This is a genomic window from Bradyrhizobium sp. CCBAU 51627 (assembly GCF_028128765.1).
In the GTDB taxonomy this organism is placed as follows: domain Bacteria; phylum Pseudomonadota; class Alphaproteobacteria; order Rhizobiales; family Xanthobacteraceae; genus Bradyrhizobium.
In genome coordinates this window covers 1-113193 of sequence record NZ_LBJG01000093.1, presented here as the reverse complement: position 1 = coordinate 113193, position 113193 = coordinate 1, and the positions used below count along the sequence as shown (strand labels likewise).

Below are 113193 nucleotides of genomic sequence, written 5' to 3'. Positions count from 1 at the left end.
CGCGGGGTCCGGCGTATTGTTGATGATGACCACGCATTCGTAGTTCGGATAGTCGAGCCGTGACAAGGCATCGAGCGTCTGCTTCAGCATCTCGACCGGCTCGAAATAGGCGGGGACATGGATCGAGACCTTCGGGTAGTAATTCTCGGGTACGTTCTCGATCGTCTTGCCTTTGGAAAGTAGCCGCTGCGGCGGCCGGCCGAAGGCGACAGCTGCGATCTCGTCGATGCGGGCCATCGCGATGAGGACAAGCGGAACAAGGAGGATCATGCCGAGGGTCAGCGCGAAGGCCGAGCCGAAGATGAAATAGTGGTTGTTCCAGAACGCGAACACGGTCGCCGCCCAGGCGCCGACGCCATTGGCGGCGGCCGACAGCAGGAAGGCCTGCTTGGCGGTCGGCTGCTGAAGACGCAGGATCGGCAGCGACAACAGGATGCCGACCAGCAGCGCGATTGCCATCAGCTTCCAATAATCAGGGTTCTCGACCGGGCCGGTCCAGGAGAATTTCGGCTCGCGGTTGGCGTTGAGGATGCCCCAGTAAGGACCGACGCCGCCTTCGAAATACTTCCAGGGCTGATCGATCGCTTCGACGATGTTGTACTCCATGCCGAGCGCTTCGGCGCGGCTGACGAAGTTGCGCAAGGTCAGCGCCTGCTGGAACGGACCAGGGTCGGCGTTGCGCAGATTGTAGCCCTGGCTCGGCCAGCCGAACTCGGCGATCACGATGCGCTTGCCCGGGAACAGGTTGCGCAACAGGTTGTAGCGGTCGACGGCCTGGTCGACGGCCTGGTCGGAGCGGAAGTTTTCCCAGTAGGGCAGAACGTGGGCGGCGATGAAGTCGACGTTGGAGGCAAGATCGGGATTGTCGCGCCAGATGTTCCAGATCTCGCCGGTGGTGACAGGCACGCGCACCGCGCTCTTCACCTTCTTGATCATCCCGATGAGGTCTTCGACCTTCTGCTCGCCGCGGTAGATCACCTCGTTGCCGACGACGACACCGTTGACGTTGCTGTTCTTGCGGGCCAGCTCGATGGCGGCCTTGATCTCGCGCTCGTTACGATCCGGGTCCTTGTCGATCCAGGCGCCGACGGTGACCTTGAGACCGAACTCGGCCGCGATCGGCGGCACCAGTTCCACGCCGCCCGTCGACGAATAGAGGCGGATCGCGCGCGTCATCGTCGACAATGTCTTCAGGTCGGAGCGAATTTTCTCGATGGTCGGGATGTTGTCGATGTCCGGATGGGCTGAGCCTTCAAACGGTGCATAGGAAACGCTGGGCAGCAGACCCTTGAAGTCCGGCGCGGGTTCCTTGTCGCGCAGGACTCCCCAGATGCCGGCGTGGAGCACGGACATGAGCAACAGAACGGCGGCGACAACGCGCATCGCGGCTAAACCAAAAGGGGCTGAGGGGGCAGGGAAGCGGATCCGACCCCGAGATCCGACCAAGTCCGCGGCAAAGGGAGCATACCTCTGCCGCGCGGTTTCACAACTGTCATGGCCTCATGTCCTTATGAGGGCACGGCATTTTGGAAGCGTGGCAGTGCCAACCGGCTCTATCGCCGATCGTTCCTGAACGGAGGCTGAAACGACCGTAGCTATTTCTGAGGCGCGGGCGAGGGGCTCGCCGCAGGCGCCGGGTTCGCCGCCGGCTGGGCAGCCTGCGCATTGCCCGATGTCGGCGCCGCCGGCTGGGAGGCCGCAGCCGCTGCCTGCTGCGGCTGGGCGGCGGGATTGATCCAGCAAGCATGCACGCGGCTGTCGAGGGTCTCGGCGACCTTGGGATCGATCTGGGCGCCAAAGCGGGTCAGGCAGCGGAACGCGGCCTGGATGTGGCCGCCCGGGCAGCCGAAGCGGTCGTAGAGGTCGAGATGGCGGAACGCGGTATCGAGGTCATCCCGCCACATCAGCCGCACCACGCGTCGGCCGAGCCAGACGCATTCGGGGTTGCCGGCCGGCCCGTTGATCGCCTGGGCGGCTTCGGCGAATTCGTCGGTGCGGCGCTGGTTCTGGGCGGTTGCTTCCTTGGCGGCGTCAGCGGGCTGAACCGCAGTCTTGCCCTGATCGGGAGCCGGGGTGCCGCTCTGGGCGGAGGCGCCGCCGAGGTTGGCCAGCAGCACAAGGGAGGAGACGGCCAAAGTGGCGGCGAACTGCCGCAGGACCGCATTTCGTGACTCGAACACCCGTCGCCGCATGAATTCCCCAATTTCTCAATGACCGCCCGCGGAAAGGAACCTCGCGGACGCGACGGTGATGGCGTCCAAATGGGTCTCCAATGCGGCGGAAAAGCCCTGCGGAATGCCATGACCTGTATTTGGATTTTTGTCCAGCAAAGTCACGATCCTAGGTCCCGGTCGAACGGCCGCAGGTTCATTCGTCGGGGGAGATGGCGTGGCGAGCGCCGCGCCCCCCCTTGGCAGACGGCGTGCGAGCAGGTAATCGACGGCTCCTTCGCGGAGGACGGAACCGATTTCTCTTCGTACGCCACTGGCGCTCCTGCTCGTCTCCCTGGGTGCAATTGCTGCCGTGTGGTGGTGGCTGGCCACGCCAATCACGCTTGCACGCGCGCCCATCGATCCCAATGACAAGGTCCAATGCGTCTCCTATGCGCCGTTCCGCGGCGAGCAGACGCCGCTGAACGCGTGGACCCACATCGAGGCTGACCAGATCGAGCAGGACCTGCGCCAGCTCAAAGAGATCACCGACTGCGTCCGCACCTACTCGATCGAGAATGGCCTCGACCAGGTGCCGGCGGTCGCGACCAAGGTCGGCGGGCTAAAGGTGATCCAGGGCATCTGGCTCGGCAGCAACCGCGCCAAGAATTTTGCCCAGGTGGCGACCGCTATCCGTCTTACCAAGGAATTTCCCAGCACCATCTCCGCGCTCGTCGTCGGCAACGAGGTGCTTCTGCGCGGAGAGATGACGACACAGGATCTCATCGCGATCATCCGTTCGGTGAAGGCGCAGGTCACCGTGCCCGTGACCTATGCCGATGTCTGGGAATACTGGCTGAAGAACCGCGAGGTCTATGACGCAGTCGACTTCGTCACGATTCACATCCTGCCTTATTGGGAGGATATGCCGGTGAAGGCGAAATTCGCCTCCGCCCATGTCGAGGCGATCCGCGAGCGCATGGCGGTGGCGTTTCCCGGCAAGGAGATCCTGATCGGAGAGACCGGCTGGCCGAGCGAAGGCCGCATGCGCGATGGCGCGCTGCCGTCCCGTACCAACCAGGCGCGCGTCGTCTCGGAAATCCTGGCGCTGGCGAAGTCGCAGAGGTTTCGCGTCAACCTGATCGAGGCCTATGACCAGCCGTGGAAGCGGCGCCTCGAAGGCACCGTCGGCGGCTATTGGGGCCTGCTCGATTCCGTGCGGCGCCATCTGAAATATCCGCCGGGCGAGCCGATCAGCAATTTCCCGTTCTGGAAATGGTACATGGGATCAGGCATGGGCCTCAGCGTCTTGGTGTTCGCGGTGGCCGGCCTGACGCTGCGCCGCCGTCCCTGGACGCCGCGCTTCTCGGCCTGGCTCGGCGTCGGCATCTCGGCGACAACAGGGGGCATCCTGCTCGGGATCGCCGCCGACAAGATGTACTACGAGAGCTACGGCTGGGGCGGCTGGCTGCAATGGGGTGCGCTGCTGCTCGCCGGCATCCTGTCGCCGATCTTCTGCGCGCAAGCGCTCGTCATCGGCCGCAGCCTGCCGACCTTCCTCGATCTGCTCGGTCCACGCGAGGGCCGGAAATGGTCGAAGCTCTCCGCCGTGCTGTGCCTGACCCTGGCGGTGACGGCGGTGATCGCGGCCGAGACCGCGCTCGGCTTCGTGTTCGATCCGCGCTACCGCGACTTCCCCTATGCCTCGCTGACGATGGCCGTGGTGCCGTTCGCGCTGCTGATGCTGAATCGTCCTCAGATCGGCCTGCGCCCGATCGCCGAAGCGGTGTTCGCGGGGCTGCTCGCGCTGTCGGCGGCCTACGTGTTTCTGAACGAAGGCCGCGACAATTGGCAGGCGATGTGGACCTGCGCGATCTATTTCCTGTTCGCGCTTACGCTGTGGCGGGCGCGGGCCGAGCAAAGCCAAGGATGAGCAGGCCGATCGCAAGGCCCGACAGCACGATGTTGTAGAGCACGATGCCGAGGCCGGCTGCCACCACGCCAAGCGTGAGCAGCACGATCGAGGGCCGCATCAGGTTCAGCGTCGCGATCACTAGCGCAACGATGCCGAACACCGAATTCTTGAACAGCGACGTCGTCACCGAGCGCGCCTTGCAGATCATGGTCTGCAGGCCGGCATCGCAGGCCAGCGCAACTTGCGAGAATTCGATCGCGAGATAGCGCACATAGAGCGCCCAGCCGACGGTGACGAAACCGACGACGATGAGAAACTGCACCTGATAGGGCGTGAGGCGGAACGGCTTTTTTGTCATGCGGGCAATATGGTCGGGAAGGGGAGTGGGAGCAACCGGCAAAGTCGATTTTCTGGTCTAACCCGCCGTCGCAGGGCCGTTGGCGGTTGCCCCTATCGCCTGAAGAACGACGATATCGTCGAACTCGCCGATGCCGTCTCGGGCTTGGGTGTGGCGCCCGCCGCCGGCGCAGCGGGTGGCGGCGCGGCCTCCTCGCGCTTCGACGAGCGCTTGGACGAGTAGCTGCGGCGTCGCTGCGGCTTCTCGGGCTTTGCGCTCGGCGCGGGCGCGGTTTCGGCTTGCGGTACCGCGTCGGGATTATTCTCCGCGTTCTTTTCCTGAACACGGTCCTGAGACTTTTCTTGCGCCTTCTCCGATCCGCCGCGCATCGACAGGCGCTGCCCGTCGAACACGGTGGTCTCGCAATGGCGATCGTTCTCGGCGAGACTCGCGCAGATTTTTGCGGCGGCGGCGGCGTTGATCAGGGGGCCAGCGCCCAGGCGGAGGTGCATGCCGAGACCGGTGTTGCCTTCCTTGATCATGATGATCGGCCGCAGTGCGGCGATCTCGGGATTGGATTTGGAGAGGCCACGCCAGAGTGCGCGCAGGCCGTCGATCGAATTTGCGCCGCCGAGGTCGATTGCAAAGCGCGTCTGCTGGACCGCAATGGCAGGCGGTTCGGCGACACCGGCGTCCGCCGGCTTGGCCGGCACGGCAGCGACTTCGGCCGGGACATGCGGCGGCTCGGGCTGCTTTTCGGTGCCCTTGTCACTCGATTCCGGCTGAATCAGCTTCGATGCGGCGGGATCGGGCGGCGCCATGATCGACTTCGAGGGCACCAGCGGAAGAATGGGCAGCGCCGACGTCGTCACCGGCGACTGCGGAACGAGCGAAGCGGCGGAAGCAGTCTGCGGCGGTGGCCCCGGCTGAGGCCTGGCAGCCTCTTTCGGATTGTCCTTCGCGTTTTCCTTGGTCTCCTTGCCGGCGCCTGTGCGCGGCCTGTCGACCAGCGAGGCGGCGGTCGAGGCGACCGGCGCAACTTCAGGTGCCGGAGCCGCGGGCGGCGCGGCGGCGGCGGGCGTGTCCTGCGGCTTCGACCCGGGTCCCTGTGGCGATGTTGCGGCCTGCTTGGCGATGGCGCCGGTGACGGAATCGAGCCCTTGTTCGAGCACGGTGACGCGCGCATAGAGCCGGTCGCGATCGGCGTTTAACGTTTCGATGGCGGAGGTGAGCCGGCGCGCTTCGAGCTGGCTTTCCTTGGTCAGAGTCTGGAGCCGGTCGGCCTGGCGGGCGAGATCGGCTGAGGCGACCTGATCGCGGCGCCAGCCGAGTTGGGCCTGGTTGGCCATCACGGCGACCACGACGGCGCCGACGGCCGCCACACCCCACGAGCCCAACCGCCACAGCAGGCGGCGATCGAACGCGCTTTCCTCGGCCAAAAGTCCGGAGAACAGTCCGCCGGTCTCCTTGTCGCCGAAGGCATCCGCCAGTGGATCGGAATCCTTTGCCATGAACGTTGAATGCCCAGCCCTGTCCGGCTTCCCCCGAATCAATCAGGGAACATTAACAGGAAAACCCGCGCGCACTTGAATTCCGGGCGTTTGCGGGGGTAGCAAGGCGACAAGTTCCGGCGATACCCGCTCGCGCCCGTCGGTGTGATGATCGATTCGGCCGTATTTGACAGGATTGCAATGACCGCCCGCTCAAGCCTCACGATCGTTCTCGCCGCCGGCGAGGGCACGCGCATGCGATCAAGCGTGCCGAAGGTGCTGCATCCGGTAGCTTCCCAGACCCTGCTTGCCCATGTGCTCGGCGCCGCACCGCAGGGAACCGGAACCGCGCTCGCCGTCGTGATCGGTCCGGATCACCAGGCCGTCGCGGCGGAGGCGAAGCGCATCCGCCCCGATGCGCTCACCTTTGTGCAAAGCCAGAGGCTCGGCACCGCGCATGCGGTGTTGGCGGCACGCGAGGCGATCGCGCGCGGCGTGGATGATCTCCTGATCGCGTTCGGCGACACCCCGTTGATTTCGGCCGAAACCTTTGCGCGCCTGCGCGCGCCGCTCGCCAGGGGGGCTGCGATTGCCGCGCTCGGCTTCCGCGCAGCGGATCCGACCGGCTATGGCCGCTTCATTGTCGAGGGCGGCTGTCTGGTCGCGATCCGCGAGCAGGCAGATGCCAGCGCGGACGAGCGCAAGATCAATCTATGCAATGCCGGCGTGATGGCGATCGACGGACGCCGCGCGCTCGCGATCCTGGACAAGATCGGCAATGCGAATTCCAAAGGCGAATTTTATCTGACGGACGCCGTCGGCATCGTCCGCGAACAGGGATGGGAGTCCGTGGTGATCGAGACCAGCGAGGACGAGGTGCGCGGCATCAACACCAAGGCACAGCTAGCGGAAGCTGAAGGCGTGATGCAGGCGCGGCTGCGCAAGGCGGCGATGGAGGCCGGCGTCACGCTGATTGCGCCGGAGACCGTCTATCTCTCCGCCGACACCGTATTCGGCAAGGACGTGACCATCGAGCCATTCGTGGTGATCGGACCAGGCGTGTCGATTGCCGACGGCACCGTGATCCACGCATTCTCGCACATCGTGCAGACGACGCTCGGCAAGAACGTCTCGATCGGTCCCTATGCGCGGCTTCGGCCCGGCACCTCGCTCGGCGACGGTGCGCGGATCGGCAATTTCGTGGAGACCAAGGCGGCGACGCTGGAGGCCGGCGTCAAGGTCAATCATCTCTCCTATATCGGTGACGCCACCGTGGGCGCCAATTCCAACATCGGCGCCGGCACCATCACTTGCAACTACGACGGTTTCAGGAAGCACAAGACGGTGATCGGGCAGGGCGCCTTCGTCGGCACCAACTCCTCGCTGGTCGCCCCGGTCAGAATCGGCAATGGCGCCTATATCGGCTCCGGCTCGGTCATCACGCGCGATGTGCCCGATGACGCGATGGCGCTCGAGCGCAACCAGCAGACCATCCGCGAAGGCGGCGCTGCGCGCTATCGCGAGATGAAGACGGGAGGAAAGAAGCCGGTGAAATAGCGCGGAGATCTGCAGCCTTATTCGTCGTCGGCGAATTCGGAGAAGATGGCGCGCGTCAGGCGCCAGCCGCGCGGCTTGGCGCGCTTTACTGGTTCGCCTTCCGGATGCTTGATGAAGACCGGTTTGTTTTCCTTGCCGCGCTGAGGCGGCGGCCAATGCGCCAAATGCGTGCCCTCGGTCTCGCTGGCGCGCAGATACAGCGATGACAGACCTTTGCGGTCGGACGTGGCTTTCATGGCCTTGATCTCCTGGGGGCGAATCGTTGGCCAAACTCATTGACAACGAGTTAACCTGCGCGGTTAAAGACCGGCCACATCGACGCAGGCCGGGGATTGCAGTGATGAGACGCTGTCGCAATCCGTTATAATTATTGAGTTTCTGGTTCCTTGGGAACTTCGCTAAAAACCGGGCACGTCGTTTAGGCGATTTTTCGACGATTTGGGGGATAGTGATCCGCATGTGCGGGATTGTCGGCATTCTCGGGCGGGAGCCGGTTGCAGAGCAATTGGTGGATTCGCTCAAACGTCTCGAATATCGCGGCTACGATTCCGCGGGCGTCGCCACGCTTGAAGGCAAGCATCTCGAGCGCCGCCGCGCCGAGGGTAAGCTGAAGAATCTGGAGAAGCGGCTGGAAGCCGAACCGCTGAAGGGCACCACCGGCATCGGTCATACCCGCTGGGCCACGCACGGCAAGCCGACCGTCAACAACGCCCATCCGCATGCGACCGAGCGCGTCGCCGTGGTCCATAACGGCATCATCGAGAATTTCCGCGAACTGCGCGAGGAGCTCGAGAAGAAGGGCACGGTGTTCCACACCGAGACCGATACCGAGATCGTACTGCATCTCGTCGACGATCTGCTCTCGCGCGGCAACAAGCCAGTGGAAGCGGTGAAGCAGACGCTGGCGCGCTTGCGCGGCGCCTTCGCACTCGGCTTCATCTTCGCTGGCGACGGCGATCTCTTGATTGGCGCCCGCAACGGCCCGCCGCTGGCGATCGGCTACGGCGACGGCGAGATGTATCTCGGCTCGGACGCGATCGCGCTCGGCCCGTTCACCGACACGATCAGCTATCTCGAAGACGGCGACTGGGTTGTGCTCACTCACAAGAGCGCAACGATCTTCGACAAGGACGGAGAGGCCGTCGAGCGCGACAAGATCAAGCACGCCGCCTCGACCTCGCTGGTCGACAAGGCCAATTACCGCCACTTCATGGCGAAGGAGATCCACGAGCAGCCGGAAGTGGTCGGCCATACGCTGGCACGCTATGTCGACATGGCGACCGAGCGCGTCTCGCTCCCGGTCAAGCTGCCGTTCGACTTCAAGGATGTCCAACGCATCAGCATTACGGCCTGCGGTACCGCGAGCTACGCCGGCATCGTTGCGAAATACTGGTTCGAGCGCTTTGCGCACCTGCCGGTCGAGGTCGATGTCGCCTCGGAATTCCGTTACCGCGAAGCACCTCTGCGCAAAGGCGATCTCGCCATCTTCATCTCGCAATCCGGCGAGACCGCCGACACGCTGGCTGCACTGCGCTACGCCAAGGCCGAAGGCGCGCATACCATTGCCGTCGTCAACGTGCCGACCTCGACGATTGCGCGCGAGAGCGAGACCGTGCTGCAAACGCTGGCCGGCCCCGAGATCGGTGTCGCCTCGACCAAGGCGTTCACCTGCCAGCTCATGGTGCTCGCGAACCTTGCGATCGCGGCCGGCAAGGCGAGGGGCGAATTGTCCGCAGAGGACGAGATCAAGCTCGTCCATGGCCTCGTCGAGATTCCGCGTTTGATGTCGGATGCGCTCACTACCGAGTCTCAGATCGAGAAGCTCGCGCACAGAATCTCGAAATCCCGCGACGTGCTCTATCTCGGCCGCGGCACCAGCTTCCCGCTCGCGCTCGAAGGCGCGCTGAAGCTCAAGGAGATTTCCTACATCCACGCCGAGGGCTACGCCGCCGGCGAGCTCAAGCACGGGCCGATCGCGCTGATCGACGAGACCATGCCTGTCGTCGTGATTGCGCCGCACGACCGCGTTTTCGAGAAGACCGTCTCGAACATGCAGGAGGTCGCGGCCCGCGGCGGCAACATCATCCTGATGACCGACGCCAAAGGTGCAGCGGAAGCGACGGTGGACTCGCTCGTAACCATCATCATGCCCGACATGGCTGCGGCCTTCACGCCAATGGTCTACGCCGTCCCTGTGCAGCTGCTCGCCTACCATACGGCGGTCGTCATGGGCACCGACGTCGACCAGCCGCGCAATCTCGCCAAGTCGGTGACCGTGGAATAGGCAAGAGGGATCCGATCGGACCGCTTCGTGGTCTTCCAAAACCTGCTAGAAGACCCTAGCTTGGACGAAGCGACCGACCTGGAACCCGAATGACCGCCCGCGACGACGCGCCTGCGCCTCTTGATCCCGCCCCGGAACCGCATACCGGCCTGATGGGCCGTTTTCGCAATTATTTCCTGACCGGGCTGATCGTCACCGGTCCGATCGCGATCACGCTGTATCTGGTCTGGTGGTTCGTCACCTGGGTGGACGGCGTGGTGCGGCCATTCGTCCCGCTGGCCTATCGGCCGGAAACCTATCTGCCCTATGGCGTTCCCGGCTGGGGACTGATTGTCGCATTCTTCACGCTGACGCTGGTCGGCTTCCTCGCGGCCAACCTGATCGGCCGCACGCTGGTCGATGTCGGCGAGACCTTCCTGGGCCGGATCCCGGCCGTGCGCGCGATCTATCGCGGCCTGAAGCAGGTGTTCGAGACACTGTTCTCGGGCAAGGGGTCGAGCTTCCGCAAAGTCGGCCTCGTCGAGTTTCCATCTCCCGGCATGTGGTCGATCGTGCTGATCTCGCAATCGCCGAACGAAGAGATCTCAAGCAGCCTGCCGGGGCAGGAGGAACATGTCTCGGTGTTTCTGCCGTGCTCCCCGAACCCGACCACCGGCTTCTTCTTCTACGTGCCCAGAAGCAAGATCATCGAGGTCGATCTGAGTGCCGAAGATGCCGCAACGCTGATCATGTCGGCCGGCGTGGTGCAGCCCGGCTCGGCGCCCGACCCGAAGAAGGCGGCTGCGCTCGCGGGAATGGCCAACGCCGCGCGCATTGCCAACGCCTCCGCGCTCCGGCCCGAGCCTGCGAAGGCAGAGTAGGGCCATTCCGCGGCGGGATGACCGCAGGTCGTCCAGGGGATCCTGTCCTCTGCTATTGTCCAGGTTGAACCGAGTGCAGCGCTCGGAATTCGAACTGGAGTGTCCCGATGTCCAAAACCATTGCGATCCTCGCCCCCGGCGCCATGGGCAGCGCGGTGGCCCGCCGCCTCAGCGAGAACGGCGCGCGTGTCTTGACGTCGTTGAAGGGGCGCAGCGAGGCGACGTTGAAGCGGGCGGCGGACGCGGGCATGGTCGGCGCCGAGGACGATGCGATCGCGGATGCCGACATCATTCTCTCGATCGTGCCGCCGGGCGAGGCTGTGGCGCTGGCCGAGCGGCTGGCCGCTCTGATCGTCAAGCGCGCGAAGAAGCCGGTCGTTGTCGATTGCAATGCCGTCAATGTCGACACCGTGAAGCGGATCGCGGAGATCATCGGTTCGGCTCAGGCGCCGTTCGTCGATGGCGGCATCATCGGTTTTCCGCCGCAGCCCGGCGGCACGAGCCCGGCCTTCTACATGTCGGGCGAGCACGCCAGGGACGTTACGGCGTTGAAAGCTTTCGGTCTCGACGTCCGGGTCGTCGACGGCCCGGTCGGCGCGGCGTCCGCGCTGAAAATGTCCTACGCCGGCATCGTCAAGGGTCTCGCCGGAATCGGCTCTGCTATGGTGGTTGCGGCGACCAGAGCGGGGGCGGCTGACGCTCTGCGCGACGAGCTCGCGCTCAGCCAGCCTGCCATCCTGGCGCGGCTTGAAATCGCGCTGCCGGATATGCTTCCGAAAGCCTATCGTTGGGTCGCGGAGATGCAGGAGATATCGGGCTTCCTCGGCCCCGATCATCCGGCGAGCCAGATTTACGAGGGCTTTGCCAAATGGTTCGAGCATCTGGCTGGTGACGCCAAGGGTGAGGCGGTTGATGCGTCGCTGCTGAAGGCGTTCGCCGCCGGTACCGGAAAGAAAAAAGCCTGACGATCGGGCATTTGCGATCGGTCTCCTTGCCTTGCCATATGGCGATGGCTGACTATCGCTGACGTAAGACGGGGTGGTCGAATGAGAATGCTGGTGATCGGCGCGGGTGCGCTTGGAGGATATTACGGCGCCTGTGTAGTGCGGGCGGTGGCGACGTGACCTTCCTGGTGCGGGCAAAGCGGGCGGCGCAATTGCGCCGTGACGGATTGCAGATCGTAAGCCCACATGGCGACTTTGCTGTGCAGCCGAAGATCATCCAGGCCGGCGATCTCAAGGAGCCGTACGACGTCGTGCTCGTCGGCGTGAAGGCATACTCGCTCGATGACGCCATGAGCCAATTTGCTCCCGCCGTCGGCACCAACACCATGGTGCTGCCGATCCTCAACGGATTGAAGCATATCGACGCTCTGACCGCGAAGTTCGGCGGTGCGCGCATTCTGGGCGGCCTCGCGAACGTCAGTGCGGGGCTCGACGGAGATGGCCGTGTGATCCAATTCATGGCCAATCAGACGATTGTCTTCGGCGAGGTTTCGGGCTCGTTGAGCGAGCGTGTGCTCGCGCTTGAGACACTGCTCAACGTCCCCGGTATCGATGTGCGCGCCAGCGAAGCGATCATGCAGGACATGTGGGAGAAATTCGTCCAGCTCTCGACGCTCGCGGGCATTACCTGCCTGATGCGCGCGAGCATCGGAGACATCCTGTCCGTGCCGAACGGCGAGCAATCCATCTTCCGCCTGTTTGCGGAATGCTGCGCCGTCGCAACGGCGTCAGGTTTCGAGCCACGCGCCCCATTCATCGAGTTCGACCGAAAACTGTTCACTACGCTGGACTCGCCACTCAAGGCCTCGATGCTGCGTGACATAGAGCGCGGCTCGATCACCGAGGCGGAGCATATCCTCGGCGATATGGCCAACCGGGCTCGCGCGCTCAACATTGACACGCCGTTGCTGGATCTGGCTCGCGCCCATGTCGCGGCCTATGAAGTCGGACGCCGGAGGGCAGCGAGCTAGCCAGCTCCGATCAACGGGATCGCCTCGTCCCGCTCATAGAGATACAGCAGGCAGCGCAGCGCCTCGCCGCGCTCGCCCTTCAGCTTCGGATCCTCCTTCATGATGCGCAGGGCCTCATCACGGGCTTGCGTGATCAGTTGCCCATGCACCTCAGACCGCGCGATGCGGTAGCCGGGCAGGCCGCTCTGACGCACCCCTAGCACGTCGCCTTCGCCGCGGAGCTTGAGATCCTCCTCGGCGATGCGAAAGCCGTCGGTGGTCTCGCGGATCACCTTCAGCCGTGCCTTCGACATCTCGCCGAGCGGTTCGCTGTAGAGCAGGATGCAGGTCGAGGCCTCCGAGCCGCGCCCGATCCGGCCGCGGAGCTGGTGCAGTTGGGCGAGACCGAAGCGCTCGGCGTTCTCGATCACCATGATGGTCGCGGCCGGCACATCGACGCCGACCTCGACCACGGTGGTCGCGACCAGTAGGCCGATCTCATGGGCAGCGAACTGGCCCATGACGCGGTCCTTCTCCGCGCCCTTCATTTGCCCGTGGACGAGGCCGACGCGGCCGCCGAACCGCTTCTGCAGACTTTCAAAACGTTTGGTCGCGTTGGTGAGATGCTCAGTGCCCTCGGCCTCGGACTCCTCGACCAGCGGGCAGATCCAGTACACCAGCTTGCCGGATTCCAGCGCCCGGCCGACACCGTCCATGACTTCGCCGAGCCGGCTCATGGCAACGGCGCGGGTGTCGATCGGCTGGCGGCCGGCCGGCTTTTCGCGCAGCTCGGAGACGTCCATGTCGCCAAAGTAGGTCAGCACCAGCGTGCGCGGGATCGGCGTGGCGCTGAGCACCAGCACATCCACGGCTTCGCCTTTCGACGTCAGCGCCAACCGCTCACGCACGCCAAAACGGTGCTGCTCGTCGACGATGGCGAGCGCGAGGGCTTTGAAGATGACATCGTCCTGGATCAGAGCGTGGGTGCCGACAAGCAGGTTGATCTCGCCGGCTTCGAGTTGCGCGAGCAGCTCGCGCCGCTCCTTGCCCTTTTCCCGGCCGGTGAGGATCGCAACCCGCATGCCGGCGCGCTCGGAGAGGGGGGCGATGGTCTTGATGTGCTGGCGCGCCAGGATCTCGGTCGGGGCCATCAGCGCCGCCTGCTTGCCGACTTCGGCCACGGCCGCGGCCGCCAGCAGCGCCACCACGGTCTTACCGGAGCCGACATCACCCTGGAGCAGGCGCAGCATGCGCACGGGCTGTTGCAGGTCCTCGGCAATCGCAGCCACGGCGCTGCGCTGCGATGGCGTGAGAGCGTAGGGCAGCGCGTCGATGATCCTGCTGCGCAGATGGCCGTCACCGGCATTGCGCACGCCGGCCGGACGACGCAGCTGTGCCCGGATCAGCGCGAGCGCGAGTTGGCCTGCGAGCAATTCGTCGAAGGCCAAGCGGGACCAGAAGCGCCGGTCGGGCAGGATGTCCATCAGCTCGACCGGCTGGTGCACGCGGTTGAGCGCTTCGGTAACGGGCGGAAAATCGCAGCGGCGCAGCACCTCCGGACTGATCCATTCGGGCAGCGCAGGCAGCTTGAGCAGCGCCTGCGCGATCGCACGGCGGAGCGAGCCGAGCGCCAGCCCCTCGGTCAATGGATAGACCGGATCGATCCCTGAGAGTTTTGAGATCGCCTCCTCGTCCAGCACGCGGTCGGGATGGACGATTTGCGGAATGCCGTCATACATCTGGAGCGTACCGGACACGAAACGCTTCTCGCCTGTCGGCAGCAGCTTTTCGACATAGCCGGGCTTGGCGCGGAAGAATGTCAGGACGACGTCGCCGGTGTCGTCGCTGGCATAGACCAGATATGGCGCGCGGGAATTGCGCGGCGGAGGCGGACGGTGACGATCGACGGTGACCTCCAGCGTCACCATGGTTCCCTGCACCGCGTCGCGGATCTTCGGCCGCGCCCGGCGGTCGATCACCTGGCTCGGCAGATGCAGCAGCAGGTCCACCAGCCGCGGCGTCTCGCTGCGGCCGAGCAGATATTGCAGCAGCTTGTCCTGCTTCGGACCGACGCCGGGCAGGCTGGTCACGGGAGCAAACAGGGGATTGAGGAGGCTGGGGCGCATTCTCGCAACATTCGTCATGCACGGGCCTGACCCGCGCATCCATCTTTTCAAGGACGATGGATTGCCGGGTCAAGCCCAGCAATGACGGTCTCCAAACAATTGCAATAACAAAGGGCTGACACGGCGGGTCCCAATGGCTATATCACCCCGGCCCGGCACGTCCGGGCTTTTCGCGTTTGACTGGATTTGAGACATGACGGGAACGACACGATCGAGCGACGGGTTGGACGACCGCCGCAAGCGGCTTCTGTTCCGCTGCTGGCACCGCGGCACGCGCGAGATGGATTTGATCCTCGGCCGCTTCGCGGATGCCGAGATCGGCAACCTGTCCGAGGCTGAATTGACCGAGCTCGAGACCCTGCTCGAGGTCAACGATCCCGATCTCTATGCCGCCATCACTGGTGACAAGGTGCTGCCAGCCGATGTCGCGGGCGCGCTGCTTGTCCGCATCAAGGCGTTTCCGATCGCGGACAACGACGTATGAAGCAAGGCATGAAATCTCCGGCCGAGCTGCTCACGCCCGGCCGCGCGCTGACGCTCGCCAATGTCGCGGAAGGTGCTGAAGGCCTCGTCATCTCCGATCTGGCACGGGCCATCGCGGCGCGGCCGAAGAAGCCGGCCGTCAGCCTTGCCGTGGTCTGCCGCGACGGCGCGCGGATGCAGCAGGTCGAACGCGCGTTGCAGTTCTTCGCACCCGATCTGCCGCTCCTGACCTTTCCCGCCTGGGACTGCCAGCCCTATGACCGCGTCTCGCCGCATGGCGGCATTCTGGCGCAACGTCTGACGACGCTGGCTCGGCTGGCGGCGCTCACCGGCAGCGACAAGCCGCTGATCGTTCTGACGACGGTGAACGCGGTGGTGCAGCGCGTGCCCGCGCGCGAGCTCGTGGCGGCACAGGCACTTTCCGTCGCGCCCGGCAATGTCGTGCCGATGGACACCATCGTCGCCTGGCTCGAGCACAACGGCTACAACCGTTCCTCGACCGTGCGCGAGCCCGGCGAATATGCCGTGCGCGGCGGCATCCTCGATCTGTTTCCGGCCGGCCTCGAGCAACCCGTCCGGTTCGACTTCTTCGGCGACAGCCTGGAATCGATCCGTTCCTTCGATGCCGAGACCCAGCGCACGCTGCTCGACATGCGCTCGCTCGATCTGGTACCGATCTCGGAATTCCAGCTCGTCACCGATACCATCCGCCGCTTCCGCATGGGCTATGTCGCCGAGTTCGGCGCGCCCGAGCGCGACGATGCGCTCTACGAGGCCGTCAGCGAAGGCCGCCGCCATCCCGGCATGGAGCACTGGCTGCCGTTGTTCCAGGACAGGATGGACACGCTGTTCGACTATCTGCAAGGGGCTGCCGTCGCGATCGAGCCGCAGGCCGAGGACGCCGTCCGCGAGCGGTTCAAGCAGATTCAGGACTATTACGAGGCCCGCCGCGAGGCGATGGAGCATCCGGGCAGCGGCGCCATCTACAAGCCGCTACCGCCTGACAGGCTCTATCTGACCGAGGACGAGTGGAGCAAGCGCCTTGGCGACATCCCGCTGGCGCGGCTGACGGCGTTCTCCGTGCCGACTGACGGCACCAGCGTTGTCGATGCCGGCGCGCGCAAAGGCCGCGATTTTGCGCCTGAACGTAACGACACCACGGTCAACGTGTTCGAGTCCGTGGTCAACCACGTCGTGGCCTTGCAGGCCCAGCGCAAGAAGGTCGTGATCGCGCTCTGGAGCGAAGGCTCGCGCGACCGCATGACCTCGATGCTGCGCGACCACAAGCTGGCTCATACCACCGGCGTCAACACCTGGCGTACGGTGCAGGCGACGCCACGCAACGAGACCATGCTCGCCGTGCTTGGCCTGGAGAGCGGTTTCGAGACCGACGAGATCGCTGTCATCAGCGAGCAGGACATTCTGGGCGACCGCCTGGTGCGTCCGCGCAAGGCCAGCCGCAAACTCGACAATTTCATCTCGGAGGTGACGAGCCTCACAGCGGGGGACATTGTCGTCCACGTCGACCACGGTATCGGCCGCTTCATCGGCCTGCAGACCCTCGACGTCGCTGGCGCGCCGCATGACTGTCTCGAGCTGCATTATGCCGCCGAGACGAAGCTCTTCCTTCCGGTCGAGAACATCGAGCTGTTGTCACGCTATGGCTCGGATCAGACCACGGTCGAGCTCGATCGGCTCGGCGGCTCCGGCTGGCAGACCCGCAAGGCCAAACTCAAGAACCGCATCCGCGAGATCGCAGGCGAGCTGATCAAGATCGCAGCCGCACGTCATTTGCACGAGGCCCCCAAGCTGCCGGTGCAGCAGGGCCTCTACGACGAGTTCTGTGCGCGCTTCCCCTATGACGAGACCGAGGACCAGTTAGGAGCGATCGAATCCACCCTGAAAGACCTCGAGCTCGGCCGTCCCATGGACCGGCTGATCTGCGGCGACGTCGGCTTCGGCAAGACCGAGGTTGCGCTGCGCGCCGCCTTTGCCGTCGCGCTCGAAGGCAAGCAGGTCGCGGTCGTGGTGCCGACCACGCTGCTCGCGCGCCAGCACGCCAAGACTTTCACCGAGCGCTTCAAGGGCTTTCCGGTGAATGTGGCGCAGGCCTCGCGCCTGATCGCCACCAAGGAGCTCAACCAGGTCAAGAAAGGCATCGCCGACGGTTCCGTCGATATCGTCGTCGGCACCCATGCGCTGCTCGGCAAGGCCATCAAGTTCCGCGACCTCGGCCTCGTCATCGTCGACGAGGAGCAGCATTTCGGGGTCACCCACAAGGAGCGGCTGAAGGCGCTGCGTTCCGAGGTGCACGTGCTGACGCTGTCGGCAACGCCAATCCCGCGCACGTTGCAGCTGGCGCTGACCGGCGTCCGCGAGCTCTCGATCATTGCCTCGCCCCCGGTGGACCGTCTTGCGGTTCGCACCTTCGTCGCTCCGCACGATCCCTTGATGATCCGCGAAGCGCTGCTGCGCGAGCGTTATCGCGGCGGCCAGGCGTTCTACGTGGTGCCGCGCATCGACGACCTCGCCGAGGTCAAGGACTTCCTCGACAAGAACGTGCCGGAGATGAAGGTCGCGGTCGCGCACGGCCAGATGCCGCCCGCCGTGATCGAGGACATCATGACCGCGTTCTACGACGGCAAGTTCGACATCCTGCTGTCGACCACGATCGTGGAATCCGGTCTCGACATTCCGAACGCCAACACGCTGATCGTGCACCGGGCCGACATGTTCGGCCTCGCGCAACTCTACCAGCTGCGTGGCCGCGTGGGTCGATCCAAGCTGCGCGCCTATGCGCTGTTCACGCTGCCGGCGCAGCAGAAGATCACCGCGCAGGCCGAGCGCCGCCTCACCGTGCTGCAATCGCTGGAGACGCTGGGCGCGGGCTTCCAGCTTGCCTCGCACGACCTCGATATCAGAGGCGCCGGCAATCTGCTCGGCGAGGAGCAGTCCGGCCACATCAAGGAGGTCGGCTTCGAGCTGTACCAATCGATGCTGGAGGAGGCGATCGTCAACCTCAAGGCCGGCGTTGCCGAGCCCGCCGCCGACCGCTGGTCGCCGACCATCACCATCGGCATGCCCGTGCTCATTCCGGAGGATTATGTCGGCGATCTCTCGGTGCGGTTGTCGCTTTACCGGCGTCTGGCCGATCTCGACAGCGAGGACGAGATCGAGAACTTCGGTGCCGAGATGCGCGACCGCTTCGGCGTCTTGCCGGACGAAGTGCGCTACCTCTTCAAGGTCGCCGCGATCAAGGCGTTCTGCCGTCAGGCCAATGTCGAGAAGATCGATGCCGGTCCGAAGGGCGCCGTTATCACCTTCCGCGACAATTCCTTTGCCTATCCCGATCGCCTGGTGTCGTTCATCAAGAGCCACGGCCAGGCCGCCAAGGTGCGGCCAGACATGAAGGTGGTGTTCCTGCAGGACTGGGAGACGCCGGAGGAGCGGCTCGCCGGTACGACGGAGATCATGCGGCAGCTGGCCCAGCTCGCAAAGAGCAAGAAGGCGGCGTAGGGGCTACACTCTCTCCGCGTCGCTGCGATCGCGCGCGAGACTAACTACGACGCCGCCCGTGACGCGTCCGCCGACAGGCGGGCCAGCAGCGACCTCGCCGTATCCGACGGCGACAGCGAATCCACGCTAACGACGGGATCGCTGCGCATCTCGTGCTTGCCGTTGGAGGTATGCTTCATTACCGCCGACAGGCGGCGGGCGATCATGTGCGCGGTGCGGAAGTCAGTCTCGGCGAACACCACGATGACCGAGCCGTCTTTCTGCGCGGCGCCAAAATCCATCTGCCGCATCAGGCGGCTCAAAATACGAGCGGCATCGAGCTGGGCGCGAGGATTGCCGGGATCGAAGGCGAACCGCGCCACCGACAGGCCGCCGCCGCGGGTGAGCGTCTCTTCGACCGCCTTGGCGAAATCGCGGGCGAAGGCTTCGACCGTGAGCAGACCGCTGCGCGGATCGAGCCAGCCGCCGGCGTCGATCGAGCGCAGCGTGCGGCTCAATTGCGCTTCCGTCGCGTGCTGGCGAATGAGCGGCAGTGCGTTGGCTGCGACCTTGGCCGGCTCGCCCGCGATCAGCTCGAGATTGGGCAGATCGTAGCTCTGGGTGAGTTGATGTGCGGTGACGACCACGGGCAGGTTGCGAAAGCGCGTGTCCTCCGCCAGCACCGTGAGGAAGGCATCGGTCACGCGCGGGGTGAAACCGTCGGAGAGCACGACGCCGTCGATCTCGCGGGTGTTGAGATGCTTTGCAGCAGCCTCGATCGAGAGCGCGCCGACCACGCCGGTCCGCTCGCCAAGCGCAACGGACAGCGCGGGGTAGGCGGCGCCGCGGCCGATCAAGAGCACGATGGCATCACGCACCGGATCGGTGTCCGGCAGCGTGACCTTCGTTTCCGGTAGGCGGCGCAGCACCGTGGCATGCAGGGTGCGGACGCGGATCGCTGCGCGCAGGCGTGCGACCAGGCGTTCGGCAGCGTTGCCATGCGTGGCGAAGGGCAGGGCGTTGTGAGGCAGCGACGCTCGCGCATCCAGCGCGACCAGCGGCAGATAAAGCCGCTGGTCGGCGATCTTCCTTGCGAGCAAAGCGATGTGCGGCTCGTGCCCGCCGGACATGGCGGCGAGGACGGCGGCCGGCTGCACCTGCTCGACGGCGCGCACAGCGCTCGCCCAGTCGCTGTCGACGACCGGAAACAGACGGGCCTCGTCCAGCGCTGCAATGAAGGCGGGACGCTCGGTATTTGAAACAAAAAGGATCGGGCCCGCCTGGGACATCAGGAAACTCTGATCACGCAATCGATATTGCGCAATCTAATCCGGCCGCCTTAATGCAGCGTCAATGTTCCCTGCAAAACTGCGCCTAGGCCGGTCCGGAGCGGTCGCGAAAAGCCTCGACCATCAAGGGGTTAAGCCCGAGCTCGCTGAGCGCATCGCGGGCCCTTGCATTGTCCTGGGCCCGGCCCGCCAGCCGGTGGCCGGAGAGGCGGTCGGGCAGGGCCGTCAGCAGTGCTCCCTGGCCGAGCCGGCGTGCCCACTCCTGGAGGTCGTTGGAGAGGAACCGGTAGCCGCCGACGGCCATGATGCCGGACGGCGGCGCCGTGATGCAGATCGCGCCGCTGGCGCGGTCGATCCGCGCGGCATAGCCGGTGTCGACATAGTCGCGCGGCGGCTGCGCCGTCAGCGTCTCGCCGACCGGCTGCGGTGGCGCATAGGCTGCGATCGGCACCATCGGGCCGCGCAGGCCGAGCGTGCCCTTTGGCGTCAGCAGGATCTCGCCGGCGATGGAGGAGCCGGACTGCTCGCGCGGGGCGCCATGCGGGCCCGGCATCACCGCGACAGGCATGCCGTCCTCGCCGCGGCGGACGCCGAACAGCCCGGCCTCGCCGAACAGATAGACGTCCGTGAGCGGCGCATGCGGCGCGATCCAGGCCTCGCTCGCCGCCACCTGTTCGGGCGCGCGCCAGAGCCCGATGACGTTGCGCAAGGTCGGCATCCGCGCGGCAAGACCGGAATCGCCGAGGCGCAGCGCGAGCTGGGCCGGTGCGATCAGCACGTCGCATGCGTGCTCGTTGATCTGCTGCTCCAGCACCTCGCCCTCGAATGGATGATGCAGTGCCAGTGTGCCACCGCAGAGCAGCCACACCGCAAGCGAGGAGGCGAGGCCCGCGAACGACATCGGCGTGAACGCCGCCATCACGGTCGCGCCTTGCTGGATATCGGCCTCCAGCGACATCGCAAGTCCGCCCGCGATCAAGCTGAAATGCGGCCGTGGCACCGGGCGGAAGCCTTCCGCCGTGACGTCGAAGGAGATCATCGCCGCCTTGCGGCCGTCCTGGATCACGGCGCGCGTGGTGCCGGGCGGACGCGCCAGCACCTCGTCGAGCGAGGCCATGCCTTCGGGCAGATCCGAACCGAAGCCGAAGACGTGGCGGATCGAGAAGGCTTCGGCTGCCGCGTGCATCGCAAGGTCGGAATAGCTGACGCCGTCGACCTTGCTCATGGTGACGATGGCGCGCGCCGCGGTGCGGTTGAGCGCGGCCGCCAGTTCCGCCTGGCGCCACAGCAGCGGCAGCACCGCGACCACGAGGCCGGCGCGCTGGGCGGCCAGCACCGTCAGCACAAACTCGACCGTCGAGGGCAACTGGATCGCGATCACCGAATTGGCCGGCAGACCCGATTCGACGAAATGTGCCGAGAGCGCCTCGATCGCGGTGTCGGCCTCCGCGTAGGTCAGCCGCCGCGGCTGGTGGCCGGTAATGCGAGATTTGTTGAGGGGGTCGAGCAAGGCCGGGGCGTGCGGCTGCCGCATCAGCGTCCGCTGGAACAGCGTGTCGAGCGTCGGCGATACGGCTGGCTGGTTCACGGTGTCACTTCGCTGGACTGGCTAGGGGCTCACGCTTCGCCCACCAAGTCTCCGGCAGGTAGCCCGAGAGCGCGGTGGCCTGTGGTCGTTCTATCCGATTCCAGCGCGCGATCCATTGCTCGGATACGTTAAACAGGGGGATTGTGTAGCAGCCCGCGATCAAAGCGCGGTCGAGTGCCCGTACCGCGTCGACAAAATCCGTATGATCACGGGCCTCCAGCAGGGCCTTGATCATCGCATCGACCGCGGGGTCCTTCGCGCCCATGTAGTTGCGGGTGCCCGGATTGTCGGCGGCCGCGCTGCCCCAATAGAAATACTGCTCGTTGCCGGGCGACAGTGACTGGTCCCAGCGGTTCTGGATCATGTCGAACTCGTAGGCCAGGCGGCGCTGGTCGAACTGCACCGGATCGACCGCACGGACGCTCACATCGATGCCGGCGCGCTTGAGGTCGCGCTGGAACGCGAGCGCGATGCGCTCCTGGTCGCGGGTCGTCACCAGCATCTCGAAAGTGAAGGGCGCCTTGGTCGCGCGGTTGCGCAGCACGGTACCTTCGAGATCGTAACCGGCGTCGGACAGGAGTTTGAGCGCCGCCCGCAGCGTGGCGCGGTCGCGTCCCGAGCCATCGGTCACGGGCAGGCGGTAGCTGCCATCCATGATGTCTTCAGGGATCTGCGCGGCAAAGGGTTTGAGCAGCTCGCGCTCGCGCGCATCCGCAGGCCGCGCATAGGCCGACAGCTCGGAGCCCGCGAAATAGCCGCCCACTCGCGAATAGAGCGAGAAGAAATAGTTGCGGTTGACCAGCTCGAAATCGAACAGCAGCGTCAGCGCCTGGCGGACGCGGATATCGGCGAATACAGGACGCCTTGTGTTGAACACCAGGAATTCGGACGGCTGGGGCGTGCCGGGCCTGAAGGTATCGCGGATCACCTCGCCGCTCCTGGCCGCTGGAAAATCGTAGCCGTCGCGCCAGCGCAAAGGCTCGTTCTCGACTCGGAAATCGTAGAGGCCGCGCTTGAAAGCTTCGAACTGGCCGTTGGCCTCGCGAAAATAGTCGAGCCGGATCTCATCGAAATTGAACAGTCCGCGATTGACCGGGAGATCGCGGCCCCAATAATCGGGATTGCGCGTAAGCGTCACGCTGGCGCCGGGCTTCACGCTCGTGACGCGGTAGGGACCCGAGGCGATCGGGCCTGACAGCGTCGTCTCCTCGAACGTCGCGACGTCGACGGCATGCTTCGGCAGGATCGGCATCAGTCCAAGGATCAGCGGCAGCTCGCGGTCGTTGGCGCCGGTGAGGTCGAAGCGAACAGTGAGGGGATCGGGCGCCTCGGCCTTGACGACCTTGGCATAGTACTGGCGAAGGTTCGGACGGCCATGGTCGCGCAGCAGCTGCCAGGAGAACAGCACGTCCTCGGCCTGCACTGGCTTTTCGTCGGAGAAGCGGGCGCGGGGATCGAGACGGAACGTGACGTAGCTCCGTTCGTCATCGGTTTCGACCGTCTTGGCGAGCAGGCCGTAGAGCGTGAACGGCTCGTCCTGACTGCGCGCGAGCAGACTCTCGACCACGTAGGCGCGGATCGGCTGCACCGCCAATCCCTTCACAATGAACGGGTTGAGGCTGTCGAACGTGCCGAGAATGCCCCAGGTCAGCCGGCCGCCCTTGGGGGCGTCGGGATTGGCATAGGGCATGTGAGTGAAATCGGCCGGCAAGGCCGGCTTGCCATGCATGGCGATCGCATGCGCCTCCTCGCCTTGCGCGCCACTGACTGACAGCCCGAGGGTAAGAGCCAGGATCGCTGGGACCAAGGCGAGACGGCAAAGGCGGACGACTGGGCCCTCGAGCCGGCGCTGGAACATGAACATTCGGACACGTTGATTCGAGGACCGACTGGCTTGAATCCTATCACAGGGATTTCACCGGGCGGCCGCTCGGATATGGCCAAAGCCGCTTGTCGGCATTGATCTTTTCGTCGACCACGTTAAGAAGGCACGCAATCGCGCAAGAGCGCCGAGCCCGTCACGTATCCGCCTCAATTGACGGGGAGAGAGCCGCGCCCAAGGCGGTTTGGTTCGGCGCTTCGGAGCGGTTCGGGCACTTCCCGTTCAGAAAGGGTTTTCTGCAATGAATTTCCGTTATTTGGCCGCGTCCGTCCGGCCGCGCGGGCGCCTTCTCGCCCTGTTGACGGCGACGGCATTGGTCATTCCTGTTGCTGCTGAGGCCCAGGGTCCGACTCCGGCGCCAAAGGCGGCCCCCAAAGCCGCCCCGAAGGCTGCCCCCAAAGCTCCGGCCCCCGCGCCGGCTCCTCAGGCCCAGCAGGCACCGGCCCAGCCGGGCGCACCGGCCGCGCAGGGCGGCCAGCCTGCCGATCAGCAGATCCAACTGATCTACGCGCCCTGGACCAAGTTCTGCCTCAAGGGTCAGGAAGCCAATGCCAAGCAGGTCTGCTTCACCGGCAAGGACGGCCGCATCGAATCGGGCCAGCCGGTCATCGCTGCGGTGATCATCGAGCCCGAAGGCGAGCCCAAGAAGATCCTGCGTGTGACGCTGCCGCTCGGCATGCAGCTCGTGCACGGCACCCGCATCATCGTCGACAACAACCCGCCGCTGCAGAGCCCGTATGTGATCTGCTTCCAGAACGGTTGTATGTCGGACTACGAGGCGACGCCCGAGCTGCTCGCCAACATGAAGAAGGGCCAGAACCTCGTGGTGCAGGCGATCAACGCCAACGGCGCGCCGCTGACCTTGCCGCTGCCGCTCGCCGGCGAATTCCAGAAGGCCTATGACGGTCCGCCGACCGATCCTAAGGTGTTCGAGGAGAACCAGAAGAAGCTGCAGGAAGAGCTTCAGAAGAAGGCTGAGGAGCAGCGCAAGAAGCTCGAGCAGAGCGGTGCGGCACCTGGCGCACCGCCGACCGCCCAGAAGTAATCGGGAACAGATCCCGGACCTGAAAAAGGCGCTCGGTTCGAGCGCCTTTTTTGCTGGCCGCCTGATGCGGCAAAACATGGGGCAGGGAGCGAAGCGTTCAGTTCAGCGACGGATTGCGCGGGCGGTAGCCGCCATCCTTGTTCTTGATGAAGATCTCGGCGACCTGGGAATGCCGGATCGGCTCGCCGGACTCGTCGGGCAGTAGGTTCTGCTCCGAGACATAGGCGACGTACTCGGACTCCGCGTTCTCCGCGAGCAGGTGGTAGAACGGCTGGTCCTTGTGAGGCCGCACCTCCTCGGGAATCGACAGCCACCACTCCTCGGTGTTGTTGAATTCCGGATCGATGTCGAAGATCACCCCCCGGAACGAGAAGATCCGGTGGCGCACGACTTGGCCGATCTGGAACTTGGCTGTCCGCGCTTTAATCATCCTTCGTCGATAGACCAGGATTGTGGCCGATGCTAGTGGCCTTGTTGGGAATTAATCCGCGGCCGCGGGACAGATAGCCGTCAGACCTTCAGAAAACACTTCATTAATGGTCGATATCCTCAATCTGGCGCTACCTTATTTCGGCTTAATCTTCGTCGGATTCGCCTGCGGCAAGGTCAAGTCGCTGCCGGAATCAGGTCTCGCCTGGATGAATTTCTTCCTGCTCTACGTGTCGCTGCCGGCGCTGTTGTTCGCGATCATGTCGAAGACACCGTTTTCGGAATTGAACAACCCACCGTTCCTGGTGGCGACCACGCTGTCGACGGTTGCTGCGTTCACCATCGCGCTCGTCGTCGGGAAGGTTCTTGGCAAGCTGACGCTGCGCGAGGCGACGCTCGCCGGCCTTTCCGGCGGATACGGCAATATCGGTTACATGGGGCCGGGGCTGGCGCTCGCGGTGCTTGGATCCAAGGCGGCGGCGCCGACGGCGCTGATCTTCTGTTGCGACAGCATCTTCCTGTTCACGATCGTGCCACTCCTGATCGAGCTTTCCGACCGCGACCATCCCTCGCTCGTGCATGCCTTCGGCGTCGTGCTGAAGCAGATCGTGCTCAACCCGTTGATCATGTCGGCCTGCTTTGGCGCGGCCGTCGCCGCGCTTCATATCGAGCTGCCGGTCGCGCTCGACCGCACCATTACCTTCCTCCAGAACGCAGCCGCCCCGACCGCGCTGTTCGTGCTCGGCGTCACGGTGGCTCTGCGTCCGTTCGACCGCGTGCCGTGGGAAGTGCCTGGTGTGATCGCGGTCAAACTGCTGATCCATCCGCTCTCGGCGTTTGGCCTGATGCTGGCATTCGGTCCCTTCGCGCAGCCGTGGGCTGCCACCGCCATCTTGATGGCCTCGCTGCCGCCGGCGCTGAATGTGTTCGTGATCGCACGGCAGAACGATGCCTGGATCGAATCCGCCTCGGTCGCCGTGCTGCTCGGCACGTTTGCGTCGGTGGTCACGCTGACCAGCGTAATGTGGCTGCTCCAGACCGGCTGGCTGGCGTTTCCGTAACCACGCGACAGGTGCCGGGGGCCTGGTTGTTCATCTCTCCCTACGGGAGAGGTGTTCGAACGCCCAACGGAGGATCCTTAGTTCGCGGCTACCGCCGCCAGGTCGGCGTCAAGCCTTCGCGCATGGCAAAGCGCCGGAGCGGGCCGATGGCACCTAGCAGGTGCATGCCGACAGCGCGGACCGGCTGCAGCGGAAGGAAATCGTTGAGAAGCGAGCGATTGGCGATGTCGATTGCAAAGGTCCGGCTCAAAATGTCAGGGCGCCGCACCCGATCGTAGCGTTTTAGCACCTCGTCTCCGCCGGGATCCTGACCCGCTGCGATGGCCTCGCCAGCCAGGCCGGCAATGTCGGCGGCATCCCGCAGACCGAGATTGAGGCCCTGGGCGCCGATCGGGGGAACCACGTGGGCGGCTTCGCCGACCAGCGCGATGCGGTCCCGTGCGAACGACTGTGGACGCTCGATCGCGAGCGGGAACAGGTTGCGGCCGGGCTCGACCGTCATGCGGCCGAGGATCGAATGCGACTGCTTCTCGATCGCGGCGGAAAGCTCCTCGTCGCTCAAGCCGCGAAGCCGTTCGGCCTCGGCGGGCGCTGAGACCCAGACGATGCTGGACCGATTGCCGGGCAGGGGCACGAATACGCACGGCCCGTGGGGCGTGTGGAACTCGGTCGAGACGTTGCGGTGCGGCCTGCTATGGCTGACGTTGAAGGTCAACGCCGTCTGCGTCAGATCATGCCGCGTCACCGCAATGCCGGCGGCCTCGCGGCACAGCGAGTGCCGGCCATCGGCGCCGACCACGAGCCGCGCTGAGAGGAATTGCCCGGACGCAGTCCGGATCGCGACATCATCGGCTTCGATCACGACGCTTTCGGCCTCGTCGTCGAAGCGGACGAGATTGGAGAGCTCGGCCCCGCGCGCTTCGAGCGCCAGCATCAGCGAGCGATTGTCGATGTTGTAGCCGAAGGCATCGAGCCCGATCTCGTGACAGGAGAACCGGACCTCCGGTGCACGGAACAGCCGGCCGGTATCATCGACAAGGCGCATCACCTCGAGGCCGGCTGCCTTGTCCTTGCAGCGTGGCCAGACGTCGAGGCTCTCCAGGAGATCGACGGAAGCTCCCAACAGCGCAGTCGTCCTGTTGTCGGCATAGGGCAGGCGCCGCGCCACCAGCACGGTCCGCGCCCCTCGCTGTGCCAACGCAATTGCCGCCGCGAGGCCTGCCGGTCCGCCGCCGATAACGCTCACGTCAAAGAGTGTCGATGCCTCTGTCATGGAACGACATTTGACACGCCCCGCGGCAAATTCAAGCCACCAATCTTACCTGATTTTTATGACGGATTGCGCGGCGCAATGCCGCGCCGGCGGATGTGCAAACCGGTCGCGTTCTGGTAGCAGAAACCATGGACAGCCAAGAGGATTCCCTCAAACCGAGGCCCGTGATCCGTGCCGCGGCGTTTTCGGTGCACATCTTCACCGCCTTCGGCGCCGCGGTCGCGCTGCTGGCGATGCTGGAGGCCGTGCGCGAGCACTGGGCCGCGATGTTCGGCTGGCTGGGAGTCGCCCTGATCATCGATGCGATCGACGGGCCGATTGCGCGCCTGCTTGACGTCAAGACCGTGCAGCCGAACTGGTCGGGTGACGTGCTCGATCTCGTGGTCGACTTCGTCACCTATGTCTTCGTGCCGGCCTATGCGATCGTGGCGAGCGGCATGTTGCTGCCGGTCGCAGCGCCCGTGCTCGGCATCGCCATCATCGTCACCAGCGCATTATATTTCGCCGATCTGCGCATGAAGGCGGATGACAATCATTTCCGCGGCTTTCCGGCGCTGTGGAATGCGGCGGCGTTCTATTTGTTCCTGCTGCACTGGCCGCCGCTGTCGTCGACGCTGCTTGTCTCCGCGCTGGTGGTACTGACCTTCGTACCGTTCCACGTGCTGCATCCGGTCCGCGTCGTGCGGCTTCGCTGGCTGACAATGTCCCTGATCGTGCTGTGGGGGCTGCTCGGGTTCTACACGCTGGAGATGGATTTTCACGTCGGCACCGGCGTGACGCTCGCGCTCTGCGCGATCGCGCTCTGGATCGCATTCAGCGATGCATTGATCCGCCTGGCGAGATCTTTCGCATGATGCATCTTCTGACCAGCCCCGAGGCCTGGGCCGCGCTGCTCACTTTGACGTCGCTGGAGATCGTGCTCGGCATCGACAACGTCATCTTCCTGTCGGTGATCGTCTCGCGCATCCCCGAGAAGCAGGCTCATCGCGCCCGCCAGATCGGGCTGGCGCTGGCCTTGGTCTTCCGGATCATCCTGCTCAGCGTGTTGGTCTGGCTCATCGGCCTGACGGCACCGGTGTTTTCGCTCGCAGCTTACGATTTCTCCTGGCGCGATCTCATCCTGATCGGCGGTGGCCTGTTCCTGATCGCCAAGGCGACGCACGAGATCCACGCCGAGGTCGAGGCCGACGACGGCGAGGGGACGAAGGACTCCGCCGGCAGCGCCTTCTTCTGGGTCATCGTCCAGATCGTCGTCATCGACATCGTGTTCTCGCTGGACTCGATCATCACCGCCATCGGCATGGCGCAGGACCTCGAGATCATGATCGCGGCCGTCGTGATCGCGTGCCTGATCATGTACATTTCGTCCGGGCCGGTGGCGCGATTCGTCGCCGAGCATCCGACCACCAAGATGCTGGCATTGGCATTCCTGGTGTTGATCGGCGTCGCGCTGGTCGCGGACGGATTCAAATTCCACATCCCGCGCGGCTACATCTATTTTGCAATTGCGTTCTCGGCGGCGGTCGAGTTCTTCAATGTGCTGGCGAAGCGCAATCGCAGGAAAGCGAAGACGCCGCCCGCCTAGCTGCTCCGGCTGGCGTCGAGTTGACAAGGCAGTCGCGATTGTCTTCGCTCAGCCTTGAAGAAGAGGAGGTCAGGTGATGACCAAAGCCGTCCGCGTGCACAAGGTCGGAGGCCCCGAAGCCCTGGTCTATGAGAGCGTCGAGGTCCCGGCGCCCGGCCCGGGCGAAGTGCGCATCCGCCAGCATGCGGTCGGCCTGAACTTCATCGACGTCTACTATCGCACCGGCCTCTACAAGGCACCGGGGCTGCCCTTCATCGCCGGCAACGAGGCCTCGGGCGAAGTCGTCGCGGTCGGGCCGGGCGTGACGCACTTCCATCCCGGCGATCGCGTCGCCTACTATCACAATCTCGGCGCCTATAGCGGCGAGCGCAACATCCCCTGGGAGAAGCTGGTCAAGCTGCCCGACCACATCACCCACGAGCAGGGCGCGGTGCTGATGCTCAAGGGCCTGACCGTCTGGTATCTGCTGCACAAGACCTTCAAGGTCGAGCCGCATCATCGCGTGCTGATCCATGCCGCCGCCGGCGGGATCGGCTTGCTCGCCTGCCAATGGGCGAGGGCGCTTGGCGCGCATGTGATCGGCACCGTCGGCTCGCGCGAGAAGGCCGAGCTTGCCGAAGCCAATGGCTGCGATCACGTCATCCTCTACAACGAGGAAGATTTCGTCGCGCGCGTGAAACAGATCAGCCGCAACGAGGGCTGCGACGTCGTCTATGACGGCGTCGGCAAGGCTACCTTCCCGGGCTCGCTGTCATGCCTGAAGCCGCGCGGCATGTTTGTGTCGTTCGGCAATGCCTCAGGCCCCGTGCCGCCGTTCTCGATCGCCGAGCTGAACAATCACGGTTCGCTGTTCGCGACCCGGCCGAAGCTCAACGACTACATCGGTACGCGCAAGGAGCTGCTGGAGGGCGCCGATACGCTGTTCTCCGCTGTCATCAACGGCAAGCTGCACGTGCCGATCAACCACGCCTACGCGCTGAAGGATGCCGCGAAGGCGCATATCGATCTCGAAAGCCGCAAGACCACCGGGGCTTCGATTTTGAAGCCCTGAAGACGCGCGCCCAAGCGCGGGCGTGCTGCCAATTTCTCGGTACGATATCGGACCGATCGGGCCGTTCGCCGGATTGCGTCCATCCTCCCAACGCATCAAGTTCTCGATGCGGCCACGATTCGATCGTGATCGTGGCGACGCAACCATGACGATGCGGCGTTGGGGGCAAAATGTCGAAAACTGCAACGATCAAATCCAGACAACCGGAGGCGCACTGCGCAGTCTGTGCGACGCGGACGCCGCATCTGCACGAACGGCGCGCTGTGGCGGGACGCATTGTAGTGCGATCGCTCTGCCTCGCATGCAATACCGAAAGGCCCATAGACGAAGCCAAGAACTAGTCCCGGGACCGCCGATGCGCACTTTCGTGTGGCGTCGCCGGTCGCGAAACGCATTGCCTGTACGCTCGCTATGGCAGATCAGTACGTCTCGGACGAATTGCGCAGCTTCATTTTGGAGCGGATTGATTCCGTGGCGCAGATCGAAGCGCTTCTTCTCCTTCGGTCCGATCCCCGGTCGCAGTGGGACGCAGCGCGAGTTGCGGAGCGGCTTTACATCAGCAAGGCCGATGCGGCCGACGCGTTGAGCCGGCTTTGCGCTTCCGAACTGCTGTCCTGTGACGATGCCATTTACCGCCTCGAAGGCGTGCCCGAGCAGAATCGGGCGATGATCGAGCAACTCCTCGAGGTGTATTCGCACCATCTCATTCCCGTGACGAACCTCGTCCACTCGAAACCGCGACGGATCGGCTCCTTTGCCAACGCCTTCAAGTTCCGGAAGGGGATATGACGGTGTCCGCTTTCATCTATGGTCTGTGCGCGGCGACGTCGGCTGTTTGCGCGGGGATGCTGCTAGGCGCCTACCGGCTGAACAAATATCGTCTGCTGCTGTGGAGCGGCCTTTGCTTTGTCGGCCTCGCCGTGAACAACGTCATCCTGGTACTCGACAAGGTGATATTGCCCGACGTCGATCTGTCATCGCTACGCCTGCTGGTTGCGCTGATCGCAATGACCGTACTGCTCTACGGGCTCATCTGGGACGTCGAATGATGACGAACAACTTGTCTGCGGTCCTCTCCGGTGCGGTGGCGATGGCTTCGTTCGCGACGACGCTGTTCTTCGTGAAGTTCTGGCGCCAGACCTCGGATGTCTTCTTCCTGCTGTTCGCCTTGGCGTTCGCGATCGATGCCGTCTCCCGCGCGGCGCTCGGGCTTACTCACGTTTCTAACGAGATTGAACCGGTGTTCTACCTGTTGAGGCTCGCAATGTTTGCGCTGATCATCGCGGCGATCTCGGTCAAGAACAGGTCACGCTGAGCATGCCTTTCCGATTCAGGGATTTCATCCGCTTCGGCGTCTTCGGGATCGGCGTCGCCTTGATCGTCGCGTTCGGCATCTCTCCATTTGCTGGTGGGATCGTTCAGCAATGGTCGCGCAGCGACGTGGAGGCGCGGTCGAGGCTTGTGTTCAATGCGATTCAGCTCTTTCTGGATCGCGACATCGAGGATCAATCCTGGGATCGCCTGAGCGATCTTTTTGGGAGGGTGGCGCAGGACAAGAAAATCCTGGCGGTCGGCTTCTGCAATCACACAGGAGCCCTGATTGCGCCGACTCCGGAAATGCCCGCAAGCTTTCGGTGCGACAAGATTGCGAGGTCCGAAAATGAAAGCTTCTCCGACGTCGCGGGCGGCGGGCGACGGATTCTGGTCGCGGCATTTCCCGTCAACACGACCAGGGGGCGATCCCATCTCGTCATACTGACCGATTTGAGCTTTGCCAGCGCGCGCTCAAGTCAGGTCCTGGCCTATGTGCTGGCGTCCCTGGCCAGCGTCGTGCTGGTTCTGACGGTCGGCACCATCATCTTTGCCGTCTTCATGCTGCGGAGCTGGATGAGCTCGCTTAGACGGGCGGTCGATGAAGTGCGCCTGGGTACGGCAGGGGGGCACCCTCCGGCCGCAAGCTCGGCCGTAGATCGCGAGATCCACAAGCTGCTGCGGCGGACAGAAGACTTTACGTCGACGCGTCAAATCGACTGGACGCCGAAGGCTCTTCAGGAACTGCTGCACGGCGTGTTGCCGGGGGCCGAGGTTTTGGTCGTATCGAACCGGGAGCCCTATATCCACAACCGGCAGGGCGGCGGGATCGTTGTGCAGCGGCCGGCCAGCGGCCTCGTTTCCGCGCTCGAGCCCATCATGCGTGCCTGCGGCGGCACCTGGGTTGCGCACGGAAGCGGCACGGCCGACCGGGAGACGGTCGACGCAAACGACAGGATAAGGGTTCCGGAGGGCGCGCCCGCCTACGCGTTGCGCCGCGTCTGGATATCGGATGCCGAGCAGGACGGCTACTACTACGGTTTCGCCAACGAAGGACTGTGGCCGCTCTGTCATATCGCGTTTGTGCGGCCGTCTTTCCGAGCTGACGACTGGCGGATGTATCGGCAGATCAATCAGCGCTTCGCCGACGCGGTCGTCGCGGAGGCGCGAACCGAGGATCCGGTCGTTCTGGTTCAGGACTACCATTTCGCCCTGGTGCCAAAAATGATCCGTCAACAGCTGCCGAAGGCGACGATCATTGCTTTTTGGCACATCCCTTGGCCCAATGCCGAGACGTTCAGCATCTGTCCCTGGCGAAGGGACATCATCGAGGGAATGCTGGGCAGCACCATTCTCGGCTTTCACACCCAGTTCCATTGCAATAATTTCGTCGAGTGCGTCGACCGCTTCGTGGAAAGCCGGATCGACCGCGAGGTACAGGCCGTCAGTCTGAGCGGGCACGAGACGAAAATCCGCGCCTATCCAATTTCGATCGAATGGCCTCCGAGTGCACTTGAAAGCGTGCCGACTCAAGACAAGTGTCGGGCAGAAGTTCTGAAAGACTTCGACCTCGCCGAGGGAACGAAGCTGATCGTCGGCATTGAGCGCTTTGACTACACCAAGGGCATACCGGACCGCATGAGGGCGATCGACGCGCTCTTGACGCGCGATCCCTCCTGGAAGGGACGGCTCGCATTCATTCAGGTCGCGGCCCCCACACGGAGCAAGCTCGACACCTATTCCAGGCTGCAGTCCGAGGCGGAAAGCCTGGCGGACGCTATCAATTCCCGCCATCGCGGCGGGCAGGCGCCCATCCGGCTGGTGGCGCGACACTACGAATCCGCTGACGTATTCAAGCTGTTTCGCGCTGCCGATGTCTGCGTCGTGAGCAGCCTGCACGATGGGATGAACCTCGTCGCCAAGGAATTCGTCAGTTCTCGCGACGACAACGCCGGTGTGCTCGTTCTCTCCAGCTTCACTGGGGCATCGCGCGAGATGTCGGAAGCATTGATCATCAATCCCTATGATACGGAGGAACTCGCGGCCGCGATCAAGCGAGCGATGACCATGCCTTTGGAGGAGCAGGTCGAACGCATGAAGCTGATGCGACAGCAGGTCAGGGAGAACAATGTTTATCGGTGGGCGGGCACCATGCTGGTCGATGCGGCGCGAAGCCGCACGCGAGAGCGGATTCTCGCTTTGACCGAAACCGGCGAAAGCTCGCGCTCGATGACAGCGAGTGCGCGAACGCCCGGGCCTCAGCCTCAGGCCAGGAAGCAGATGGGCGGTTGATGCAGGTCTCGTCTCGAGGATAGTGTGTCCCGCCGCGGTTCCACGCGTCCTCGGTCGCCTGCGCTACTTTGTCACAACGCGGCCCGATGATCGAAGGCTAGTTTGCGCGAATATCGGCCGTCGCTTCGTTGTGAAGTGATCGTTGCGCCGGTTGTGACTCAAGGGTCAGTGCAGGACATGTTCGATCCCATCACATCGAAGCTTGTCGGCGGCGCGAATTCGACGCGGCGCATGGTGCAGAATGCGATCTTGGCGACCTTGCCCGAGCCGCAATTTGCGTTGTTTCGTCCGCACCTGAAGGCCGTCCCCCTGAAGCGGAACGAAGTCCTCCAGGACGCGTTGCGTTACCCCGATGCGGCTTACTTTATCGAATCAGGCGTCGTCTCTCGCATGGTGCGGACGGCGAGGGATGGTCCTGTCGAAGTGGCGGTTGTCGGGAAGTTCGGCTTTGTCGGCGTGTCCCTTGTACTGGGGGCGGCGCAGACGATCCAGCGGAGCGTCGTGCGCGTTCCTGGCAGCGCCCTGCGCATAGATGCCGGCGCGTTTCGCGATATCCTGCAACAGAGCCCGGAAACGCGCGAACACCTGCTCAGATACGTGCAACTCCTGATCGCGTTGAATGCCCAGATTGCCTTGTGCAATGCCAAGCATGATATTTCCGAGCGCGTGGCGCGATGGATGCTGCTTGCGCAGGATCGGATCGGGGGCGACCGCATTCCAGTGACGCACGGATTGATCGCCGCGGCTCTCGGCGTGAGGCGGCCGGGGGTGTCGGAAGCTCTGTCGGACTTGGAAGCGAATGGCATCATCATGGGGGAGCGCGGCAGCATTCGAATCCGGGACATGGAAGGGCTGCGTGGGCAGGCCTGCGAATGCGAACGAATCCTGAAGGATCGCTTTCGCGTCTTTCGCGACATGCCTCATCACAATCATCGTTTTGTGTAGCGCGGTTCAACGTTTGAGACAGTGAACGCCGTCGCGCGTTGCGCGCGACGGCCACCCTGATCGGATCAAGCCTTTACGCAACGCGCCTTGCCGCGCCGGTCTTGGTCAAAATCCCGTCGAGACAGCCGATCATCTCGGCGATCTCTGCCTTCGTGACGTTCAGCGCCGGCATGAAGCGCAAGCTGTCGAGTTGCGGCGCGTTCAGCAGCACACCGGCCTCGAACGCCTGCGCGACGATGCCGGGCGCGATCGGCAGCTTGAGGTCGAGCGCCAGCAATAGCCCGCGTCCCCGCACGCCGCCGAGCCCGTGCCGCGCCGAGACCTTCTGCAACTCGCTTTCGAGCATCAGGCCGGTCTCGGTGACCTGTTTCAGGAACGCGGGCTTGCTGACCTCCTCGAGCACCGCAATGCCTGCCGCGCACATGACCGGGTTGCCGTTGAACGTGCCGCCCTGGTCGCCGTGCTCGAAGCAGGAGGCGCGCTCGGTCGCAAGCAAGGCCGCGAGCGGCACGCCGCCGCCGATGCCCTTGCCGAGCGTCATGATGTCAGGCGCGATGCCGGCGTGCTCGTAGTGGAAGAGCTTTCCGGTCCGGCCCATGCCGGTCTGGATCTCGTCGAAAATGAGCAGCAGGCCGTGCGCTTCGGTCAGCACGCGCAGTTCCCGCAGGAACTGGTCGCTCGCCGGCCACACGCCCGATTCGCCCTGGATCGGCTCCAGCATGACCGCGACGGTGTTGTCGTTGATCAGCATCTCGACCGAGGCGATGTCGTTGAGCCTCGCCTTCTTGAAGCCTGATACTTTCGGCTCGAACAGCGGCTCGAAGGCCTTCTTGCCCGAGGCCGACATCGTTGCCAGCGTCCTGCCATGGAAGCCGCCTTCGAACGCAATGATCTCGAACGCTCCGCCCTTGTGTAGGGTGCCATATTTGCGCGCGAGCTTGATCGCGCCCTCATTGGCCTCCGCGCCCGAATTGGCAAAGAACACCTGGTCGAAGGCGCTGTTCTCGACCAGCGCCTGCGCGAGCTTGAGGCTTGGCTCGTTGTAGAAGGCCGGGCTCGGCGTCAGCAGGCGCTTGGCCTGCGCCGCTAACGCATCGGCGACCGCCGGCGGGGAGTGGCCGAGGCAGTTGACGGCCCAGCCCTGCACGAAGTCGAGATAGCGCTTGCGGCTGTCGTCCCAGAGATAGGAGCCCGCGCCGCGGACGAACACGGCCTTCGGCCGTGCGGTGATGTCCATCAGCGCGTCATACGGATGCGTCGTCATGTCGAACTCCTCTGGAGGCGGGTGGAAAACGGGCGCGAAAAGCAGAAAGGCCGCACCTTGCGGGTGCGGCCTTCTCGAAAACTTCGGCTGAATTCAGTGGTTCAGCGGCGTCGTCGGACATGGCGCACCCTCTCATCGTCGCGGCAGCGACGACGGAGCATTTCGGTGCGCAGGTTGGTCCGGGCGTTGATCATGGGGCGCGTCCGTACATCCGAAGGGCAGCGCTTGTCAAGCGGTTGCTTTGCGCGATACCCGCCGAGCGTGCGTTGCTCAGGCGGAATGAGCCGCTTCTTCCGCGTCCTGATCGCCCCAGTCCGCATCGGCAATCGCGCTATCGATGAGCTCGCCGCGCATCAGCTTGAGCGGCGAATTCCAGTACAGCGCGATGTTGTGGAAGGGGTCAGTCAGCACCTTGAAGCCCCAGACCAGCCCGGTCATGACGCCGCGCGTCGCAAACAGCTGGAGCATGCGCGCCAGTCCACCACCGATGCCGACCGCGAGCCAGAGCGCGCCGACATGGCGGATGAAATCGAAACGATCAGCAGGAGGAGCAAAGAGACCGAACAGCGTGGGATAGATGTAAAGCGCGACCGGGGCGCTGCCCCAGATCAGCAGCAGGATGATCTTGCGGGTCTGGTTGTAGCCGACCTTGACCGCTTCCTTGTACTCGTTGCTGACGTCGTTGAGCGCGTCATAGCCGTTCGGCTCGAAGAAGAAATGCCCGGTCTGCCGGGTCAGCATGGCGAGCCAGCCGACGAGACCCGCGAGTGCGGAATCCTTGAACAGCAGCGCGTAGCAACCGAGGAAGATGATCGCACTGATCAGGTGCAGCGTCTGATTGATGGTGCTCTGGTGATAGAAGCGGTAATCGTCGAAGCGCTGCGTGCGCAGCATGTCCGGGAGGCGGCTCATCGAAAGTCCTCGCTCGCGTTGAAAACGCGGCGAGAGTTAGGACGAGTCCGTGACCCCTGCGTGAATGCATTATAGTGTCACATTGCGGCGCGTGCAGTTGCGCAGGGGTGAGATCGGCCGCGGCCGCGCAGGTCGCCCCGGCAGTTCCGGCCTGGATCTCGTGACGCATGTCATTTGCTTGCTGCGCAGAAACCAACACGCTTCTAGCGCGTTTGTGATCGAAGGACGCGCGAATTGATTCGAACCGGAGGCAAGCCGGGACAGACAAAAAGGGCGGGACCAACCAGATAGTTTTCAACCTTGTCCGATACGCCATACCCGATCGATCTCGACAGCATCCGCGGCGCGTTTCCGCCGGGCATCGAGGCGCCGTCTCTGCTGGTGGATTTCGCCGGCTGGCTGAACGGGCGACCGTGGGGCAGCGTCGGCTGCTTCTCGCTGCAAGGCCAGTTCTCCGACCAGGCCCCGATCTTCGACGGCAGTCCCTTGCGCGACCGTTTCGCGCTGTTCATGCGCCTGCCTGACGGTTCGGCCGTCGGCGGTTGGTATGGCGCCGGTCTCGACCGCGACGATCCGCCGATCGTGGGATTGGGCTCGGAGGGCGATTACGAGCTGCTCGCACCGTCTCTCGACGCCCTGCTGACGAAGCTGACGTCGCAGCAATTCGACGAGGCCTGGCATGATCTGCGGCCGCACGGCGAGGTCGAGCCTCAGACGGGCGAACTCGCGCAATGGCTTGCTCGGCGGCCGGCCGGGGAGCCCGCATTGTGCGAGGACGGCGCATCCGAGCTGCCCGACTTCCGTGGCTTCGTCGAAAAATGGAGTCGTGACCGCGAGGAATACTGGGCCAATCATCGCCTGATGGCCGAGCTCGGCTGGCGGCTCGCCGCGCATCTGCCCAAGGGCAAGAAGCCCTGGGACAAGACGCAGTTCGAGATTGCGATCGTCGGCAAGCAATACGAGGCGCGCGTATTGTCGCGCGGGCCGCAGCCGTTCGAGGAAGCCGCCTCCATCGAATCCCTGCTGCGCGATTTGCGCGAGGAGATGCGCCGCGCGCAGCCTGAGCTGGGTCTTTGGTACGCGATGAAGTTCGGCCTTTACGCCGACGGCCGCGTCATGCCGAATTTCGAATATGACGTGCGCCCAACCATCGACGGCGAGCCGGCGCTGCTCACTGAGGCCAAGGCCGATCTCGCCCGCGCCCCGCGTCCGGAGCGCTGGGTGCCGAAATGGCTGGTGTGATTGAGCCCTGGCTACGCATTCGAACGTTTACAAGAGGTCGTCATGCCCGGGCTTGCCCCGGGCATCCACCTTCTTCGTGCCATGCGTCACGACGTGGATGGCCGGGACAAGCCCGGCCATGACGCTGCGGAAGTCTGAGCGCGCACGAGGACCTCAAAACCCCGCGACGCTGCCGTGCAGATCGTATTGGTCCGCCCGTTCGATCTTCGCGGTGACGATCTCGCCGACGCGCAAGGGGCGGCGGCTCGACAGGTACACCGCGCCGTCGATCTCGGGCGCATCGGCCTTGGAGCGGCCCTTGGCGACCGTCGGGCCGACCTCGTCGATAATGACCTGCTGGCGCGTGCCGACCTTGCGCTTCAGCCGGCGCGCAGAAATCTTCTGCTGGCGCGCCATCAGCGCGTTGTAGCGCTCCTGCTTGACCTCATCAGGCACCGGGTTTGCGATCGTGTTCGATGTTGCGCCTGCAACCGGCTCGTATTTGAAGCAGCCAAGCCGGTCGATCTCGGCTTCATCGAGCCAGTCGAGCAGATAGGCGAAGTCGTCATCGGTTTCGCCGGGGAAGCCGACGATGAAGGTCGAGCGCAAAGCCAGGTCAGGGCATTCCTCGCGCCAGCGCTTGATGCGTGCCAGCGTCTTGTCCTGCGCAGCCGGGCGCTTCATCGCCTTCAGCACGTCGGGGCTCGCGTGCTGGAACGGGATGTCGAGATAGGGCAGCACCTTGCCCTCGTTCATCAGCGCGATGACCTCGTCGACATGCGGATAGGGGTAGACATATTGCAGCCGGACCCAGGCGCCGAGCTCGCCGAGCTCGCGGGCGAGGTCCAGGAATTTCGCGCGGACCTGACGATCCTTCCACGGGCTCTCGGCATATTTGAGATCGACCCCATAGGCCGAGGTGTCCTGCGAGATCACCAGCAGCTCCTTGACGCCGGCGCCGACCAGCCGTTCGGCCTCGCGCAGCACGTCATTGGCCGGACGCGAGACGAGGTCGCCGCGCAGCTTCGGGATGATGCAGAAGGTGCAGCGGTTGTTGCAGCCTTCGGAGATCTTCAAGTAAGCGTAGTGCCGCGGCGTCAGCTTGATGCCCTGCGGCGGCACCAGGTCGAGATGCGGATTATGCGCCGGCGGCAGCGCGCGATGCACGGCATCGAGTACGCTTTCATATTGCTGCGGGCCCGTAATCGAGAGCACGCCGGGATAGGCCTCTTCGATCGCTTCCGGCTCCGCCCCCATGCAGCCCGTCACGATCACCTTGCCGTTCTCGGCCATGGCCTCGCCGATCGCCGAGAGCGATTCCTGCTTGGCGCTGTCGAGGAAGCCACAGGTGTTGACGATGACAATGTCGGCACCGTCATGCTTGCGGGCGAGCTCATAGCCCTCCGCGCGCAGGCGCGTGATGATGCGCTCGGAATCCACTAATGCCTTGGGGCAACCTAGGCTGGTAAAAGAAATACGCGGCGCTCTGTCCATGGTATCGCCTGGAGTCTGCATCTGAATTGTCAGGATTTGCGACCCAAGTAATTGAACCGATGAAAAAATTCAACAACTAACGTATGCAATGCCGAAGCCGTACTCGCGCGTATATGACGGGGTGGCCAGTCGTTGGGAAGGTATGGACTGACTAAGAGCCCCTGATGCCGGTTCCGACAGAGTGAGCTGAGGAACCGAGCGGAATTGCGCCAACACACACGTTTCGGTTGTTATTCTGTTTCGTGCACGATTTGACGGAGCTAGACTGCGATGCGTCATTTCATCTTCGGCATGGCTTTCGTTTCCGCTTTCTGCGGCGCGATGTTTCCGGCGCGGGCTGAAATCGACAAGATCATCCATGTCTGCGATCGGCAGGATCGATTGTGTCCGGAATTCAGGCCGCGCATGAAGGCACCCGATGGGTGGACGAGGGACGAGGCCGCGAGTCTCAAATACGGCGCCTCGATGTTCGTGCCCAACGGGCAGACGTTCAGCAACGCCGAAGTCATCATCTATGCTGAAGGCCGCTATAACAAAGATCGGACCGAATTGATTCAATGGGTCGCAGCGAGCGATAGGGATTGGGCGACGACATCCGGCCAGAATGCCAGGATCACCATGCTTCCCTCGGTGAACCCCAAGGTCATCATCAACCGTTACGACAATCCGTCCCTGAGAGACCAGCCGATTGAAGTGATCGCGCACTACGCCGATCTCGACAAGGACGGCAATTCGTACGTCGTGCGGCTAGCGGTCTCCGGCCTCAACGAGACGGCGGTACTGGCCGCCGTACCACTTCTCGACAAAATGATCGTTGGCGCGAAGATTCCGTGAGAGCACAAGCCCAAATGCTAGTCGCCGTCGGGCGGGAGCGGCCACCTCAAGAACTCTACATTCGTTGACTCATGCGCCCGAACGACACGAAGCTGCCTTCGCAGCCGTCTGATCCATATCCAAATCTGCCTGATTGACCGGCCGCAGCTAATCCCAATTGCCCATAATTACAACCCTTTGCAGGGCGTTCCGGCGTGCTATGGATGCATCGCCTGCCGTGAGTGAGCCATGAGCGCCGACCAGTCGCCCAAAATCGTGATCGTCGACGAAAGCCCTGTGAGGGCCGCGATCCTCGAGGAGGGCTTGCGGGAGGCCGGATTCACGCAAGTTGTCCATATCCGCGAGATGCAGAGCCTGCTGGCCCGTATTTATGCGGTGGACCCCGACATCATCCTGATCGATCTGGAAAACCCCAGTCGCGACGTGCTGGAGGCGATGTTCCAGGTCAGCCGCGCCGTGAAGCGGCCGATCGCCATGTTCGTGGACCAGAGCGATTCCGCCTCGATCCAGGCCTCGGTCGAGGCAGGAGTGTCCGCCTACATCGTCGACGGACTGAAGAAGGAGCGCATCAAGCCGATCCTCGACCTCTGCGTGTCGCGCTTCAACGCCTTCGCCAAGCTCCAGGAGGAACTGGAGCGCACCAAGTCGCAGCTCGAGGACCGCAAGATCATCGAGAAGGCCAAGGGCATCCTGATGAAGATTAAGGGTCTCACCGAGGATGAGGCCTATGTGCTGCTGCGCTCCACCGCCATGCGCGAGAAGAAGAAGATCGGCGAGATCGCCCAGTCGATTATCACCGCGTCGGAGATGCTGAAATGACCGCTTCCCTCCGCATCGGGTTCATCCCGCTGGTCGATGCTGCCGCCCTGATCGTCGCCGTCGACAAGGGCTTTGCCGCTGCCGAAGGACTCGAGGTCGAGCTGGTGCGTGAGGTGTCCTGGTCCAACGTCCGCGACAAGCTTAATATCGGCCTGTTCGACGCCGCGCATCTGCTGGCGCCGGTCGCGATCGCGTCCTCGCTCGGGCTCGGCCACGTCAAGGTGCCGATCGCAGCGCCCTTCAATCTCGGCATCAACGGCAATGCGATCACGGTCTCGCCGGCTCTCCACGCGACGCTGATGGAGGTGATCGACGGCGACCGTTTCGATCCGCTCGCCACAGCAAAGGCGCTCGCGAAGGTCGTTGCCATCAGGCGCAAGGCGGGCGCCGAGCCGCTGACCTTCGGCATGACGTTCCCGTTCTCGACTCACAATTACCAGCTGCGATACTGGATGGCCGCAGCCGGCGTCGATCCTGACGAGGACGTCCGCCTGGTGGTGCTGCCGCCTCCCTACATGGTGGACAGCCTCAGAAGCGGCCATGTCGATGCCTTCTGTGTCGGCGCGCCCTGGAATTCGATAGCGGTCGATCTCGGCGTCGGCCACATCCTGCATTTTGTCTCCGACATCCTGGCGCACGCGGCCGAGAAGGTGCTCGCGTTGCGTCAGGTCTGGGCCGACAAGAATCCGGATGTGGTCGCAGCCCTGGTTCGCGCGGCGGTGCAGGCGGCCCAGTTTATCGAGAACCCTGATAACCTGACCGAGGCGGCGCAGATCCTGGCGCAGCCCGAGCGGCTTGCTGTCGATGCCGAGCTGATCCAGCGCTCGCTCACCGGACGCCTGAAGATTTCGCCTGACGGCGCCGTGCGCGAGAGCGACCGCTATCTCCTGGTCGGACGCGAAGGGGCGGGGCGCCCGGACCCGGTCCAGGCCGCATGGCTTTACGCGCAGATGGTGCGCTGGGGGCAGACGGCGCTGAGCGGCGAAGCCCTCAGGACCGCCATGGCCGTGTTCCGGCCGGACGTCTATGATGCCGCGCTCGGGCGCCGCGGAGATGACCTCGCAAGCACCCCGGTTGGTGCCTTTGCCGGGCCCCCGTTTGATGTCAGGGACATCGCTGGCTATCTGGCCTCGTTTGAGGTCGGTCGACGAGCTCCGTAGGGCTGCTCAAATCTTAATCACGTCGATTCGATGCCCAATCTTTGAGCGATTGCTGCCCGAAGCAGCATGAACCTTGATCCATTTCATGCGCTGCATCCAAATCCAAGTCACTGATTTTAGGCGGCTTTGCGGTTTATGCTGCGTTGGCACACTCCTTGAATAGGAAGAGCCCAAGCCGCCCGGCGCGGGCGCCGGCGGCTCCAAGTCCATGGTGGATTTCCGCAGCAACGAGGCTGAACGGATCGCTCAGGGCTCCGGCGAGGTGCATATGCACCTGGAAGCGGCTCCCTGCGATCAACGTCCGTTTCACCCGTTGACGCCGCCTTTCGCGCGGCATGCTGGAGCTTCGATATGGATTACGCGAAACCCTCAGACGTTGTGGCCTCGATGGTCGATGCCAGCCTGAAGAAGCTGGCGCTCGCCCCGCGCGACATCCTGATCCGCGGCGCGTTATCAGGCGCACTCCTGGGGGCGGCCACGACGCTCGCCCTGACCGGCGCGGTGACCACGGGGCAACCCATCGTCGGCGCGCTGATCTTTCCGGTCAGCCTGGTGATGATCGTGCTGCTCGGCCTCGAACTCGTCACCGGAAGCTTCGCGATCGTTCCGCTCGCACGTCTCGAAGGTAAGGCGAGCTGGAATGCGGTCATCGCCAACTGGTCCTGGGTCTTCCTCGCCAATTTGCTTGGCAGCATCGCCGTCGGCGCGCTGATCGCGATCTCGCTCACCAATATGGGCAGGCTCGAAGTCACCGGCGTCGCCGCGAAGATCGTTGCGGTTGCCGAAGCCAAAACCATCGCCAATGCCGCGATCGGCACCGCCGGTATGGTTTCGGTGTTCGTCAAGGCAATCCTGTGCAACTGGCTGGTCTGCCTCGGCGTCGTGATGGCGATGACCTCGACCTCCACGGTCGGCAAGATCGCGGCAACCTGGCTGCCGATCTTCCTGTTCTTCGCGCTCGGCTACGAGCATGCCGTCGTCAATATGTTCGTGATCCCGACCGGCATGATGCTGGGCGCCAAGGTCAGCGTCGCCGACTGGTGGCTGTGGAACCAGATCCCCGTGACCTTGGGCAATCTCGTCGGCGGCTTCGTCTTCACCGGCCTTGCGCTCTACACGACGTACAAGCCCGCAAAGCCGGCCGCCGAAGTGGCGCAGGTTGCGGTCCAGGCAGCAGAGTAGGTCCATTCAGTCCATGAAACTCGATACAGCACCCACGGCCGATTTCTCCGACGAGCAGAAGCGCTATCTCGAAGGTTTTATGTCCGGCATGCAGGTCGGACGCGTCGGGCGCGCTTTCGCAGCCGGCGGTGCGCCTGCTGCCGGCGCTCCTGCGGAGCCGACCGGCCCGGACGCGGCGGCAATCAAGGCCCAGGACAAGCTCATTGCGGCGGGCAAGAAGCTCACCGACCAGGAGAAGTTCAAGCGGGACCTGCATCCCTTCGACGCCTACGACCTGCTCAATGAGCAGGCGCGCAAGAACGCCAATCCGACGCCGGCGGACAATTTCCGCTGGCGCTATTATGGCATCTTCTGGGTGGCGCCGGCGCAGACCTCCTACATGGCGCGCCTGCGAATTCCCAACGGCGTCCTGAAGCACTGGCAGATGTCGGGCCTTGCCGACATCGCGGAGAGCTGTGGCGGCGGCTACACCCATGTCACCACCCGCGCCAATTTCCAGATCCGCGAGATCGCGCCGAGGAACGCAGTCAAGCTGATCGAGGGCGTTCAGGACATCGGCCTCTGCTCGCGCGGCGCCGGCGCCGACAACATCCGCAACGTCACGGGCACGCCGACGGCCGGTATCGATCCGCAGGAGCTGCTCGACACGCGTCCCTATGCGCGCGAGTGGCACTACCACATCCTCAACGACCGCTCGCTGTTCGGCCTGCCGCGCAAGTTCAACGTCGCCTTCGACGGCGCCGGGAAGATCGCGGCGCTGGAGGAGACCAACGACATCGCCTTCACCGCGGTCGAGGTGAAGGACGATTTTGGTGTCGAACCCGGAGTCTGGTTCAAGCTCGGTCTCGGCGGCATCACCGGGCACAAGGACTTTGCGAAATATTCGGGCATCGTCGTCCGCCCCGAGGACGCCACCGCTGTTGCCGATGCCATCGTGCGCGTCTTCATCGAGCATGGTGACCGCACCAACCGCAACAAGGCACGGCTGAAATACGTGCTCGACATCATGGGTCACGACGGCTTCCTCAAGCTGGTCGAGGAGCGCCTCAAGAAGCCGTTCGCACGCGTACCGGCCGAGGCGCTGGCGCCGCGCCCACTGTCCGATCGCATGGCCCATATCGGCGTGCACAAGCAGAAGCAGGCCGGCCTCAACTGGGTCGGCGTGGCCCTGCCGGTCGGCAAGCTCACCTGCGAGCAGATGCGAGGGCTCGCGAAGATCGCGCAGGATCTCGGTGACGGCGATATCCGTCTCACGGTCTGGCAGAACCTCTTGATCTCGGGCGTGCGTGACGAGAACGTCGCGCTCGTCACCGCCGCGGTCGAGAAGCTTGGTCTGGCGACGCAGGTCTCGAACGTCCGCGCCGGCCTGATCGCCTGCACCGGCAACGCCGGCTGCAAGTTTGCGGCGTCCGACACCAAGCGCCATGCCGCGGCGATCGGCGACTGGTGCGACGAGCGCGTCAAGCTCGACACGCCGCTCAACATCCATCTGACCGGCTGCCACCACTCCTGCGCCCAGCACTACATCTCCGACATCGGCCTGATCGCGGCCAAGGTGCCGGGCGCGAGCGAAGAGGACACGGTCGAGGGCTATCATCTCTTCACCGGCGGCGGCTTCGGTCCCGACGCCGATATCGGGCAGGAGGTGTTCCACGATGTGAAGGCCGAGGATGTACCGAAGACCGTCGAGGGCCTGCTCAAGGCCTATCTCGCCAACCGCGCCTCGCCCGAAGAGACGTTCCTGACCTTCTCCCGTCGCCACGACGGGGAAGCCCTGCGCAAACTCGCCGAAGCGGAAGTCACAGCATGACCCAGATGCCCGTCCCACCGAAGCTCGAGATCATCCCGCCGAACGCGCCCTTCAGCGAGGGACAACGGCTGTGGCTGAACGGGTTTCTCGTCGGCATGCTCGGTCTCGACGGCTCGACGCCGCTATCGCCGCTGGAGAACGGCGCCGTGCTCGCCCCGCAAGGCGACGGCGATGACGGCGAGGCGCCCTGGCACGATCCGGCGATGCCGATCGCCGACCGCATGAAGCTCGCCGAGGGACGTCCGCTCAGGCGTCGCATGATGGCCGCGATGGCGCAGCAGGATTGCGGCCAGTGCGGCTACAATTGCGCCGACTATTCGGATTCGATCGCCAACAAGAGCGAAGCGCGCCTGAACCTCTGCGCCCCCGGGGGCAAGGAGACGGCGCGGATGCTCAAGCAGCTGTTCGAGGAGATCGACAAGGCCCCAGCCGCGAAACCGGCCGCCGGAACTGCCGCTCCCGCCAGCGCCCCGGCTGCGCCGGAAGTGAAGGCCGAGCTCGGCCGCGCCCGCGAAAATCCGGCTGAGGCGACCTTCCTGTCGCGGCGTCTGCTGAACAAGGCCGGCTCCGAGAAAGAGACCTATCACGTCGAGTTCGATCTCTCCGAAAGCAAGCTCGACTACGTCGTTGGCGACAGCTTTGGCGTATTCGCGCGCAACGACCTCGGCCTCGTCGATCAGATCATCGCGCTGCTCGGCGCCTCCCATACCACCAAGGTCAACAACAAGACGCTGCGCGAGGCGCTGATCGAGGACGTCTCGCTGTCGCCGGCGCCCGACAAGCTGTTCGAGCTGCTCTCCTTCATCACCGGCGGCGCCCAGCGCGAAAAGGCGAGGGCCTTGGCGCAGGGCGAGGATCCCGACGGCGATGCCGCAACGCTGGACGTGATGGCCGCGCTGCAGAAATTTTCGGGCACGCGGCCACATCCGGAAGCCTTCGTCGAGGCGTTGGAGCCGCTACAGCCGCGGCTTTATTCGATCTCCTCGTCGCACAATGCGTCACCCGGCAAGCTGTCGCTGACGGTCGATTCCGTCCGCTATGTCATCGGCAAGCGCAAGCGTCTCGGCGTCGCCTCGACTTTCCTCGGCGAACGCATCAACGAGGGTGACAAGCTCAAGGTCTATGTGCAGAAGGCGCACGGTTTCGGCCTGCCACAGGATCCGAAGACGCCGATCATCATGGTTGGCCCCGGCACCGGCGTTGCGCCGTTCCGCGCCTTCCTGCTCGACCGCAAGGCAACCGGCGCGCAAGGCAAGAACTGGCTGTTCTTCGGCCATCAGCGCAGCGATTGCGATTTCTTCTACCGCGACGAGCTCAACGCGATGAAGACCTCAGGACTTCTGACGCGCCTGTCGCTGGCCTGGTCGCGCGACGGCGAGAAGAAGTTCTACGTGCAGGACCGCATGCGCGAACTCGGCCGTGAAGTGTGGACGTGGCTTGCGGAAGGCGCGCATCTCTACATTTGCGGCGATGCCAAGCGCATGGCCAAGGACGTCGAGCGCGCCCTGGTCGACATCGTCGCCCAGTTCGGCGCGCGCTCGACCGACGAGGCCGTCAGTTTTGTCGCCGACCTCAAGAAGAAGGGCCGCTTCCAGGCTGACGTGTACTGAGCCCTGGCGGGACCTCAGTGGATTGCCGGCGCCGCGCAACGCGCCGACGGGCGCGTTCTACTGTGCATGGGGTTGTTTTGCGATTTCGATTGGATGGAACCGGAGTTGGTTCCATTTGCTCCGAACTTTAGCGAATAGGATTTCTGGAACCCGCCGGTTCGGAGAATATTCGTCTGCGAAGTGGCGCCGGATGGCGCTTTCATCACTATTTACGTGATGGTCTTACGGCCATGGCCTCCGATCGTTCATACTCAAGTTTATGGTGCGTTGGAAATCGACCATCCGGGAATTGTCGGCGGAAGCCAGACTCCATCTCTATGCGCGATCGCTCTCCCGCAGGGCCAAAGCAAGCGCGCATCACATCGGGATCTACGGCGCGTGTGCGCTCATCGCCATGCTTGTCTTCGGCACGCTGTCGGCGCACCCGTTCTGATCACGCTCCGCGCCTGAACGGCGCGACCTCGATGCCCGCGTCCTTCAATGCCTGACGCAGCGTGCGCGCGATCTCGACCGCGCCGTGCGTGTCGCCGTGGATGCACACGGTGTCGGTGCGCATCTTGATCACCTTGCCCGTCACGGAGACCACCGCGCCGTCCTGGACCATGCGCACCACGCGCTCTGCGATCGCCTTGGCATCGTGCAGCACTGCGCCAGGTTTCTTGCGCGAAACCAAATTGCCGTCGTCCTCATAGGCGCGGTCGGCGAACACCTCATGCACCATCGGCAGGTTGGCCTCTTCGCCGGCCCTCACCAGTTTCGAATTGGCGAGCACGACGAAGATCAGGCTGGGATCGACCGCCTTGATGCCGGCGGCGATCGCCTTCGCCGTCATGTCGTCCTCGCAGGCGACATTGGAGAGCGCACCATGCGCCTTCACATGCGTGACCTTGTGGCCGGCCGCGGTCGCGATCGCCTGCAGCGCACCGATCTGATAAGCGACGAGGTTCTCGATCTCGGAAGCCTTCAGGCCCGCGATCGGATGCCGGCCAAAGCCGTGCAGGTCGCGGTATCCAGGATGCGCGCCGACCGACACGCCGCGTGCTTTCGCCAGCTCGACCGTCCGCCGCATGATATCGGGATCGCCGGCATGAAAGCCGCAGGCGACATTGACCGAGCTTGCGAGCTCGATCATGGCGGCGTCGTTGCCCATCTCCCAGGCGCCATAACCTTCGCCGAGGTCGCAATTGAGATCGATCGTCTTCATGGTTGCTCTCCGCCTTTGGTCTTGTCCTTACGGCTCCGCCGCGACCTGCCAGGTCCCGGCATCCATGGCGCTCACCGCATAGCCCGCCACGTTGGCGTCGCTCAGCGCCTCGATGTTGAGCTCGATCGTGTCGGAGGAGCGCAGGCGATCGGGCAGGGTGCGGATCAGCTGCTGGAACTTGCGCGCCTCGTCCTGCGCTTCAGCCATGGTCACGGCCTTGAAGCGGAAGCCCGTGCCCGCCGACGTCTGCGCGAGGCGGCCGACATCGGCCGTGATCACGGTTGCGATCTTGGGATAGCCGCCTGACGTGCCGCGGTCCATCATCAGCGCGATCGGCGCGCCGTTGCCGGGCACCTGAATGCTGCCGTTGACCGTGCCGTCGGAGACGATGTTGTGGCCGTGCAGATGTTTGATCGCAGGGCCTTCGAGGCGGTAGCCCATGCGGTCGGAGGTCGCCGAGATTTTCCACTCGCTATCGAGAAACAGCGCCTTGTTGGCGTCATCGAACTCATCGTCCTGCGGCCCGAGCACGACGCGGATCGGACCGCTCGCCGGCTTCGGCAGCTCGATGCGCAGCTCGGGCGCGCCGCTCGCGGCATCGACCGTGAACTCATCGCCGGCCTCGAGCGGGCGCGGGTAGGGGCTGCCGAGACCGGCGCGTGCATTGACCGCAAGGCTGCCGAACACCGGCTCGCCTTTGATGGCGCCTTCGATCGCGAGATAGGTGAACGCGCCGCCACGGGCAAAACCCAGCGTCAGCGGCTCGCCGTCCTTCAACGTCACCGACGTGTCCATAGCCACCGGTTTGCCGGCCACGTCCGCATTGCGTGGCGCGCCTGCAATCGCAACGCGCACGGCGCCGTCCCTGGCGGTGAAGGTCGCGCCGAACGGGCCGACCTCGACGGCGGCTGCGAACGGCTCGTTGCCGACAAGCGTGTTTGCGGCCGCGAGCGCCAGCCGGTCCATGGCGCCGCTGACGGTCAGGCCATAACGCTGCGCACCGTGGCGGCCGCCGTCCTGGACGGAGCTTGCTGGACCGATGCTGGTGACAACGAGCCGACTCATGCGTCAACCCGCTCGGCGACGATCTCGCCGGCTTCGGCGGCGCGGTCCAGTTCCTCGAACGTCTTGTGGTCGATGGCAAAAAACGTCACGCGATCACCGGGTTCGGTGAGGAAGGTCGGATTCCGGTGGAGCTGATAGGTTCTGACGGGCGTGCGGCCAAGCAGGTGCCAGCCGCTGGGCGCGGCGAGGCACTGGATCCCGGCCTGGACGCCGCCGATCGAGATCGTGCCCGCGGGCGTGAACAGCCGGGGGCTCTGCCGCCGCGACATATGCAGGGATTTGTCGAGGCCGCTGAGATAGGACCAACCCGGCGTGAACCCGATCATGGCGACGCGATAGTCGCCGCCGACGTGACGGGAGACGATGTCGTCGGGCGTGGTGTTGAGCGCTTTCGCGACATCCTCGAGGTCGATGCCGTGCTCGCCGCCATAGGCGACGGGGATGCGCCAGCGCCGCGCTTTCGTGGTCGGCGGCAGCTTCTGGCCAGCGATCGCAAGCAGCTTTTCGCCGAGCGCGTCAAAGCCGATCTTGCCGGGATCGTAATGCACCAGCAGCGAGCGATAGGTCGGAATCGTCTCGGAGATGCCCTCGATGGATGCAGCTGCAAGCGCCTTGTCGAGCGCCAGCACGCGCTCGTTGGCGGCATCGTCGATCGTGCGGCTGAACTCGACCGTGACGGCGCTGTCGCCACTGGGCAGAAGGCGGGGCGGGGGGAGCGTCTCGGCCATGAGTTGTCGTAATCGGGCCTATGGAAAAGCGCGGGCGCGGCCTTGAGGTCCGCGGTACCCCTGCTTCGCGTAAATGCGCCCGCAAGTCCAATAAATTAATGCAAGGGCATCTGATAAAGCCTTGTTATCGTGTCGCATAACAGCCCCGGCAGGGTCGCGTTCTTATCAGGGCTTTGGCCCTTGACGGCAAGCGCCCGGCTCGCAAGATGCGCGCGTTATTTCCTGCCCATCCGGAGCTCGTCTGTTTCCATGTCGCTGTCCCCCGAAGCCCGCAAAACCCTCGCCGGCATCACCACCGCAACCATCACCACGGTCCTGCTGAAGAAGGGCCTGCGCAACGTGTGGATGCGCGGCGCGCGTCCATTGCGCCCGGGCCTGCCGCGCCTGGTGGGACCGGCTTTCACGCTGCGCTTCGTGCCGGCGCGCGAGGACCTGGCAACGCCGGAATCCTGGTCGTCGCCGATCTCGACCCGCACCGCGATCGAGGCGATGCCCGAGGGCTGCATCGCCGTGGTCGATGCCATGGGCATTACCGACGCCGGCATCTTCGGCGACATCCTCTGCGCCCGCATGGTCAAGCGCGGCGTCACCGCGCTCGTCACCGACGGCGTAGTGCGTGACGTCGAGGGCGTGCTCGGCACCAACCTTCCGGTCTGGTGCGACGGCTATGCCGCGCCGCCGTCGGTTGCAGGTCTCACCTTCGTCGGCTGGGGCGAGCCGATCGGCTGCGGCGGCGTTGCGGTGTTTCCCAACGACATCGTGGTCGCCGACCAGGACGGCTGCGTGCTGATCCCGCAGGCCATGCTCGATCATGTCCTCAATGAGGGCGTCGAGCAGGAGCGGATGGAAGCCTGGATCGTCAACGAGGTGAACAACGGCGCGGTGCTGCCGGGCCTCTATCCCATGAACGCCGAAACCAAGGCGCGCTACGCCGCCAGCAAGAAGTAACAGGAAACGAGGACCCCATGGATGTCACGCTCGCAGGCACGCGGCCGACCCGCCGCGCGCCCAAGGAACACTTCACCGGCACCGTGTTGCAGGATCCCATCAACATGGCGCCCGCGCCGGCGCGGCTGAACGTCTCCCGCGTCTCATTCGAGCCCGGCGCCCGCACCAACTGGCACCACCATCCGCTCGGGCAGACGCTCTACGTCATTTCGGGCGTCGGTCGCGTCCAGACCAAGGGCGGCCCCGTCAAGGAAATCCGTCCCGGTGACACCGTCTGGATCCCGCCGGGGGAAGTGCACTGGCACGGCGCCTCGCCAAACAACAGCATGTGCCACATCGCCATGCAGGAAGCGCTCGATGGCGTGTTCTCGACCTGGCTCGAGCCCGTCACGGACGCCGAATATTCGGCGCCGCTCGGCTAGCAGGGGCCGTTCAGATCCGCTCCGCCGTCCACGTGCCCGAGCACATGGCGCCGCGCCATGTGCCGGAGCCTGATGTGCCACTGAGCCGGCCGGAGCCGACGGCGTGTTTGATGCCGGCGCCCAGGGTGACGTTGACGCTGCCGGCGTCGGCGACCTTGCCTGACGCCGTCACCGCCGCGCTGCTCGAAGCGATCTGACCGTTGCTGATACCGATCGCGACGGTCGCACCGTTGCCGCAGGTCTCGCTCGATGAGGAGATGCGCACGTTCCATGTGCCATCGAAGGCGGAGCCCGCCGCATCCGCCTGCGCGAGCGGGAACGCGATAGCAATAGTGGTGGCGAGGAGACTCTTGCGAAACCCGTTCATGACACGCTCCTATGGGTTGACCATGCGGGGATCGTGTCACGGGCGCGGAACCCGCGATGTGAGGACTGTCACGCGCGCAATTCCCGCGTGAGATGACGCACATCGGACCAACATCGTGGGACAAGAAAAGGGCCCGGATCACGGGCCCCGTATGTCTCGTTGCGGCGCTCGAACCTAGTTCACACGCGTCCAGGTCTGGCCGCCGCAGAACATGCCGCCGAAGGCACAGCCCTGCACGCGCAGGCGGTCCGTGCCCTTCAGTGAGATCGTCGAATCGTAGGTCGAGCCGCTGTTGGGATCGAGGATGCGGCCGGACCATCTCTGGTCTTTGCCGGGCTTCATGTTGATCAGGACCTGCTCGCCATTCTGGTTCGATTTGCTGTCGACCGAATAGCCGCAGAGATTTGTGCCGCACTGCTCGATGCGGACCTTGCCTTCCTTCTCCTCGGTGAGCCAGACGCCGAGCGGCGAATTGAGATCGCGCGTGGGCGCGGCGGCAGGCGCCGGCGGCGCAACGGCAGCGGACTGAACGGGCGCGGGTGCAGGCGCTGGCGGCGGAGGCGAGGCTGGAGGTGCGGTCGCCACGGGCGGAGCCGGCGGCGGAGGTGGTGCGGGCGGCACCGCGGCCACCGCCGGCGCAGCGCTCGGCGCCGGTTGAGGCGGCGGCACCATCGCATCCTCAGCCGGCGCCGTGCTGGCAGTTGCCGCCGGAGGCGGAGCAGCTGACGGAGGGGGCGGAGGGGGCGCTGCGGCAGTCGGGGCGGGTGCCGCAGGCGCTTGTTCTGCTGCAGGAGGCGCGGCGCCATGAGCAGGGGCCGGCGCCGGTGTATCCGGCGTTTGCGGATCGACCTTGGCTTGCGGCGGGGCCTGCTGGTCCGGTTTGGTGTCGTTCTTCTTGGCTTTCTTGACCTTGCCCTGGCCGGTGTTGTCGTAGACGCCAGGGATCGACACCGTGCCACGATCGGGATCGATCCGGATCGTGCGGCCGCCATACTCGAACGTGTACTGCGCTTGCGCGGCGGTGCTCGCCAAAAGGAATGCAGCCGTGGCCAACAGCTTCCTCATGTCCATCTCCCGAACAGGTGGTCCCGCTACCGACGCTTACGCGCCGGCCCGATCGCGAAAAGTGATCCAGATCACTGTCACGGTATGAGTCGCCCTCCGGCGGTTTCGGGTTCAATAACCCGGGAGGCGGTCCAAAGTTTGGCTGGGGCCAGCGACAGGAGGCCGCGGGTTAGTCGAACCAGGCAGCGTAGATCTTCTTGTAGCTGCCGTCCTCCATCGAGATGTGCAGCCACTGGTCGACGAAGGCCTTCAGCGCGATGTCGCGCTGGAGCCAATAGGCTTTCTCTGAGAAGTCGAACGGCTTGTCCGGATGGACCGCGCAGAGCACGCCGGCATGCTGCTTCTGCTGATAGCGGGTCTCGGAGGCGTCCGTCATCATCAGATCGGCGTTGCCCTTGGCGATCTGGTCGAAAATCGTGGTATTGTCGGGAAACACCGTGATGTCGGCATCCTTGACGTTGGTGCGCGCAAACCGCTCATTGGTGCCGCCGGGATTGACGATCACGCGGGTGCCTTTCTTGTCGATGTCGGCGAGCGTCTGGTACTTGGCCGTGTCGGTGCAGCGTGCGATCGGCGTCTTGCCCTCGCGCATGATCGGGATCGAGAAGAAACCCTTCTTCTGGCGGTCGAGCGTCACAGAGACGCCGCCCATCGCGATGTCGAACTGGTCGGCCTCGAAATCCTTCATCAGCTTCGGCCAGGCGGTCGGAACGAATTCGACCTTGACGCCGAGCGCCTTGCCCAGCGCCTCCGCCATGTCGACATCGAAGCCGGAGAACTGCTGCGTGGTCTTGTCCAGATAGGTGAAGGGCTTGTAGTCGCCGGTCATGCCGACGCGCAATGTGCCGCGCTTGATGATCTCGTCGAGGCGCGAAGGGGCCGGCTGTTGTGCATAAGCCGACAGGTTTGCCAGCACCATCACGGCCAAAGCCGCCAATTGAACGGATATTCGAACGGTCATCTCTTTTCCACCCATGCCCAAGCTGTCATTGTGCAACCCGTGAGACGCCGATTTAGACCAGATACCGGTTTCTGGCGAGGCGGAATTGAAAGGAATATTGGCGTGACGTTTTCGATGTACGATGCCTCGGTGGGCCTGTTCGTGCCGTACCTGCGCAACCTGTCGGTCCTTCTCGACAAGGGCGTTGCGTATGCCGAGACGCGCAAGTTCAATCCGACGGTTCTGCTTGGTATGCGGCTGGCGCCGAACATGTACGATCTGGCGCAGCAGGTCGGCGAGGCCTGTCGCCACGCCACCGTGGCACCGGCCTTGCTGGCGCAATGCGATCCGGTCGCGCTGCCGCCGCCGGAGCACGACATGGCCGGGCTTCAGGCGCGGATCGCCACCTCAGTCGAGTTCATTGAAAGCCTGCCGCGCGCCGAGATCGATGCGGCTGCGGAGCTGAAGGTCTTCTTCAGGCTGAAGAACGGGACCGAGCTGCCCTTCACCGGGCGGACGCTGCTGCTCACCAACAGCATCCCGCAATTCTTCTTTCACGTCACGACGGCCTACGACCTGTTGCGGCACGCAGGCGTCGAGCTCGTGAAGAAGGATTTTCTGGGACGAAAGTAACTACGCTTCGCCCTTGCGCTCGTAATCGGCGAGCGAGCTGCGGCCGGCGATCTCGCTGCGCAGCAGCTCGAAGCGCCGATGTGCTTCATTCTCGTGTTCGTCAACGAAGCGTACCGCTGCCTCGCTCGTCATCGGGCCGCTGACCACGGGGGCAGACTGCTCGCCGATGGTTTCATGCACGTAGTACTGGCCGTCCTCGCCGAGATGGACAGTCCATTTCAGGCGGATCGCCACCATCGGCCCGGGGCCGACCTTGCTGTAGCCGTCGGCGTCAGTGTGTTCAGGCACCAGCGGCTGCACTTCGACCACCGGATGCTCATCGGAGACTTGATGCTCGTGGGAGACTTGATGCTCGTCTACGACCGCATGGTCATCGCCTGCCGCCGTTTCCGTCTCGGTGTCGCGGACGACAAGAACGGGCTCGGGGTGCTCCAGAATGCTGGCGATGGTCGCCAGCGCGTGGTCGGTCGGGTCGATCTCTGACAAGGTCCATCCTCCAGCTCGACGCGGCCGGCAAAGTCTGTCCCACTGCCGCCGCGGCCGGATACATTACGCGAGCTTGATTAAGGCTGAGTTGGGGCCCGATCTGCACCAAAATGGGACGCATTCTGGCCTTCCGAAGGCGGCTCGTGAGCCGTCTTCGGATTTGCCTCAGCCCAGAACATCCTGATTGATGACGTTCTGCCTGATCGGATCGCCGTCCAGCACGCTCAGAATATTGCGCGCGGTCTGCTCGCTCATGCGGCTCACGGCTTCGACCGTGACGCCGGCGACATGCGGGGCCATGGTGACGTTGGGCAGCGCGAACAGAGCGTTGCTGACCGGGGGCGGCTCGACCTCGAACACGTCGATGCCGGCGCCAGCGAGCTTCCCGGAGACCAGCGCCTCGTACAGCGCGGCTTCCTTCACGATGCCGCCGCGCGCGGTGTTGATGAGGTAGGATTTCGGTTTCATCCGGCCGATCCTGTCAGCGTCGAACAGGCCGACGGTCTCCGGCGTCTTCGGACAGTGGATGGTGACGAAATCGGCGTTGGGCAGCGCGGCGTCGAGATCAGGAACCGGCACGCAGCCAGCAGCCTTGATCTCGGCGGCAGGCTTGTAGGGATCATAGACCTGGACGTTCATTTCCATCGCGAGGCAGCGCTTGGCGGTGCGCGTGCCGATGCGGCCGAAGCCGATGATCAGCACGGTCTTGCCGTAGAGATCGAAGGGAAGCATGCCGAGGCGCTCGGCCCATTTGCCGTCCTTGACGCAGGAATGCATCTCGTTGGCGCGCTTGGCCAGCGTCAGCATCATGAACAGCGCCTGCTCGGCCACCGAGGGCGAGTTGGCGCTGCCCGCGACCATCAGCGGCACCTTGCGGCGGGAGAGGGCGGGCACATCGACGGCGTCGTAGCCGACGCCGATCCGGGTCACCACCTTCATGTCCCTGGCAGCTTCGAGCTCGGTCTCGCCGAAGGCGGTGGCGCCAAGCGCGACGCCATGGACCGGCGCATGGCTCTTCAGCAGAGCTTCAAAGTCCTTGGCGGAGATCAGGTTCGCAAACTCGACGAGTTCGATATCGTCCCGCTGGGTGAGGAGGGCGCGTGCCCCTTGCGACAAGGTCTGTGTAACGAAAATCTTCTTCTTGTTGGTCGCCATCGCTCCCCGCTTGCTACGTTTCTTGGGCCGGCGTCACAGCACGACGCCGGTCTGCTCGTTTAGCAGGTGCATGTTGTTGAGGTCCATCGCCAAACGCATGGGTGCCCCGTCCTTGGCGCCGGCATTCGGATTGACGCGGCCGCAGACCGGCGTTCCGTCGAGTCCGAAATAGACCAGCGTCTCCATTCCCATCGGCTCGGTGACGTCGAGCACGGTGTCGAAGGTCTCGACGCCAGGATCCAGATGCGCGTGCGACTCGGTGAGATGCTCGGGGCGGATGCCGAGCAGCAGTCCGTCAGTGCGCGGCAGCGCGTTGTAGCGGGCGGCGCGCGCCGGCGGCAGCGCAAAGGCGATGCGGTCGGTCAGGCGTATCTGGAGCGTGCCGGCGGCATCCTCGAGCCGGCACGGAATGAAGTTCATCGCGGGCGAGCCGATGAAGCCTGCGACGAAGCGGGTCGCCGGCTTGTGGTAGAGCTCGTTCGGCGTGCCGATCTGCTCGATGCGGCCCTTGTTCATCACCACGACGCGATCGGCCAGCGTCATCGCCTCGACCTGGTCATGCGTGACGTAGACGGTCGTGGTGCGCACCTTCTGGTGCACCTTCTTGATCTCGATCCGCATCTGCACGCGCAGCTTGGCATCGAGATTGGACAGCGGCTCGTCGAACAGGAAGACCTTTGGATTGCGCACGATGGCGCGTCCCATCGCGACACGCTGGCGCTGGCCGCCGGAGAGCTGCTTTGGCTTGCGGTCGATCAGATCGGTGATGTCGAGCAGGCGTGCAGCTTCCGTCACGCGTGCCTTGATCTCGGCCTTCGGGTAGTGCTTCAGCCGCAGCCCGAACGACATGTTCTCGGCGACCGTCATATGCGGATAGAGCGCATAGTTCTGGAACACCATCGCGATGTCGCGGTCCTTGGGCGGCACGTCGTTGACGACGTCGCCGCCGATCATGATGTCGCCGTCGCTGATGTCCTCGAGCCCTGCGATCATGCGCAGCGTGGTCGACTTGCCGCAGCCGGAAGGGCCGACCAGGACGATGAACTCATGGTCGGCGATATCAAGATCGATGCCGCGCACCGCTTCGACATCGTCATAACGCTTGATCACCTTGCGCAGGGAAACGTCCGCCATTGAACTTGAACCTCTCGATTTCAACCCTTGGTCGCGCCGGCGGTGAGGCCGGCAATGTAGTAGTCCATCAGGAAGGCATAGATGATCAGCGGGGGCGCCGCGCCGAGCAGCGCGCCGGTCATGATCTGCCCCCAGTTGAAGACGTCGCCCTTGATCAGCGTCGTGGTGATGCCGACCGGCAGCACGAGCTGGTCTATCGACGTCGTGAACACCAGGGGATAGAGGAACTGGGCCCATGAGACGGTGAAGGCGAAGATCGTCGCCGCGATCAGCCCGGGCAGCGCGACCGGGATGAAGATCCGCAGCAGGGTCTGGAGCCAGGACGCACCATCGATGATCGCAGCCTCGTCGAGCTCCTTCGGAATCGAGGCGAAATAGCCGATCATGATCCAGGTGCAGAACGGCACCGTCAGCGTCGGATAGATGAACACCAGCACATACCAGCGGTTCAGCAGCGTGATGCCGGTGAGGTCCTGGACGACCCCGAGCATCTTGAACAGGGGAATGAACAGAAGGCTGTCCGGGATCAAGTAGGTGAGGAACACACCGGTGGCGAGCGTCGCGGAGCCCCAGAACTTCATCCGCGCCAGCGCGAACGCTGCCGGGATACTGATCATCATCGTGACGATCACCACCACGATGGAGATGATCGACGAATTCCAGAAGAAGCGCAGGAACTGGTTCGAGGTCAGGAGCTCGATATAGTTGGAGAGGGTGGGATGAAACACCCACCACGGATTGGTCGCCGCCGAAATCTCCGCGCTGCTCTTGAGCGAGGTGATCAGCATGTAGACCGGCGGCGTCAGGAAGAAGATCGCAAACAGAACCAGGAAGAAATAGGACCAGCGCAGCGCCCAGGCGCGGTCCCGGCTCATGCTGCCGAGCTTGCGGGTAGGCCCGGCCTTGTCGATTGCCATCGTGCTCATCAGGCTTCGTTCCCGCGTTTTGAGACGTCGCGGAGGATGAAGACCGCTGCGACGGCGAGGATCGGCACCATGAACAGCGAGACGCAGGCGCCGAGCGGGATGTCGCTGCTCTGGATGCCGACCTGGAATGCCCAGGTCGCGAACAGATGGGTCGTATCCAGCGGGCCGCCCGATGTCAGGATGCGCACGATGTCGAAATTGGCGAAGGTCACGATCAGTGAGAACAGCGTCGTGATGGCGATGATGTTCCGCATCATCGGCAACGTGACGTACCAGATCTTCTGCCACCAATTGGCGCCGTCGATCGCCGCGGCCTCATAGAGCTGGTCGGGCACGGATTTCAGCGCGGCGAGATACATGATCAGGAAGAACGGCGCGCCGTACCAGACGTTGACGAGAATGACGGAGAAGCGCGCCCAGAAAGTTTCGCCGAGCCAGGGGATCGGGCCAACACCGAAGAAAGAGAGGGTGTAGTTGAAGGCGCTGTAGGAGGGGTCAAACAGCCAGAGCCAGGCCAATGTGCTCATCGCCGGCGGAATCACCCAGGGCACCAGCAGCATGCCGCGCCATTTGCGCTGCTTCTTGCCGGGAATGTTGTGGACGAAATGCGCGACGATGAAGCCGATCAGCGCCTTGAACACCACGGCGGTGATGGCAAAGATGCAGGACTGCTTCACCACCATCCAGAACGTCTCGCGTTTGAACAGGAAGGTGAAATTGCCGAGACCGACGAATTTCGTCATCGCCTTGTTCAGCGTCGCCAGATAGAGCGAATAGAAGGCGGGATAGAGCACGAGCAGCAGGATGAGGAGGATCAGCGGTAGCGTCAGGAAGAACGCAACGGTCGATTTGCGCCCGAGCGTGTTGCGCAGGCTCGATCCTTTCCGCGCGCCCGCCGCACGGGCGACGCGACCTTGCTCAACGACGACATCGGCCATATCAGCTTCCCTGGATCAGCTTCCTTGTAAACGGTCGAACGGCGAAGCCGGTCATGAGGATCGGCTTCGCTGTCATACGGATGCGAATGTGGCGGCTTGGGCGGCCTGCGCGTCGCGCAAGCCGCCCTCGCTCGCCGTCTAACTGCGCATGAAGCCTTCGCACTCGCCCTCGGCCCAGGCGAGCGCCTGCTCCAAGGTTTCGCCACGGGCAAATCGCAACCCCATCTTGGTCAGCGTCGCCTGGAAGTAGATCTGCTGGGCGATCTTCGGCGGCGCGGGTGACGCGGCAATCGACAGCGTCTGCTGATGGTAGGGATCCGGATAGTGGAACAGCGTGCCCTTGGGAGGGCCTTCCTCGGCCCACGTCTTCAGCTTCGTCAGGTTCGCATAGGCCGGCAGGTCATAGCCGCCGCTCACCGAGACGAACTTCTCGATCGCTGACGGCGAGGACAAATGAACCAGCAGGCTCTTGGCCGCTTCCTTGTTCTTGCCGAAGCTCCAGACCCCCCAGAAGTAGGGCAGGAAGGGCGCAAAACGTCCTTTCGGGCCGGCCGGGAAGCCGTGAGTCCAGCACTGCTCGGCCACCTGGGGTGCATCGCGCTTGGCGACGGCCCAGGCGCTCGGCGGATTCATGATCAGCGCGCCGCGCCCGGAGATCAGCCATTTGTTGTTCGAAGCGTCGTCCCAGGACGGCGCGTCGGGGGGCAGGAACGCGATCAGCTTCTTGTAGTACTCCATGGCCTGGCGGACCTGGTCGGTCTTCACCGTGATGTCGCCTTTGGCGTTGACGAGCTCGGCCCCGAACGACTGGAAGATCGCGCCGGCGGTATCGACGCTGTCGGTGGTCTCGCCGAGGCCGATGCCGAACGGGAAGCCGCCCTTCTGGCAGGCTTCCGCAGCTTTGAGGAACGTATCCATGGTCCAGTTGTCAGCCTTGGGCGGACTGCCGGCCGGATACATTTCCTGCACGTCGATATTGGCGTATTTCTTCATGAGGTCGATGCGCGAGCAGGGACCCTTGATCTGGCTGCCCGGCGTCGCAGGCACCGCGAGCCATTTGCCGCCCGACTGCGCGAGATATTTGACGGTGCCGTTCACCTCGCCATTCTGCTTGATGAGCGGCTCCATGACGTCGTTGAGCGGCTCGAGATTCTCCGAATAGGCGTGCGGCCACCAGCTCGGCATCTGAAGAATGTCATGACCGGACTTGGCCTGTGCTTCGGCCGCGGCGGTCAATTCGATCTTCTTGTTGTTGCTGGTGATGTAGTCGATGGAAACCTCGACCTTCTCCTTCGCCGCCCATTCGTTGACGAGATCGGTGGAGGCCTGGTTGGCGCCGGGCACCCAATGGTCCCAGAAGCCGATCGAGAGTTTGCCGGCGGCGTAGGCGCCCCGGACATAGGGCGCCGTGATCAGCGCCGCAGAGGACATTGCAGTGGCAGCCACAAATTGACGTCGCGTCAGTCTCTTGCGTGACATCTCGTTTCCTCGCCTTGATGTGTCTTATTGTTCTGTCGTTTCCTCTGACTCTTCCGAGTCTCTCTTCTCATGGTTTTTGGAGTTTCTTATTGGCGCCATCCGCAAGTCACGGAGAGACGCGGCAAATTGGTAGCGCGATCAGATCATGATTGATTGCGTCTGTCGAGAAAGCCGGACGCTCCGCGCTCTAGTACTAACGTTGTGTTCGGGAAGGCCGCGGCATGCGTCGACCGTCTGCCAGGGCGGTTCATTTTGCGACGCACACATCGAGGTGAAGCGGCGCTGGAGGATTCGTGCGCAATTACGCCGCAGTCCCGAATGAGCCTCCATAATCGCCTTGCGCCCAACTCCTTTCAAGCCATGGTCTTTGAAGCGGGGACAGCGATGGTCCGCGCCTGGACCTTGGCGTGGCGAAAACAGTAGAGTTGCAGCCGGCAGGACGCCTGCCGTTTCGTGAGAAGTAGGCATCGAGATGGAGACCCAGATGATCAACCCGGCGCCGCCTGCGCGGCTTGGCCTGCGGCGATGGCTCGCGCTCGGTTCCGTGCTGACCTTGCTGGTCGGCGCGGCCGCCGTTGCGAACGCACAAGGCTTGGTCAGGGGCGTCCAGGACGGGGCCGCGGCCGGCAACAAGGCGGCGGGTCCTGTCGGTGGCGTCCTCGGGGGCGCCATTGGGGGCGTGGTCGGCGTCTTCACCGGTGTGCTCGGCGTCAACAATAACAGCGGCAATCAGGCTCCGGCTGCCAAGGATGCGAGCAAGGACGCATCCAAACAGTCCGGCGCCAAGGACAAGGATGCCAAGAACGTCAAGGAAAACGTCAAGGCGGGCAAGGGGACCAAGGCGACCAAGGAAGCCAAGAACGCCCCCCAGGACAACAAGGATGGCACGGACGTCGCGGTCCTGACCCAGAACGGCGCGCCACAGCTCACCGCCGAGCAGATCGTCGCCAATAGCGATTCCTATATCGAGCGGATCAAGACCGAGCTGAACCTCACGCCCGAGCAGGAGAAGCACTGGTTCGGCTTCTCCAGCGCCATGCACTATCTCGGGCATAATGGCGCGGAGCGGCTGAACCTGCGCATTGCGCGGGCCAAGCGCGATCCGCCTGATGACATCATCGAGCAGATGCGCAACGAGGCGCAGTTCCTGATCGACCGCGCCGCAGACCAGCGCAACGTCGCCGATGCCGCCGAACCGTTGTATTCGAGCCTCGACGACAAGCAGAAGGAGGTGTTCATCCAGGAGATGGTTCGCCTCAGCCATGAGCGCGGCATGGATTGATCAAGTTGGATCGGATAGGCGCGCTGAAATTAACGGCGCCTGCCACGAATTCGTGAATGCTTTCTGCAATCGGGTATGCTTAGCTTCGCAAGGTGGCTGCGAGGTTGAAATGGCGGACGGACTCTCCGTTTTCCTGGTCGAAGACGAGGCGTTGATCCGGATGATGATCGCCGACATGGTGGAGGAGCTGGGCCACCATGTCGTCGCGGAAGCGGACAATGTGCGCGATGCGAGTGCCTTCGCGATGACCGCGCAATACGATTTCGCGATCCTCGACATCAATCTGATGGGTGTTTACGTGGATCCCGTCGCCGATTTGATCGAGCGCCGCGGCAAGCCATTCCTGTTCGCGACCGGCTACGGGCCGGAATTGCTGCCGTCCTTGCTCAGGCGCCGGCCGATCCTGCGCAAGCCGATCGCGCTCGACCAACTCAAGACCATGATCGACTCGTTGTTTCCCGATGCGGCCGCCAAGGTGCCGCACTGACATCGTCAACGAATATGGCCGCCCGAAAAGGGGGCGGCCATTTGGGACGAAAGATCAGTCCGTCTCTTACATCAGGCCGGCGCTGAGATCGACGCCCTGCGCCATCAGGCTGACGGAGGCGAGAAGTCCCATGCTGCAGAAGATGACAATGGCCTTGAAAGAATAGTCGCCCGACTTGGTCTGGACGTCAGCCGGCATGTCGGCGACCGAAATCACGCTCATGTTCATTCCCCCCTTGTGTTGATCCTGAATTGCATCAGGTGAGGGGAACTCTTAGTGCAAAAAGTTTGACACAGGATTGCCAGGGATCCTTAACGGAAACGCAATCGATGGCCGACTGGCCCCGCCGGGCGCGAGAGTCCGCAAGTCTTAGTTGCGGCCGGCTCGCAGCACCGTCGCGATGGTGTGTGCGGTCATGGCGGCGCGGTCCGAGGCGCGCTGGGCAGCCAACCGATCCCGGGCTTTTTCCTCGATCAACAGTTCGATCAGCGCCATGCGCTTGTCGTCATCGTCCGCCTCGGTCAATAGCCGGTGATAGCGGTGATAATCGAAACCCACATCCTGTTTACGCATGTCACGCCCCCGGACTTACGCCACACACGCGCGAATTGTTTCCTATTGGAAGCGGACAGGCAAGCACGATTCTGAGTGGAGCTGCGCATTGGCGCGATCCGCTGTGAATGAGCGGACGTTTTAGGTCTGGAGCGCTTCAACCCGCAGTATGATCAGCGAACATCTTCAGGCCGACAAAGCTCGCGTCCGGCTTGGTGACGAGACGCGTCGGAATGTTACGCAGATAATCCTGAAAGCGTCCCTTGGCCTCGAACCGCGCGCGGAACGCGGACGCGGCGAGGAATTTCGGAAAGCGCGGCACGATCCCGCCGGCGATGTAGACGCCGCCCCTGGCACCGAAGGTCACCGCGAGATTGCCGGCGACGGAGCCGAGGATGGCACAAAACATCTCCAGCGTCGCGCGGCTGAGCTCGCAGGTCCCATCCAGCGCCGCCTTGGTGATGCCGGCGGCATCGCGTTGCGGCACCTGGGCTTCATCGACCTCGGCGAGCGCTTCGTAGAGCGATTGCAGCCCGGAGCCGGAGAGGGCGCCGCGCTCGATGGAGACATGGCCGAAGCGCCGGCGCATCGAGGCGATGACGCGCTCCTCGCGTTCGTTCTCGGCCGGAAGGGTGGCGTGACCGGCCTCCGTGACGACCGCAAGCCGGGAGCCATGACGCTCGACCAGACAGGAGACGCCAAAGCCGGTTCCGGGCCCGACCACAAGCAGCGGCTCTCCGGGCATGCCGTCCTGGCCGCCGAGCGGGATCAGATCGGCCGGCTGCAAGGCGGGCAGGGACCAGGCCACCACCTCGAAATCGTTGAGCACGTGAACGCTGTCGAAGCCGAGCGCCGGCTCGAGCTCGTTACCGTCGATCACCCATGGGCTGTTGGTCATGACGCAGCGGTTGTTGGTGACGGGACCAGCCACAGCCAGAACGGCCCGTACCGGCTTCTCGCTGTCGGCCCGCCGCAGCACATCGGAGATCGCCTCCCGGACCGTCGGATGGTCGGCGACCTTCACATAGTCGATGCGCCCGATCTGCTCGCCATTGCTCAGGGCGAACCGCGCATTGGTGCCGCCGATATCGGCGAGAAGAATATTTCCTGTCTTGCCGATACTCATGATCAATTGGCCACCGGGGCCACGCGGGCCGCGGGAACCTTTTTCCTCCACTCCTTCATCCCGCTCCGCATGACGCGGGCACGGGAGAATCCGTCCTTGGGCGCGGCTAGTCAACACGGACCAGCCCAAAGCGTTGCATCCAGAGGCATTGGCCAGCCAGGATGCCGGCAGTTGCGAAGCGCCGCGGGAAGATCGACACTGGCGAAAACGGCTGGCGTCCGTTGCGCCGGGCGGATGAGATGGGTCCTACGATGAAAATATCCGACCGCGACGTGCTGCTGGTGATCGACGTGCAGAACGATTTTTGCACGGGCGGGGCGCTTGCCGTTCCCGGCGGCGAGAAGGTCGTCCCGGCGGTCAACCGGATCGCCCAAAAATTCGCCAATGTGGTGCTGACGCAGGACTGGCATCCGGCCGACCACGTCTCGTTCGCGGCGAACCACGCGGGCAAGCAGCCGTTCCAGACCATCGCGCTCGACTACGGCACCCAGGTGCTCTGGCCGACGCATTGCGTCCAGGGCACGGCTGGTGCCGAATTCCACGGCAATCTCGACGTCAGGCGGGCGAGCTTGGTGGTGCGTAAAGGCTTTCGGCGCCGCATCGATTCTTACTCGGCACTGTTCGAGAACGACAAGAGGACGCCGACCGGCCTGCTTGGCTATTTGCGCGAACGCGAGCTGAAGACCGTCTTCGTCGCCGGTCTCGCGCTCGATTTTTGCGTCCGCTTTTCCGCGGAGGACGCGCGCAAGGCGGGCTTCGACGTTGCCGTCATCGAGGACGCCTGCCGTGGCATCGACCTCGAGGGCTCCGTCGCGGCGACTCATCGCAGCTTCAGGGAGCTCGGCATTTCTGTCGTGAGTCTGGAGGCATTCCTGTGAGGACGATGCGGTAATGGCGCAAGAGAGGGCCGGAAAGCCGCCGGGTGAAACGGGGAATGTCCCCGAGGCTCCCTTGCTGTGGCCGTTTACAGCGGCACGGCTTGCGATGGAGGCCTGCTTCTGGTGGCTGGAACGCGGCCCGGTGGAGCAGGGCGAGAGCGAACTCCCCTGGACCACGCCCGCCACAGTTGCGCTTGAGCTGGCTACCATGCGTCTGCGCGACTGCTCGCGGACGCGATCCGGCCAGCCGACGCTCGTCTGCGCGCCCTATGCGCTGCATCGGGCCCTGATCGCCGATTTCGCCCCTGGCCACAGCGTGGTGCAGTCCCTGCAACGGGGCGGCAACGATCGGGTCTATCTGACCGACTGGCGCTCGGCCTCACCCGAGATGCGCCATTTTTCGATCGACAGCTATCTCGGCGATCTCAACGTCGCCGTCGACGAGATCGGCGCGCCGGTCGATCTGGTCGGCCTGTGCCAGGGCGGCTGGCTGTCACTGCTCTATGCGGCGCGTTTTCCGGCCAAGGTGCGGCGGCTGGTTCTGGTCGGGGCGCCCGTCGATCTCTCGGTCGAGTCCCGGCTGTCGCAACTCGCCCGCAGCGCGCCCGAGATGGTCTACGACCAGCTCGTCGCGCGCGGCGGCGGCAATGTCAGCGGCGACGAGATGCTGCATGTCTGGTCGAAAGCACCAGGCCCTGACGACATCGCCCTGGCACTGCAGAGAGACCTGTCGGACGAGGAGGGCGCGGCCCTGCTCGCGCGCTTCGATCGCTGGAACGCCGAGACGCTCAATTTGCCGGGCACCTATTATCTCCAGATCGTCAACTGGATCTTCCGGGAGAACCGCATCGCCTCTGGCCAATTCACGGCGCTCGGCCGCGCCATCGATCTGAAAGACGTCAAGGCGCCGATCTTTCTGCTGGCCGGGCTCGACGACGATGTCGTGCCGGCCACGCAAGCGCTCGCGACCGCCAGTCTCGTCGGCACAGCGCCGGCTCTCATTGCCGCGGCATCCGAGCCGAGCAACCATCTCGGCCTGTTCATGGGCGCGAGGACCCATGCGCACGCATGGCCCCGGATCGCCGAATGGCTGCGCGATGACCTGTCCAATGTCCTGGCGCGGAGCGCCTGATGCTCACGCAGGGACCGGCGAAGCTGCAAATCCGTTATGCATGATCGTGGATGGCCTGCACGGGGCCGGGTCGATGGGCTAAATAGAGTCCAGAGCCGGCGGCGGCCGCTCCGATAAGATTTCCGATAAGATTTAAGGGTCCTCTGCTCGATGAGCTTCCACTCGGTCTACGCCCACGGATTTGCGCGCGTCGCGGCCTGCGTCACCACGTCTCATGTGGCGGATCCCACGTCCAATGCGAAGGCCATCCTGGCGGCGGCCGCCGCCTGCCATGACCAGGCGGTGGCGGTTGCCGTGTTTCCCGAGTTGTGCCTGTCCGGCTACGCGATTGAGGATCTGGTCAAGCAGGACCCGCTGCTCGACGCGGTCGAGCGCGGTCTTGCCGCGATTGCCGACGCCTCCGCAGCGCTCATGACCGTCCTGATCGTCGGTGCGCCGCTGCGCTTCGGCCATCGCATCTATAATTGCGCCGTCGTCATTCATCGCGGCAACGTGCTCGGCGTCGTGCCCAAGAGCTATCTGCCGACCTATCGCGAATTCTACGAAGGACGCCATTTCGCCTCCGGCGCAGGCATCGCGGGTGAGGCCATCCGCATCGGCAAGCTCGAGGCGCCATTCGGGACCGACCTGCTGTTTGCGGCCGAGGACGTCCCAGGCCTCACCATTGGCGTCGAGATCTGCGAGGACATGTGGATCCCGGTGACGCCGGCCTCGGAGCTCGCGCTGGCCGGCGCCACCGTGCTGATCAATCTTTCGGGCAGCCCGATCACGATCGGCCGGGCGCGCTCGCGCGCGTTGCTGTGCCAGTCGACTTCGGCGCGATGCCTCGCGGCCTATGTCTATTCGGCCGCGGGGGCAGGCGAATCCACCACCGATCTCGCCTGGGATGGCCAGACCTCGATCTACGAGAACGGCGTGCTGCTGGCCGAGGGCGAGCGGTTCCGTCAGGGCGGTCAGGTCACCTATGCCGACGTCGATCTCGACCTGCTCCGGCAGGAGCGCGCCTTGATGGGCACGTTCGACGACAACCGCCGGCAACGCGAAGGCAGCTTCCGCAAGATCAGCTTCGCGCTGAAGCCGCCCTCCGCCGACATCGGCTTCCTGCGCAAGGTCGAGCGCTTTCCGTTCGTGCCGAGCGATGAAAGCCTGCTGGAGCAGGATTGCTACGAAGCCTACAACATCCAGGTTGCGGGCCTGGTGCAGCGTATGCGTGCGACCGGCACCAAGCGCGTCGTGATCGGCGTCTCCGGCGGCCTCGATTCCACCCACGCGCTGATCGTCGCCGCCAAGGCCGTCGATTTGCTCGGCCTGCCGCGCGAGAACATCCTCGCCTACACCATGCCGGGCTTTGCCACCGGCAGCGAGAGCAAGACCAACGCGCTGGCGCTGATGAAGGCGCTCAAGACGACCGGGCAGGAGCTCGACATCCGCACCACCGCGACGCAGATGCTGAAGGACATCGGCCATCCCTTCGGCACGGGCGAGAAGGTCTACGACGTCACCTTCGAAAACGTTCAGGCGGGCCTGCGCACCGACTATCTGTTTCGGCTGGCCAATCATCATGGCGGCATCGTCATCGGCACCGGCGACCTCTCGGAGCTCGCGCTCGGCTGGTGCACTTATGGTGTCGGCGACCAGATGGCGCACTACAATGTCAACGCGGGTGTGCCGAAGACGCTGATCCAGCATCTGATCCGCTGGGTGATCGCCTCAAAGCAGTTCAGCGGCGATGTCAACGGAACGCTGGCCTCGATTCTGTCGGCCGAGATTTCGCCGGAGCTGGTCCCGGCCAAGCCGGGCGAGAAGCCGCAGAGCACCGAAGCTTCGGTCGGGCCCTACGAGCTGCAGGATTTCAACCTGTTCTACACGCTGCGCTTCGGCCTGCGGCCGTCCAAGATCGCTTTCATGGCGCTGCATGCCTGGAAGGACGTCGCCACGGGCGAATGGCCTCCGGCGTTTCCGGCCGACAAACGCAAGGCGTACGATCTTGCGGAGATCCGCCGCTGGTTGGAGGTGTTCCTGCGTCGCTTCTTCGCGTTCAGCCAGTTCAAGCGCTCGGCGATGCCGAACGGACCGAAAGTCTCCGCCGGAGGCTCGCTCTCGCCGCGCGGCGACTGGCGCGCGCCGTCGGATTCGATCGCGGCGGCCTGGCTCGAGGATCTCGAGCGAAACGTGCCAGGCTGATCGATGCGGGCGATCGCGATTATCGGGAGATGATCTGATGTCCGGCGGCGGGTCGGAAGCGGGCGAAGAGACCGGGGTCGTCAACGGCCTCTACGTCTTCGACATCGAAATGCGTGATGGCAAGCGCGGGCAGGCGCGGGGCGTGGTCGTGCTCTGCGACGGGCGCATCATGGGCGGCGACAGCTATTTCTACTACACCGGCAGCTACACGTTCCGAAACGGCAAGTGGCGCGGCGACATGATCGTCAATCAGCATACCGAAGCCGTCGGCAAGACGCTCGCCTTTGGCGGCAGAGAGGTCACCTGCGGTTTCTCAGGTGACTATTCGGCAGGCGGTGCCGAGATCGACGGCATGGCGCTGGTCGGCAAGACCAGTGTGACCTTCACGGCGCGGCTGACGCTGAAGGACGCGATGTAAGCGCGCCTGATCCTCTCATGGGTGAGGAGCGACGTTCCCGCTCAGGAACATTCGCTGCGACAGAGCGTTCGCGCTGTTGTTGCGAATTGTCGAGGAGAGGGACCATGCGTAAGCATTTGATGTTATCGACCGCGGCCATTGGCCTGATGCTCGCGTCCGGGCTCGCCTATGCCCAGGCGCCCGAGCGGAAGGACGAGCCGAGACGGACCGAGGAACCGGCAAGAGGCGCTGCGCCGCAGCGTGGTGGTGCAGCCCATGAAAGTGTCCAGCAGCGTGGCCAAGAACGTGTTCAAGAGCATGCGCAGGGCGCTCAGGAGAAATTGCAGGGCGCCGGCCGCGAGGAAAAGGGTAGCGCTGCCAAGCACGAGGCGAATGACGAGAAGCGCCAGCCGGCCAATGCCGCCGAGCGCAACGCGCCGAATGCGAGGGAACACGCACAGGAATCCCGCGAGCCGTCGAAAGATCGCAACCGGGAGGCCGAGAGCGCGAAAACGGGCCGCGACGCCGACAAGAACCGCGCCGAGACGAAGCAGGAGAAGCACGAAAAGTCTGCGCCGCAGAAATCAACGGCCGAGTCCGAGAAATCCAAGAGCGGTCCCGCTGGCCAGCACAACGAGCGCACCGGGGCGGCGACCAACCAGAACGAGCGCAACCAGAGTCAGCCTGCGCGCAACGCGGCGGAGCAGCAGCCCGCGCAGCAGGGCAACCGGCCTGCCACGGCAACCGACACCAGCCGGACGCCTCCGACCAACAACGCCGCGCAGAGCGCACCGCCCGCCACTGGCACGCAAACCAATCAAGCCAATCAGGCCACCCAGACCAACACGCAGGTCAATCAGCAGGCCCGCGTGACCTCGCAGAAGCAGGTGCAACTCTCGGAAACGCTGAGCCGCGAGCACCTGGCGGAGCCGGAGCGCAACCTGAACATCTCGATCCGGGTCGGCGAGACGATTCCCCCGCGCGTGCATCTCTATCGGCTGCCGCCCGAGATCGTCTCGATCGAGCCTGAATACCGCGACTACGAGTATTTCGCGACGGACGATGACGTCGTCATCGTGGAGCCGCGGACGCATCGCATCGTCAGCGAGGTGCCGCGCGATCCGTCGCGAGCCCGCGCGCAACTGAGCGGCAGCGCCTCGTCGAGCATGGCCGCCGCCGGCGGCAGCAATGTGAATTGCCGGATCATGCGGCGCGACGCCTCCGGCAACGTGGCCGAAGCCGAACCGTCAACGGTGGGCTCGAGCGCACGCACGGATTCGCTGAGCGTGACGGTTCAGATGCCCGGCGGCGGCGCATCCGCTCCGATCCCGCTCGGTGCAGCCGCCGGCGATATCGTGGTCGCGACGCAAGGGCAGGACGACTGCACCGTGACGCTCGAGCCGCAAACGCGCTAGTCGCCCAAACGAGGTGTTGAAACGACTTCGCGCCGCGCGGCTCATGGAGCCGGTGGCGCGAAATTGCGTTCAATCTGAAAAGTTCCGAGGTCCGGAGTGCCTAGGAGTCCGGACCTCGTCACCTTGCCCCAGCCTTCAATCCCCCGCCCCATGTGGTCCCCCACCCCCATGTTGCGCGATCAGAGGGTGATGCCCGTGGAAGTGGCCGCCGATCGATGTCGGGCGATGTACGCGAAGGATGGTTAGGATTCCATTCCGGATCACTACGGACGGAATCGTGCTTGATCGGCGGGCGGATGCGTGCGTCTGCGCTCGCTCCGCTCGTCACAGTCCGAGATCGATCCGCGCGCGACATGATGTCCACATCTCCTGCGGCTCGTGGAGCCGACATTTCACCGGCCTGTCATTGAACTGGTCTAGCGCTGCTCCCGTCATCGCTGACGATCACGGAGCAAGTCATGTCGAAGCCGGTGTTGGGCGCCGCATTGTCCATCAAATCAATCCCAGCCCACCGCGACTGGCTTCTCGATCGGCAGCGCGATCTCGAAATCCAGGATTTTTTCCGCGCTGATCTGCTCGATGGCGACTGGCGAAGTGCTGCAACCGACATCAAGCAGATGCTCTCGGGCCATACCGGGCGGCTTGGCATTCATGGCCCGTTCTGGGGCTTCAAGATCGACAGCCATGATTCGATGATACGCCAGGCTGTGACCAAGCGCCTGCTTCAGGGGCTCGAGGCCGCCGAATTTCTCGGCGCGACGCAGATGGTGGTGCATTCGCCGTTCACGACCTGGGACCACAACAATCTCGATCTCTATCCCGACAACCGCGCCAACCTCGTGGAGCGCGTCAAGACCACGCTGGCCGAGGTGATCGCGCGCGCGGAAACCGTCGGCTGCGAGATCGTCATCGAGAACATCGAGGACAAGGATCCGCGCGACCGCGTGCGTCTCGCCAAGGCACTCGAAAGCAGCAAGGTCCGCGTCTCGCTCGATACCGGCCACGCCAACTACGCCCACGTCTCCACGGGCGCGCCGCCGGTCGATTATTATGTCGAGACCGCCGGCGACATGCTGACGCACGTGCATTTGCAGGACACCGATGGCTTCGCCGACCGGCACTGGGCGCCCGGCGAAGGCAACATTCCCTGGGTCGCCGTGTTCCGTGCACTTGGCCGACTGACGTCCAACCCGCGGCTGATCCTCGAGCTGCGCAATCACGACGACGTCCGCAAGGGCGCAGCGCATCTCGCCGCGCTCGGTCTCGCGGAATAGCCAGATCACAGAGGGCAGGGGTCCACCGCCATGAGCAAGCTCACCCGTCGCGCCATCCTCAAGTCCGGCGGCGCTGCCGCGGGCACGCTGTTGCTGCCGCGCTTTGCCATCGGGCAAGGCGACAGCCGTCCCTCGGTGACGATTGCCGTGCAGAAAGTCACCAACGCCAACGTGCTCGACGTGTTGCGCGAGCAGTCCAATGTCGGCGAGCGCGTGTTCTTCTCGTCGATCTGGGAGGGCCTGATCTCCAAGAACTGGCGTGGCAACCTCGAGGCCGTGCCGGGCCTTGCCACCGAATGGCGCCGCATCGACGACCAGACCGTCGAGGTCAAGCTGCGCAAGGGCGTGAAATTCCACAATGGCGACGAGCTGACGGCCGAAGACGTCGTCTTCACCTTCAGCCGTGAGCGCATGTTCGGTGAGACCGAGGCCAAGAGCCGCTCGACCATCCAGGCGTTCGAGAAGATCCCAACGCCGCGCCCGGGCAAGGAATTGCCGCCTGATGTGCCCGCGGTCGCGCGCCGCATCTGGCCGGACCTCGTGCGTGTCGATGCCGTCGACAAGTACACGGTGCGATTCTACAACGCGACGCCCGACGTAACCATCGAGGGTCGCCTGTCGCGCTATGGCTCCGACATCATGAACCGCCGCGCCTGGGATGAATCCGCAAGCTATCTCGATTGGGCGCGCAGGCCTGTCACCACCGGTCCCTACAAGGTCGTCGAGCTCAAGCCCGACGTGTCGCTGACGCTGGAAGCTCACGACGAATATTGGGGCGGCCGCCCGCCGCTCAAGCGCATCCGCTTCCTCGAAGTGCCTGAAGTCGCCAGCCGCATCAACGGGCTGCTCTCGGGCGAATATCAGTTCGCCTGTGACATTCCGCCGGACCAGATCGCCGGCATCGAGAAGAACACAGCGTTCGAAGTGCAGGGCGGCACCATCCTCAATCACCGCCTGACCGTGTTCGACAAGAACCACGCCGCGCTGGCCAATCCCCTGGTGCGGCGCGCCTTCACCCACGCGATCGACCGCCAGGCCATCGTCGACAGCCTGTGGGCCGGCCGCACCCGGGTGCCGAAGGGGCTGCAGTGGGAATTCTATGGCGACATGTTCAACGCCGATTGGGACGTGCCGGCTTACGACCCCAAGCTCGCGCAGGATCTGCTCAAGCAAGCCAACTACAAGGGCGACCCGATCCCGTATCGCCTGCTCAACAACTACTACACCAATCAGGTCGCGACCGCGCAGGTTCTGGTCGAGATGTGGAAGTCGGTCGGCCTCAACGTTGAGATCGAGACCAAGGAAAACTGGTCCCAGATCATGGAACGTGCGCCGAGCCGTGCCATGCGCGACTGGTCGAACTCGGCCGCCTTCAATGATCCCGTGTCCTCGCTGGTCGCCCAGCATGGCCCGAACGGCCAGCAGCAGCAGATCGGCGAATGGACCAATGCCGAGCTGAACAAGCTCTCCGAATTCCTGGAGACCTCGACCGATCGCCCCGCCCGCAAGAAGGCGTTCCGCCGCATGCTGGAGATCGCCGAGCGCGAGGATCCCGCCTATACGGTGCTGCACCAGAACGCGACCTTCACGGCCAAGCCGAAATCGATCAAGTGGAAGGCCTCGCCGGCGTTCGCGATGGATTTCCGCGCCGGCAATTTCGAGGTGTAAGGCGTGGTGCCGCTGGTCAGCATCCAGGGCCTCAGCGTCGCCTTCAATGGCGTTGCGGTTCTGCGCGGCGTCGATCTCGCTCTTGGCAAAGGCGAGGCCCTCGGCCTCGTCGGCGAGTCCGGCTCGGGCAAATCGGTGACATGGCTCGCCGCGCTCGGCCTGTTGCCGCGGCATGCGAAGGTCACGGGCTCCGTCCGGCTCCATGGGCGCGAACTTCTTGGCGCGCCAGCTCACGAACTCGACCAGATCAGGGGCGGGCGGATCGCCATGATCTTCCAGGACCCGGCGAGCGCGCTCAATCCGGTGCTGACTATCCGCAAGCAGCTCTCCGAGGCGCTGGCGCTGCATCGCGATCTCCAAGGTGAGGCCGTAAAGGCCGAGGCGATGCGGCTGCTGAACCTCGTCGGCACTCCCGATGCGGCGCGGCGGCTGTCCGCCTATCCGCACGAGTTCTCCGGCGGGCAGGTCCAGCGCATCATGATCGCGATGGCGCTCGCCGGAAATCCTGACGTGCTGATCGCGGACGAGCCGACCACGGCACTCGATGCCACCATCCAGGCCCAAATTCTGGAGCTGCTTTCCTCCGTTCGCCGCGAGATGGGCATGGCCATGGTGCTGATCAGCCACGATCTCGGCGTGGTCGCCGAGAATTGCGATCGTGTCGCCGTGATGTACGCCGGCCGTATCGTGGAACAGGCCCCCAGCAACCAGCTCTTTGCCGACCCCGTGCATCCCTATGCGCAAGGCCTGATCGGCGCCCTGCCGCCGCTCGACGGACCACGCCGCCGTCTCACCGCCATCCCCGGGACTGTGCCGGATCCCGCGCGCATGTCCGATGGATGCGCCTACGCGCCGCGTTGCGCGCTGGCCGCGGAGCCGTGCGGACTTGCCGCTCCAACGCTTGCGCCGATTGCGAGCGATCGCACCGTCGCCTGCATTCGGGCTGAGGCCTCGCGCCGCGCGCTGCTCGGGACCGCCGCCGAATGAGCGCCCCGCTCGTCGAGGTGTCTTCGATCTCGCGCAGCTACTCCATGCGCTCCGGAATGTTCGGCCGAGCTGCGGCCGTCCATGCGGTCGATGGCGTGTCGCTCGGCATCCGCAAGGGCGAAACGCTCGGTCTCGTCGGCGAGTCCGGCTCGGGCAAGTCCACGACGGGACGTATCGTGCTCGGCCTCGAGCCGCCCGATCTCGGTGATGTCAGGTTCGATGGCCAGCCGATGGCAGCCGTGGGGACAAAGGCGTGGCGCGCTCAGCGCGCCCGCATGCAGATGATTTTTCAGGACCCTCTGGGTGCATTGGACCGGCGCTTGCCGGTGGCGACCCAGATCCGCGAGCCGCTCGACATTCACGGTCTCGGCACGCCGGCCGAGCGCGAAGACCGCGTCGGCGAATTGCTCCGCGCCGTCGAGCTGACGCCGGCGCATGGCGCCCGCTATCCGGGCGCGCTCTCGGGCGGACAGCGTCAGCGCATCGTGCTGGCGCGGGCGCTGGCGACGAAACCGGACTTCCTCGTCTGTGATGAACCCGTCAGCGCGCTCGACGTCTCGATCCAGGCGCAGGTCGTGAACTTGCTCGCCGATCTCCAGGCGCAGCTTGGGCTCACGCTACTGTTCATCAGCCACGATCTGCGCGTTGTCAGGCAGATCAGCAACGTCGTTGCGGTCATGTATCTCGGCCGTATCGTCGAGATCGGCAGCGCCGACGATCTCTTTGCGCACCCCGAACATCCGTACACTCGGGCGCTTGTCTCGGCTTCGCCCGCGCCCGGCCGACGCAGTGCCGGCCGCATCGTGCTGACTGGCGATCCTCCGAACCCGGCGGCGCGGCCACAAGGCTGTGCCTTCCATCCGCGCTGCCCGCGCGCCATCGCGCGCTGTGCAAGCGAGGTGCCGACGTTGTCCAGCGTAGGCGGTGACCGGCAGGTCGCCTGCCATCTCGTGACGGGCGCCGAGACGCGGGATGCGGCCTGATGGGACGCTATTTCGCCATGCGCATCGGACGCGCCGCGCTGACGATCGTCCTCGTCGTCACCTTCGCCTTCGTCGTGCTGCGGCTATCGGGCGATCCCGCGCTGATGATCTTGGGACCCGAGGCGCCACCGGAAGTGCTTGCCGCCTTCCGCAAGGCCTGGGGCCTCGATGATCCCATCTGGTTCCAGTATCTCGATTACTTCAGCGCCATCGCCAAGGGCGAGCTTGGCCGCTCCATGCGCGATGGGCGGCCCGCGATGGATCTCGTGCTGGAGCGCGTTCCCGCAACACTGGCGCTGACGCTGCCGGCCTTCGTGTTCAAGGTCGCGCTCGGCATCCCCGCCGGCATCTACGCCGCGCTGCATCGGGGCTCGGCCATCGACCGTGCCGTGATGATGACGGCGGTTGCCGGCTTCACCGTGCCGAGTTTCGTGCTTGCGCTGCTGCTCGTCCTCATCTTCGCCGTGCAGCTCGGCTGGCTGCCGTCGGGCGGACAGGACAGCTGGCGTCACGCCATCCTGCCCATCGCGACGCTCAGCCTCGGCGGCGCCGCCGTGCTGGCCCGCTTCACCCGCAGCGCCATGCTGGAGGTGCTGGGCCAGCCCTATATCCGCACAGCATCCTCCAAGGGCGTGCCGTGGCGCAAGGTGGTGACGTCGCATGCCCTGCCGAACGCCGCGATCCCGACCGTGACCATCCTCGGCTTCATGGTGGGTACGCTGATCGCCGGCGCGGTCGTGGTCGAGAGCGTGTTTGCGTGGCCCGGAGTAGGGCGGCTGCTGGTGGTTGCCGTCGCCAACCGCGACCTTGCCGTCGTGCAATGCATCCTGCTGCTGGTCGCGCTGGCCATGGTGACGTCCAACCTGATCGTCGACGTCCTTTACGGCTTCCTCGATCCGCGGCTGCGCGCCAAGGGAGCGCATGCATGACCGACGCGACGCTAAAGGACGGCGCAGTACGCCGCCGCATCGGCCTGCCGGCCATTCCAGGGGCGGTCGCGCTCGCGATCGGCTGGATCGTCGCCATGCTCGTCATCGCGGCACTCGCGCAGAAGATCGCGCCCTATGGCTACACCCAGCTCGACCTGCGCAACCGGCTCGCGGCGCCCGGCAATGTCGCACATTGGCTCGGCACCGACGAGCTCGGCCGCGACGTGCTGTCGCGGCTGCTGGTCTCGATCCGCATCTCGCTGCTGATCGCGTTCGGGGCGACCGCGATCTCGGCCGTGGTCGGCACCACGCTCGGCTTCCTTGCCGCGCATTTCCGCGGGGCCGTCGAGCAGCTCGTGCTGATGCTGACCGACTTCCAGGCCAGCATGCCCTTCCTGATCATGGCACTCGCCGTGCTGGCCTTCTTCGGTAATTCGCTGCCGCTCTTGATCGGCCTGATGGGCCTGTTCGGCTGGGAGCGCTACGCCCGCATCGCCCGCGGGCTCGCCATCGCCGCCAATGCGCAGGGCTATGCGGCCGCGGTCCGCCAACTCGGCGCCACGCCGGCGCGGATTTACATCGGGCACATCCTGCCCAACATCGCCTCGACCCTGATCGTCTCGACCACGCTGGTCTTCCCCGAGGTGATCCTGATGGAATCGGGCCTGTCCTTCCTCGGCCTCGGCGTGCAGCCGCCGATGACCAGCCTCGGCAACATGGTCAGCTATGGTCGCGAGTACCTGACCCGGGCGCCCTGGATCATGCTGGCGCCGGCGACCACCATCGTCGTGACCACGCTGGCGGTCTCGGTGATCGGCGACTGGCTGCGGGATCGATTGGATCCGACCTTGCAGTAGGGCGCCTGTAGCCCGGATGGAGTGCAGCGAAATCCAGGGCAGGTGCATCGGGGCGAGGCCGGTCCCGGATTGCGCTGCGCTCCATCCGGGCTACGAAAAGCCCGCGCCGGGAGCAGGGGAGCCCTGTCCGGCCCAAGTTCCCGTTGCGCCCGATCACCCTGTGCGCTATCCGGCCGGAAAGGCCTGAGGCGGCTTGCGAAATCGCGGCGCCCGGCCCACGCAACCCGAGGACGGAAACCGCCATGCCAGCCTATCGCTCCCGCACCACCACCCACGGCCGCAACATGGCGGGCGCGCGCGGCCTCTGGCGCGCGACGGGCATGAAGGACGGCGATTTCGGCAAGCCGATCATTGCGGTCGTCAATTCCTTCACCCAATTCGTGCCTGGCCACGTCCACCTCAAGGACCTCGGCCAGCTCGTCGCCCGCGAGATCGAGCAGGCCGGCGGCGTCGCCAAGGAGTTCAACACCATCGCGGTCGATGACGGCATCGCCATGGGCCATGACGGCATGCTCTACAGCCTGCCGTCCCGCGAACTGATCGCCGACAGCGTCGAGTACATGGCCAATGCGCACTGCGCCGACGGCCTCGTCTGCATCTCCAATTGCGACAAGATCACGCCCGGCATGCTGATGGCTGCGCTCAGGCTCAACATCCCCGCCGTGTTCGTCTCGGGCGGCCCGATGGAGGCCGGCAAGGTCAAGCTGCAGGGCAAGACCAAGGCCGTCGACCTCATCGACGCCATGGTGGCGGCGGCCGACTCCAAGGTCAGCGACGAGGACGTCAAGGTGATCGAGCGCTCGGCGTGCCCGACCTGCGGCTCCTGCTCGGGCATGTTCACCGCCAACTCGATGAATTGCCTGACCGAGGCGCTCGGCCTCGCACTGCCCGGCAACGGCACTGTCGTCGCCACCCACGCCGACCGCAAGCGCCTGTTCGTCGAGGCCGGCCACACCATTGTCGATCTCGTCCGCCGCTATTACGAGCAGGACGACGCCTCCGTGCTGCCGCGCAACATCGCGAATTTCAAGGCGTTCGAGAACGCGATGACGCTCGATATCGCCATGGGCGGCTCGACCAACACGGTGCTGCATCTGTTGGCGGCTGCGCATGAAGGGCAGGTCGCCTTCACCATGCAGGACATCGACCGCCTGTCACGCCGCGTGCCCGTGCTCTGCAAGGTCGCCCCGTCAGTCGCCGATGTCCATGTCGAGGACGTGCATCGCGCCGGCGGCATCCTGGGCATTCTCGGCGAGCTCGACCGCGCCGGCCTGATCGACACCTCGGTCTCCACCGTGCACGCGCCGACCATGAAAGAGGCGCTGGAGCGCTGGGACATCAAGCGCAGCAAGAGCGAGACGGTGCGCACCTTCTATCGCGCCTCGCCCGGCGGCATCCCGACCCAGGTCGCCTTCAGCCAGGAGCGCCGCTACGACGAGCTCGATACCGACCGCGAGAAGGGCGCCGTGCGCGATCTCGCGCACGCCTTCAGCAAGGACGGCGGCCTCGCGGTGCTCTACGGCAATCTCGCGCAGGACGGCTGCATCGTGAAGACCGCCGGCGTCGACTCGTCGATCCTGAAATTCTCCGGCCCCGCGCGCGTGTTCGAGAGCCAGGACGCGGCCGTCGAAGGCATTCTGGGAGGGAAGGTCGTGGCCGGCGAGATCGTGGTCATCATCTATGAAGGCCCGCGCGGCGGCCCCGGCATGCAGGAGATGCTGTATCCGACGAGCTATTTGAAATCGATGGGCCTCGGCAAAGCCTGCGCGCTTGTCACCGATGGCCGTTTCTCCGGCGGGTCGTCCGGCCTGTCGATCGGCCATCTCTCGCCGGAAGCGGCCGAAGGCGGCAACATCGCTCTGGTGCGCACCGGCGACCGCATCGCCATCGACATTCCGAACCGCAGCATCAACCTCGAGGTCTCCGACGAGGAGCTGGCGAGCCGTCGCGCCGCGGAGGAGGCGAAGGGTGAAGCTGCCTGGCAGCCCGCCGCGCGCAAGCGCAACGTCTCGACCGCGTTGCAGGCCTATGCTGCGCTCACCACCAGCGCGGCGCGTGGCGCCGTGCGCGAGGTGAAGCGTCGCTCGAACTGAGCGTGCGCGGCGCAACGCATGGTCGACAAGCTGTTAGCGGCCGGCAAGAGCCGGCCGTTCGCATTAAGGATGCCCCGACGAAGTTCGGCATAGCAGGGTTTTGCGGCGTATATTGCGCGCGACTTTCGCAAATCCATTTTTGGGCAACTGGGGCACCACCGCAATGTCTCGTACTCTCGCTGTCGTTTTCTCAACAGCCGTCGCCGCGATTTCGATGACGGGCGCGGCCTCGGCCGGCTGCTACAATTGCTACGCACCGCCGCCCTGCCAGACCTGCTATCAGCAGCAATACGTCGCCCCGCAATATCGTGCCGTCGAAGAGACCGTGATGGTGTCGCCGGGCTCGGTCGTCGCGCACCGCACGCCGGCGCAGTACCGCACCGTGATGGTGCCGCAGACCGTGATGGTGGCGCCGCCCAGCGTCCAGTACGAGCGCATCCCGCCGCAATACGCCACGCGCCAGCGCGTCGAGATGGTCTCGCCTGGTTATTCGTATTACGTGCCGGTGCAGATGGGCTGTGCGTCCTGCGGCTACTGAGCCAAGGCAACAGAAGACCAGCGCAACAAACAAGACTTCGCGCGGCGTCGCCAAGGGGTGGCGCCGCGTTTGCTTTTGCGGCAAGCCAAACGCGGCTCAGCCAACTTCGCGTTGCCTTGCGCCGCCGACTGCGTTAAGCGACAGCCATTCTGGACTTGGAAGGGTGGCCGAGTGGTTTAAGGCACCGGTCTTGAAATTCTGGAATCGCCGTATCGGCTAGTATTGAAATTGCTCGATTGCACTTGTTTTGTGGGAGTTTTCGCGCGCTATCGTTCCTCCCTGTATCGCTTAGTTCCGTCCCGTATCGTATAGTTCGGTAGTAAACGGGGTAGTAACCACACGGGGAGGGCGCCGATGTTCATGATGCTCATGAATGGCGTGGCGTGGTTGGTAATTATCGGGCTGGCCGTCCTGGTCTTTATGCTCGCGAGCGCCGGCCTTGGCGCGTTGATCGGCAACCTGATTGTGGCGGGCCGCCGCATGTTTAGACCAGTGAGCAAACCGCATGATCGGCGCTGAGCGAGAACACAAGGTCACCGTCTGGAACGAGACCTGTCGGGTGACCACCTACCATAAACACAAGACGGTCTGGATTGCCGTGGGCACCTATAAGGGCGAGCGGATCGAAACAGACGACAGCAGCGAAGGCACCGCACTTAAGCGCTGGAAGGAAGCTGCCGCCTACCGCGGCGGCTGAGCAAAAAGCCCGCCTGCACGCGCTCGGCGCACAGACGGGCTCTCCGAGCGATGACGTTATCCGGCCGGGTCCGGCAGGACGCGCGGCAAGCCATACGTCCCCGCCAGAGCGAGCGTGAGCGCCTCAATCTGTCGGTCGAGTTCGGCCTTATCGGCTAGCGCCGTGAGCAAGCTCATCAAGGTCCGCGTCGTGAATTCAGCCGTGTCGTTCTGTGATGATGCTGTCGTCATTTTCCCCATTCCTGCCGGATGGCCATCCGTGAATCGGTGGCGTGGCCTTCACTATGCCATCTTGCAGCCGGAATACAAGAGCTAAGTCATTGAAATAATTACGGAAACATGCAACGTTTATCGTTGTACGACAACGTTTCACACCCAACCCGTCGGTCTATAGTGCAGCGGCCGATTGAAGTCCGACGCTGCATCGGACCCACGCCAGCGCGCGCCCAGAATGAGCCGACTTGCAATCCTATGAGCACTGTCGCCGGCTTGCAGGCGCGCCGTGACGCGCTCACCGTTTGCTCGGCGGACCGGCATTCCGTCACCCTCGACCAGGGTTAGCAAGTCGCCATCGACCGTAAAGAAACCGACTTCGCAGCTTCCCATGTCACCCGGTGTGCCGGACGGATTGCGCGTCGCCACGGTGATTTCTTGAATTTTGTTACGAGCCATCACGCGTACCCATTGTTCCCATAGACCAGCTTGCGATTGAAGTTCGTCACCACAGAACGCGGGATTGGCGAGCCGGCCGGTTCGGAGAAGCACAGCGCCACGGCGTCCGCTTCGTCCGGTGAAGGCATGCCCCGCTTGCGCATATCTTCCTTGCTCTCAAGCACCAGTCTGCCGGCGGAGTCGTATTTGAAAGTGAAGCTCGTTAGCGCGGTCTGCAACGATTCCGAGTCCGGAAGCGAAAACCGACCCTGCAACGCGTTCTTGACGTTGGAGTGCAGTTCCGCGCGACGGTTGAGCGGGCCGCCAGAAGGCTTGCCCGACTCGTCCAGTGGCGCTGGCTCAATGGGCTTGCCGCCGAAATTTACGTTGTTGACCGTCTCACCATAGCCTTGCTCAACCAAGCGATCGTAGACGCCGATACCAAGGCCTCCGACGTCAATATTCACCTTGATCGGCTTGTCGTCACGGATGATCTTCGCGACCCATCCTGCAACCTGCATCGTGTCGAGATGCTTCCGTTTCTCAATCTTTTCGATGCAGTGGCCACGGCGCCACGCAATCGCAGTTGAGTCCTTGCCCTTTCCGGCCGGATCAACGCCAACAATCAGTGGACCGTATGGCTCAATGTCGGTCGTCTTGCGCGCCGCCAACACGATGTCGGCAGGAATGAAGCTGTCGAAATCGGAGACCATAAAAGCTTCATCGGGCGTCGCGGGATACTCACGCTGGAAAAACTTGACGTCACCCTTGTCCGCGATCTTGCATCGACGCCAATAGATTTGCTCGGAGTCCAGGCCGTGCAGGTCTGCCAGCGCTCGCTCTTCCGTCGTCATGGCGAAGTCGTCGGGAATAGGCTTACGATAGGTCGGATCGTCAAACCACGGCAAGAACACCGCCAGGAAGCTATTTTCGCCAGCCAACGCCTTGCACCAGAACTGGTGAAATTCATCGCCGTACTGATTACCTGTCGTCTCTACGATAATCTCGGTCTCGGGCAGGTCCGGCACCGTTTCCATCAGCGCCGCAAGCTGCTCTTTCAGGTTTACCCAAAAGGCCGCCTCGGAGGCGTGCAGCGCCTGCGCTGTCGACGATCGGCCGGCGCCATCTTCGGTCGCCACCGAAACCAGATAGCCCGAATCGATGTCGGAAAACTTCAATTCTTCGGCGTTGGACGCTCCGGTGGCAGGGCGATCGGCTTCCGGCATATGGTCGTGGAAGCGCTTGACCAGGTTGAAAAGGTTACGTGATGCCGGCTTCTCGTGCGCCACGATCGCGGTCAGGAAACCTGGGCGCCTGATTGTTTTGTGATAGTAGCGAGCCGCCGTGTAGGTGCTGACGCCTTCCTGCCGAGCCTTCAAGACAACAACGCGAACGCGGCCGGTCTCTGCTCGCTGCTTCTCGATGATTGCGTGAAGCTTTCGCTGGACAGGATTGAACACGAATGGAATCAGGCCGCCGGCCTTCGGCCTGATTTTCAAACGCTCGGCGGCGAAATACTCCAGGTCATTGGCTAGTCTTGTGACGCGCTCGCCGTCCGCATACAAATTTTCCAGCCAATCAGTCACGATCGGCGCCCGCCGAACACCGTGCCCCATATCACGTTTGCCCATTCCGTGCTCTGCTCGGGTTTGGCCTGATGCGCTTCGGCGGCCTTCACGATTTCCAGCGCCGCGCGGAAGGTGCACCCCATCCCCGCGCTGATGTGGGATGCTTGCTCAAGATGGTCCAAAAGTCCCCGGACAGGCTCTGTCATTTCACTGCTCCCGTCTGAATGAGATAGCTCCGGCATTGGCAATCGCCGCCGCGCGTGAGCATCTGGCGAATGACGACTTGCGGAACGCCAGGCGTTTTCTTGGCTTCGTCGGCGGCCATCTGGTCAATGACGGCGTCGATCTCGGCGCGCAGTGCGGCGATGCGATCGGCCAAGGGGAGCGCGGGTGGCGGCTTCATTGGTGCGGGCATTTGGGTCCTTTATCGGTTTGATTTTATCAGGCGATAGTGAGTGGCGCGCAGCGCCCGCTCATAGACGTGACGCGCAGCAGCATCCCGCGGTGAGGTGAAGCTGTCGGCTGTTTTGAGATTCTTGAGATGATGAATCCGCGCCTCGAAATCGTGCTTTTGGAATTCCGTGGCGACTTCGCTCGGTGACAGCGTCTTGCCAAAGCGAAGTTTGGCCTCTGTCTGCATCTCTTCAATAAAGTCTGTCATGTCGTTTTACCTTCCTTTGCTACGACGCGCCGACAGCAAGGCAGCCGCGTCTTTCAAACTGTGCGATTTTCCAAATTTGGCGTTGAGTGCCGCCAAGCTTGCGTCGCCGCGCTCTGCACCTCGCGGGGCGCCGTTACCAGGACGCTGCACAGACGGGACAGGCGGGACTCCCCGCGTCAGATTCTTCGCCTGCGCCTGCATCAGATCGTATCGCGCAGCCTTGACTAAAAGTGCTTCCGCCGTCGCACGTGGAAAGGTCGATTGATTGCTCACCGCTTTTAGGAACTGCGCGACATCCGCGCCATGCTCGGCCAGCATTTTCGGAACATGAGCCTCGATTGCCGCCATTTCCTTCGCCGGAATGCCCTTGGTCAGTTCGGCGAAACGTTGATTTTCGCGAGCCGCATAGGCCTTGAATTCCGCCTGCTCGCGCGCGGCCTTCTGCGCCTTGATTTGGTGACTCGCGGCTTCGACGCGGCCAAGCGCCAGCAACTTGTTGTAAGCGAGACGTGCCCGAGCCGGATCACGCTCGTGCATCGAATTGATTGCGTTTGCCCACTGATCGAGGGGTAAATCAACCAACTCGGGGATCTCCGAAAACAGACTGGCAGCGGCGAATTTGCCGGCGTCCGCCACCGCCGCTTCGTACTGTGCGCGCTGCGCTTCGGCCGCGGTCACCCGCTCCGTGATTGCGGCTTGCACCTTCGGATTGGCCAGAACTTTCTCAATGTCCGGCTCACTGTCGACGGGGGCCGGCTCGGCGGGCTTCTCCCCACGCAGCTTGTCAATTTCTTTTTGCTGCGCCTTGGTGTCGTCCAGATCGGCTTGCGCTGCGTCGGCTTCGCGCGCCTCTGCAAGCATCTTCCCGGCCTGCTCGGTGGTCATGGTGACGTTCGCCGGAAGACCGGCGTTATGCGTGACGATCTTCGATTCTGGGCCGCTCAATTCCTTGAGACGCTGCGCCGCTTCCTTCACGGTGAGATCGTCTTGCGCTTCCGTTTTGGTTTCATCCGGCAACGGCACATAGCCGGCATCACGCTCCAAACCCTCCCGACCATAGGCCGGTTCGGCGGATGCAAACTGACCAGCCTCGTTGCGCGGCGTCTCGGTGGTGGTGTCGGTCATGGTTACCTCTTGAAGATCGGCGGTTGGCGTTTCGGTTGATTGGCGTTCGTGGTCACGGCCGCAGCGCCGGCATCGCTTCGCGCCAGTTGTTGAAGGAACTGCAACTGGCCGATGGTGCGGGTCACCATCGCGTTGAGCGCCGCGGCGTTGATCGTGGCGCCATTCTGCAAGAGAATGTCGGCAACAGCCTTTCGTACGGCCGGCGTGTTGCCGGTGATGCCCCTGACGCCAGCATGCAGCATTGAGCCAATCGCAGCGCTCCAGTTGCCCGCCGCGGCGTGCATGACTGTTGTCGGATTGACGCCAAGGGCCTCGTGGTCCGCGAGATTGTCCGCGGTGCGCGACCCGCCAAGTGCCTGGTTACGGGTTTCAAACATCCGCATCTCTCGTCCGATGCGCCGATTCATCAGATCGGCGCCCGGCGCAATCGCCTGGCTTTCGTCTTGGAACGCCTGCGACGTGAACGGGCGAGCCTTGTTCACGCCGAAGGCGGCGCCTTGCGTCTGAGCAATCGCCGGATCGACATAGCCCGATCGGAAAGCGGTTTGCGCTTCCGGTCGCAGAGCATTGAAGGCCGGAATGGTGTCTTCCGTGCGACCACGCATCGCAGCGTCGCGACCGGTTTGCACTGCCTCGATATCGCGCGAGGCGTTGGCAAAGTTCGCGTTGGCGGCTCGGTAGCCGTTCGAAGCATTCTCCATGGCAGCGTCAAGGCTGCGCACGGCCCGCCGGATTTCCCGCGCCCGGTTGCCATAACCGCCCTGAACTGCACTTTGAGCGGCGTCGGCCATGTCTGAGCGGATGCGCTGAACGGCCTCGAAATCGTCCGGGTTCACCCGCGCAATGCGTTGGCGGAAACCCGTCAACGCACTTTCAATGCTGTCATTTGCCTCAGTGAGTTGCTGACCCGGTCGAGTGCCAATGACCCTATCAATGTGATCAAGTGTCGGGACGAGATCGACGCGACCAGCGTCGTTCCTGACCGTACCGTATTCCGCGTCCGCCGCGGTGTTCCGGGCGGCAGTCATGCGCGCTTCGGTCGCGGCGGCTGTCTCCGGCGCGTTGAACCCTTCGGCGAGCGCGTTTGCGATCCGGCGTCCTTGGCCAGCCTGGCGCTGTTCCAGGGCGTTCACGACGTCGGTCCGGCCTTCGCCTGGTGCGCGGGCCACCGTCGACAACATGCGCTGGCCAGGATTGCCGAGTGCGTCGGCGAGCGTGAATTGAGGCTGTCCCTCTGCTGCAGCCTGCGTCACGTCGCCGGCAATATCAGCCGTCGGCCGGCCGCTCTCCGAGATCGCGCGAGCTACTTGCCGATTGGCGGAGCCCTGCGGGTTGATCCGAGCCATGATGCTGGACACGAACGGGCTGGCCGCAGCTTCAACAGCGGGCGCCGCGCCTCCGATCACACCGCCGATGAGCGCTCCGGAAACCGGGTCACCGTTTCGGATCGCCGAATCTGCAGCGCCGATCGCAGCATTGGAGACTGCACCCGCACCCGTGCGCGCCGCAAAGGTGCCGGTCGCTCCCATCAAACCAGGTGCAGCGGCCACAACCGGACCCATCGAAGCGACGCCACCGGCAAGCTTTGCGCCGGTATCGATGACGGGGTGCTGCGCCGAGAACTTCGCGTCGGCGCCTTCCTGGTCGCGCAACGAATGCGCGTAACGCTCCGACCAAGTCGGTTCGTTCAGTTGGTCTTTTTCGTCGAAAAGCGGATTGAGGACCGGAGCAAGTGCGGCGTTCGTGGCAGCATCTGCCTTGTTGAGCAGGCCGCCGATGATCGGCACGCCCGTTGCGAACGAACGACCGACACTGTTGACCGAAACAGGGTCGACCGGACCGCTTGCAAGGTGCTGCTGCAAGATCTGGAAAGCCTGTTCTGGCGTCGATCCATCTGGCCCCTCTATCGTGTAGGTTTTGCCGTCCGGCGATTTGAAATCAAACTTCGGCATCAGCGCACCTGTACCGACCAGCCGGCCGGAAGCGCACCCGGAGTCTCGCCACCATTGGCTTTCAACCATTCATCAATGCGCTTTAGGACCCTCTGACCCTCTTCCTTGATGATCGGGCCGGCTTTGTCGGCAGCCAACTGGCCCATACCTGCTACGCGCTTTTCCTCAAGCGCCTGCAACGAGCCGTGCAGCAGCTCGGAAAGCTTGCCGATCGCGGCGCGCTGCTGCGTTGGCGACATATTTGGCGAGAGCCCTTCCTCCCAAGCCCGAATTTCCGTATCGGACAAATTTCCGCCCTTGAAGACTTTCGACATTTCGTCCGCGACCGCATGAGCATTGATCTTAAATGCGGTAGGCTCGCCGCCGCCGGTCGCTTCGTTGAACTTGTTGCCCACCCAATTGAGGGCGGGATAGTTGCCATTGTGCAGAGCGTCGGCGCTATCCAAGAGCGCGTTGACATGTGCCAGCGTCTGGTTCGCACTGCGCACCATTTCGGCGCTCTTGCCCGCGCTGAAATCCTTCACGCTGGCGACGCGACCACTCCAATTCGCCGCATCGAAGGTCGGATCGTATTGCTGTGTCGCGGCGATAAGGTTCTGCCAATAGGGCCTTGCCAGCGCCATTGAGGACGGCAGCGGCTGGCGACCTTCGGCCATCGCTCTGACCCTACCGGCCACGTCTGGCGCCAACGTGGCGAGATAGGCGGCGCCAGTCTTGGACATATCACCGAGTCCGGTGGCGGTCGTATCGCCGCCCACAGCGGTCGCAATCGGCGTCATTTCGCCGGTCGCTTTGTTCATCTTGGCGAACGTCTTTTTGCCAAGCCCATCCTCGCCGGTCTGGACGACGCTGAAGCTGTCGTTTTGTGGCTTAGTGAATTTTTGCGCGATGATGGCCTTTCCAGCCTCGGGATTCAGAACCGCTACCGTGGCTTCCTGCGGCGTGAAGCCCGCGTTGACCAGGGCGGTGAACTGCTGCCGCAACTGGGCTTGCTGTTGGGCTTGCAATTCGGCCTGCGGATCATTGCGCTTGCCTGTGATTGCCGCGACGATGCTGCCGACGATATTTCCGCCGCTTTGCCAGTTCTGGAAACCGGTCATCAGATGACTACCGAGATCGTCCGGCGTCGCTGCGGGGATTGGCTGGAGAGCGGGCGCGACTGTCGCGCCGGTCGCAGGATCGTGCTGCGGATAGACATCCAGGAAGCCGGAGCCAATGCGCGGCATCTGGTAATTGCCGACCGCGATCGGGGCATTATCCGGAGTCGGCGTGGCTTGCGGCGCCGGTGCTGCGGCGTTGGCGTCCATTGGCGATGACGGGAATCCTGCCCCCGCGGCCGTTGGGGCGGCGACCGAGGCTAGCAGACGGTCGAGCAAGCCAGATTGTACCGGTTGATACGTCGTTCGATCGTAAGCGTCGAAAAGGCCCATTAGTTCAACTCCGCAAGGCGAGCGGCAATCACATGTTCCATCGCGTCGACCACGATCGCGTTGCCGGGTTCTTTGGTGCGCTCAAAATAATTGTGCTGTTCGTTGATCGTTTTGTTCGTGCCGGCGGCGCTCCGCACTTCAATTCCATCCGGCGTGTATTCGGTCAGGGAAAGCAGCGTTTCGCCAGCAAGGATGCGCTTAGCGACTTCGGCCTTGCTGATCGGACCAAGCATCAGGAACTCGTTCTCGCGGCCCTGCTCGCTAAGCGCTTCGATCACTTCGGCCGAAATGGCGTTTGATCGATAATGGAATACCCCGCGCGCGTTCTCATGACGCGCGAATCCGATCGGCGTCGGCAATTCGGTCGTGCCGACTGGAAACATCTGCACGTCGCGTTTTCCGGCGAGAAGCTGCGCCTGTTGAAGCGCGAGCGTCGCGGCCCTCTCGGGAATGCATTGACCGATGTCGGAATAGGTTTGCGAGCCCATGTTAGATGATCCTCAGAATCTTGTTCACGACGATAGACGGCTGCACGATCGTGACGGGTGTACTCGTGCCGCCTTGCGGCGAGCCGGTGAATGTTGATGCGGCCTGAGAAGCGCTAATCGAGGCGCCTCCGTTGCTACCAGCCGGAAAACCGCCGCCGCCCGTGGTGGTGCTGCCACTGATGGCATTGTGCGAAATGGAGATTGCACCATTGGTTACGGTGCCGGCAGGCGTATAGGGCGGCAGGTTCGCGGTTACGAGCGCCTGATTCTGTGCACCTCCGACCGAGCCGAGACCATTCGCCAACACGCCGTTGATGCGACCAGCTTGGATACCACCCATGTTGTCGGCCGCGACACCGATGCGTCCGCGGAGGTCGGGAATATTGAACGTGGTCGAACCATCGCCGGAGCCATAAGTGATGCCGACCATTGCGAAGTATGACGCATAGGTCGTGCGGCTGATCGCCTGGCCGAACGGGAAAACGAACGAACTGTTCGGCGCAGTCGAGCCGGTAAAGTCGAGCATTGCCCCGACCGGGATCAAGTACGGACTCGCGCCGTAGAAGCTTCGCAAATAGAGCGCGTGGTCGGTGTTGTTGTAGAGCGCTACGTAAGGTGTGCCCTGCACCAGGACGCCGGCCGGCAACTCCACGCCGGGTGCCGAGCGCAACGGCAGGTTGGCGAATCCGTCGACCGTCATCGTCACCGGTCCGATCGCATTGGTGACGTGCGGCGTGAATCCAATGATCTGGTTGTGGAAGTTCGCGAGCGTGTCGAACCCCTGGTTGCTCGCGACCTGATAAGCGGCCGAAGTTCCAGTGGTCAAAATCGATCCGGAAATGTCGTCCCTGTAGCACGCAACCGCGGCCATCTCGGCGCGACTCGAGTCGTTAATCTGGCTCGGCGGCATTCCCTCGGCCCATCCGACCGTGGGGCAGGCCGATGCGTTCAAATTAGCCGTCTTGGAAAAATGAATAACACCGGGCATCAGGCTTCCTCCACCTGGTCGGCGAGATACTGGACGTCGACAATGGCCCCGCCTTCGATCCGTGCGTAACGGCGCTTGCCGCCAGCAAGTGCATCAGGAAACAGAACGCCTTCGAGCATGGCGACGGTGATCGCGGCGTGCCTTAACCAGGCGCTTGCCTTCATGCCGCGGCGGGAAGCAGCATCGACAATCGCGTCAACCAGCTCCGGCTGCAATCTGACCCGCAAAGTGCGGGAATGCACCAGCGGTCGTTTCTGGTGATCGTGGGCGGCTTCTGCCGTCATGATCTGCGTCCCTTCGAAACTGAAAAATCCCGCCTGGCTTTTCAGGGCCAAGACGGGTTGCTGTGGTGGTTGCGGTAAGAACCGTTTGTAGCCCTAATGTCCCACACAAAACTTAGCGAAACGACAACGGCGTAAGCCGTTGTGGCGTGACCGAACTACAGAACCGGTGCTTGTCGTCGCGCAGCGCGAGGAATCTCAATGAGATGCGCAGAAGAGCAGGGCACTTACTACCGGATTTACTACCAACGGCATCAGTAGGGCGGCGCGGGCAGCGCGATCGGTCGCGCAAACTCGGCGCGCAACGCGTGCTCAATAGTTTCGAACACCAGTGACGGCGCTACGCCATCGGGCGCGGTTGCTTGGATGATATCGAGAACGCGACGCAACGTTGCCCATTCGTCCGGCTCTAAGCCGCCAGGCGCCGTCTGCGCGACGTTGAGGAAGATATCCTTCGGCACCAGGCCATACGCGATCGTGGCGAGCTTCGCCGGCTCTTCGATCGCCAAGCGCTTCAACACGTCTTTGCCGCACGCTTCCCACACGTCGGCAATGTCGGCGATCAGCTTTTCCGCGATCTTCTGGCGCGCGCCGGGCGGCCTGCCGGCGGCGTTGCCGCTCTGGCCAGGTTTCCACGCCGTGCTCGGCAGATGTCTGTTCGTCTGTTTATTCACGTGTCGCACTCTCAACAGTTATTTGCACTAAACGCGGCAGTTTCGCCTCGTTGTGCTGTTTCCAGGGTCGTTTGTCGGACTGTCGGATTCCCTAGTGAAAGACCCCCTCCGACAACCACTGCTGCTGCGTAAACGCAGCGCAGCAAGTGTGGTGCTGTCGGAATCGTTTGTCGGAGTCCGACAGCCTTGTTTTGCAGGGTTTTTCGCGCGTTCTGTCGGAGTCTTGTCGGACTTTTGTCGGATGCATTTCACTTCCTTCCGGGCACTGGAAAAGGAAACGCGTTGTCGGACCCCTCCGACAGCGATTTATCCCGGTCCAAGGCGTTCAATTCCTTCTCGCCCTTGCTCGTCAACTTCAATTTGAACCCGCTGTCGTCGACCATCTTCCGCGAAACCAATCGTTTGATGCGGCTTGCGACGGTGTCGTGATGGCATCCGAGACGAGCGGCGCGCTTTCGTGTTGCGTCGCCGGGATGGTCGCCGATATCCCGGAGCATTTGAATTTCGGCGGTCTCGCTTTCCGCCGCCTGCGCCGCCGCGCCGGCTTCGCTAACGATGTGAGCAACAACGGTTGGCATCGGGCGCCCGTCTTCGTCGACCAACCGCGGGTGATCGCGCACTACATGCAGCCCGAAATGTATGGGCGAAAGCTCGGGGCCGCGAAACTTGCCCACGGTCTGCATTGCGATCGTCGTGCTGACGCGGGCCGCCCCTAGATTGCCGTCAACCTCATTCAAGAACGCACCGCCGCCGCGCGGAACCATGTCGCCGATCTCTTTTGCATTCTTGGTCGGATGGCAGAGCACCATGACGCAGGGTTCACCAGGCAGGTTGACCAGTGAACGCAGCGTGCGCGCGTGGTTGCCGGCCTGCACGTTGTCGTTATCGTTATCACCCTCGAAATAGGCCGCGGCGGTGTCGACGACGACAAACGACAAGCTAACACCGCGTTCGGCAAGCTTGCGGGCAATGCGCTCCGCTGTTTTCGAAAGAGGCGTTACGCCGTAAACGAAGATGACGTTAGTCTTTTTAGGGTCGATTCTCATCTCTCCGCAGAGACCGAACCATCTGGCCTTGACGTCGTCGGGGTTCTCGCCCGCGAAATACAACACCCAACCGCGCTTGACGCGCCGAGCGCCGAGCGCTTCTCCGGTCGCAACGTGCGCAGCAAAGAGCAACCCGATTGCGGTCTTTCCTGTGCCGGTCTGAGCGGTCATCGAATAGCAAAAACGACGTTGCAAGATGCCGTCGATCAGATAACTAGGCGGTCGAAAATCGTCGCCAAAGTTTTCGGGGAAACACAGTTCCGGCGTCGGCAGGTCGTCATCTTGGTCAATCGAGGGTAGCGGCACGCCAGGCGCCAAAGGCGGCGACGCGATGGCGGGCAGGGTGGCAAGCTGCGCCACACCGCCGAACATTGAAGCGACCGATTGGCGAACTTTACCGGTCCAACCGAGATCATGTGCGCGCCGCATGAACGTGGCCAGGGTCACGGCGCCTGGCTTGGCGTCGGTCGCGAAGCTGCGCCATTTGGTTTCGATGACGTCCGGCGTAACGGTGTCGTTATGTGACAAGGCCCATAGGAGCTTGCCGTCATCGCCGAACTCGGCGCGTAGCGCCATGCCGAGTTGGCACCAATCGTCATACGAGTCGAACCCGTCCCGCTCATTGAGCCAGTTGACCAGGGTGGCAACGTCGCCGCGATCGAACGTGCCCACCTTTGCCACGGGCGCTTCCACCGGAGCGCGCTTGCAGAAATCGAGCACGAACTCCGGCACAGCGTAGACCGTGGCATCCTGGAAAACGTATTTTCCGTTGCCGACAGCGCTCCCCGGCGCCAGTGCTTGCTTGTTGCCTGCGAGTATGTCGACGCCCTTACCGAGAGCGCCGGCCGTGTTACCGGCAAGCGTCATTGCGTCGACACCGGGAGGGACGCGCAGATAGATGTGTTGTCCACCGCTCGGCGTCGTCACGTGATGCGACAGGGCGTCGATGCCGTTGTTGCGGCACCAGGTATCGACGCGTAGCCGGACGGCGTCTAGGCCGCCATGCTTCACGTCCAGATCAATGATGACAAGTCCGGAGGCCCCAGCGTGAACGCCGATATTGAAGCCTTCCGATACCCATTGTTCCCAATCGACTCGATCACGGCTCCAAAGATTCTGCCATCCTTCACCCACCGGATTTTTGGCACCAGGATGAACTTTGACCAAGGCAAGGCCGAGCGGTTCGGCGAAGTCGAAGAATTTAGTTGCATCTGCAACCTTTTCGTGGTAGGAGTTTGGCAATGCAGTTCTCGCAAGGCTGCCGAAGATTGAAATTGAAACCCGCCCGGCCTTGAGCAAGCCGCGGCGGGTTTTCGTTAGTGAACACCGGTTGGCTCCAAAACGAAGAAGCGAATACGCGCGCCATTTTCAAAAGCGACGTGAATGCGCAGTTGTTCGCCCTCGGGTACCGGACCCTTCAAGCGTTCGAACATGCGGATTTCCTTGGCCGTCGCGGGGCGAACTTCGGTTTGGCTCATGACGCGACGGCTTCAATACCGAGAATTTTGCGCAGCGCTGCGGTCGGTACAAAGAGACTTCGGCCGACCTTTATTGTCGGAATGTCGCCGTTCTTTGCAGCCGCGTAACTGGCCTGCCGGGCAAGTCCAAAGCAGACGCGGCCGACATCAGGGATCGAGGCGGTTGGGCGTGATAGCAGCATTTTCAACTCGTCATTCATGACCGAAGCCTTTCGGGGTGAGTGGTACGTTTTGTACCCAAAGCCTGCCGGCAGAATCTAAAATAGTTAGTTAAGGTACATTTTTGTACCAATCGCGTTTAGCCCGTGCTATTGTGAGTTTCGAAGCAGGAGAGATCACATGGCACGTAAGCCAGTGGAAGCGACGCATTTGCGCCTTCGGATTTATCCGATCCAATTGGCCAAGCTGGAAAGCGCGGCTCAGAAGAACGGGCGTACCCTCACGGGCGAGATCACGCACCGCCTAGACGAGTCGTTTAAGCGCGACAATTTAGCCGAAGCCCTTGAGAGGTTTTCGAATCAGGTCACTGCGAAAGTCATCGCTGCACTAAAAAGGGGCGAGAAATGAAGGGGCATGTCACGCTACAGGGCAAAGTCTGGTACGCGGTGATTGATACCCGCGATGCAGAGGGAAAGCGCAAGCGCAAATGGCATAAGCTACCGGATGCCAAGGGAAAGCGGGAGGCGCAGACCGCTTGCAGCAAGCTCATAACCGAAATGGGCAGCGGCGATTATGTTGAGCCCTCCAAGACGACCTTGGCGCAGTTCTTTGATCGGTGGCTCAAGCATATCAGGCCGAACGTCTCGCCACGCACCCATGAACGCTATGAGCAGATCGCCACGAAGAATATCAACCCGTTGCTTGGCGGCAAGGTGCTGTCAAAGCTCCAACCGATCGACATTAGCGGAGCATATGCCACCGCCCTGGAAAGCGGCCGGTGCGACGGGAAGGGTGGTCTATCACCCCGGACGGTTCATCATATGCACCGCGTGCTGTATTCCGCCCTTGACCAAGCCGAGCGCTGGAAACTGATCGTCCGGAACCCGGCGGCGCTTCTCGAAAAGCGGGATCGGCCCAAGATCGAACGCAAGCCGGTGCCGACGATCGACGCTCCGACAACCGCCGTCGTGTTTGATGCCGCCCGTGAACGGCGCCTGTTCGTTCCCTTGATTCTGGCTACGTTGTGCGGCTTGAGGCGCGGCGAGATTACCGCGCTCCGCTGGCGGTCGGTCGACCTTGATTCGGGTCAGCTTGCAGTGGTTGCCAGCACCGAACAAACCGATGCCGGCGCGATCCGCGAGAAGGAAGCGAAGAGCGGGAAGGCGCGAACCGTGGCGCTGCCGTCGCTTGCCATTGATGAGTTGCGCCGCTGGCGGCTTGATCAGGCCGAAGAGCTTCTGCGGCTCGGCGTCCGCGCAGACGACAATTGGCACGTCGTTACGCAATTCGACGGCTCGCCGTTGCAGCCGCGCAGTCTGACGCATGTCATGTCGGCCTTCCTCAGCGAATGGGGCATGACGCTGCACAAGATGCGGCACACTCACGCCAGCCACATGCTGGCTGCCAAGGTCCACCCAAAGGTCGTCCAGGAGCGGCTAGGGCACTCTTCGATTGCCATCACCATGGACATTTACAGCCACCTGATGCCGAACATGCAGGGAGAAGCTGCCGCGGCGGTTGACGTGGCCCTGCGCGCCGCCATAAACAAGCGCGCCGACGACGTTGGGTAGTAAAGCGGTAGTAGCGTGCTCTGTTCGTTCACTCCGCCCCACTGCTAACCCATTGAAATCGTTGCTACGGAAGGGTGGCCGAGTGGTTTAAGGCACCGGTCTTGAAAACCGGCGTACCCGCAAGGGTACCGTGGGTTCGAATCCCACCCCTTCCGCCAGTGACTGTTCCAGCGCGATCCGACTAAGTCCAAAAAACCAAATAAAACGGTCACTTAAGCCGACGAGACGAGCCCGGAACGGTAGTAGATGGCCTAGCCACCGAGCGCTGAACGGGGTAAATACCGGGGTATCCGATTGAGAAAATGGGGTATCCGAAGTGGCCGGGGAAAGACTGCTTTCCGACAGCGCCTGCAAAAACGCCAAGCCCAAGGGCCAGCCCTACCGGCTCGTAGATGGTGGCGGCCTTTATCTCTTCGTCACCCCCGCAGGCAGCAAGATATGGCGATATAGGTACCGCCTCGGGGCCAAGGACACGTTTTTTACGGTCGGGCACTATCCAACTGTCAGCCTGTCAGACGCGAGAACCGCAAGAGACGAGGCACGAGACGCTAAACGGCAGGGCCAAGACCCTACGGAACGTAGGAAACGGGACGCGGTCAAAGCGGCCCGAGCCAGCACCGACACCTTCGAGCGGATCGCGCGGGACTGGCACGCACTGAACAAGGAAAGGTGGAGCCCGCGCCACGCGTCGGACGTCATCGGCTCGTTGGACCGCGTGTTCTCCGCCATAGGCGCGTTGCCCGTGACCGCGATTGAACCGCCCCACGTCATCGAGGCTCTACGTCCTATCGAAGCCACGGCCCGCGAGACGGCGCACAGGACGCGTCAGCGCATCAGCGAGGTTTTCCAATACGCCATCGCGTGCGGCAAGTGCGTCAATGACCCAGCAGCCACGGTCAAGCGGGCATTGGCGCCAATCAAGCGTGGCAAGCAGCCAGCCGTCACTGACCTTGGCGAAGCTCGCGCGATGCTCCGTAAGGCCGAAGCTGAACCAGCCCACGCGGTAACGAAGCTGGCGCTGCGTTTGCTTGCATTGACGGCGCTACGCCCCGGAACGTTGATTACGACACCATGGGACGAGCTTCGGGCGGCGAAGGACAACGTCTGGCGTATTTCGGCGGTGAGGATGAAGTTGACGAAGGACCGCAAATACGATGACGCGAACGATCACCTTGTGCCGCTGTCGACGCAGGCGCAGGACGTGATCAAGGCTCTGCATTCGATTACTGGAAGCGGACAGCTAGCTTTCCCGAACACCCGTCACGTCCATAAGCCAATGAGCGAGAACGCAATTGGCTACCTACTTAACCGGGCCGGGTATCATCACAAACATGTCCCGCACGGCTGGCGATCAACGTTTAGCAGCGTCATGAACGAGCGCTTCCGCGCCGATCATGCCGTCATTGAGTTGATGTTGGCGCACAAGCCGGAGAACGCGGTGAAAGCGGCGTACGACCGCGCGCTGCATCTGCAGCGACGCATGGAGCTTGCGCAGATCTGGGCGGACCTGATTTTGGAGGGAGCAGAGCCAGCGAAGACATTGCTGGAGGGGCCACGTAGGTAGCGACAGAGTTTCTGCGGACACCTTGGGAACGGCTATAACGACTGCGGTCGAGGCGTAAGAGAATTTCGCGATACACCTACAAATATGCGGTGAAATCGGCTATAAGAACCGTGCGACGATTTATCGATACACTGGAAAAATACGCCGTTTCGTGCTATGAATTCGACTTGCAATCAGCGCCGCGAAAAGTTTCCGGCATCATAGATCGCCTCCGTTCGCTCAAGCGTCGGGGGCGTAAGTGTTTCTAGAGGGGAAGAAATAGGGCGAGTCGCCCTATGTATGTGGGGGAGAATGACTACCGCTGCAAACGACAACTGGTTGCCTGCGAGCATCGATCCGTTGCTACGCTTGCCAGCCGTACTTGCTGCGACGGGCCTTAAGCGATCGTCGTTGTACGTCATGATGAAGGATGGACGTTTCCCGACTGCTGTTCGTTTAGGTCCGAACAGCGTTGCTTGGCGCGCGTCTGCAATCAAGGCATTCAACGATAACTTGCCGGACGCGGCTTAGCTCACACACCGCACATACGCAATCGCAGCACCGCTCCACCGGGCGGTGACGAATTCGCGCTCGCAAATTTTGGAACAGGAATGTGGGGGGGCGATGCAGCACAGATAGCACATAAACTACCAAGCGTAACAACGGAATGGGCGACCGTCGATAAGGCGGCGCAAACATATTGATCGAAAGAATATGGATGAGAACAGTTACAGACGAAGTCGGCACATCGCCTCCGATCATTGCCATTGAAGATGGGCAACGACGATCAGCCAACATTGGCAGCGAAGCCCTTGGACACGTCGTCGCGTTGAGCGGTCAGCGTGTCTGGCGCGACTACGCATTGCGACCGGACGAGCCCGTGAAGGCCGGCAAAGCATTAAATACGCTAGACAACGGGCCGTCGTTGACGTCAGCAAACGACAACGTACCAGCCAAGCTCGAACGATATCACTTGAAAGAGATGTACGAGCGCGGCGAACTCGGTATCAATGAGATGGAGAACCGTCGACATTGGTTCGCTGCACAACGTTTAAAGACAGAACTGGCCATCGCAGATGGTGACCCTGTGGAAGCGAACGATTGGCGGGAGGTTAGGTTGTCGTTCCTTGAGGGCTTCTCCGGCGATGTTTCATCTGTCGACACCGATGACGCATTGGCGTTGTCCGATGAACTTGAATTCGAAGATACGGACACACCCGCAGAATGCGGAGTTGTCGATAACGTGGATGATACACCGACTGCTCTGCGGATTCTGTATGCCCGCGAGGTCACCGACCTCGCTGCCGACGTGCTTGGAGATGACTTCGAATTGCTGCGCGCCGTGATCGCGCGCAATTGGACAGCACGAATGGTGGGCGAGACTGAAGGATTTACAGACCGAGCCAGCGCTAGCGCGTGCGGCAAGGGAATGCTTCGCGCCGCTCTTCGCAACTTGTCTCGCTTCTATGCCGGCCTAGATCGGTTGGAAGAGAAGGGCGAGCGACCGCAAGACCGTTGGCCGTTGGTAGGTACGCTGAACTGGCCAGCCGTTGTATACCCGCCAAATAGTGGCGGCAGGTGCGCCTCTTATTGGAATCAAGCACGCGGGCCGGTTATCAAGGTGGCCGCTTAGTCATTGGTATGTCTGAGCTTTTTCTGTGTCGACACCACGTAATAGCGATGGGCTATTATAAGAATAGAAGTTGAGTTTTCAGCCCGGCTTCGATTCTTTCGAGACTTAGCCCGGCTCCGGCCGGGTTCCTTTCCAGAACATTTTCACGCGGCCTGTCCCTGCCGCGCCATCGCAGCCAACTGCGATGTAGGGCGCAGCACGTAATCGCGACGTGCTGCGTCCCTTGCTCATTTCGCGAAAAAACTTTGAACGTTCTCCAATGAACAGAAAGGCAGGCCGGCCTATGGCCGCCTATGACTTGATACCACTACTGGCAGTCCTCTTCGGCTTGTCCGAGTCCTACGTCGAAACGATCTACCGGCGCCTGAACGAGGCCGGTGTAATTCCCCGCTCAGCGGGCCGGGCGCGTGAACTGCTTGACAGCCGGCACATCGCGCTTTGGACTTTCGCGCTGCTTGCTGACGTCCCGTCACGCGCGGCGGCTGACGCGGCGGTAACATACTTCAACCTACGGAACAGCGTAGGCGTCAAGGCTGGTACGACGTTCGCACGTTGGCTCGACTCCTTCGGTGGTGCGAAGGAAGTTCTGACGGCACAGAGCGACGATAGCGCGCACATGCTTGACCTCCAAATTGCATTGCACGCTAGCAGAAGCCGTCTCGAACTTGATTGCGGAGCCAGTCCGCGAATTCGCATTGTAGCCGACGCTACGGACGGGCTGCAGGCCGAATCAATCTACGGGCCGCAAGACCGGCCGTGGAAGGACGACAACGTTCGAAAGACTTTCTCGTTGCCCGGCAACATCATTCAACGCTTGGGCGTGGCGCTGCATAAGGCAGCGTAACCTATTTTCAACTACACAGGATATTTCGATATGCAAACACTTTCCGACTATTCACCCATCGTGCGCGCCGACGAAGAGCGTGCAGCTAAACTTCAGGCCGAACGGGCCGCGCTTGTTGCCAATGCCGACGACCTGTGGAAGATGAAAGGCGCTACCGAAGATCGCGAGAAGCGCGCTGCCATGATAGCAGCCGGCGAGACCCCACCGCCACGCGAGAGCATTAACGCGGCGATTGAAAATCTAAAGGGTCAAATCGCCGACTACGACGCCGCTATTGCTCTGCACGCAAAGAACTCCGCTGTGAAGAGCGCGTCAGAGACGGCTCGCTATCTCAAATCCAAGCGGCCAGAGTTTAACAAGATCGCGAGCAGATTCACGGACGGCCTTGCACAGACGTACGCTGCATACGTAGAATTGGATGACTGGAAGGGCCAACTTCTTTCAGAATCGATCGGCTACTATCCGCACATTCTCGATTTCGCGAACGAAGCAGAAGCCATATTTGGCCCCGCGCGCGAGAAGGGTGGCGCTCTCGGCAATCTGTTCCGCGCGCTTGTTGCGGGTGGCCATCTTTCGAGCGTGCCAGAGGAGCTTCGCTGATGTCGGACTACAAAGAATATTCTTGCGCCAGCATCAAGCGATTTGACTTCTCAAGTTTACCTCCCGGAGTTTTCGAGTTGAAGGGTGGAAAGATTGTCTGTCTCGAAGAACATTCATCTGAAGTCGACGCCGCAGGCGACAAGTTCGTTGAAGCTCTTAAGCGGCTTGCGGAGGAGCCGTGAGCGTCAACATAGCTGACGATGGGTCGATTTGCGGTTGGGCTTCAGTATACGGCGTTCGAGACAGTCATGCTGATGTTGTCGAACGCGGCGCTTACACCGATACGCTTAAGGATTGGGCTCGCAAGGGCAAGCTTCCGTGCATGATGCTAATGCATAACATGGGGCCTCTTACTAGTGACATGCTTCCGATAGGCCGCTGGACGAAAATGGTGGACGACCCGTACGGGCTTTGGTGTGAAGGGCAATTGTCGCTGGGCAACTCGACCGCGCGCGATATTTACGCCTTGATCAAGGATAAATGTCTCGACGGGCTTTCGATAGGTTTTTCACCTGTCAAATTCCAAATGATGCCGCGCAACAGCGACATTAAGCGGAAGCTGATTTCCGTTAAGCTGCACGAGGTCTCGGTAGTCACGAGCCCATCGAATCCCGAATCACTTATCACCCGAGTCAAATCGCACGACGACGAAGGCGCGCGGCTGAAGCGCGCGCTGGCCGAATTGGCGGCGGCTGTGCGCTCGTAAAAACACGTTGGCGCCTTTGGCCGGATGTACGCCGGGCGCCACCAATTCATTTCAGAAAGAGACTATGAGAGAGAATGAACTTAAGAAGTCTGTCAAATACGCGCTGAACCATGCCATTCCGTGGCGCGCGTCATTGCAATCAAAGTTTCCTGAAGATCCGCGTAACGCGCTGGCCGTCGATTTGCTGAAGAGATTTTCCAACGAGGCCGAGAGCATGACCGAATATCAATTGGGCCTGCTTGACCCGCATTTCTCTTGGGCCGACGAGTTCTGGCACGCGACATTGCGGACGGTCGTTAGGCGAGTGGGATATCAGCGCACAATCCGAACGTTTGATGACTTTGTGAATACGCTTGTGTCCTATCTGCAGCAAGTGAAAGCCGCTGCCTGATGAGTATTGACGACACGCTGCCAGATCCTGCGGACGTTGAGCGGCTGTTCATTGAAAATGTTAGTGATGGATTCGGTGTCAGAACGTGGCTTGAAGAACGCGATATTAATCCGGCGCGCATTGGTAAGGCCGCATTGATCACTTACGGCTTCGTCTGGAATTCCGTGACGGGCCGGTATGACTTCACTATCTATCCGCAGGAACACGTCGGGCCAAAGTATTGCGCATTCGCGGTGCCGGTCTATGAAGGAGGCCAATTCGTCGACTTGCTCCTGATCGGCGATGACGGGTCATTTGAAACAGTATCGTGCCGCGCCTCGTGGCTTGGTCGGGACAACATCAATCAGTCGACGATTCGTCTTCACGCGCATCCGCTGAACTGGCTTCAGTCCGGCTGCACGGGGGTTTGCCACATCGCCTCGATTAGCCGGGCGGCATTGAAGGAACTCGTCGCTGTTCAGCGGATCGAATGCAGCGATATCCGTACGGCTATGGAAGCGTGGGATTGGGGCTTCGGTGACGATGAAGGACTCTCGCGCTTCTGGATAGACGATACCGTTGGGTCCATTCGTACTTACTTTGAGGCGGACGCCCGTTGGCGGATAGCAACAATTGCCGCAATCCCGGAGGCGTTTAGGTGACATATAGTCTAGCAGAATTATTTCCGGCTGGCGCGGCTTGGGTTGATAGCCAGGTTAAGCCTAGAACCCTTCAAGCACCGCTGCTCGCGCCGTTGCCGGTAATCGACCCGCGCGATTGGCAAGGTAAAGCGGTCCCGGAGCGCCAATGGTTCGTCGAGGGCTGGATTCCGCACCGTACGGTAACGAACCTCAGTGGCGCGGGTGGGTCGGGTAAGACCGAAATCGTTTTGCAATTGATTGTGGCTTCATCGCTTCGCATTCAGTGGTTCGGGAAGGATGTGGCGGAAGGGCCATGTCTCTACTTCGGCGCTGAAGATGAAGCGGATGAACTACATAGGCGGTTGGAGACAATTGTCACGTATGCAGGGCGAAAGCTCTCGGACCTTGAAGGCGTCCGGCTGATCCCTCTGGCTGGTTCTGACGCCGTGCTGGCCGAGCCAGATCGTACCGGCAATCTGAAGGCCACAACAATCTTCGCCAAACTGGAAGCGCAGGCAAGAGCTTTGCGCCCGAAGCTGATTGTCATTGATCCTAGTGCTGACGTATTCGGCGGCGATGAAATCAACCGGGCTCAGGTCCGCAAGTTTGTCTCAATGCTTCGGGGGTTGGCTATAGATAACGATTGCGCCGTTTTGCTGTTGAGCCATCCAAGCCTTACCGGCTTGAACAGCGGGACGGGTACTTCAGGCAGCACGGCTTGGAATAACTCCGTGCGAAGCCGGCTCTACATGGAGGTAGTCGACAAAGACCCGGACGCGCGCGTTCTGAAAGTCGTCAAGGCGAACTATGGGCGCACTGGCGAGATGATCCCGATGCGGTGGGATAACGGGGTGTATGCGCTCGACAACGGGCCTGACCCGGCAGTTGAACGGCTCGTCAATAAGAGCGTGGATGACGTCTTCATGTCTGTGTTCTTGAAGCTGACTGGACAAGGTCAAACGCTTGGCCCGAACGTCGGCCCGTCCTACGCCCCGAAGAAGATATCGAAGCATTCCGACGCAAAGGGGTTCGATACCCAAAGGCTAGCCGGTGCAATGCAGCGGTTGCTAGATGTTGGCTTGCTTCGGATCGAAGTGACTGGCCCGCCGTCGCGTCGGTATACGCAATTGGTGGCGACTTCGAACTGAGGGTTCGAATTGGGTTCGAACGACTTCGAATCCCTTCGAACTGCCTGTCCACACACTCCCCCATACCCCCTGTGCGGTTCGAAGCCCGCACTGGGGTTCGAACCCCAGCGGCCCGCGAACCGGCAGAGATGGATGCAGGGCGGTGGTCGCCCTTCAAATGCGCTGGCGTGGCTCGTGATGCGTTCGAGGCGCTGGCCAGTGTCTGCGTCAGGGCCGCTGTCTAGTCGCTCCACCCGGGCCGCCTGTGGTCGGTAGCGGCTCGCCGGGAGCCCGATCAAGCGGTTCATGTGGTCTAGCAAGGCCCGTCGTATACGGCGGCGCGTCGTTGCTCGCCGTCCGAAGGTTGACCTTTTCCATCGTGATTGCACACGCGATCACGATGACGGCGCCCAGGGCGAGCGCAAACAAAATCAAGGCTGTCCGATGCTGATCCATCGAGAACCCTCCGCGAAGGGTAAGACGCCAAGGCATGAAATAAAATAGCGCTGACCGTGCTGTAACGCCATCGAAACAACCACGAAAGGAAACAATGCCAACACGACCACAGCAATTCCGGCCACCTCAATGGAGGCCGTACGTCCGACCCGTCTTCAAGTCAGACGCCTTTTACAAGTCTGCCGGCTGGCGAACGCTACGAGCCGCGTGCCTGCAGCGCGACGGTAACCGGTGCACAGAACAGTTCTGCACCACACCGACCGACCGTCTAACAGCGCATCACATCATTGAACGCGGTACGCCCGGTTCGACCGATACCTTGGCCAACCTGCGTACCCTGTGCATGCGCTGCCATAACCGGCAGCATGGCCAGCGAGGCCGGCGCGCGCTGTGAAGGCTCGCGCTCTACGCGGCAGCCGCTGAGGGGTAGGGGCGGTCGATTCCTCAGCGAAAAGGCCCTGTTGTCCGATGGGCCCCAAATTTTGCATATCCACAAAATGGGGAGATTTACTCACGGTGGCCAAACCACGACATTGCGCAGCGAACACACGGCAAAAGATTTGTCGCGCCTCATACGGCCGCGTGTCTTTGCATCCTCAATCGCGGCATCAATCGTTTCGTGTCTGCTGAGAGCGGGGCCGAGCAGGGCGCGGTCACGCTCCGACGCGTGCTGTTCGTGGACTGAATAGGGCGGCTGGTCGTCGCCCTCAATTATCAAGTTCTTCGACATGGCAGGCTAGGAAGCTGATCCAAAGTCATTGTGGTGCAGTGGCTCACATCGTCGGTGCCGAAAAGGCCGGGAATAAGGCAATGGTTCCCTGCACAGGGACCGCAACAACTCGACGCGTGCACGGGCAATTGCACGCAACACAAGGGGCAGCCAGTCGGCTACCTTTTTCATTTGGAGAACACATTGACTGAATTCTTTTATCCATATGGTGGCGGGGAGGGCGACTATGAAACCCGCAAGACGGTTCGCGGCGTCGATACCTTCGTCAAGCTGAACTGCAATGGCGACAAGCGAACAGTCTTGGCTGCGACGTCGTAGCCTGTTTCGCGATTGACCCGACACGCGCACGGGTATTTTGCGCGCTCAAAGGAAGTTTCAGAATGCCAATTTTTACCGCCATCGCCGCAGCAATCACAACAGCATTAAGCACGTTTACCATCGGATCGCTGGTAACGCCCTGCATGGAGATTGTCGACGAGGAGGAGATTCAGTCGTGACCGCTTTCAACGTCTATGTCACTCCCAATGCTGCGCACATCTTCAGTGACGGCGCCCATTTCGATCGTTCTCATGACATGGCGATCATAGGCTTTGGCTCCAAAGTCGTTCCTTTGATGCCATATCCTGCGGCGGTGGGCGCCACCGGCAAGGCGTTCATTCCGAACTTGATTGGTACCGCGCTCGCGGACATCAAATTCGCCAGTTTTGATGACATGCTTTCGGGTTTTCCCGACGTGGTGCAGGCCTTCATACATCACGCTAAGGCGCATGTCGGGGACTGGGGAACGTTTCGAGCCGGCCTAGTTGGATGGTCACCAGCGGAAGACCGTCCGATGCTGTCAATCATCGAGAGCGATGGCACGACGGTGGCAGCGCCAACGCAACTGGAGCAGTACTTCGATCCTCCCATTCAGGGAACGTTCAATCTTAATACAAACAACCCAGCCGAAACAGGATTGAAGCTCTTGGAGCAACAGCGTCTGTTGCGTGGCCGCGAGCGCGGGAGTGCTTCAGATCGAACATTCCACGGCGTCGGTGGTTTTGCGCAGCACACCATCATAACGAAAGACTCGATTGAAATGCGTGTTTTGAAGACGTGGCCTGAAGATAAAATCGGGCAGCATATTATGCCGGAGAGGGCGGGCTAATGGCCGAAGGCGATATCGTTCGCAGAGTGACAATCACTGCGACCGGCGAAGGTATCGACAGTACGACAAGTTCTGTCGAGTCCCTTAGCGATGCAATTTCAAAAGTCGGGTCGAATTCAGACCTTTCACTATCTGCCCTTGTCGGGCTTGGCGCCGGCGCCGCTGGCGCATTGGCGACAATCAGCGGCTTCGTTGATTACATAGCACGCGCCAACAAAGAACTAGCCGATATGAACACAACGGCCCGTGAGGCCGGCTTGTCGGTTCGGGATTTTCAGGTTGCGGCATACGGCGGACAGGTGAACGGCCTGAACGTGGAACAGATCAATTCCGGCCTGACTAAATCTGCACAACTTCTCAACGACGCGCAGCGTAACGCCAATACGCTTTCAAAAGAATTCGAGGCGAACGGGCTTAGCATCAAGAGCGCAAACGGACAGTTGCTGACTGAGACTCAGTTGTTGACGACTGCAGGTGATTTGGTGCGTAGGGCTCAGACCCCGCAAGATCAAATCGCGATTGCGCAGATGCTGGGCTTTACCAAGGAATGGATTCCGTTTCTTGAGCAGGCGGCGCACGGATTCGACGGCATACGCAACGCCGCTGAAGAAGCGGGCGTTGTTGTCAGCGAAGAGACAATTCAAAAGGCTGTGGAGTTTGACGAACGTTGGCGCAAGTCCAGCGTTGAGTGGTCAATGTACATGAAGGCTGCGTTTGATGAAGCGTTGCCGTATCTCGATAGCCTGATTGAAAAGGCTGCGAAGTTTATCAAGTCGGTCGACCCTGCGCAAATTCAGAAAGCCAGCGACGAAAGCTTTAAGAAGTTCGAAGCAGCGACCGGGATTCCCGCCGACGACGGTGTTATTACGATCAATACCGATAAGCTTGAGGGCGCCTTTAAGGAATGGCACGACTCGCCAGTATTCGAAACCGGCACTTGGAAGAATTTTGGTCGCGCTATTTGGGACGGGTTTTCGTTCCAGAACGGCGAACAAGCCGCAGCAACAATTCCCGGCTACGCGGCTAGCCGCATTGTCGAGCCGTCATATCCGACTGCGTCGCAGATGGACGCTGCATTCGATAAGGCAAATCCTCCGGACCCCGGCTCTAGGCAACACCCGTTAGCCGGCCTGACTGCAGACGATTACGAGTCTCTGACGCCTTCCAAGGTGGCAGGCCGGGATAGGTCTGATGATGCGCTCGACCGCGCAACGGAGGCGCTGCAGAAATATGTGAAAACGCAAACCGCTGCTGCCGATTCTGTCGGTACGACGGCCGATAATATTGAACGCCTCAAGGCGATGGCACAATTGGAAGCCGCAGCCGAGAAAGAGGGCATTAGCTCCACCGATAGGCGGCGCGACGGGTTCGAGCGGCTAGCGCAATCGGCCGGTGATGCAGCGCTAGCGCTGGAAAAAGCGAAGATTGCGAACAGTATTGACTATTCCAGACAAACGGCTCTGCTGTCTCCGCAAGACGTGCAGATTGCTACGTCCCTGAAGAACATCTACCCGGACGTTACGACGGCGCTTAACAGCGCCGAAGCCGCACAAATGCGGATGAATAACGCTGTCAAGGATTTCAGTAACGAGGCGCGTACCGACATTACAGGCTTTGCGACGGACCTGATGCACGCGCAGCGACAAGGCGAAAGCTTCTGGCAGTCGTTTACTACGGCCGGGTCAAACGCGCTGAACAAGATTGCAGATAAGCTTATGTCTATGGCTGTCGACAATCTTTGGTCAAAGGCATTTGGCGGAACGTCGTTCAACCTGTTCGGCGGTTCATCCGCTCCAACTTGGTCTAGCGGACTCGGCGCCGGAACAGGTGGGCTGTCGTTCCCTATGTTTGCAGACGGCACGGACAACGCACCGGGCGGTTGGTCAATCGTTGGCGAGAAGGGTCCGGAATTGGTCAATCTCCCGAAGGGGTCGCAGGTGCTGCCTAATGGCGTGATGCCGGGCGGCTCCGTGAACGCACCTGTCAACGTTACCATTGACGCACGCGGCGCCGACGAAGCTGGGATGGCTAGAGTGCAACAGCAAATCGCAGATTTGAAGGCGTCACTACCGGGCACAATCGTTAAAACAGTCACGCAAGCAAAGAAGATGCGAGCGCTCTAAGGAAAGGGCAGGGAGCGGCCTTCGGGCCGTTCCTCTTATTTGATGGGAGTATAGATTGACGAGTCTGAACTTAAGATGGGTTCGATTAAGTTACTGGCGGATCGAGTCGATAGGCTGCGGAATTTGCGTCTATCGAACGGCAAATCCATTCCTCGTTCTTTGGTGGGTGGGCGGTCGCTTAGGCGTTCGTTGGCGGCGCCGATGCAGCAATGACGCCCTTGGTGATAAGGTCTTTAACGTACCAGCGTGACATAGCCGCAAACTCAGCATCGTCTCGAATTTCCTTTACGCGAAGTTCGTCGAGAAGTATCTCGCGATAATTTTGATCAGTCTGGTCAAGTGCGATCTTCAAAATGCGGTGTAGAGCCTTCAGGCGCTCGGTTCGTCTCTCGACTAAGGCGTGGCGATTGAGTGACAAGGCAGCTTCGGTCGCCGTTGCCTTGTTGCTCGCCGGGTCCGGCAATATTGCAGGACCCGCATGTTGAAACAATGCTTCCGGATCATCATCGTAAGGATCGACCAAGCCTTGCTTGACACCTTTGCAGGTGTTGCAAGTCGAGCAAGCGATTGTGAGGTTTTCCCACGCAAACCGGAACTGGATTCCATTGCGTTTGGGCGTTACGTGCTCGATGTCACCTGGATAGACATGGCGGAAGATGCTTTCGCAGTAAGCGCACTTTTCGTTTGTTTCTGCGAGCAACACAGATTTGATGTCTTTATGGCCGTACCGGTTTAACTCCGCTTTACTAGGCTCGGTGCCATTGGTTTCATGGTCGCGCAGCGCTTGCTCCCAAGACGCGCGGTTGTCCCGCAGGATTTGCGGTTCAGGACGTTTATTGAGCTTGATCATTGAGGGCGGGCAATTTCAGCTAGAGCATCGGGGTAATATTCGTCAAAGCCAAGGCTAGATAATTCTCGGCGCAATGCATCCAATAGTTCTGATGTCAGCTTCTGGCCTCTGTAGCGCCCGATAATCCCCTCTAGGTCCTCTTCTACCCATTCCGGCATTGTTGCTGGCACGCCTAGAACTTCACGAAGGATTTCGCTAGCAGTCGCCGCCTTGTTCATCAGCGGTAGCCGTTCGCTGAAGACTCTTCGCTTCGCCGGAAGCGCAACGTCAGCTGTCACAGAGGGAGATTTTGAATCGGCCTGATATCGCAGCACATAAACGTTAGAATCCCGCACGGAAGAAACCATGAACGGACTATGCGTCGCGATAATGAATTGTCCTTTGGGGAACGCGGATAGGAGTCGACGCATCAATGTACGTTGCATTGATGGGTGCAGATGGTTCTCCGGCTCGTCCATCAGAACAACGAATTCAGCTTTGGCTTTCGAAAACATGTAAATACGCCATGCAACATCAATCAAAGTCATGATGCCACCGGACGAGGCGTCCAACATGAACTCTCCGGAATCAGTCACCAACACAACTTCGGGCGATCTGATCGCGATCCTCTGAAATCCTAAACTTGTGGGCAGGAGGCGCCGGAGGATTTCATTGAACCCGAGAAAAGTATCTAGAATCTGCTGGTTTGAGCCGCCAAGAGTTGTGTTTCCCTCGCCAAAAATTGCCATCGAAATAAGCGACTCTTTCATCCGAAAGATTGGGCTAGAACCCGTGTAGCCCCCTTGATACCTAGTCTGCATTTCGCCGTTGTAGTTCGCGAAAGATTGCTCTGCGGTCATAGGTTGCAATTGGATTTGACCTACTTGACTGTAATAAGGGCTAGGCCGATGCGAATCTATGAAGAGTCCTTGAATAGCCCGAGGGTTTGAAAGATTTAGTTCGGACTGCCATGCCCCTCCGCTGAGCGTCAGGGTGCAGCGGTGATTGTCGGTATAGTCAACATAGCCGATTGCGTTGGGTTGCTCTGTCCGGAATCCAAATCTCTTCAACACGTCGTCCCAGAGCCCCGAGACGTACGTTAGAACGCCATCCTTTCTCGTCGGCACGGTCAGGTAGGGGCGCGTCCATCCGATGTGACGACCTAGAATGCTTAGGAGTGTGCTCTTGCCTGAGCCGTTCGCGCCGGTGATGACAGTTAGTTGTGGATGAAAGTCGATGCTGACTGAGTCGAACTGTCGCCAAAGAGCGACTTCAAGGTGCTTAAATTGATTCTGAGTCATCTCGTCCCTAGCTATTTCAAACCACGCTACCAAAGCTCAACTAGGGCGCGAGCGCAAGTCGACTGTAGTATAAAAGCTTGCAGGGATATCATCTGTTGACCTTTATGAAGCGTCGCATGTAGTCCCCAGCCCAACGCCTAGCGGCTTTCCCCTCGACGTGATCGGCGGAATCATGGGCCATGCCCACGTTAACCCGCCGACGCGACCGACAAGCGAATGAAGAGTGCTGGCACGTCTACTATGGTGACGTCCGGGTCGGGACTATCGCGAAGCGATCTGGCAACCCAACGGACTCCGATCCGTGGAGTTGGTCTTGTGGATTCTATCCCGGCAGTAATCCCGGCGAATGTACTTCCGGCACCGCGTCGACATTCGAGAATTCGCGTGCAGCGTTCCTCGCGGCGTGGGAAGTCTTCTTGTCGAAGAGGACGGAAGCTGATTTTGACGAATGGCGGGATCAGCGCGACTGGACGGAACGGAAGTATGCCGCGTGGGCGAGGGGTGAGAGAGTGCTGGTTAGATGGGACGAAAGGCAAAGGGAACAGTAAGCAAATGTCAAATCTCAAGATTGCAAGCGCGCGGCGGCAACTAGGAACCGCGTTAGCGCTATATCTGCAGGACAGCGATCCGGTGTCGGTGCATTGTCTAGCGGGAGGCGGATGCGAATTGATCGAATTTTACGCCAAGAAGGTTGGGGCGCAGCCGTTCACTTCGCACGTTCTCGAAACTTTTCCGGAAATGAATATTCAGGAGATTCGAAGGCTGCAGCGCCAGTTTTGGAATGCGTTCAAGCACGCGACGCACCAACACGGCGGAGCGGAGCGAGATGACGACGAATTGCTGAAGGGGTTCACGGATGAGCAGAACGACCATGCGTTGTTTATCGGCTGGTATGACTACGCGGTTGCTGTGAGCGCGATGCCGGTTGAAGCGCAAGTTCATCAGGCTTGGTACCTCGCAATGCATCCAGATAAATTAGCAGCTCAGTATCCTTCAGACCTCTATGAGAAGGTCTTTCCGAATCTGAAGGGGAGAACACGCGCTGAGCAGAAGCGCATGCTGAACGAAGTTATTGCGCGCACCCTGAAGGACGACGCGGTTATGAGCGATCCTGCAACCGAGAAGGGGCCGCTAGTGGCTGGCTGGCCGCCGAACTAAATAAGGGGGCGCGGAAGAGCGAGCGTATCGTGGGATGTCGTGATTTGTAGCTAGAACAGCTACAGAAGCGCGTTCAACCCTGCATAATTAGCTAAAATCGGAACACCTTTGTGGTTGTGTGGTGAGTTTTGGTGTCGCAATCTTGCCCTGCCGATTCCGGCATGGGGAAGAATCAAAAATGCAAAGCATCACCGAACAGAATAGCAAACTTCTATCCGAACTCGTCAGAGTTGGGCGCATAGATGCGCGAGCTGCTGAGATGCACACAGAGAGCGGAAGGCTTCTGGCGTCGCACGAAGTAGCATTGGAGTTGCGGACCAACATGCGTCGTCACGCGGCTCGCAAGCCCGCCAAATCGTTTAGGATCGAACTCAGTGGGCACGTGTTCAGTGACTGAGCGTACGTTGCCGCATTGGCCTCGCGGGCTGTCGCGCTTGCGCGCGGCGGGCTACATCGGTGTGACGCCGCAAGCGTTCATGCGAATGGTTTACGATGGCCGGATGCCTAAGCCGAAGAAGATTGATGGCGCTGTGCGTTGGGATAAGCTCGCCGTTGATCGTGCGTTTGACGTGTTGTTCGATACCGAGACTAATCTGGCGGGCGAAGAGGTTATCGAGTTTCAGGCTTAGCGTTGGTTTGTGCTTTAGGAAGGCGCAGCCCCGTGGAAAAAGAGGCCGCCTCAGTTGGCGGCCTTATTTTCTGCGTAGGAAAACTAATTGAAATCGTCTTGCATTGCGGCGCCGAATGCCTTGATGGCAGCCTTTTGGTCTGACCGCATCATTGCTTTCGCGATTTTCTCGAACTCGTCCTTGTCAAGTTTGACCATGACGTCGGATACGCCGCCTCCTTTAGAGGCCATCTCGAAGCGGACAAAAACCGATCCAGCTTTGAGATTCCCAAGCTTTGTATTCCACCCGTGTCCGCTCCAGTTGTTGGCGGTTTTCCCGCCGCGAAGCACTTCTATTGCCATTTGTCGACCCATTTCGCGATTAGAAAGGGGCGCCAGATAGCGGCGCAGATTGCGGCGGTATTCGGGCTCGACGACAACAGCAACTTCGTAAGAGCTGATTATTTCGGCTTGCCGCATGCCCGGCCAATGTTGAGGCACGTGGTGCGCTTCAACGCCACGCGACTCCGGTTACAAGGCCCCAGTTGCCATTGGCGTTCGGTCGGCGCCAACGAGGCGTTGGCATATGCCTTAGAGCGGCGAGGGCGTCCGAGTAGCGTGAATACTTGACTTCAGACCCCTTCGGTCCGACCCAATAGCCAGCTGCGCGGCGGCAAGTCAGAGGATCAAAGAGGCTTCCATCACGAGAGACAGGTAGAGACATGAACAATCCTTTCGTTCGCTGGAGTGCTGACTCAGCTATAGCGATCCGAACGTCGCGTGCTCGAAGATTGTTCAAAAAATTCGCCGTGGGGTTTGGAGGACGATACGTCCCCCAAAGCACCGTTCCAATCGGTGGGTATATAAGTGGGTATGTTGTTCGAAAAAGGCGAATTTGTACCGATTAAGCCTTTGATTCTATTAATCGATATGACGGACACCCCTTCCGCCAGTATATTGTTCTCCACTGTTCGCAGTCGTTCGAACTCCACAGCAAAATCAGTGACTTGCGCCGGAAAGCTGTGCTTTGCAGCTCGTCGGTGTTCTTCCTGGTCGGCTCACTGACCGTAGTTTTTGACCGTGGGTTCGGAGGACGTTTTTCCGGAGGGAACAAGGCGCAAACCACTCGACGTGGAGCGCGAAACGAAGCCCGGCAAGTACGCCGATGGCGATGGGCGAACATCGCAGAGCTGGTCATACAGATATTGGAAAGATGGCAAACCCAAGGCTGCTGATAGCCACGGTGACGAGCTACGAGGGATCCGCGCAGCTTGGCACGGACGGAAAGGGCGATCCGTTCGAAGACGACTAGATCGCCAGTCGTAACAGCTGCGCAGGGTGACCATCTGATCTATCCTGGTCGCTTGAGAGAGCCAGGAGCGCGTTTGCAGGTGGCCGCGAGGGGGCCAATTTCTCTGACCCGAGCTCTATGGTGATGAGACAGAACTGAGTTGAACGGCAAAGATCGCTTCCAAAAATGGTCGCAAGGCAGGAGCGTCCCATGGGGGTCTCCCAACTTACGGAGCGCGTTCGGCGCGAACTGACCTATTTGGACTATCCGGCTCGGGAGTGGACTGTCCCGCGATTTAAGGACGGCGTACCAATTCTCGACGTGCTGATTGTTGGCGGCGGACAGAGCGGGCTAGGAATCGCGTTTGGTTTGAGGCTTGAACGTATAACAAACTTCAGGATCATCGATCGGCGCCCGCGCGGTTTCGAAGGCCCTTGGCGCAGTTTCGCTCGGATGAAGCAGCTGCGCACTCCAAAAGAGGTGACTGGCATTGATTTCGGCATTCCAAGTCTAACGGTGAGGGCGTGGTACGAGGAAAAATTTGGGAAGCGAGCATGGGACCACATTGATACGCTCCCTCAGGAAGTATGGCGATCGTATCTGGATTGGTACCGCGATGTTTTGACTCTCCCGGTCGAAAATGACGTCGAGTTGATGCTGATCGAGCCCGTCGACGATATCTTTCTTGCGCATCTCCGTCGTCCCGAGGGGATTGAGCGGGTGCATGCAAGGAAGATCGTTCTGGCAACGGGCTTTGACGGGAGCGGCTGCTGGCGGGCTCCTAAGTCGCTTGTTGCTCACCTTTCAGCAGATATTTATGCGCATTCGGCGGACGACATCGATTTTCGCAAGCTTGCCGGAAAACGCATCGGCATTCTTGGTGGTGGTGCATCGGCTTTTGACAACGCAGCACTCGCACTTGAGGCCGGCGCCGCACGAGTTGACCTCTGCTTCCGCCGTTCGAAGATGCCCCTGGTCAACCCACTTACCTGGATGAACTTTGCCGGTATTTTGGGCCATTTCGGTGACCTGACAGACCTGGATCGCTGGCGATTCATGCGCCACATTCTTGATGAGCTTCCAGTCCCGCCCACACAGGACGCCTATTGGCGATGCCGCAGGTTTGAGAACTTTGCGTTGCACCCCAACTGCGGATGGAATTTCATTGATGAAGCAGGCGGCACCGCGCGGGTGCGAAGTAAGGGTCGTAGCTTTCAATTCGATTTCGTGATCTTTGCAAGCGGAGTGGCGATGGATCTCTCGGCACGCCCGGAGCTCGCCCTATTATTCGAGCAAATTGCTCTTTGGCACGACCGGTTCACGCCTCCAGCCGGCGAGGAGAGCGAGTCGCTCGCCCGTTATCCCTATTTGGGTAAAGCCTTTGAATTCACGGAGCGGCGCCCGGGCGCAGCTCCGTTTCTGCTAGGATTGCACAACTTCACCTTTGGAGCGATGCTGAGCCATGGTATTTCAGGAGCGGCCATCACTGGTATAAAGTATGGGGTGCGCCGGCTCGTAAACGGCATCGCGCGGGATCTGTTTTGCGAGGAGGCGGCCACCTATTATCGTAGTCTGCTATCATATCAGACGCCTGAGCTGCGCACACTTGATAGCGCCTTTGTTTGGTTGAGCAAGCTTGGCAGCGAGGCTCTCAACCTCGAGAGCCTTGTCAATCAGCTTGAGCGATACAAGGTTGCCTCGGTCAGTCGCTCGCTGCAGCGATCGCCGCCTCAGCATGACTCTGCGCCAGTTAAGTCGATTCAGCTTGTGCGCACGAGGCGGCGACCGACTCGGCCCAAGAAGAAAAAGCGGTGAAATTGCAATGGCGGTAGTCGTGAAATGTTCGGCACTTCGGTTGTTTTTGTGCTCCACAAGGCTCTCGGGGCCTACGAGGCGAGTGAGTACTTCTTGCAGAATTGCCGTTTGACTATAGGCGGATCATACGAGAGAATATCCCATTTCTTGCCTTGCAAGTGATCACCGCCTGACGATCAACCCATCGGGGGTAAGCAATGGCTTTCATTGCATTTGCGAAGGTAATCGATTTTGCCACGTTGACTGCTGAGCAACGGAAAGAGCTCAAGACCATTCTCGGCGATCGCGAGAAGCAGCTCAAGAAGGCAATCCGGGATGTGGAGCGCGCCTTAACTAGGCTTGAACGGGCCAGCAGCAAGTCTCGAAAGCGCAAGGCGGCCAAGGGCAGGCGTTGACGTTCGTCGATATGCGCTACGCTTGGGGCAGCGCTCGCTAGAGCATCCGTCACTTAAGCTGAAGCGTATCCGTCGTGGCGGAAGTAGTTTTGGCATTCCTGAGGCGAGAAGTCGTCGATGAGAACGGCG

112 protein-coding genes, 1 tRNA gene and 1 pseudogene (1 of these 114 only partly in view) are annotated in these 113193 nt (G+C 62.4%); 66 read left to right on the top strand and 48 right to left on the bottom strand.

The genetic code is table 11. The features are described 5' to 3' along the window. Together XH88_RS38025 and XH88_RS38020 are read right to left on the bottom strand one after the other, a co-directional pair. Positions 1 to 1383, bottom strand: the 5' portion of a protein-coding gene (locus tag XH88_RS38025) for a glycosyltransferase (protein ID WP_271673279.1). It extends 1287 nt beyond the left edge of the window; only the first 1383 of its 2670 coding nucleotides appear in the window; the start codon lies at positions 1381 to 1383; its stop codon lies off the left edge, out of view. A 212-nt stretch (positions 1384 to 1595) separates the two neighbouring features. Beyond that, complete coding sequence (locus XH88_RS38020) at positions 1596 to 2192, bottom strand: beta-1-3, beta-1-6-glucan biosynthesis protein (protein ID WP_271673278.1); 597 nt, start codon at positions 2190 to 2192, stop codon at positions 1596 to 1598. 331 nt (positions 2193 to 2523) lie between these two features. Between XH88_RS38020 and XH88_RS38015 the strand changes: the two genes are divergently transcribed. Continuing rightward, positions 2524 to 4083, top strand: a complete 1560-nt coding sequence (locus tag XH88_RS38015; RefSeq protein WP_271673277.1) for a glycoside hydrolase family 17 protein — start codon at positions 2524 to 2526, stop codon at positions 4081 to 4083. Here the strand turns inward: XH88_RS38015 and XH88_RS38010 are convergent. Then, a complete protein-coding gene (locus XH88_RS38010) occupies positions 4043 to 4423 on the bottom strand; it encodes a hypothetical protein (protein WP_271673276.1) in 381 nt (126 codons plus the stop codon). The two genes, XH88_RS38015 and XH88_RS38010, sit on opposite strands and share 41 nt — an antisense overlap. Before the next feature lie 92 nt (positions 4424 to 4515). Continuing rightward, on the bottom strand, positions 4516 to 5913 hold the full coding sequence (locus tag XH88_RS38005; RefSeq protein WP_271673275.1) for a hypothetical protein: 1398 nt from the start codon (positions 5911 to 5913) through the stop codon (positions 4516 to 4518). A gap of 180 nt (positions 5914 to 6093) precedes the next feature. Here XH88_RS38005 and glmU point away from each other — a divergent pair, with 180 nt between their 5' ends. Continuing rightward, positions 6094 to 7449 (top strand): bifunctional UDP-N-acetylglucosamine diphosphorylase/glucosamine-1-phosphate N-acetyltransferase GlmU, encoded by a 1356-nt coding sequence (gene glmU, locus XH88_RS38000; protein ID WP_271673274.1) that lies wholly within the window; start codon positions 6094 to 6096, stop codon positions 7447 to 7449. A gap of 17 nt (positions 7450 to 7466) precedes the next feature. On the opposite strand, the gene XH88_RS37995 is transcribed toward glmU, so the two are convergent. Further along, positions 7467 to 7685, bottom strand: a complete 219-nt coding sequence (locus XH88_RS37995; RefSeq protein ID WP_128966322.1) for a hypothetical protein — start codon at positions 7683 to 7685, stop codon at positions 7467 to 7469. 221 nt (positions 7686 to 7906) lie between these two features. Between XH88_RS37995 and glmS the strand changes: the two genes are divergently transcribed. The 4 genes and pseudogenes from glmS (at position 7907) to panE (ending at position 12568) form a co-directional block, all read left to right on the top strand. Next, entirely contained in the window at positions 7907 to 9733 is a 1827-nt protein-coding gene (gene glmS, locus XH88_RS37990) for a glutamine--fructose-6-phosphate transaminase (isomerizing) (RefSeq protein WP_271673273.1), read from the top strand. Between the two features lie 89 nt (positions 9734 to 9822). Further along, the gene (locus XH88_RS37985; protein ID WP_271673272.1) at positions 9823 to 10593 is read left to right on the top strand and encodes a DUF502 domain-containing protein; all 771 of its coding nucleotides are present in this window, start codon (positions 9823 to 9825) and stop codon (positions 10591 to 10593) included. Positions 10594 to 10700: 107 nt separating this feature from the next. After that, positions 10701 to 11558, top strand: a complete 858-nt coding sequence (locus XH88_RS37980; RefSeq protein ID WP_271673271.1) for an NAD(P)-dependent oxidoreductase — start codon at positions 10701 to 10703, stop codon at positions 11556 to 11558. 81 nt (positions 11559 to 11639) lie between these two features. Continuing rightward, a pseudogene (gene panE / locus XH88_RS37975) lies at positions 11640 to 12568 on the top strand (2-dehydropantoate 2-reductase). Here panE and recG read toward each other — a convergent pair. Beyond that, positions 12565 to 14673 (bottom strand): ATP-dependent DNA helicase RecG, encoded by a 2109-nt coding sequence (gene recG / locus XH88_RS37970; protein WP_271673269.1) that lies wholly within the window; start codon positions 14671 to 14673, stop codon positions 12565 to 12567. The pseudogene panE and the gene recG overlap by 4 nt on opposite strands. A gap of 193 nt (positions 14674 to 14866) precedes the next feature. Between recG and XH88_RS37965 the strand changes: the two genes are divergently transcribed. Beyond that, the gene (locus XH88_RS37965) at positions 14867 to 15157 is read left to right on the top strand and encodes an FAD assembly factor SdhE (RefSeq protein ID WP_271673268.1); all 291 of its coding nucleotides are present in this window, start codon (positions 14867 to 14869) and stop codon (positions 15155 to 15157) included. Further along, positions 15154 to 18672, top strand: coding sequence for a transcription-repair coupling factor (mfd, locus tag XH88_RS37960; RefSeq protein ID WP_271673267.1), 3519 nt, complete (start codon positions 15154 to 15156; stop codon positions 18670 to 18672). The genes XH88_RS37965 and mfd overlap by 4 nt, the downstream gene beginning before the upstream one ends. 44 nt (positions 18673 to 18716) lie before the next feature. Here mfd and XH88_RS37955 read toward each other — a convergent pair whose 3' ends face one another. The 3 genes from XH88_RS37955 to XH88_RS37945 all read right to left on the bottom strand — a co-directional run bounded on the left by XH88_RS37955 (position 18717) and on the right by XH88_RS37945 (position 23392). After that, positions 18717 to 19940, bottom strand: a complete 1224-nt coding sequence (locus XH88_RS37955; protein ID WP_271673266.1) for a GGDEF domain-containing protein — start codon at positions 19938 to 19940, stop codon at positions 18717 to 18719. 85 nt (positions 19941 to 20025) lie between these two features. Then, the gene (locus tag XH88_RS37950) at positions 20026 to 21528 is read right to left on the bottom strand and encodes a class I adenylate-forming enzyme family protein (RefSeq protein WP_271673265.1); all 1503 of its coding nucleotides are present in this window, start codon (positions 21526 to 21528) and stop codon (positions 20026 to 20028) included. 4 nt (positions 21529 to 21532) lie between these two features. Then, on the bottom strand, positions 21533 to 23392 hold the full coding sequence (locus XH88_RS37945) for an extracellular solute-binding protein (protein WP_271673264.1): 1860 nt from the start codon (positions 23390 to 23392) through the stop codon (positions 21533 to 21535). A gap of 259 nt (positions 23393 to 23651) precedes the next feature. Here XH88_RS37945 and XH88_RS37940 point away from each other — a divergent pair, with 259 nt between their 5' ends. Continuing rightward, entirely contained in the window at positions 23652 to 24455 is an 804-nt protein-coding gene (locus XH88_RS37940) for an invasion associated locus B family protein (protein WP_271673263.1), read from the top strand. A gap of 97 nt (positions 24456 to 24552) precedes the next feature. Here XH88_RS37940 and hspQ read toward each other — a convergent pair whose 3' ends face one another. Further along, the gene (hspQ, locus tag XH88_RS37935) at positions 24553 to 24885 is read right to left on the bottom strand and encodes a heat shock protein HspQ (RefSeq protein WP_018317973.1); all 333 of its coding nucleotides are present in this window, start codon (positions 24883 to 24885) and stop codon (positions 24553 to 24555) included. A 106-nt stretch (positions 24886 to 24991) separates the two neighbouring features. Between hspQ and XH88_RS37930 the strand changes: the two genes are divergently transcribed. Further along, positions 24992 to 25945: an AEC family transporter gene (locus XH88_RS37930; protein WP_271673262.1), complete on the top strand. Its 954-nt coding sequence runs from the start codon at positions 24992 to 24994 to the stop codon at positions 25943 to 25945. A gap of 88 nt (positions 25946 to 26033) precedes the next feature. On the opposite strand, the gene XH88_RS37925 is transcribed toward XH88_RS37930, so the two are convergent. Continuing rightward, positions 26034 to 27218: a UbiH/UbiF family hydroxylase gene (locus XH88_RS37925; RefSeq protein ID WP_271673261.1), complete on the bottom strand. Its 1185-nt coding sequence runs from the start codon at positions 27216 to 27218 to the stop codon at positions 26034 to 26036. Between the two features lie 128 nt (positions 27219 to 27346). On the opposite strand from XH88_RS37925, the gene pcsA reads away from it, so the two are divergent. The 8 genes from pcsA to XH88_RS37885 all read left to right on the top strand — a co-directional run bounded on the left by pcsA (position 27347) and on the right by XH88_RS37885 (position 34402). After that, complete coding sequence (gene pcsA, locus XH88_RS37920; RefSeq protein WP_271673260.1) at positions 27347 to 28072, top strand: phosphatidylcholine synthase; 726 nt, start codon at positions 27347 to 27349, stop codon at positions 28070 to 28072. Continuing rightward, positions 28069 to 28803 carry a TerC family protein gene (locus tag XH88_RS37915; RefSeq protein WP_271673259.1) on the top strand — a complete coding sequence of 245 codons (735 nt, stop codon included), beginning with the start codon at positions 28069 to 28071 and terminating at the stop codon, positions 28801 to 28803. Before pcsA ends, XH88_RS37915 begins: the two co-directional genes overlap by 4 nt. A 76-nt stretch (positions 28804 to 28879) precedes the next feature. Further along, entirely contained in the window at positions 28880 to 29854 is a 975-nt protein-coding gene (locus XH88_RS37910; RefSeq protein ID WP_271673258.1) for a quinone oxidoreductase family protein, read from the top strand. 369 nt (positions 29855 to 30223) lie between these two features. Further along, positions 30224 to 30643 (top strand): hypothetical protein, encoded by a 420-nt coding sequence (locus tag XH88_RS37905; RefSeq protein ID WP_271673257.1) that lies wholly within the window; start codon positions 30224 to 30226, stop codon positions 30641 to 30643. Beyond that, positions 30640 to 30903, top strand: coding sequence for a DUF5985 family protein (locus tag XH88_RS37900; protein ID WP_271673256.1), 264 nt, complete (start codon positions 30640 to 30642; stop codon positions 30901 to 30903). Before XH88_RS37905 ends, XH88_RS37900 begins: the two co-directional genes overlap by 4 nt. Then, positions 30903 to 31169 (top strand): DUF5985 family protein, encoded by a 267-nt coding sequence (locus XH88_RS37895; protein WP_271673255.1) that lies wholly within the window; start codon positions 30903 to 30905, stop codon positions 31167 to 31169. Before XH88_RS37900 ends, XH88_RS37895 begins: the two co-directional genes overlap by 1 nt. 2 nt (positions 31170 to 31171) lie before the next feature. Next, positions 31172 to 33457: an alpha,alpha-trehalose-phosphate synthase (UDP-forming) gene (locus XH88_RS37890; RefSeq protein ID WP_271673254.1), complete on the top strand. Its 2286-nt coding sequence runs from the start codon at positions 31172 to 31174 to the stop codon at positions 33455 to 33457. A gap of 177 nt (positions 33458 to 33634) precedes the next feature. Next, positions 33635 to 34402 carry a Crp/Fnr family transcriptional regulator gene (locus XH88_RS37885; protein ID WP_271673253.1) on the top strand — a complete coding sequence of 256 codons (768 nt, stop codon included), beginning with the start codon at positions 33635 to 33637 and terminating at the stop codon, positions 34400 to 34402. Between the two features lie 73 nt (positions 34403 to 34475). On the opposite strand, the gene XH88_RS37880 is transcribed toward XH88_RS37885, so the two are convergent. Beyond that, the gene (locus tag XH88_RS37880; RefSeq protein ID WP_271673252.1) at positions 34476 to 35666 is read right to left on the bottom strand and encodes an acetylornithine transaminase; all 1191 of its coding nucleotides are present in this window, start codon (positions 35664 to 35666) and stop codon (positions 34476 to 34478) included. 270 nt (positions 35667 to 35936) lie between these two features. Beyond that, positions 35937 to 36578, bottom strand: coding sequence for a hypothetical protein (locus XH88_RS37875; protein ID WP_271673251.1), 642 nt, complete (start codon positions 36576 to 36578; stop codon positions 35937 to 35939). A gap of 300 nt (positions 36579 to 36878) precedes the next feature. On the opposite strand from XH88_RS37875, the gene XH88_RS37870 reads away from it, so the two are divergent. Further along, positions 36879 to 37820, top strand: coding sequence for a hypothetical protein (locus XH88_RS37870; protein WP_271673250.1), 942 nt, complete (start codon positions 36879 to 36881; stop codon positions 37818 to 37820). A 153-nt stretch (positions 37821 to 37973) separates the two neighbouring features. Here XH88_RS37870 and rimO read toward each other — a convergent pair whose 3' ends face one another. Next, positions 37974 to 39293, bottom strand: a complete 1320-nt coding sequence (gene rimO / locus XH88_RS37865; RefSeq protein WP_271673249.1) for a 30S ribosomal protein S12 methylthiotransferase RimO — start codon at positions 39291 to 39293, stop codon at positions 37974 to 37976. Between the two features lie 270 nt (positions 39294 to 39563). Between rimO and XH88_RS37860 the strand changes: the two genes are divergently transcribed. The 6 genes from XH88_RS37860 (at position 39564) to XH88_RS37835 (ending at position 46708) form a co-directional block, all read left to right on the top strand. Then, a complete protein-coding gene (locus XH88_RS37860) occupies positions 39564 to 40127 on the top strand; it encodes a hypothetical protein (RefSeq protein ID WP_271673248.1) in 564 nt (187 codons plus the stop codon). 228 nt (positions 40128 to 40355) lie between these two features. Continuing rightward, positions 40356 to 40946: an ANTAR domain-containing response regulator gene (locus tag XH88_RS37855; protein WP_271673247.1), complete on the top strand. Its 591-nt coding sequence runs from the start codon at positions 40356 to 40358 to the stop codon at positions 40944 to 40946. After that, the gene (locus XH88_RS37850) at positions 40943 to 42106 is read left to right on the top strand and encodes a CmpA/NrtA family ABC transporter substrate-binding protein (protein ID WP_271673246.1); all 1164 of its coding nucleotides are present in this window, start codon (positions 40943 to 40945) and stop codon (positions 42104 to 42106) included. The genes XH88_RS37855 and XH88_RS37850 overlap by 4 nt, the downstream gene beginning before the upstream one ends. A 351-nt stretch (positions 42107 to 42457) precedes the next feature. Further along, positions 42458 to 43288, top strand: a complete 831-nt coding sequence (locus tag XH88_RS37845) for a formate/nitrite transporter family protein (RefSeq protein WP_271673245.1) — start codon at positions 42458 to 42460, stop codon at positions 43286 to 43288. A gap of 13 nt (positions 43289 to 43301) precedes the next feature. Further along, on the top strand, positions 43302 to 45098 hold the full coding sequence (locus XH88_RS37840) for a NirA family protein (protein ID WP_271673244.1): 1797 nt from the start codon (positions 43302 to 43304) through the stop codon (positions 45096 to 45098). Beyond that, on the top strand, positions 45095 to 46708 hold the full coding sequence (locus XH88_RS37835) for a sulfite reductase subunit alpha (RefSeq protein ID WP_271673243.1): 1614 nt from the start codon (positions 45095 to 45097) through the stop codon (positions 46706 to 46708). The genes XH88_RS37840 and XH88_RS37835 overlap by 4 nt, the downstream gene beginning before the upstream one ends. A 433-nt stretch (positions 46709 to 47141) precedes the next feature. On the opposite strand, the gene XH88_RS37830 is transcribed toward XH88_RS37835, so the two are convergent. The 3 genes from XH88_RS37830 to pxpB are packed head-to-tail and all read right to left on the bottom strand — an operon-like array spanning position 47142 to position 49705. Beyond that, positions 47142 to 47912 carry a LamB/YcsF family protein gene (locus XH88_RS37830; RefSeq protein ID WP_271673242.1) on the bottom strand — a complete coding sequence of 257 codons (771 nt, stop codon included), beginning with the start codon at positions 47910 to 47912 and terminating at the stop codon, positions 47142 to 47144. A gap of 27 nt (positions 47913 to 47939) precedes the next feature. Next, positions 47940 to 48977 carry a biotin-dependent carboxyltransferase family protein gene (locus XH88_RS37825; RefSeq protein WP_271673241.1) on the bottom strand — a complete coding sequence of 346 codons (1038 nt, stop codon included), beginning with the start codon at positions 48975 to 48977 and terminating at the stop codon, positions 47940 to 47942. Continuing rightward, positions 48974 to 49705, bottom strand: coding sequence for a 5-oxoprolinase subunit PxpB (pxpB, locus tag XH88_RS37820; RefSeq protein ID WP_271673240.1), 732 nt, complete (start codon positions 49703 to 49705; stop codon positions 48974 to 48976). The genes XH88_RS37825 and pxpB overlap by 4 nt, the downstream gene beginning before the upstream one ends. A 249-nt stretch (positions 49706 to 49954) precedes the next feature. On the opposite strand from pxpB, the gene XH88_RS37815 reads away from it, so the two are divergent. Both XH88_RS37815 and XH88_RS37810 read left to right on the top strand, forming a co-directional pair. Further along, positions 49955 to 50653 carry a ribonuclease activity regulator RraA gene (locus XH88_RS37815; RefSeq protein WP_036012452.1) on the top strand — a complete coding sequence of 233 codons (699 nt, stop codon included), beginning with the start codon at positions 49955 to 49957 and terminating at the stop codon, positions 50651 to 50653. Between the two features lie 17 nt (positions 50654 to 50670). Continuing rightward, a complete protein-coding gene (locus XH88_RS37810; RefSeq protein WP_271673239.1) occupies positions 50671 to 51075 on the top strand; it encodes a (R)-mandelonitrile lyase in 405 nt (134 codons plus the stop codon). Between the two features lie 10 nt (positions 51076 to 51085). On the opposite strand, the gene XH88_RS37805 is transcribed toward XH88_RS37810, so the two are convergent. The 3 genes from XH88_RS37805 to XH88_RS37795 all read right to left on the bottom strand — a co-directional run bounded on the left by XH88_RS37805 (position 51086) and on the right by XH88_RS37795 (position 53468). Further along, positions 51086 to 51442, bottom strand: coding sequence for a hypothetical protein (locus tag XH88_RS37805; RefSeq protein WP_271673238.1), 357 nt, complete (start codon positions 51440 to 51442; stop codon positions 51086 to 51088). 174 nt (positions 51443 to 51616) lie between these two features. Beyond that, positions 51617 to 52507 carry a DUF2147 domain-containing protein gene (locus XH88_RS37800; protein WP_271673237.1) on the bottom strand — a complete coding sequence of 297 codons (891 nt, stop codon included), beginning with the start codon at positions 52505 to 52507 and terminating at the stop codon, positions 51617 to 51619. A 169-nt stretch (positions 52508 to 52676) separates the two neighbouring features. Continuing rightward, positions 52677 to 53468, bottom strand: coding sequence for a transporter substrate-binding domain-containing protein (locus XH88_RS37795; protein ID WP_271673236.1), 792 nt, complete (start codon positions 53466 to 53468; stop codon positions 52677 to 52679). A 114-nt stretch (positions 53469 to 53582) separates the two neighbouring features. Here XH88_RS37795 and XH88_RS37790 point away from each other — a divergent pair, with 114 nt between their 5' ends. Further along, positions 53583 to 54080, top strand: a complete 498-nt coding sequence (locus XH88_RS37790) for a DUF1993 domain-containing protein (RefSeq protein WP_271673462.1) — start codon at positions 53583 to 53585, stop codon at positions 54078 to 54080. On the opposite strand, the gene XH88_RS37785 is transcribed toward XH88_RS37790, so the two are convergent. The 6 genes from XH88_RS37785 to XH88_RS37760 form a co-directional block, all read right to left on the bottom strand. Next, on the bottom strand, positions 54081 to 54566 hold the full coding sequence (locus tag XH88_RS37785) for a hypothetical protein (protein WP_271673235.1): 486 nt from the start codon (positions 54564 to 54566) through the stop codon (positions 54081 to 54083). It abuts the gene before it with no gap. Between the two features lie 165 nt (positions 54567 to 54731). Beyond that, positions 54732 to 55721: a hydroxyacid dehydrogenase gene (locus XH88_RS37780; protein WP_271673234.1), complete on the bottom strand. Its 990-nt coding sequence runs from the start codon at positions 55719 to 55721 to the stop codon at positions 54732 to 54734. 33 nt (positions 55722 to 55754) lie between these two features. Beyond that, positions 55755 to 56855, bottom strand: coding sequence for an ABC transporter ATP-binding protein (locus XH88_RS37775; RefSeq protein WP_271673233.1), 1101 nt, complete (start codon positions 56853 to 56855; stop codon positions 55755 to 55757). A gap of 20 nt (positions 56856 to 56875) precedes the next feature. Then, positions 56876 to 57781, bottom strand: coding sequence for a carbohydrate ABC transporter permease (locus XH88_RS37770; RefSeq protein WP_271673232.1), 906 nt, complete (start codon positions 57779 to 57781; stop codon positions 56876 to 56878). Next, positions 57781 to 58719, bottom strand: coding sequence for a carbohydrate ABC transporter permease (locus XH88_RS37765; RefSeq protein WP_271673231.1), 939 nt, complete (start codon positions 58717 to 58719; stop codon positions 57781 to 57783). Before XH88_RS37765 ends, XH88_RS37770 begins: the two co-directional genes overlap by 1 nt. Positions 58720 to 58857: 138 nt before the next feature. Continuing rightward, positions 58858 to 60198 carry an ABC transporter substrate-binding protein gene (locus XH88_RS37760; RefSeq protein WP_092290364.1) on the bottom strand — a complete coding sequence of 447 codons (1341 nt, stop codon included), beginning with the start codon at positions 60196 to 60198 and terminating at the stop codon, positions 58858 to 58860. A gap of 484 nt (positions 60199 to 60682) precedes the next feature. Between XH88_RS37760 and XH88_RS37755 the strand changes: the two genes are divergently transcribed. Both XH88_RS37755 and XH88_RS37750 read left to right on the top strand, forming a co-directional pair. Continuing rightward, positions 60683 to 61480 carry a Spy/CpxP family protein refolding chaperone gene (locus XH88_RS37755; RefSeq protein ID WP_271673230.1) on the top strand — a complete coding sequence of 266 codons (798 nt, stop codon included), beginning with the start codon at positions 60683 to 60685 and terminating at the stop codon, positions 61478 to 61480. Positions 61481 to 61589: 109 nt separating this feature from the next. Beyond that, the gene (locus XH88_RS37750; RefSeq protein WP_271673229.1) at positions 61590 to 61967 is read left to right on the top strand and encodes a response regulator; all 378 of its coding nucleotides are present in this window, start codon (positions 61590 to 61592) and stop codon (positions 61965 to 61967) included. A gap of 66 nt (positions 61968 to 62033) precedes the next feature. Here XH88_RS37750 and XH88_RS37745 read toward each other — a convergent pair whose 3' ends face one another. The 3 genes from XH88_RS37745 to glk all read right to left on the bottom strand — a co-directional run bounded on the left by XH88_RS37745 (position 62034) and on the right by glk (position 63645). After that, the gene (locus XH88_RS37745) at positions 62034 to 62189 is read right to left on the bottom strand and encodes a hypothetical protein (RefSeq protein WP_271673228.1); all 156 of its coding nucleotides are present in this window, start codon (positions 62187 to 62189) and stop codon (positions 62034 to 62036) included. Between the two features lie 147 nt (positions 62190 to 62336). Next, positions 62337 to 62540 carry a hypothetical protein gene (locus XH88_RS37740; RefSeq protein ID WP_128966278.1) on the bottom strand — a complete coding sequence of 68 codons (204 nt, stop codon included), beginning with the start codon at positions 62538 to 62540 and terminating at the stop codon, positions 62337 to 62339. A 136-nt stretch (positions 62541 to 62676) separates the two neighbouring features. Beyond that, positions 62677 to 63645 carry a glucokinase gene (gene glk, locus XH88_RS37735; RefSeq protein WP_271673227.1) on the bottom strand — a complete coding sequence of 323 codons (969 nt, stop codon included), beginning with the start codon at positions 63643 to 63645 and terminating at the stop codon, positions 62677 to 62679. Between the two features lie 239 nt (positions 63646 to 63884). On the opposite strand from glk, the gene pncA reads away from it, so the two are divergent. The 15 genes from pncA (at position 63885) to XH88_RS37660 (ending at position 79677) form a co-directional block, all read left to right on the top strand. Beyond that, a complete protein-coding gene (gene pncA, locus XH88_RS37730) occupies positions 63885 to 64523 on the top strand; it encodes a bifunctional nicotinamidase/pyrazinamidase (RefSeq protein ID WP_271673226.1) in 639 nt (212 codons plus the stop codon). A 13-nt stretch (positions 64524 to 64536) separates the two neighbouring features. Beyond that, on the top strand, positions 64537 to 65655 hold the full coding sequence (locus XH88_RS37725; protein ID WP_271673225.1) for an alpha/beta fold hydrolase: 1119 nt from the start codon (positions 64537 to 64539) through the stop codon (positions 65653 to 65655). 150 nt (positions 65656 to 65805) lie between these two features. Continuing rightward, complete coding sequence (locus XH88_RS37720) at positions 65806 to 67839, top strand: NAD(+) synthase (protein WP_271673224.1); 2034 nt, start codon at positions 65806 to 65808, stop codon at positions 67837 to 67839. Between the two features lie 37 nt (positions 67840 to 67876). Then, entirely contained in the window at positions 67877 to 68257 is a 381-nt protein-coding gene (locus XH88_RS37715) for a GrlR family regulatory protein (protein WP_271673223.1), read from the top strand. A 104-nt stretch (positions 68258 to 68361) separates the two neighbouring features. Further along, on the top strand, positions 68362 to 69651 hold the full coding sequence (locus tag XH88_RS37710) for a DUF1236 domain-containing protein (protein ID WP_271673222.1): 1290 nt from the start codon (positions 68362 to 68364) through the stop codon (positions 69649 to 69651). A gap of 458 nt (positions 69652 to 70109) precedes the next feature. Next, a complete protein-coding gene (locus XH88_RS37705) occupies positions 70110 to 70925 on the top strand; it encodes a sugar phosphate isomerase/epimerase family protein (protein WP_271673221.1) in 816 nt (271 codons plus the stop codon). 30 nt (positions 70926 to 70955) lie between these two features. Then, positions 70956 to 72593, top strand: coding sequence for an ABC transporter substrate-binding protein (locus tag XH88_RS37700; RefSeq protein ID WP_271673220.1), 1638 nt, complete (start codon positions 70956 to 70958; stop codon positions 72591 to 72593). Between the two features lie 3 nt (positions 72594 to 72596). Continuing rightward, on the top strand, positions 72597 to 73580 hold the full coding sequence (locus tag XH88_RS37695) for an ABC transporter ATP-binding protein (protein ID WP_271673219.1): 984 nt from the start codon (positions 72597 to 72599) through the stop codon (positions 73578 to 73580). Continuing rightward, positions 73577 to 74563, top strand: a complete 987-nt coding sequence (locus XH88_RS37690) for an ABC transporter ATP-binding protein (RefSeq protein ID WP_271673218.1) — start codon at positions 73577 to 73579, stop codon at positions 74561 to 74563. Before XH88_RS37695 ends, XH88_RS37690 begins: the two co-directional genes overlap by 4 nt. Next, a complete protein-coding gene (locus XH88_RS37685; protein ID WP_271673217.1) occupies positions 74563 to 75492 on the top strand; it encodes an ABC transporter permease in 930 nt (309 codons plus the stop codon). The genes XH88_RS37690 and XH88_RS37685 overlap by 1 nt, the downstream gene beginning before the upstream one ends. After that, entirely contained in the window at positions 75489 to 76349 is an 861-nt protein-coding gene (locus XH88_RS37680; protein ID WP_271673216.1) for an ABC transporter permease, read from the top strand. The genes XH88_RS37685 and XH88_RS37680 overlap by 4 nt, the downstream gene beginning before the upstream one ends. A gap of 242 nt (positions 76350 to 76591) precedes the next feature. Then, positions 76592 to 78442, top strand: a complete 1851-nt coding sequence (gene ilvD / locus XH88_RS37675) for a dihydroxy-acid dehydratase (protein WP_271673215.1) — start codon at positions 76592 to 76594, stop codon at positions 78440 to 78442. Positions 78443 to 78656: 214 nt separating this feature from the next. Continuing rightward, positions 78657 to 78980 (top strand): hypothetical protein, encoded by a 324-nt coding sequence (locus XH88_RS37670; protein WP_271673461.1) that lies wholly within the window; start codon positions 78657 to 78659, stop codon positions 78978 to 78980. A 354-nt stretch (positions 78981 to 79334) separates the two neighbouring features. Continuing rightward, positions 79335 to 79499: a hypothetical protein gene (locus XH88_RS37665; RefSeq protein ID WP_271673214.1), complete on the top strand. Its 165-nt coding sequence runs from the start codon at positions 79335 to 79337 to the stop codon at positions 79497 to 79499. Continuing rightward, entirely contained in the window at positions 79486 to 79677 is a 192-nt protein-coding gene (locus tag XH88_RS37660; RefSeq protein WP_271673213.1) for a hypothetical protein, read from the top strand. The genes XH88_RS37665 and XH88_RS37660 overlap by 14 nt, the downstream gene beginning before the upstream one ends. 56 nt (positions 79678 to 79733) lie before the next feature. On the opposite strand, the gene XH88_RS37655 is transcribed toward XH88_RS37660, so the two are convergent. From XH88_RS37655 to XH88_RS37580, 16 genes are all read right to left on the bottom strand, one after another. Further along, positions 79734 to 79907, bottom strand: a complete 174-nt coding sequence (locus XH88_RS37655) for a hypothetical protein (RefSeq protein ID WP_271673212.1) — start codon at positions 79905 to 79907, stop codon at positions 79734 to 79736. A 138-nt stretch (positions 79908 to 80045) separates the two neighbouring features. After that, on the bottom strand, positions 80046 to 80348 hold the full coding sequence (locus tag XH88_RS37650) for a hypothetical protein (protein ID WP_271673211.1): 303 nt from the start codon (positions 80346 to 80348) through the stop codon (positions 80046 to 80048). Continuing rightward, positions 80348 to 81958 carry a hypothetical protein gene (locus XH88_RS37645; protein ID WP_271673210.1) on the bottom strand — a complete coding sequence of 537 codons (1611 nt, stop codon included), beginning with the start codon at positions 81956 to 81958 and terminating at the stop codon, positions 80348 to 80350. Before XH88_RS37645 ends, XH88_RS37650 begins: the two co-directional genes overlap by 1 nt. Beyond that, positions 81910 to 82101, bottom strand: coding sequence for a hypothetical protein (locus XH88_RS37640; RefSeq protein WP_271673209.1), 192 nt, complete (start codon positions 82099 to 82101; stop codon positions 81910 to 81912). The genes XH88_RS37645 and XH88_RS37640 overlap by 49 nt, the downstream gene beginning before the upstream one ends. After that, positions 82098 to 82274, bottom strand: coding sequence for a hypothetical protein (locus tag XH88_RS37635; RefSeq protein ID WP_271673208.1), 177 nt, complete (start codon positions 82272 to 82274; stop codon positions 82098 to 82100). The genes XH88_RS37640 and XH88_RS37635 overlap by 4 nt, the downstream gene beginning before the upstream one ends. 45 nt (positions 82275 to 82319) lie before the next feature. Then, the gene (locus XH88_RS37630; protein ID WP_271673207.1) at positions 82320 to 82556 is read right to left on the bottom strand and encodes a hypothetical protein; all 237 of its coding nucleotides are present in this window, start codon (positions 82554 to 82556) and stop codon (positions 82320 to 82322) included. Between the two features lie 6 nt (positions 82557 to 82562). Continuing rightward, complete coding sequence (locus XH88_RS37625; protein WP_271673206.1) at positions 82563 to 83681, bottom strand: hypothetical protein; 1119 nt, start codon at positions 83679 to 83681, stop codon at positions 82563 to 82565. 2 nt (positions 83682 to 83683) lie between these two features. Further along, positions 83684 to 85633, bottom strand: coding sequence for a hypothetical protein (locus XH88_RS37620; protein ID WP_271673205.1), 1950 nt, complete (start codon positions 85631 to 85633; stop codon positions 83684 to 83686). Beyond that, a complete protein-coding gene (locus XH88_RS37615) occupies positions 85633 to 86940 on the bottom strand; it encodes a hypothetical protein (protein ID WP_271673204.1) in 1308 nt (435 codons plus the stop codon). The genes XH88_RS37620 and XH88_RS37615 overlap by 1 nt, the downstream gene beginning before the upstream one ends. 122 nt (positions 86941 to 87062) lie before the next feature. After that, positions 87063 to 87551: a hypothetical protein gene (locus tag XH88_RS37610; protein WP_271673203.1), complete on the bottom strand. Its 489-nt coding sequence runs from the start codon at positions 87549 to 87551 to the stop codon at positions 87063 to 87065. 1 nt (position 87552) lies between these two features. Further along, positions 87553 to 88539, bottom strand: a complete 987-nt coding sequence (locus XH88_RS37605; RefSeq protein WP_271673202.1) for a phage tail protein — start codon at positions 88537 to 88539, stop codon at positions 87553 to 87555. Further along, a complete protein-coding gene (locus XH88_RS37600; protein WP_271673201.1) occupies positions 88539 to 88874 on the bottom strand; it encodes a hypothetical protein in 336 nt (111 codons plus the stop codon). The genes XH88_RS37605 and XH88_RS37600 overlap by 1 nt, the downstream gene beginning before the upstream one ends. A gap of 200 nt (positions 88875 to 89074) precedes the next feature. Continuing rightward, entirely contained in the window at positions 89075 to 89494 is a 420-nt protein-coding gene (locus tag XH88_RS37595; protein ID WP_271673200.1) for a DUF5681 domain-containing protein, read from the bottom strand. 248 nt (positions 89495 to 89742) lie between these two features. Then, positions 89743 to 91782, bottom strand: coding sequence for a bifunctional DNA primase/polymerase (locus tag XH88_RS37590; RefSeq protein WP_271673199.1), 2040 nt, complete (start codon positions 91780 to 91782; stop codon positions 89743 to 89745). Between the two features lie 74 nt (positions 91783 to 91856). Continuing rightward, complete coding sequence (locus XH88_RS37585) at positions 91857 to 92018, bottom strand: hypothetical protein (protein ID WP_271673198.1); 162 nt, start codon at positions 92016 to 92018, stop codon at positions 91857 to 91859. Next, positions 92015 to 92218, bottom strand: coding sequence for a DNA-binding protein (locus XH88_RS37580; protein WP_271673197.1), 204 nt, complete (start codon positions 92216 to 92218; stop codon positions 92015 to 92017). Before XH88_RS37580 ends, XH88_RS37585 begins: the two co-directional genes overlap by 4 nt. A gap of 139 nt (positions 92219 to 92357) precedes the next feature. On the opposite strand from XH88_RS37580, the gene XH88_RS37575 reads away from it, so the two are divergent. The 17 genes from XH88_RS37575 to XH88_RS37500 all read left to right on the top strand — a co-directional run bounded on the left by XH88_RS37575 (position 92358) and on the right by XH88_RS37500 (position 105668). Beyond that, a complete protein-coding gene (locus tag XH88_RS37575; protein WP_271673196.1) occupies positions 92358 to 92585 on the top strand; it encodes a hypothetical protein in 228 nt (75 codons plus the stop codon). Next, complete coding sequence (locus XH88_RS37570) at positions 92582 to 93748, top strand: tyrosine-type recombinase/integrase (RefSeq protein ID WP_271673195.1); 1167 nt, start codon at positions 92582 to 92584, stop codon at positions 93746 to 93748. The genes XH88_RS37575 and XH88_RS37570 overlap by 4 nt, the downstream gene beginning before the upstream one ends. 68 nt (positions 93749 to 93816) lie before the next feature. Further along, positions 93817 to 93906 (top strand) — tRNA-Ser (locus tag XH88_RS37565). Between the two features lie 158 nt (positions 93907 to 94064). Further along, positions 94065 to 95312 (top strand): tyrosine-type recombinase/integrase, encoded by a 1248-nt coding sequence (locus XH88_RS37560; protein ID WP_271673194.1) that lies wholly within the window; start codon positions 94065 to 94067, stop codon positions 95310 to 95312. A 279-nt stretch (positions 95313 to 95591) separates the two neighbouring features. Further along, positions 95592 to 95822, top strand: coding sequence for an AlpA family phage regulatory protein (locus tag XH88_RS37555; protein ID WP_333909292.1), 231 nt, complete (start codon positions 95592 to 95594; stop codon positions 95820 to 95822). A gap of 187 nt (positions 95823 to 96009) precedes the next feature. Beyond that, entirely contained in the window at positions 96010 to 96924 is a 915-nt protein-coding gene (locus XH88_RS37550; protein ID WP_271673192.1) for a hypothetical protein, read from the top strand. Between the two features lie 283 nt (positions 96925 to 97207). Further along, entirely contained in the window at positions 97208 to 97768 is a 561-nt protein-coding gene (locus XH88_RS37545) for a hypothetical protein (RefSeq protein ID WP_271673191.1), read from the top strand. 30 nt (positions 97769 to 97798) lie between these two features. Then, positions 97799 to 98368, top strand: coding sequence for a hypothetical protein (locus XH88_RS37540; RefSeq protein WP_271673190.1), 570 nt, complete (start codon positions 97799 to 97801; stop codon positions 98366 to 98368). Beyond that, positions 98368 to 98550, top strand: coding sequence for a hypothetical protein (locus tag XH88_RS37535; RefSeq protein ID WP_271673189.1), 183 nt, complete (start codon positions 98368 to 98370; stop codon positions 98548 to 98550). Before XH88_RS37540 ends, XH88_RS37535 begins: the two co-directional genes overlap by 1 nt. Then, the gene (locus XH88_RS37530; protein WP_271673188.1) at positions 98547 to 99074 is read left to right on the top strand and encodes an HK97 family phage prohead protease; all 528 of its coding nucleotides are present in this window, start codon (positions 98547 to 98549) and stop codon (positions 99072 to 99074) included. Before XH88_RS37535 ends, XH88_RS37530 begins: the two co-directional genes overlap by 4 nt. A 64-nt stretch (positions 99075 to 99138) precedes the next feature. Next, positions 99139 to 99465 (top strand): hypothetical protein, encoded by a 327-nt coding sequence (locus XH88_RS37525; protein WP_271673187.1) that lies wholly within the window; start codon positions 99139 to 99141, stop codon positions 99463 to 99465. After that, positions 99465 to 100106 (top strand): hypothetical protein, encoded by a 642-nt coding sequence (locus tag XH88_RS37520; protein ID WP_271673186.1) that lies wholly within the window; start codon positions 99465 to 99467, stop codon positions 100104 to 100106. The genes XH88_RS37525 and XH88_RS37520 overlap by 1 nt, the downstream gene beginning before the upstream one ends. Then, complete coding sequence (locus XH88_RS37515; protein WP_271673185.1) at positions 100103 to 101233, top strand: AAA family ATPase; 1131 nt, start codon at positions 100103 to 100105, stop codon at positions 101231 to 101233. Before XH88_RS37520 ends, XH88_RS37515 begins: the two co-directional genes overlap by 4 nt. A 529-nt stretch (positions 101234 to 101762) precedes the next feature. Continuing rightward, positions 101763 to 102062 carry an HNH endonuclease gene (locus XH88_RS39370; protein WP_442868521.1) on the top strand — a complete coding sequence of 100 codons (300 nt, stop codon included), beginning with the start codon at positions 101763 to 101765 and terminating at the stop codon, positions 102060 to 102062. A 519-nt stretch (positions 102063 to 102581) separates the two neighbouring features. After that, positions 102582 to 102716 carry a hypothetical protein gene (locus XH88_RS37510; RefSeq protein ID WP_271673184.1) on the top strand — a complete coding sequence of 45 codons (135 nt, stop codon included), beginning with the start codon at positions 102582 to 102584 and terminating at the stop codon, positions 102714 to 102716. 175 nt (positions 102717 to 102891) lie between these two features. After that, on the top strand, positions 102892 to 103545 hold the full coding sequence (locus XH88_RS37505) for a hypothetical protein (RefSeq protein WP_271673183.1): 654 nt from the start codon (positions 102892 to 102894) through the stop codon (positions 103543 to 103545). Beyond that, positions 103545 to 105668: a hypothetical protein gene (locus XH88_RS37500; protein ID WP_271673182.1), complete on the top strand. Its 2124-nt coding sequence runs from the start codon at positions 103545 to 103547 to the stop codon at positions 105666 to 105668. Before XH88_RS37505 ends, XH88_RS37500 begins: the two co-directional genes overlap by 1 nt. 178 nt (positions 105669 to 105846) lie before the next feature. On the opposite strand, the gene XH88_RS37495 is transcribed toward XH88_RS37500, so the two are convergent. Both XH88_RS37495 and XH88_RS37490 read right to left on the bottom strand, forming a co-directional pair. Further along, positions 105847 to 106518, bottom strand: a complete 672-nt coding sequence (locus XH88_RS37495; RefSeq protein ID WP_271673181.1) for an HNH endonuclease — start codon at positions 106516 to 106518, stop codon at positions 105847 to 105849. Continuing rightward, entirely contained in the window at positions 106515 to 107798 is a 1284-nt protein-coding gene (locus XH88_RS37490) for an AAA family ATPase (protein ID WP_271673180.1), read from the bottom strand. The genes XH88_RS37495 and XH88_RS37490 overlap by 4 nt, the downstream gene beginning before the upstream one ends. A 552-nt stretch (positions 107799 to 108350) precedes the next feature. Between XH88_RS37490 and XH88_RS37485 the strand changes: the two genes are divergently transcribed. Both XH88_RS37485 and XH88_RS37480 read left to right on the top strand, forming a co-directional pair. After that, positions 108351 to 108956: a hypothetical protein gene (locus XH88_RS37485; RefSeq protein ID WP_271673179.1), complete on the top strand. Its 606-nt coding sequence runs from the start codon at positions 108351 to 108353 to the stop codon at positions 108954 to 108956. A gap of 389 nt (positions 108957 to 109345) precedes the next feature. Then, complete coding sequence (locus XH88_RS37480) at positions 109346 to 109585, top strand: hypothetical protein (RefSeq protein ID WP_271673178.1); 240 nt, start codon at positions 109346 to 109348, stop codon at positions 109583 to 109585. An 83-nt stretch (positions 109586 to 109668) separates the two neighbouring features. Here XH88_RS37480 and XH88_RS37475 read toward each other — a convergent pair whose 3' ends face one another. Beyond that, on the bottom strand, positions 109669 to 110043 hold the full coding sequence (locus XH88_RS37475) for a hypothetical protein (protein ID WP_271673177.1): 375 nt from the start codon (positions 110041 to 110043) through the stop codon (positions 109669 to 109671). A 1021-nt stretch (positions 110044 to 111064) separates the two neighbouring features. On the opposite strand from XH88_RS37475, the gene XH88_RS37470 reads away from it, so the two are divergent. Beyond that, on the top strand, positions 111065 to 112669 hold the full coding sequence (locus XH88_RS37470; RefSeq protein ID WP_271673176.1) for an NAD(P)-binding domain-containing protein: 1605 nt from the start codon (positions 111065 to 111067) through the stop codon (positions 112667 to 112669). Positions 112670 to 112866: 197 nt separating this feature from the next. Then, a complete protein-coding gene (locus XH88_RS37465; RefSeq protein WP_271673175.1) occupies positions 112867 to 113064 on the top strand; it encodes a hypothetical protein in 198 nt (65 codons plus the stop codon). The last annotated feature ends 129 nt before the right edge of the window (positions 113065 to 113193 follow it).

Bases quoted from the DNA above. Each gene is read 5' to 3' on its own strand.
- XH88_RS37780 (WP_271673234.1), bottom strand. From the start codon at position 55,721: ATGGCGACCAACAAGAAGAAGATTTTCGTTACACAGACCTTGTCGCAA.
- XH88_RS37930 (WP_271673262.1), top strand. From the start codon at position 24,992: ATGGTCGATATCCTCAATCTGGCGCTACCTTATTTCGGCTTAATCTTC.
- XH88_RS37885 (WP_271673253.1), top strand. From the start codon at position 33,635: ATGTTCGATCCCATCACATCGAAGCTTGTCGGCGGCGCGAATTCGACG.
- XH88_RS37805 (WP_271673238.1), bottom strand. From the start codon at position 51,442: ATGAACGGGTTTCGCAAGAGTCTCCTCGCCACCACTATTGCTATCGCG.
- XH88_RS37705 (WP_271673221.1), top strand. From the start codon at position 70,110: ATGTCGAAGCCGGTGTTGGGCGCCGCATTGTCCATCAAATCAATCCCA.
- XH88_RS37630 (WP_271673207.1), bottom strand. From the start codon at position 82,556: ATGACAGACTTTATTGAAGAGATGCAGACAGAGGCCAAACTTCGCTTT.
- XH88_RS37945 (WP_271673264.1), bottom strand. From the start codon at position 23,392: ATGTTCATGTTCCAGCGCCGGCTCGAGGGCCCAGTCGTCCGCCTTTGC.
- XH88_RS37625 (WP_271673206.1), bottom strand. From the start codon at position 83,681: ATGACCGACACCACCACCGAGACGCCGCGCAACGAGGCTGGTCAGTTT.
- XH88_RS37800 (WP_271673237.1), bottom strand. From the start codon at position 52,507: ATGAGGAAGCTGTTGGCCACGGCTGCATTCCTTTTGGCGAGCACCGCC.
- XH88_RS37550 (WP_271673192.1), top strand. From the start codon at position 96,010: ATGAGAACAGTTACAGACGAAGTCGGCACATCGCCTCCGATCATTGCC.
- XH88_RS37645 (WP_271673210.1), bottom strand. From the start codon at position 81,958: ATGGGCAAACGTGATATGGGGCACGGTGTTCGGCGGGCGCCGATCGTG.
- pxpB (WP_271673240.1), bottom strand. From the start codon at position 49,705: ATGGCCGAGACGCTCCCCCCGCCCCGCCTTCTGCCCAGTGGCGACAGC.
- XH88_RS37680 (WP_271673216.1), top strand. From the start codon at position 75,489: ATGACCGACGCGACGCTAAAGGACGGCGCAGTACGCCGCCGCATCGGC.
- XH88_RS37475 (WP_271673177.1), bottom strand. From the start codon at position 110,043: ATGCGGCAAGCCGAAATAATCAGCTCTTACGAAGTTGCTGTTGTCGTC.
- XH88_RS37855 (WP_271673247.1), top strand. From the start codon at position 40,356: ATGAGCGCCGACCAGTCGCCCAAAATCGTGATCGTCGACGAAAGCCCT.
- XH88_RS37575 (WP_271673196.1), top strand. From the start codon at position 92,358: ATGGCACGTAAGCCAGTGGAAGCGACGCATTTGCGCCTTCGGATTTAT.
- XH88_RS37555 (WP_333909292.1), top strand. From the start codon at position 95,592: ATGTGGGGGAGAATGACTACCGCTGCAAACGACAACTGGTTGCCTGCG.
- XH88_RS37605 (WP_271673202.1), bottom strand. From the start codon at position 88,539: ATGCCCGGTGTTATTCATTTTTCCAAGACGGCTAATTTGAACGCATCG.
- XH88_RS37520 (WP_271673186.1), top strand. From the start codon at position 99,465: ATGAGTATTGACGACACGCTGCCAGATCCTGCGGACGTTGAGCGGCTG.
- XH88_RS37485 (WP_271673179.1), top strand. From the start codon at position 108,351: ATGTCAAATCTCAAGATTGCAAGCGCGCGGCGGCAACTAGGAACCGCG.
- XH88_RS39370 (WP_442868521.1), top strand. From the start codon at position 101,763: ATGCCAACACGACCACAGCAATTCCGGCCACCTCAATGGAGGCCGTAC.
- XH88_RS37640 (WP_271673209.1), bottom strand. From the start codon at position 82,101: ATGACAGAGCCTGTCCGGGGACTTTTGGACCATCTTGAGCAAGCATCC.
- XH88_RS37850 (WP_271673246.1), top strand. From the start codon at position 40,943: ATGACCGCTTCCCTCCGCATCGGGTTCATCCCGCTGGTCGATGCTGCC.
- XH88_RS37745 (WP_271673228.1), bottom strand. From the start codon at position 62,189: ATGAGCGTGATTTCGGTCGCCGACATGCCGGCTGACGTCCAGACCAAG.
- XH88_RS37830 (WP_271673242.1), bottom strand. From the start codon at position 47,912: ATGAAGACGATCGATCTCAATTGCGACCTCGGCGAAGGTTATGGCGCC.
- XH88_RS37910 (WP_271673258.1), top strand. From the start codon at position 28,880: ATGACCAAAGCCGTCCGCGTGCACAAGGTCGGAGGCCCCGAAGCCCTG.
- XH88_RS37580 (WP_271673197.1), bottom strand. From the start codon at position 92,218: ATGAATGACGAGTTGAAAATGCTGCTATCACGCCCAACCGCCTCGATC.
- XH88_RS37955 (WP_271673266.1), bottom strand. From the start codon at position 19,940: ATGTCCCAGGCGGGCCCGATCCTTTTTGTTTCAAATACCGAGCGTCCC.
- XH88_RS37540 (WP_271673190.1), top strand. From the start codon at position 97,799: ATGCAAACACTTTCCGACTATTCACCCATCGTGCGCGCCGACGAAGAG.
- recG (WP_271673269.1), bottom strand. From the start codon at position 14,673: ATGCGCCCCAGCCTCCTCAATCCCCTGTTTGCTCCCGTGACCAGCCTG.
- XH88_RS38010 (WP_271673276.1), bottom strand. From the start codon at position 4,423: ATGACAAAAAAGCCGTTCCGCCTCACGCCCTATCAGGTGCAGTTTCTC.
- XH88_RS37710 (WP_271673222.1), top strand. From the start codon at position 68,362: ATGCGTAAGCATTTGATGTTATCGACCGCGGCCATTGGCCTGATGCTC.
- XH88_RS37755 (WP_271673230.1), top strand. From the start codon at position 60,683: ATGATCAACCCGGCGCCGCCTGCGCGGCTTGGCCTGCGGCGATGGCTC.
- XH88_RS37690 (WP_271673218.1), top strand. From the start codon at position 73,577: ATGAGCGCCCCGCTCGTCGAGGTGTCTTCGATCTCGCGCAGCTACTCC.
- XH88_RS37740 (WP_128966278.1), bottom strand. From the start codon at position 62,540: ATGCGTAAACAGGATGTGGGTTTCGATTATCACCGCTATCACCGGCTA.
- XH88_RS38005 (WP_271673275.1), bottom strand. From the start codon at position 5,913: ATGGCAAAGGATTCCGATCCACTGGCGGATGCCTTCGGCGACAAGGAG.
- XH88_RS37795 (WP_271673236.1), bottom strand. From the start codon at position 53,468: ATGACCGTTCGAATATCCGTTCAATTGGCGGCTTTGGCCGTGATGGTG.
- XH88_RS37700 (WP_271673220.1), top strand. From the start codon at position 70,956: ATGAGCAAGCTCACCCGTCGCGCCATCCTCAAGTCCGGCGGCGCTGCC.
- XH88_RS37490 (WP_271673180.1), bottom strand. From the start codon at position 107,798: ATGACTCAGAATCAATTTAAGCACCTTGAAGTCGCTCTTTGGCGACAG.
- XH88_RS37750 (WP_271673229.1), top strand. From the start codon at position 61,590: ATGGCGGACGGACTCTCCGTTTTCCTGGTCGAAGACGAGGCGTTGATC.
- glk (WP_271673227.1), bottom strand. From the start codon at position 63,645: ATGAGTATCGGCAAGACAGGAAATATTCTTCTCGCCGATATCGGCGGC.
- XH88_RS37585 (WP_271673198.1), bottom strand. From the start codon at position 92,018: ATGAGCCAAACCGAAGTTCGCCCCGCGACGGCCAAGGAAATCCGCATG.
- XH88_RS37880 (WP_271673252.1), bottom strand. From the start codon at position 35,666: ATGACGACGCATCCGTATGACGCGCTGATGGACATCACCGCACGGCCG.
- mfd (WP_271673267.1), top strand. From the start codon at position 15,154: ATGAAGCAAGGCATGAAATCTCCGGCCGAGCTGCTCACGCCCGGCCGC.
- XH88_RS37845 (WP_271673245.1), top strand. From the start codon at position 42,458: ATGGATTACGCGAAACCCTCAGACGTTGTGGCCTCGATGGTCGATGCC.
- XH88_RS37655 (WP_271673212.1), bottom strand. From the start codon at position 79,907: ATGACGACAGCATCATCACAGAACGACACGGCTGAATTCACGACGCGG.
- XH88_RS37525 (WP_271673187.1), top strand. From the start codon at position 99,139: ATGAGAGAGAATGAACTTAAGAAGTCTGTCAAATACGCGCTGAACCAT.
- XH88_RS37770 (WP_271673232.1), bottom strand. From the start codon at position 57,781: ATGAGCACGATGGCAATCGACAAGGCCGGGCCTACCCGCAAGCTCGGC.
- XH88_RS37985 (WP_271673272.1), top strand. From the start codon at position 9,823: ATGACCGCCCGCGACGACGCGCCTGCGCCTCTTGATCCCGCCCCGGAA.
- XH88_RS37465 (WP_271673175.1), top strand. From the start codon at position 112,867: ATGGCTTTCATTGCATTTGCGAAGGTAATCGATTTTGCCACGTTGACT.
- XH88_RS37610 (WP_271673203.1), bottom strand. From the start codon at position 87,551: ATGGGCTCGCAAACCTATTCCGACATCGGTCAATGCATTCCCGAGAGG.
- XH88_RS37650 (WP_271673211.1), bottom strand. From the start codon at position 80,348: ATGGCTCGTAACAAAATTCAAGAAATCACCGTGGCGACGCGCAATCCG.
- XH88_RS37815 (WP_036012452.1), top strand. From the start codon at position 49,955: ATGTCGCTGTCCCCCGAAGCCCGCAAAACCCTCGCCGGCATCACCACC.
- XH88_RS37965 (WP_271673268.1), top strand. From the start codon at position 14,867: ATGACGGGAACGACACGATCGAGCGACGGGTTGGACGACCGCCGCAAG.
- XH88_RS37570 (WP_271673195.1), top strand. From the start codon at position 92,582: ATGAAGGGGCATGTCACGCTACAGGGCAAAGTCTGGTACGCGGTGATT.
- XH88_RS37500 (WP_271673182.1), top strand. From the start codon at position 103,545: ATGGCCGAAGGCGATATCGTTCGCAGAGTGACAATCACTGCGACCGGC.
- XH88_RS37915 (WP_271673259.1), top strand. From the start codon at position 28,069: ATGATGCATCTTCTGACCAGCCCCGAGGCCTGGGCCGCGCTGCTCACT.
- rimO (WP_271673249.1), bottom strand. From the start codon at position 39,293: ATGGACAGAGCGCCGCGTATTTCTTTTACCAGCCTAGGTTGCCCCAAG.
- XH88_RS37825 (WP_271673241.1), bottom strand. From the start codon at position 48,977: ATGAGTCGGCTCGTTGTCACCAGCATCGGTCCAGCAAGCTCCGTCCAG.
- XH88_RS37995 (WP_128966322.1), bottom strand. From the start codon at position 7,685: ATGAAAGCCACGTCCGACCGCAAAGGTCTGTCATCGCTGTATCTGCGC.
- XH88_RS37665 (WP_271673214.1), top strand. From the start codon at position 79,335: ATGTTCATGATGCTCATGAATGGCGTGGCGTGGTTGGTAATTATCGGG.
- glmS (WP_271673273.1), top strand. From the start codon at position 7,907: ATGTGCGGGATTGTCGGCATTCTCGGGCGGGAGCCGGTTGCAGAGCAA.
- XH88_RS37615 (WP_271673204.1), bottom strand. From the start codon at position 86,940: ATGGACGCCAACGCCGCAGCACCGGCGCCGCAAGCCACGCCGACTCCG.
- XH88_RS37790 (WP_271673462.1), top strand. From the start codon at position 53,583: ATGTACGATGCCTCGGTGGGCCTGTTCGTGCCGTACCTGCGCAACCTG.
- XH88_RS37535 (WP_271673189.1), top strand. From the start codon at position 98,368: ATGTCGGACTACAAAGAATATTCTTGCGCCAGCATCAAGCGATTTGAC.
- ilvD (WP_271673215.1), top strand. From the start codon at position 76,592: ATGCCAGCCTATCGCTCCCGCACCACCACCCACGGCCGCAACATGGCG.
- XH88_RS37900 (WP_271673256.1), top strand. From the start codon at position 30,640: ATGACGGTGTCCGCTTTCATCTATGGTCTGTGCGCGGCGACGTCGGCT.
- XH88_RS37715 (WP_271673223.1), top strand. From the start codon at position 67,877: ATGTCCGGCGGCGGGTCGGAAGCGGGCGAAGAGACCGGGGTCGTCAAC.
- XH88_RS37545 (WP_271673191.1), top strand. From the start codon at position 97,208: ATGGCCGCCTATGACTTGATACCACTACTGGCAGTCCTCTTCGGCTTG.
- XH88_RS37685 (WP_271673217.1), top strand. From the start codon at position 74,563: ATGGGACGCTATTTCGCCATGCGCATCGGACGCGCCGCGCTGACGATC.
- XH88_RS37940 (WP_271673263.1), top strand. From the start codon at position 23,652: ATGAATTTCCGTTATTTGGCCGCGTCCGTCCGGCCGCGCGGGCGCCTT.
- XH88_RS37840 (WP_271673244.1), top strand. From the start codon at position 43,302: ATGAAACTCGATACAGCACCCACGGCCGATTTCTCCGACGAGCAGAAG.
- XH88_RS37765 (WP_271673231.1), bottom strand. From the start codon at position 58,719: ATGGCCGATGTCGTCGTTGAGCAAGGTCGCGTCGCCCGTGCGGCGGGC.
- pncA (WP_271673226.1), top strand. From the start codon at position 63,885: ATGGGTCCTACGATGAAAATATCCGACCGCGACGTGCTGCTGGTGATC.
- XH88_RS37720 (WP_271673224.1), top strand. From the start codon at position 65,806: ATGAGCTTCCACTCGGTCTACGCCCACGGATTTGCGCGCGTCGCGGCC.
- pcsA (WP_271673260.1), top strand. From the start codon at position 27,347: ATGGACAGCCAAGAGGATTCCCTCAAACCGAGGCCCGTGATCCGTGCC.
- XH88_RS37895 (WP_271673255.1), top strand. From the start codon at position 30,903: ATGACGAACAACTTGTCTGCGGTCCTCTCCGGTGCGGTGGCGATGGCT.
- XH88_RS37760 (WP_092290364.1), bottom strand. From the start codon at position 60,198: ATGTCACGCAAGAGACTGACGCGACGTCAATTTGTGGCTGCCACTGCA.
- XH88_RS37890 (WP_271673254.1), top strand. From the start codon at position 31,172: ATGCCTTTCCGATTCAGGGATTTCATCCGCTTCGGCGTCTTCGGGATC.
- XH88_RS37775 (WP_271673233.1), bottom strand. From the start codon at position 56,855: ATGGCGGACGTTTCCCTGCGCAAGGTGATCAAGCGTTATGACGATGTC.
- XH88_RS38020 (WP_271673278.1), bottom strand. From the start codon at position 2,192: ATGCGGCGACGGGTGTTCGAGTCACGAAATGCGGTCCTGCGGCAGTTC.
- XH88_RS37860 (WP_271673248.1), top strand. From the start codon at position 39,564: ATGCGTCATTTCATCTTCGGCATGGCTTTCGTTTCCGCTTTCTGCGGC.
- XH88_RS37670 (WP_271673461.1), top strand. From the start codon at position 78,657: ATGACGGGCGCGGCCTCGGCCGGCTGCTACAATTGCTACGCACCGCCG.
- XH88_RS37835 (WP_271673243.1), top strand. From the start codon at position 45,095: ATGACCCAGATGCCCGTCCCACCGAAGCTCGAGATCATCCCGCCGAAC.
- XH88_RS37810 (WP_271673239.1), top strand. From the start codon at position 50,671: ATGGATGTCACGCTCGCAGGCACGCGGCCGACCCGCCGCGCGCCCAAG.
- XH88_RS37660 (WP_271673213.1), top strand. From the start codon at position 79,486: ATGATCGGCGCTGAGCGAGAACACAAGGTCACCGTCTGGAACGAGACC.
- XH88_RS37470 (WP_271673176.1), top strand. From the start codon at position 111,065: ATGGGGGTCTCCCAACTTACGGAGCGCGTTCGGCGCGAACTGACCTAT.
- XH88_RS37875 (WP_271673251.1), bottom strand. From the start codon at position 36,578: ATGAGCCGCCTCCCGGACATGCTGCGCACGCAGCGCTTCGACGATTAC.
- XH88_RS37725 (WP_271673225.1), top strand. From the start codon at position 64,537: ATGGCGCAAGAGAGGGCCGGAAAGCCGCCGGGTGAAACGGGGAATGTC.
- XH88_RS37980 (WP_271673271.1), top strand. From the start codon at position 10,701: ATGTCCAAAACCATTGCGATCCTCGCCCCCGGCGCCATGGGCAGCGCG.
- glmU (WP_271673274.1), top strand. From the start codon at position 6,094: ATGACCGCCCGCTCAAGCCTCACGATCGTTCTCGCCGCCGGCGAGGGC.
- hspQ (WP_018317973.1), bottom strand. From the start codon at position 24,885: ATGATTAAAGCGCGGACAGCCAAGTTCCAGATCGGCCAAGTCGTGCGC.
- XH88_RS37495 (WP_271673181.1), bottom strand. From the start codon at position 106,518: ATGATCAAGCTCAATAAACGTCCTGAACCGCAAATCCTGCGGGACAAC.
- XH88_RS37620 (WP_271673205.1), bottom strand. From the start codon at position 85,633: ATGCCGAAGTTTGATTTCAAATCGCCGGACGGCAAAACCTACACGATA.
- XH88_RS37925 (WP_271673261.1), bottom strand. From the start codon at position 27,218: ATGACAGAGGCATCGACACTCTTTGACGTGAGCGTTATCGGCGGCGGA.